This window comes from Stenotrophomonas sp. Steno-C18 (genome assembly GCF_056393195.1).
Map to the genome: position 1 here is coordinate 164771 of NZ_JBWJOX010000006.1, position 108413 is coordinate 273183.

General features: G+C 67.4%; 112 protein-coding genes (2 of these 112 running past the window's edge). 42 read left to right on the forward strand and 70 right to left on the reverse strand.

Going from position 1 to position 108413, the window contains the following annotated elements; all coding sequences use genetic code 11:
* The 4 genes in view from AC06FE_RS13805 to AC06FE_RS13820 are tightly spaced (at most 20 nt apart) and all read right to left on the reverse strand, a layout consistent with a single transcriptional unit that may run on beyond the window.
* Positions 1–412, reverse strand: partial view of a hypothetical protein gene (locus tag AC06FE_RS13805; RefSeq protein WP_478073346.1) — the 5' portion only. 29 nt of this gene lie to the left of the window's left edge; only the first 412 of its 441 coding nucleotides appear in the window; it begins with the start codon at positions 410–412; the stop codon falls past the left edge of the window.
* Positions 409–678 carry a hypothetical protein gene (locus tag AC06FE_RS13810; protein WP_478073347.1) on the reverse strand — a complete coding sequence of 90 codons (270 nt, stop codon included), beginning with the start codon at positions 676–678 and terminating at the stop codon, positions 409–411. Before AC06FE_RS13810 ends, AC06FE_RS13805 begins: the two co-directional genes overlap by 4 nt.
* A complete protein-coding gene (locus AC06FE_RS13815; RefSeq protein ID WP_478073348.1) occupies positions 675–890 on the reverse strand; it encodes a hypothetical protein in 216 nt (71 codons plus the stop codon). Before AC06FE_RS13815 ends, AC06FE_RS13810 begins: the two co-directional genes overlap by 4 nt.
* A 20-nt stretch (positions 891–910) precedes the next feature.
* Positions 911–2386 (reverse strand): DEAD/DEAH box helicase, encoded by a 1476-nt coding sequence (locus AC06FE_RS13820; RefSeq protein WP_478073349.1) that lies wholly within the window; start codon positions 2384–2386, stop codon positions 911–913.
* A 32-nt stretch (positions 2387–2418) separates the two neighbouring features.
* Here AC06FE_RS13820 and AC06FE_RS13825 point away from each other — a divergent pair, with 32 nt between their 5' ends.
* The 9 genes from AC06FE_RS13825 (at position 2419) to AC06FE_RS13865 (ending at position 7544) form a co-directional block, all read left to right on the forward strand.
* On the forward strand, positions 2419–3516 hold the full coding sequence (locus tag AC06FE_RS13825) for a PD-(D/E)XK nuclease-like domain-containing protein (RefSeq protein WP_478073350.1): 1098 nt from the start codon (positions 2419–2421) through the stop codon (positions 3514–3516).
* Between the two features lie 4 nt (positions 3517–3520).
* On the forward strand, positions 3521–3781 hold the full coding sequence (locus AC06FE_RS13830) for a hypothetical protein (protein WP_478073351.1): 261 nt from the start codon (positions 3521–3523) through the stop codon (positions 3779–3781).
* Positions 3782–3785: 4 nt separating this feature from the next.
* Positions 3786–4793, forward strand: a complete 1008-nt coding sequence (locus AC06FE_RS13835) for a DEAD/DEAH box helicase family protein (RefSeq protein WP_478073352.1) — start codon at positions 3786–3788, stop codon at positions 4791–4793.
* 134 nt (positions 4794–4927) lie between these two features.
* Entirely contained in the window at positions 4928–5152 is a 225-nt protein-coding gene (locus tag AC06FE_RS13840) for a hypothetical protein (RefSeq protein WP_478073353.1), read from the forward strand.
* Positions 5149–5421, forward strand: coding sequence for a hypothetical protein (locus AC06FE_RS13845; protein WP_478073354.1), 273 nt, complete (start codon positions 5149–5151; stop codon positions 5419–5421). Before AC06FE_RS13840 ends, AC06FE_RS13845 begins: the two co-directional genes overlap by 4 nt.
* Positions 5422–5437: 16 nt before the next feature.
* Complete coding sequence (locus tag AC06FE_RS13850; protein WP_478073355.1) at positions 5438–5971, forward strand: single-stranded DNA-binding protein; 534 nt, start codon at positions 5438–5440, stop codon at positions 5969–5971.
* 85 nt (positions 5972–6056) lie between these two features.
* Positions 6057–6761, forward strand: coding sequence for a hypothetical protein (locus tag AC06FE_RS13855; protein WP_478073356.1), 705 nt, complete (start codon positions 6057–6059; stop codon positions 6759–6761).
* A 60-nt stretch (positions 6762–6821) separates the two neighbouring features.
* Positions 6822–7100 (forward strand): type II toxin-antitoxin system RelE/ParE family toxin, encoded by a 279-nt coding sequence (locus AC06FE_RS13860; protein ID WP_478073357.1) that lies wholly within the window; start codon positions 6822–6824, stop codon positions 7098–7100.
* A 132-nt stretch (positions 7101–7232) separates the two neighbouring features.
* Complete coding sequence (locus AC06FE_RS13865) at positions 7233–7544, forward strand: HigA family addiction module antitoxin (RefSeq protein WP_478073358.1); 312 nt, start codon at positions 7233–7235, stop codon at positions 7542–7544.
* Between the two features lie 90 nt (positions 7545–7634).
* On the opposite strand, the gene AC06FE_RS13870 is transcribed toward AC06FE_RS13865, so the two are convergent.
* A complete protein-coding gene (locus AC06FE_RS13870; RefSeq protein ID WP_478073359.1) occupies positions 7635–8825 on the reverse strand; it encodes a tyrosine-type recombinase/integrase in 1191 nt (396 codons plus the stop codon).
* A 772-nt stretch (positions 8826–9597) separates the two neighbouring features.
* On the opposite strand from AC06FE_RS13870, the gene AC06FE_RS13875 reads away from it, so the two are divergent.
* The 6 genes from AC06FE_RS13875 (at position 9598) to AC06FE_RS13900 (ending at position 15637) form a co-directional block, all read left to right on the forward strand.
* Positions 9598–10212, forward strand: coding sequence for a hypothetical protein (locus AC06FE_RS13875; RefSeq protein ID WP_478073360.1), 615 nt, complete (start codon positions 9598–9600; stop codon positions 10210–10212).
* Between the two features lie 475 nt (positions 10213–10687).
* Positions 10688–11107 carry a VOC family protein gene (locus AC06FE_RS13880; protein ID WP_478073361.1) on the forward strand — a complete coding sequence of 140 codons (420 nt, stop codon included), beginning with the start codon at positions 10688–10690 and terminating at the stop codon, positions 11105–11107.
* A gap of 87 nt (positions 11108–11194) precedes the next feature.
* Positions 11195–11638, forward strand: coding sequence for a DUF4304 domain-containing protein (locus AC06FE_RS13885; protein ID WP_478073362.1), 444 nt, complete (start codon positions 11195–11197; stop codon positions 11636–11638).
* 299 nt (positions 11639–11937) lie between these two features.
* A complete protein-coding gene (locus AC06FE_RS13890; RefSeq protein WP_478073363.1) occupies positions 11938–12357 on the forward strand; it encodes a GNAT family N-acetyltransferase in 420 nt (139 codons plus the stop codon).
* A gap of 305 nt (positions 12358–12662) precedes the next feature.
* Positions 12663–13688: an Lnb N-terminal periplasmic domain-containing protein gene (locus tag AC06FE_RS13895; protein ID WP_478073364.1), complete on the forward strand. Its 1026-nt coding sequence runs from the start codon at positions 12663–12665 to the stop codon at positions 13686–13688.
* Entirely contained in the window at positions 13685–15637 is a 1953-nt protein-coding gene (locus tag AC06FE_RS13900) for an alpha/beta fold hydrolase (RefSeq protein ID WP_192286513.1), read from the forward strand. The genes AC06FE_RS13895 and AC06FE_RS13900 overlap by 4 nt, the downstream gene beginning before the upstream one ends.
* Positions 15638–15703: 66 nt before the next feature.
* Here the strand turns inward: AC06FE_RS13900 and AC06FE_RS13905 are convergent, their stop codons facing one another.
* The 5 genes from AC06FE_RS13905 to AC06FE_RS13925 form a co-directional block, all read right to left on the reverse strand.
* Positions 15704–16111, reverse strand: a complete 408-nt coding sequence (locus AC06FE_RS13905; RefSeq protein ID WP_132864781.1) for a hypothetical protein — start codon at positions 16109–16111, stop codon at positions 15704–15706.
* A 72-nt stretch (positions 16112–16183) separates the two neighbouring features.
* The gene (locus tag AC06FE_RS13910; RefSeq protein ID WP_478073365.1) at positions 16184–17557 is read right to left on the reverse strand and encodes a phosphatase domain-containing putative toxin; all 1374 of its coding nucleotides are present in this window, start codon (positions 17555–17557) and stop codon (positions 16184–16186) included.
* Positions 17558–17826: 269 nt separating this feature from the next.
* Entirely contained in the window at positions 17827–18285 is a 459-nt protein-coding gene (locus tag AC06FE_RS13915) for a DUF4426 domain-containing protein (protein ID WP_478073366.1), read from the reverse strand.
* Positions 18286–18310: 25 nt separating this feature from the next.
* A complete protein-coding gene (gene proC / locus AC06FE_RS13920) occupies positions 18311–19156 on the reverse strand; it encodes a pyrroline-5-carboxylate reductase (RefSeq protein ID WP_446541340.1) in 846 nt (281 codons plus the stop codon).
* A gap of 18 nt (positions 19157–19174) precedes the next feature.
* The gene (locus AC06FE_RS13925; protein WP_478073439.1) at positions 19175–19837 is read right to left on the reverse strand and encodes a YggS family pyridoxal phosphate-dependent enzyme; all 663 of its coding nucleotides are present in this window, start codon (positions 19835–19837) and stop codon (positions 19175–19177) included.
* A gap of 97 nt (positions 19838–19934) precedes the next feature.
* Between AC06FE_RS13925 and AC06FE_RS13930 the strand changes: the two genes are divergently transcribed.
* On the forward strand, positions 19935–20972 hold the full coding sequence (locus tag AC06FE_RS13930; RefSeq protein ID WP_132864776.1) for a type IV pilus twitching motility protein PilT: 1038 nt from the start codon (positions 19935–19937) through the stop codon (positions 20970–20972).
* A gap of 114 nt (positions 20973–21086) precedes the next feature.
* A complete protein-coding gene (locus AC06FE_RS13935) occupies positions 21087–22217 on the forward strand; it encodes a PilT/PilU family type 4a pilus ATPase (RefSeq protein WP_132864775.1) in 1131 nt (376 codons plus the stop codon).
* Between the two features lie 325 nt (positions 22218–22542).
* Here AC06FE_RS13935 and AC06FE_RS13940 read toward each other — a convergent pair whose 3' ends face one another.
* A complete protein-coding gene (locus tag AC06FE_RS13940; RefSeq protein WP_478073367.1) occupies positions 22543–23079 on the reverse strand; it encodes a DNA-3-methyladenine glycosylase I in 537 nt (178 codons plus the stop codon).
* A 78-nt stretch (positions 23080–23157) separates the two neighbouring features.
* Between AC06FE_RS13940 and AC06FE_RS13945 the strand changes: the two genes are divergently transcribed.
* Genes AC06FE_RS13945 through AC06FE_RS13955 form a run of 3 tightly spaced genes read left to right on the forward strand, consistent with a single transcriptional unit; the run spans position 23158 to position 25154 of the window.
* Positions 23158–23724, forward strand: a complete 567-nt coding sequence (locus AC06FE_RS13945; RefSeq protein WP_192286508.1) for a YqgE/AlgH family protein — start codon at positions 23158–23160, stop codon at positions 23722–23724.
* Positions 23717–24184 carry a Holliday junction resolvase RuvX gene (gene ruvX, locus AC06FE_RS13950; RefSeq protein ID WP_323438430.1) on the forward strand — a complete coding sequence of 156 codons (468 nt, stop codon included), beginning with the start codon at positions 23717–23719 and terminating at the stop codon, positions 24182–24184. The genes AC06FE_RS13945 and ruvX overlap by 8 nt, the downstream gene beginning before the upstream one ends.
* A 19-nt stretch (positions 24185–24203) precedes the next feature.
* Positions 24204–25154, forward strand: a complete 951-nt coding sequence (locus AC06FE_RS13955) for an aspartate carbamoyltransferase catalytic subunit (RefSeq protein WP_132864771.1) — start codon at positions 24204–24206, stop codon at positions 25152–25154.
* An 84-nt stretch (positions 25155–25238) separates the two neighbouring features.
* On the opposite strand, the gene AC06FE_RS13960 is transcribed toward AC06FE_RS13955, so the two are convergent.
* The 16 genes from AC06FE_RS13960 to AC06FE_RS14035 form a co-directional block, all read right to left on the reverse strand.
* The gene (locus AC06FE_RS13960) at positions 25239–25973 is read right to left on the reverse strand and encodes a tetratricopeptide repeat protein (RefSeq protein WP_192286506.1); all 735 of its coding nucleotides are present in this window, start codon (positions 25971–25973) and stop codon (positions 25239–25241) included.
* A gap of 72 nt (positions 25974–26045) precedes the next feature.
* Entirely contained in the window at positions 26046–26312 is a 267-nt protein-coding gene (locus AC06FE_RS13965) for a hypothetical protein (protein ID WP_478073368.1), read from the reverse strand.
* Between the two features lie 114 nt (positions 26313–26426).
* Positions 26427–27788: a magnesium transporter gene (gene mgtE, locus AC06FE_RS13970; RefSeq protein WP_132864768.1), complete on the reverse strand. Its 1362-nt coding sequence runs from the start codon at positions 27786–27788 to the stop codon at positions 26427–26429.
* Between the two features lie 118 nt (positions 27789–27906).
* A complete protein-coding gene (gene ptsP, locus AC06FE_RS13975; RefSeq protein ID WP_192286504.1) occupies positions 27907–29625 on the reverse strand; it encodes a phosphoenolpyruvate--protein phosphotransferase in 1719 nt (572 codons plus the stop codon).
* A gap of 46 nt (positions 29626–29671) precedes the next feature.
* Positions 29672–29941, reverse strand: a complete 270-nt coding sequence (locus tag AC06FE_RS13980; protein ID WP_132864766.1) for an HPr family phosphocarrier protein — start codon at positions 29939–29941, stop codon at positions 29672–29674.
* Complete coding sequence (locus AC06FE_RS13985; protein ID WP_478073369.1) at positions 29934–30326, reverse strand: PTS sugar transporter subunit IIA; 393 nt, start codon at positions 30324–30326, stop codon at positions 29934–29936. The genes AC06FE_RS13980 and AC06FE_RS13985 overlap by 8 nt, the downstream gene beginning before the upstream one ends.
* Positions 30327–30402: 76 nt before the next feature.
* A complete protein-coding gene (gene rapZ, locus AC06FE_RS13990) occupies positions 30403–31281 on the reverse strand; it encodes an RNase adapter RapZ (protein ID WP_478073370.1) in 879 nt (292 codons plus the stop codon).
* Complete coding sequence (gene hprK, locus AC06FE_RS13995) at positions 31278–32228, reverse strand: HPr(Ser) kinase/phosphatase (RefSeq protein ID WP_132864763.1); 951 nt, start codon at positions 32226–32228, stop codon at positions 31278–31280. Before hprK ends, rapZ begins: the two co-directional genes overlap by 4 nt.
* A complete protein-coding gene (locus AC06FE_RS14000; RefSeq protein WP_446541332.1) occupies positions 32225–32677 on the reverse strand; it encodes a PTS sugar transporter subunit IIA in 453 nt (150 codons plus the stop codon). Before AC06FE_RS14000 ends, hprK begins: the two co-directional genes overlap by 4 nt.
* 24 nt (positions 32678–32701) lie before the next feature.
* Positions 32702–33016 carry a ribosome hibernation-promoting factor, HPF/YfiA family gene (gene hpf, locus AC06FE_RS14005; RefSeq protein WP_132864761.1) on the reverse strand — a complete coding sequence of 105 codons (315 nt, stop codon included), beginning with the start codon at positions 33014–33016 and terminating at the stop codon, positions 32702–32704.
* 59 nt (positions 33017–33075) lie between these two features.
* Positions 33076–34509, reverse strand: a complete 1434-nt coding sequence (locus AC06FE_RS14010) for an RNA polymerase factor sigma-54 (RefSeq protein WP_478073371.1) — start codon at positions 34507–34509, stop codon at positions 33076–33078.
* 42 nt (positions 34510–34551) lie between these two features.
* Complete coding sequence (lptB, locus tag AC06FE_RS14015; RefSeq protein WP_192286500.1) at positions 34552–35271, reverse strand: LPS export ABC transporter ATP-binding protein; 720 nt, start codon at positions 35269–35271, stop codon at positions 34552–34554.
* A complete protein-coding gene (lptA, locus tag AC06FE_RS14020) occupies positions 35271–35798 on the reverse strand; it encodes a lipopolysaccharide transport periplasmic protein LptA (RefSeq protein ID WP_132864758.1) in 528 nt (175 codons plus the stop codon). The genes lptB and lptA overlap by 1 nt, the downstream gene beginning before the upstream one ends.
* Positions 35776–36342 carry an LPS export ABC transporter periplasmic protein LptC gene (lptC, locus tag AC06FE_RS14025; protein WP_478073372.1) on the reverse strand — a complete coding sequence of 189 codons (567 nt, stop codon included), beginning with the start codon at positions 36340–36342 and terminating at the stop codon, positions 35776–35778. The genes lptA and lptC overlap by 23 nt, the downstream gene beginning before the upstream one ends.
* On the reverse strand, positions 36342–36887 hold the full coding sequence (locus AC06FE_RS14030) for a KdsC family phosphatase (RefSeq protein WP_478073373.1): 546 nt from the start codon (positions 36885–36887) through the stop codon (positions 36342–36344). The genes lptC and AC06FE_RS14030 overlap by 1 nt, the downstream gene beginning before the upstream one ends.
* Before the next feature lie 58 nt (positions 36888–36945).
* Positions 36946–37947 (reverse strand): KpsF/GutQ family sugar-phosphate isomerase, encoded by a 1002-nt coding sequence (locus AC06FE_RS14035; protein WP_478073374.1) that lies wholly within the window; start codon positions 37945–37947, stop codon positions 36946–36948.
* A 53-nt stretch (positions 37948–38000) separates the two neighbouring features.
* Between AC06FE_RS14035 and AC06FE_RS14040 the strand changes: the two genes are divergently transcribed.
* Genes AC06FE_RS14040 through AC06FE_RS14050 form a run of 3 tightly spaced genes read left to right on the forward strand, consistent with a single transcriptional unit; the run spans position 38001 to position 39852 of the window.
* Entirely contained in the window at positions 38001–38231 is a 231-nt protein-coding gene (locus AC06FE_RS14040; protein WP_192286497.1) for a BolA family protein, read from the forward strand.
* A gap of 41 nt (positions 38232–38272) precedes the next feature.
* Complete coding sequence (murA, locus tag AC06FE_RS14045; protein ID WP_192286496.1) at positions 38273–39547, forward strand: UDP-N-acetylglucosamine 1-carboxyvinyltransferase; 1275 nt, start codon at positions 38273–38275, stop codon at positions 39545–39547.
* Positions 39544–39852, forward strand: coding sequence for an EF-hand domain-containing protein (locus tag AC06FE_RS14050; RefSeq protein WP_313253929.1), 309 nt, complete (start codon positions 39544–39546; stop codon positions 39850–39852). The genes murA and AC06FE_RS14050 overlap by 4 nt, the downstream gene beginning before the upstream one ends.
* 122 nt (positions 39853–39974) lie before the next feature.
* On the opposite strand, the gene AC06FE_RS14055 is transcribed toward AC06FE_RS14050, so the two are convergent.
* From AC06FE_RS14055 to purM, 6 genes are all read right to left on the reverse strand, one after another.
* Positions 39975–40649 carry a DUF3108 domain-containing protein gene (locus AC06FE_RS14055; protein WP_192286495.1) on the reverse strand — a complete coding sequence of 225 codons (675 nt, stop codon included), beginning with the start codon at positions 40647–40649 and terminating at the stop codon, positions 39975–39977.
* A 2-nt stretch (positions 40650–40651) separates the two neighbouring features.
* Positions 40652–41428, reverse strand: coding sequence for a DUF3108 domain-containing protein (locus tag AC06FE_RS14060; protein WP_132864750.1), 777 nt, complete (start codon positions 41426–41428; stop codon positions 40652–40654).
* Positions 41429–41494: 66 nt separating this feature from the next.
* The gene (purN, locus tag AC06FE_RS14065; RefSeq protein ID WP_132864749.1) at positions 41495–42154 is read right to left on the reverse strand and encodes a phosphoribosylglycinamide formyltransferase; all 660 of its coding nucleotides are present in this window, start codon (positions 42152–42154) and stop codon (positions 41495–41497) included.
* On the reverse strand, positions 42151–42759 hold the full coding sequence (locus AC06FE_RS14070; protein WP_478073375.1) for a DUF2238 domain-containing protein: 609 nt from the start codon (positions 42757–42759) through the stop codon (positions 42151–42153). Before AC06FE_RS14070 ends, purN begins: the two co-directional genes overlap by 4 nt.
* A gap of 43 nt (positions 42760–42802) precedes the next feature.
* Positions 42803–43246: a hypothetical protein gene (locus AC06FE_RS14075; RefSeq protein ID WP_478073376.1), complete on the reverse strand. Its 444-nt coding sequence runs from the start codon at positions 43244–43246 to the stop codon at positions 42803–42805.
* Between the two features lie 29 nt (positions 43247–43275).
* Positions 43276–44334, reverse strand: a complete 1059-nt coding sequence (gene purM, locus AC06FE_RS14080) for a phosphoribosylformylglycinamidine cyclo-ligase (RefSeq protein WP_478073377.1) — start codon at positions 44332–44334, stop codon at positions 43276–43278.
* A gap of 97 nt (positions 44335–44431) precedes the next feature.
* On the opposite strand from purM, the gene AC06FE_RS14085 reads away from it, so the two are divergent.
* From AC06FE_RS14085 to hda, 3 genes are read left to right on the forward strand one after another with little or no spacing between them, the layout of a single operon-like run.
* The gene (locus AC06FE_RS14085; protein WP_478073378.1) at positions 44432–45565 is read left to right on the forward strand and encodes a DUF2066 domain-containing protein; all 1134 of its coding nucleotides are present in this window, start codon (positions 44432–44434) and stop codon (positions 45563–45565) included.
* Positions 45562–46737 (forward strand): AI-2E family transporter, encoded by a 1176-nt coding sequence (locus AC06FE_RS14090; protein WP_478073379.1) that lies wholly within the window; start codon positions 45562–45564, stop codon positions 46735–46737. The genes AC06FE_RS14085 and AC06FE_RS14090 overlap by 4 nt, the downstream gene beginning before the upstream one ends.
* Complete coding sequence (hda, locus tag AC06FE_RS14095) at positions 46734–47438, forward strand: DnaA regulatory inactivator Hda (protein ID WP_192286490.1); 705 nt, start codon at positions 46734–46736, stop codon at positions 47436–47438. Before AC06FE_RS14090 ends, hda begins: the two co-directional genes overlap by 4 nt.
* Before the next feature lie 120 nt (positions 47439–47558).
* Here hda and murU read toward each other — a convergent pair whose 3' ends face one another.
* From murU to AC06FE_RS14115, 4 genes are all read right to left on the reverse strand, one after another.
* Complete coding sequence (murU, locus tag AC06FE_RS14100) at positions 47559–48272, reverse strand: N-acetylmuramate alpha-1-phosphate uridylyltransferase MurU (protein WP_478073380.1); 714 nt, start codon at positions 48270–48272, stop codon at positions 47559–47561.
* The gene (locus tag AC06FE_RS14105) at positions 48269–49279 is read right to left on the reverse strand and encodes an aminoglycoside phosphotransferase family protein (RefSeq protein WP_478073381.1); all 1011 of its coding nucleotides are present in this window, start codon (positions 49277–49279) and stop codon (positions 48269–48271) included. Before AC06FE_RS14105 ends, murU begins: the two co-directional genes overlap by 4 nt.
* Positions 49280–49340: 61 nt before the next feature.
* The gene (locus AC06FE_RS14110) at positions 49341–49613 is read right to left on the reverse strand and encodes a GlsB/YeaQ/YmgE family stress response membrane protein (protein ID WP_313253911.1); all 273 of its coding nucleotides are present in this window, start codon (positions 49611–49613) and stop codon (positions 49341–49343) included.
* 71 nt (positions 49614–49684) lie between these two features.
* A complete protein-coding gene (locus tag AC06FE_RS14115; RefSeq protein WP_192286486.1) occupies positions 49685–51178 on the reverse strand; it encodes a M20 family metallopeptidase in 1494 nt (497 codons plus the stop codon).
* A gap of 136 nt (positions 51179–51314) precedes the next feature.
* On the opposite strand from AC06FE_RS14115, the gene AC06FE_RS14120 reads away from it, so the two are divergent.
* Complete coding sequence (locus tag AC06FE_RS14120) at positions 51315–51722, forward strand: ComEA family DNA-binding protein (RefSeq protein WP_478073440.1); 408 nt, start codon at positions 51315–51317, stop codon at positions 51720–51722.
* Positions 51723–52315: 593 nt separating this feature from the next.
* On the opposite strand, the gene AC06FE_RS14125 is transcribed toward AC06FE_RS14120, so the two are convergent.
* Entirely contained in the window at positions 52316–53722 is a 1407-nt protein-coding gene (locus AC06FE_RS14125; protein WP_478073382.1) for a GntP family permease, read from the reverse strand.
* A gap of 161 nt (positions 53723–53883) precedes the next feature.
* On the opposite strand from AC06FE_RS14125, the gene AC06FE_RS14130 reads away from it, so the two are divergent.
* Together AC06FE_RS14130 and AC06FE_RS14135 are read left to right on the forward strand one after the other, a co-directional pair.
* Positions 53884–56124 carry a TonB-dependent receptor gene (locus AC06FE_RS14130; protein WP_478073383.1) on the forward strand — a complete coding sequence of 747 codons (2241 nt, stop codon included), beginning with the start codon at positions 53884–53886 and terminating at the stop codon, positions 56122–56124.
* Between the two features lie 456 nt (positions 56125–56580).
* A complete protein-coding gene (locus AC06FE_RS14135; RefSeq protein WP_478073384.1) occupies positions 56581–59916 on the forward strand; it encodes a PAS-domain containing protein in 3336 nt (1111 codons plus the stop codon).
* A 72-nt stretch (positions 59917–59988) separates the two neighbouring features.
* Here AC06FE_RS14135 and AC06FE_RS14140 read toward each other — a convergent pair whose 3' ends face one another.
* Positions 59989–60312, reverse strand: coding sequence for an ArsR/SmtB family transcription factor (locus tag AC06FE_RS14140; RefSeq protein WP_478073385.1), 324 nt, complete (start codon positions 60310–60312; stop codon positions 59989–59991).
* A 78-nt stretch (positions 60313–60390) separates the two neighbouring features.
* On the opposite strand from AC06FE_RS14140, the gene AC06FE_RS14145 reads away from it, so the two are divergent.
* The 3 genes from AC06FE_RS14145 to AC06FE_RS14155 are packed head-to-tail and all read left to right on the forward strand — an operon-like array spanning position 60391 to position 62113.
* Positions 60391–61281 carry an MBL fold metallo-hydrolase gene (locus AC06FE_RS14145; RefSeq protein ID WP_478073386.1) on the forward strand — a complete coding sequence of 297 codons (891 nt, stop codon included), beginning with the start codon at positions 60391–60393 and terminating at the stop codon, positions 61279–61281.
* On the forward strand, positions 61278–61691 hold the full coding sequence (locus AC06FE_RS14150) for a YeeE/YedE family protein (protein ID WP_478073387.1): 414 nt from the start codon (positions 61278–61280) through the stop codon (positions 61689–61691). Before AC06FE_RS14145 ends, AC06FE_RS14150 begins: the two co-directional genes overlap by 4 nt.
* Positions 61688–62113, forward strand: coding sequence for a DUF6691 family protein (locus AC06FE_RS14155; RefSeq protein WP_478073388.1), 426 nt, complete (start codon positions 61688–61690; stop codon positions 62111–62113). The genes AC06FE_RS14150 and AC06FE_RS14155 overlap by 4 nt, the downstream gene beginning before the upstream one ends.
* Positions 62114–62227: 114 nt before the next feature.
* Here the strand turns inward: AC06FE_RS14155 and AC06FE_RS14160 are convergent, their stop codons facing one another.
* Positions 62228–62890: a response regulator transcription factor gene (locus AC06FE_RS14160; protein ID WP_132864728.1), complete on the reverse strand. Its 663-nt coding sequence runs from the start codon at positions 62888–62890 to the stop codon at positions 62228–62230.
* Between the two features lie 123 nt (positions 62891–63013).
* Positions 63014–63811 carry a 3-hydroxybutyrate dehydrogenase gene (locus AC06FE_RS14165; protein ID WP_132864727.1) on the reverse strand — a complete coding sequence of 266 codons (798 nt, stop codon included), beginning with the start codon at positions 63809–63811 and terminating at the stop codon, positions 63014–63016.
* A gap of 115 nt (positions 63812–63926) precedes the next feature.
* Here AC06FE_RS14165 and AC06FE_RS14170 point away from each other — a divergent pair, with 115 nt between their 5' ends.
* Together AC06FE_RS14170 and AC06FE_RS14175 are read left to right on the forward strand one after the other, a co-directional pair.
* Positions 63927–65759: a 3-hydroxybutyrate oligomer hydrolase family protein gene (locus AC06FE_RS14170; RefSeq protein WP_478073389.1), complete on the forward strand. Its 1833-nt coding sequence runs from the start codon at positions 63927–63929 to the stop codon at positions 65757–65759.
* A gap of 181 nt (positions 65760–65940) precedes the next feature.
* Positions 65941–66537 carry a HutD/Ves family protein gene (locus tag AC06FE_RS14175; RefSeq protein WP_478073390.1) on the forward strand — a complete coding sequence of 199 codons (597 nt, stop codon included), beginning with the start codon at positions 65941–65943 and terminating at the stop codon, positions 66535–66537.
* 64 nt (positions 66538–66601) lie between these two features.
* On the opposite strand, the gene AC06FE_RS14180 is transcribed toward AC06FE_RS14175, so the two are convergent.
* The 20 genes from AC06FE_RS14180 to AC06FE_RS14275 all read right to left on the reverse strand — a co-directional run bounded on the left by AC06FE_RS14180 (position 66602) and on the right by AC06FE_RS14275 (position 87068).
* Positions 66602–68212, reverse strand: a complete 1611-nt coding sequence (locus AC06FE_RS14180; RefSeq protein WP_478073391.1) for a sulfite reductase subunit alpha — start codon at positions 68210–68212, stop codon at positions 66602–66604.
* The gene (locus AC06FE_RS14185; protein ID WP_478073392.1) at positions 68209–69183 is read right to left on the reverse strand and encodes an FAD:protein FMN transferase; all 975 of its coding nucleotides are present in this window, start codon (positions 69181–69183) and stop codon (positions 68209–68211) included. Before AC06FE_RS14185 ends, AC06FE_RS14180 begins: the two co-directional genes overlap by 4 nt.
* A 171-nt stretch (positions 69184–69354) precedes the next feature.
* On the reverse strand, positions 69355–70161 hold the full coding sequence (locus AC06FE_RS14190) for a DUF4198 domain-containing protein (protein WP_478073393.1): 807 nt from the start codon (positions 70159–70161) through the stop codon (positions 69355–69357).
* Between the two features lie 28 nt (positions 70162–70189).
* Positions 70190–70711: a DUF2271 domain-containing protein gene (locus AC06FE_RS14195; RefSeq protein ID WP_132864721.1), complete on the reverse strand. Its 522-nt coding sequence runs from the start codon at positions 70709–70711 to the stop codon at positions 70190–70192.
* Between the two features lie 25 nt (positions 70712–70736).
* Positions 70737–71381, reverse strand: a complete 645-nt coding sequence (locus AC06FE_RS14200; RefSeq protein WP_313253877.1) for a PepSY-associated TM helix domain-containing protein — start codon at positions 71379–71381, stop codon at positions 70737–70739.
* An 80-nt stretch (positions 71382–71461) separates the two neighbouring features.
* Positions 71462–72535, reverse strand: a complete 1074-nt coding sequence (locus tag AC06FE_RS14205; RefSeq protein WP_478073394.1) for an acyltransferase family protein — start codon at positions 72533–72535, stop codon at positions 71462–71464.
* Positions 72536–72702: 167 nt separating this feature from the next.
* Positions 72703–75108 (reverse strand): TonB-dependent receptor domain-containing protein, encoded by a 2406-nt coding sequence (locus tag AC06FE_RS14210; RefSeq protein ID WP_478073395.1) that lies wholly within the window; start codon positions 75106–75108, stop codon positions 72703–72705.
* Positions 75109–75233: 125 nt separating this feature from the next.
* Positions 75234–75635 (reverse strand): hypothetical protein, encoded by a 402-nt coding sequence (locus AC06FE_RS14215; RefSeq protein ID WP_478073396.1) that lies wholly within the window; start codon positions 75633–75635, stop codon positions 75234–75236.
* 115 nt (positions 75636–75750) lie between these two features.
* Positions 75751–76467 (reverse strand): tetratricopeptide repeat protein, encoded by a 717-nt coding sequence (locus tag AC06FE_RS14220; RefSeq protein ID WP_478073397.1) that lies wholly within the window; start codon positions 76465–76467, stop codon positions 75751–75753.
* Entirely contained in the window at positions 76464–77156 is a 693-nt protein-coding gene (locus AC06FE_RS14225) for a Fe2+-dependent dioxygenase (protein WP_192286468.1), read from the reverse strand. Before AC06FE_RS14225 ends, AC06FE_RS14220 begins: the two co-directional genes overlap by 4 nt.
* Before the next feature lie 64 nt (positions 77157–77220).
* Positions 77221–79500: a TonB-dependent receptor gene (locus tag AC06FE_RS14230; RefSeq protein ID WP_478073398.1), complete on the reverse strand. Its 2280-nt coding sequence runs from the start codon at positions 79498–79500 to the stop codon at positions 77221–77223.
* A 120-nt stretch (positions 79501–79620) separates the two neighbouring features.
* Complete coding sequence (locus tag AC06FE_RS14235; RefSeq protein WP_313253865.1) at positions 79621–80034, reverse strand: hypothetical protein; 414 nt, start codon at positions 80032–80034, stop codon at positions 79621–79623.
* Positions 80035–80352: 318 nt separating this feature from the next.
* A complete protein-coding gene (locus AC06FE_RS14240) occupies positions 80353–80685 on the reverse strand; it encodes a non-heme iron oxygenase ferredoxin subunit (RefSeq protein ID WP_313253862.1) in 333 nt (110 codons plus the stop codon).
* Positions 80682–81218, reverse strand: coding sequence for a GNAT family N-acetyltransferase (locus tag AC06FE_RS14245; protein WP_478073399.1), 537 nt, complete (start codon positions 81216–81218; stop codon positions 80682–80684). The genes AC06FE_RS14240 and AC06FE_RS14245 overlap by 4 nt, the downstream gene beginning before the upstream one ends.
* A gap of 183 nt (positions 81219–81401) precedes the next feature.
* On the reverse strand, positions 81402–82658 hold the full coding sequence (locus AC06FE_RS14250) for a cysteine desulfurase (RefSeq protein ID WP_478073400.1): 1257 nt from the start codon (positions 82656–82658) through the stop codon (positions 81402–81404).
* Positions 82655–83917 (reverse strand): Fe-S cluster assembly protein SufD, encoded by a 1263-nt coding sequence (gene sufD, locus AC06FE_RS14255; RefSeq protein WP_478073401.1) that lies wholly within the window; start codon positions 83915–83917, stop codon positions 82655–82657. Before sufD ends, AC06FE_RS14250 begins: the two co-directional genes overlap by 4 nt.
* A complete protein-coding gene (gene sufC / locus AC06FE_RS14260; RefSeq protein ID WP_132864709.1) occupies positions 83917–84681 on the reverse strand; it encodes a Fe-S cluster assembly ATPase SufC in 765 nt (254 codons plus the stop codon). Before sufC ends, sufD begins: the two co-directional genes overlap by 1 nt.
* A 39-nt stretch (positions 84682–84720) precedes the next feature.
* Positions 84721–85131 (reverse strand): lysozyme inhibitor LprI family protein, encoded by a 411-nt coding sequence (locus tag AC06FE_RS14265; RefSeq protein WP_478073402.1) that lies wholly within the window; start codon positions 85129–85131, stop codon positions 84721–84723.
* Positions 85128–86603, reverse strand: a complete 1476-nt coding sequence (gene sufB, locus AC06FE_RS14270) for a Fe-S cluster assembly protein SufB (RefSeq protein WP_132864707.1) — start codon at positions 86601–86603, stop codon at positions 85128–85130. The genes AC06FE_RS14265 and sufB overlap by 4 nt, the downstream gene beginning before the upstream one ends.
* Positions 86604–86621: 18 nt before the next feature.
* On the reverse strand, positions 86622–87068 hold the full coding sequence (locus AC06FE_RS14275) for an SUF system Fe-S cluster assembly regulator (protein ID WP_132864706.1): 447 nt from the start codon (positions 87066–87068) through the stop codon (positions 86622–86624).
* Positions 87069–87328: 260 nt separating this feature from the next.
* Between AC06FE_RS14275 and AC06FE_RS14280 the strand changes: the two genes are divergently transcribed.
* Positions 87329–87796: an SET domain-containing protein gene (locus tag AC06FE_RS14280; protein ID WP_478073403.1), complete on the forward strand. Its 468-nt coding sequence runs from the start codon at positions 87329–87331 to the stop codon at positions 87794–87796.
* 143 nt (positions 87797–87939) lie between these two features.
* Here AC06FE_RS14280 and AC06FE_RS14285 read toward each other — a convergent pair whose 3' ends face one another.
* The 3 genes from AC06FE_RS14285 to AC06FE_RS14295 form a co-directional block, all read right to left on the reverse strand.
* Positions 87940–88524: a YceB family lipoprotein gene (locus AC06FE_RS14285; RefSeq protein WP_132864704.1), complete on the reverse strand. Its 585-nt coding sequence runs from the start codon at positions 88522–88524 to the stop codon at positions 87940–87942.
* A gap of 79 nt (positions 88525–88603) precedes the next feature.
* A complete protein-coding gene (locus AC06FE_RS14290) occupies positions 88604–88909 on the reverse strand; it encodes a DUF3861 family protein (protein WP_478073404.1) in 306 nt (101 codons plus the stop codon).
* 205 nt (positions 88910–89114) lie between these two features.
* Complete coding sequence (locus tag AC06FE_RS14295) at positions 89115–89513, reverse strand: HU family DNA-binding protein (RefSeq protein WP_132864701.1); 399 nt, start codon at positions 89511–89513, stop codon at positions 89115–89117.
* Between the two features lie 301 nt (positions 89514–89814).
* Between AC06FE_RS14295 and AC06FE_RS14300 the strand changes: the two genes are divergently transcribed.
* The 3 genes from AC06FE_RS14300 to AC06FE_RS14310 all read left to right on the forward strand — a co-directional run bounded on the left by AC06FE_RS14300 (position 89815) and on the right by AC06FE_RS14310 (position 92832).
* Positions 89815–90249, forward strand: a complete 435-nt coding sequence (locus AC06FE_RS14300; protein WP_132864700.1) for an OsmC family protein — start codon at positions 89815–89817, stop codon at positions 90247–90249.
* A 142-nt stretch (positions 90250–90391) separates the two neighbouring features.
* Positions 90392–91057 carry a glycine zipper 2TM domain-containing protein gene (locus AC06FE_RS14305; RefSeq protein WP_478073441.1) on the forward strand — a complete coding sequence of 222 codons (666 nt, stop codon included), beginning with the start codon at positions 90392–90394 and terminating at the stop codon, positions 91055–91057.
* Positions 91058–91146: 89 nt separating this feature from the next.
* The gene (locus AC06FE_RS14310) at positions 91147–92832 is read left to right on the forward strand and encodes an amidohydrolase (protein WP_192286460.1); all 1686 of its coding nucleotides are present in this window, start codon (positions 91147–91149) and stop codon (positions 92830–92832) included.
* A gap of 97 nt (positions 92833–92929) precedes the next feature.
* On the opposite strand, the gene AC06FE_RS14315 is transcribed toward AC06FE_RS14310, so the two are convergent.
* Positions 92930–94588: a fatty acid--CoA ligase gene (locus AC06FE_RS14315; RefSeq protein ID WP_478073405.1), complete on the reverse strand. Its 1659-nt coding sequence runs from the start codon at positions 94586–94588 to the stop codon at positions 92930–92932.
* Between the two features lie 31 nt (positions 94589–94619).
* Positions 94620–96464, reverse strand: a complete 1845-nt coding sequence (locus AC06FE_RS14320) for a 3-hydroxybutyrate oligomer hydrolase family protein (protein WP_478073406.1) — start codon at positions 96462–96464, stop codon at positions 94620–94622.
* Between the two features lie 89 nt (positions 96465–96553).
* On the opposite strand from AC06FE_RS14320, the gene AC06FE_RS14325 reads away from it, so the two are divergent.
* Complete coding sequence (locus tag AC06FE_RS14325) at positions 96554–97255, forward strand: response regulator transcription factor (RefSeq protein WP_132864696.1); 702 nt, start codon at positions 96554–96556, stop codon at positions 97253–97255.
* Positions 97256–97266: 11 nt separating this feature from the next.
* Here AC06FE_RS14325 and AC06FE_RS14330 read toward each other — a convergent pair whose 3' ends face one another.
* The 4 genes from AC06FE_RS14330 to AC06FE_RS14345 all read right to left on the reverse strand — a co-directional run bounded on the left by AC06FE_RS14330 (position 97267) and on the right by AC06FE_RS14345 (position 104253).
* On the reverse strand, positions 97267–100608 hold the full coding sequence (locus tag AC06FE_RS14330; RefSeq protein ID WP_478073407.1) for a hybrid sensor histidine kinase/response regulator: 3342 nt from the start codon (positions 100606–100608) through the stop codon (positions 97267–97269).
* A gap of 81 nt (positions 100609–100689) precedes the next feature.
* A complete protein-coding gene (locus AC06FE_RS14335) occupies positions 100690–101169 on the reverse strand; it encodes a MaoC family dehydratase (RefSeq protein WP_132864694.1) in 480 nt (159 codons plus the stop codon).
* Complete coding sequence (locus AC06FE_RS14340; protein ID WP_132864693.1) at positions 101166–102044, reverse strand: alpha/beta fold hydrolase; 879 nt, start codon at positions 102042–102044, stop codon at positions 101166–101168. Before AC06FE_RS14340 ends, AC06FE_RS14335 begins: the two co-directional genes overlap by 4 nt.
* Before the next feature lie 10 nt (positions 102045–102054).
* Positions 102055–104253: a TonB-dependent receptor gene (locus AC06FE_RS14345; protein WP_478073408.1), complete on the reverse strand. Its 2199-nt coding sequence runs from the start codon at positions 104251–104253 to the stop codon at positions 102055–102057.
* A 155-nt stretch (positions 104254–104408) separates the two neighbouring features.
* Between AC06FE_RS14345 and AC06FE_RS14350 the strand changes: the two genes are divergently transcribed.
* From AC06FE_RS14350 to AC06FE_RS14360, 3 genes are all read left to right on the forward strand, one after another.
* Positions 104409–105812 (forward strand): GntP family permease, encoded by a 1404-nt coding sequence (locus AC06FE_RS14350; protein ID WP_478073409.1) that lies wholly within the window; start codon positions 104409–104411, stop codon positions 105810–105812.
* Between the two features lie 88 nt (positions 105813–105900).
* Positions 105901–106902, forward strand: coding sequence for an extracellular catalytic domain type 1 short-chain-length polyhydroxyalkanoate depolymerase (locus AC06FE_RS14355; protein ID WP_478073410.1), 1002 nt, complete (start codon positions 105901–105903; stop codon positions 106900–106902).
* Positions 106903–107122: 220 nt separating this feature from the next.
* A protein-coding gene (locus AC06FE_RS14360; protein WP_478073411.1) for a TonB-dependent receptor crosses the window boundary here: on the forward strand, positions 107123–108413 show its 5' portion. It continues 1055 nt past the right edge of the window; 1291 of the gene's 2346 nt are visible here — the first part of the coding sequence; the start codon lies at positions 107123–107125; its stop codon lies beyond the right edge, outside the window.

Genomic DNA, 108413 nt, shown 5'->3' on the forward strand with positions numbered 1-108413 from the left:
ATGCCAGGTCGCCGCGCGCGATGTTCAGGGCATCGTCGACACAGCGCGCGAACCCCGTGCGTCCGCCAATGCGCTCGACAGCGCCGGCCAGTGCGATCTGCTGTTCGCGCTTCTTGCCCGTTGCCGACTTGCATTCAATCGTGGTGAACATGGCGAACGTCTGGCCGACCATTTCAGGCGTGATCGTCACGGGAACTGCGCCGAACAGGTCGTGGAAGCCAGTCGGCAACCCGGACGAGAACGGGCGCGGGTCGCGGATCAGGATGGAACCGTCGGCCAGTTTCGAGATGTCGTTGCCTGCCCAGGCGGTGCCGACGTTGACGCGGAAGAACATGCCGACATCACAGAGCGCATTGCGGATTTCGTTCTGGATGCCGTGTTCGCGCTTCGGCTTAGTGGTGCGGCCGCTCACTTGGTGGCCTCCAGGCTGTCCACGAACGCGACGTCGCGCCATTGGCCGCGGGGCCGCTGGTGACGAAGGTCGCCGCCCGACTTGCTGTAGATGCGCACGTACTCCAGATACGCCCGCAGTTCATCAATGTCTGCATCGCACTTCTGTCGGATCATCGCCGTTTCAAGCCACCGGGTTTCGTTGCCGAGACGCAGCGGTTTGAACAGGAAGCGTGAGACGATGCGGGTGTCGCCGTCTTGCGGCGTAGGCGCGTGCATGATCCTCATGCGTTGCCCGCCGCAGTGGAGGCAGCACGATTGGCCTGCGTAACGCGGTGGTGTGCGTGGGAAAGCACGGCGCACCAGGTCGCGCGGAGACTGCGCAGCTTCGCCTGCCGTTCCGTGCCGCACGTCGACGCCCCGGCCATGTACTCGGCGGCCAGTGCATCCAGGCGTTCGGCGAACTGCGCCGGGGTCATGGGGGTTGCGGTGTCGTTCATAGCGTGCTTCTGTCCTCGTTTCATGCTGCGGCGCGCGCAGCGATCTCTCTGCGCCAGGCTGATGCCTGGAACTTCCGCATTGCCCAGGCGGTCGGGTTTGGGTAGCCGCGACGATGTGCCAGCGCGATCAGCGCAGGCAGCGTTTTTGCGGCGTTTTCTTCGGATTTCCGCTGTTCGCGCGCTGCGCGCTTCTCTGCGGCGGCGGTGACGCGCTGCAGTTCTTCGTCGCCCTCCTTGACGGGGGTCGCGGCCTCGGTTTCGATCAGCACCCCGCAGTGGGGGCAGTACACCGGCAGGGGGCGTTTGATCTGGCGGAAGCACTTGCAGTTGTAGGGCGGGGGAGGGCCGCCCGCGCCTGCGCCGCCTTTGCCCGAGCGTTCGCGGTCGGCCAGGCTCCATTCGCGTTCGTCGTCGGGGAACCCGTGCACGTTTGAGTTCCCTGCGTGGTCAAGGATCACTGCGGGGTACGGCTTCGGGCGTAGCACGCGACCCCATCGCTGCAGCACTGCGGACAGCGACTTCGTGGGCGCCGCGTCGATCAGACAGTCAATCGTGACTTCCGTCTGTGCGATTGCGGAGAGATCGAATCCTTCGCCGAATAGGGCCACGTTCGACAGGACCAGGATTTCGCCGGCCGCGAACTTGCGGATGGTTTCGCGGCGCTCGCCGTCCTCGGTGTCGCCGTCTAGGTGCGCAGCGGGGATGCCGGCAGCATTGAACCGGTCGACAATCATCATGCTGTCGGCGCGGTTCACGGCAAACGCGATTGTGCGCATGCCGTCGGCGTACCGGCGCCAATGCTCAACAATTCGGCCCGTGCGCTTCGGCATGTCCATGCGCTTGGATGCCTCGCGCTTGCTGTACTCGCCTTCCTTGTCGGTCCTCGCGCCGCTCATATCTGGCGGATTCGGGGCGAAGATTTCGAACTCAGACAGGTGGCCGTGTTCCATCAGCCACGCCGACGTCGGTCCCTCAATCATGACTTCGAACTGGCGCCCCAAGCCGGCGCCGTCGAGGCGCCAGGGCGTTGCAGTCAGTCCGATGTGCCAAGCATTCGGCCAGGCTTCCATAATCGCCTGCCAGCCTGCAGCGCCAAGGTGGTGGCATTCGTCCCAAATGACGACATCCGGTTCGGGTGTCGACATCAGGCGGTTTTTCAGCGTGTCGATGCTGCACACGGCTGCCATGAACTGCACAGACTTCGGACGGCCCGCCGCAATGAACCCGTGCGCCAGGCCGAACTTCAACCAGGTCCGCGACGTCTGTTCGATCAGCTCAGAGCGGTGGCAGTTGAAATAGACCCGCTTCCCGCGCGATACGCTGCGGGTGCCCATGTATGTGGCAATTGCCGTCTTTCCGCCGCCGGTGGGCAGTACCACTAGAACCCGCTTGTGCGAGCGCATGGCCGCGCTGACCCGGTCGACGACGTCCTGCTGGTAGTCGCGCAGTACCAGCGCGACGGCCTGCTGCAGTGGACTTGACGGGTTCAGTAGCATGAACAGCGCGGAGCCTTGAAAGGTGATGAAAGGTGTTGACGTGGCGCATGATGCCGGATCACAATGCGCCCCGCAATACCTTTCATCACCTTTCAAGGCCGACACGAATGCAACCCGGCGTTTATCGCAACCTCGAAAACGAGGCATATCACGGGGGTCCGGGCGATTCGAAATCGTCACTGGACATCCTGAGCAAATCCCCCGCCCTGCTGCGGGCCGTGAAGACAGGGCAGCGCAAGCGCAGCGCGACGAAGTCGCAGATGACCGGAACCAGCATTCACGCGATGGTTCTTGAACCGGAACTCGTCGCCCGGACCTACGCGCTGCCGTTCGTTGCCTCGCCGAATGCTTTGGCGACGATCGACCAATTGAAGACCGCCCTGACCGAAGCCGGTGTCGCGTTCAAGGCCGCAACAAAGAAGGATGGCCTGGAAGCCCTTGCCCGCGAACATCTGCCCGGGATGCCGCTGCTGACCGACGAGCGCGCCGAGTACGACGCGGCAAACAAGGGCAAGGTCATCATTGAGGCGCCCGAGTGGGAGCGGCTATTGAACATGCTGGCCGCCGTGCGGGCGCACCCCTCCGCGATGCGGCTTCTGTCCGGCAGCGGCGAAGCTGAGCTGTCCTGCTACTGGTTGGAGCGGGTTGTCAATCCCGTGACGGGCGAGGACAAGGGCGAACTGCTGCTGCGCTGCCGCCCCGACTACTGGCGGCACGACGGAATCATCGTCGACCTGAAATCGACCTCCCCGGGCGGCGCATCACCGCGCGAGTTCGCGCGCTCGGTCATCAACTGGCGCTATCACGTCCAGCACCCGCTGTATCTAGCCGGCGCACGCCGCGCCCTTGCTGCCGCGATGGCAGCCGATCCCGTCCAGTTCGCAGACTTTTCGCCGCCGCGCGAGTTCGTTTTCGTCGTGGTCGAAACCGATGCCTGCGTCGTTGATGGCGTGTCTCAAGGTGTCGCGGTCTACCGGTTGGACCCGGATGCGGTCGCGCTCGGTGAGACGGTCGCGCGCAACGATATTGCCGTCCTCGCCGAATGCTACGCCAGCAATGTCTGGCCGGGGTACAGCGCGCGCATTGAACCGCTTTCATTGCCCGCCTGGGCATTCACAAGCCAGGAATAACTGCATGTCCGTCAACGAAATTGCCACCGCGATTGAGCCTGAAATTACCCGCGCGCTTGCCGTCATCGGAGAGATTGCCGACAAGCAAGCAAAGTCACGCGCCGACAGCATTGTCGAACTGTCCGCTGGCGCCGTCACGACGACGGCCGAGCAAGTGGCGACGATCGCTTCCGGCATCCGCGCGCAGCTGATCGGTGAGTTGCGGGACCAGGTCCGCAGCACCGTAAACGCTTACACCGCCCGTACTGAAATCTTCAAGGCATAAAGACATGCAGCAAGTCGTATCTATCCAAACCGCCCAGCGCGCTGGCGCCCGCCTCGTCGTTGGAATCTCCGGCATCAGCGGTAGCGGCAAGACCCTTACGGCCTTGCTGCTCGCTTACGGCTTGACCGGCGGCGACGGCAGCAAAATTGGGCTGCTGTGCACCGAGAATCGCCGTGGGCGCCTGTATGCCGACCGCAGCACCTACGAACTGGCGGCGAAGCAGCTCGGCATCCCCGTAGCGCAGGTGACTCCGTTCCTCGTGGGGGATATGGAAGCGCCGTTCAGCCCCAAGCGATATTCCGATGCGATCCAGCAGTTTGCCGCCGCAGGTGTCGAGGTGCTGGTGATCGATTCGGTTTCCCACGAATGGGAGGGCATTGGAGGCTGCGAAGAAATCGCAGAGCGCGGCGCCGTGCGGGGCATGAAGGACTGGAAGACCGCAAAGGGCGGGGAGTCCGGGCACAGGCTGTTCATGAACACTCTGCTGACCTGTGACCCCCATATCATCGCCTGCATTCGCGCGCGCGAGAAAGTGAAGATCGAGCGCGTTAACGGGAAAACCGAAGTCGTCCCGCTGGGCATCCTGCCCGTCTGCGAGAAGAACTTCATGTTTGAGATGACCGTCTCCATGATGATGTGGGACGGCGGCAAGTCGCGCGAGATCGTCAAGGCGTCCGGAACCGACGCGATCTTCGGTGAAGCCGGTCACCACGCCGGGTACTTGACGGCCGAGCATGGCCGCCAGCTGCGCGCTTGGGTTGATGGCGCCAAGCCCCTTGACCCGGAAGTCGAGCGCGCGCGTAACACCCTGCGCATGATCGCGGCAAAGGGGACCGACGCCTACCGCAAGGCCTGGACGCAGACCCCGCAGCGCGCGCGCGACGCCCTGACTGCAGACGGCACGCACGAAACCCTGAAGGCGTCTGCAGCGGCCTTTGATGAGGATGCGCGCGCGGCGCAGCCGGGCGGCGCGGCTCTGGCCGACCTCAATGCCGAAATCGGCAACGGCTGACGCGATTGCCACCGCGCGCGGTCGCATTTGACTGCGCGCGGTCCACTTAGGACTGCGCGCAGCAGCAATGGACGGGAATCGCTTTTTCCAACTTGCGCGCGCGTTTCAAGCTGCTACAAAGGACTGACCTTCACATGACAGACATCATCGACGCCGCCCAGGCACAAGCAGACTTCAATATCGCCATCTCGCTGAAATCTCACGCTCAGCGAGCCGGCAGTACCCCGCGCACCGCTCCGCTCGGCTACTGCCTCAACCCCGAATGCGGCGAGGACTTCGAACAGGATCAAGTACGCTTGTTCTGCGGTCCGCGCTGCGCGGAACGTCACGACCACTACACCAGGAACAACCACGCTTGACCGACAAGGGAACGACGGAAATGCAGATGGACACCCAAACGTTTAAACAGTCCATGGGCGAAATCAGGGAGCGCGCCAGCGAGCTATGCCAGTCCATGCAGATCAACATTGACCTGCAGATCGGCGACGCCATAGCGTCGGGGAAAATCGACGAACAGGAACAGATTACGCTCGCAGAGCCTCAAAAATGGCTTGATATGGCGAAATCCCACATGCAAATGGCGCTGATGTTCCTGGAGCGCGCCCATCACCAGCCAACCACGTTCTAGAAGGAGGCCGCCACACATGGCGCGCGGAGTTAACAAAGTCGTTCTGATCGGCAACCTCGGCAACGACCCGGACACGAAGTACACACAGGCCGGCATGGCAATCACCCGGGTGAGCCTTGCAACGACCAGCGTCCGAAAGGACCGCGATGGCAACAACCAGGAACGCACCGAATGGCACCGCGTGGTGTTCTTCGGCAAGCTCGGCGAGATCGCTGGCGAGTATCTGCGGAAGGGCTCGCAGGTCTACGTGGAAGGCGAGCTGCGTTACGACAAATACACCGGGCAGGACGGTGTGGAGAAGTACACCACCGACATCGTCGCCAGCGAAATGCAGATGCTCGGCGGCCGTGGCGAGGGCGGGGACAGGCCGCAGCGCCAGCAGCAGGGCGCCGGCTACGGCAGTCGTGACCAGGGCGGGGGCTATGGCGGCGGCCAGCGCCAGCAGCAACGACCGGCGCCGGCCCAGCAGGCGGCCCCACCAATGGATGACTTTGCCGACGACGACATCCCTTTTGATTCTGCGGCGCACGACCGCGTGAAAAACGTGTAACGGAACCCCGCTTCGGCGGGGTTCTTGCTGGCGACACCTTACAACACCTATAATCACCTCAATCCGTTTAAACGTAGGTGATGCTTTGAGTGCCAACCCCATTCCCCAGGATTCTCCGGCCAGCAACCGCGAAACGTGGTTGAACAACCTGGCGGCATTGATGGCCCCCGCTTATGCCGAGCTGGGCGCGCCGCTCCCGGCGTTCCGCATCGCCGTCGGCTTCCCGTCATCTGGCATGAACTCGTCGGCAATCGGCGAATGCTGGGACGCCAGGGCGTCCGCCGACGGAACCTTCGAAATCTTCATCCGCCCGGATCAGGCCGACCCTCTGGCCGTCGCCTTCGTCCTGGCGCACGAACTGGTGCATGCCGCCGTTGGCCTGGAACACGGGCACAAGGGCGAGTTTGCCCGTGTTGCGCTTGCGCTCGGGTTCCCGCGCCCGCTGACGAACGCGGCGCCGCCGACCGGCAAGCTGTTGGCGTGGTTCGAATCCCTGCTGCCGCAGGTTGGCCCGCTGCCGCACGCGGCGATGCGCTGGCGCATGGGTGGCGGCACCGTCGCCAAGCGCAAGGGCGGCGGGGTTGTTGTGCCGGACGCGGGCAGCGACGGCGGGGAGGGGGAGAGCGGCGAGGACCGGCCGAGCTCTCGGCCGAAGAAGCAAACGACCAGGCTGCACAAGGCAAGCTGCGGTGAATGCGGGTACACAGTCCGGGTGACGTCGAAATGGGTCGATGAGGTTGGTCCGCCTCATTGCCCCGCGCATGGGGCGATGTGCGTGGACGGCGCATAAGGGGTTGCAATGTATCGTGTACCGGTATACGATACACCTGCGCTCACATAGGAGGTGCAGATGATTAAATCGTTCGCGGACAAAGATACAGAGGACATTGCTAGAGGGCTCAGAGTCAGGAAGTGGGCCCAAGTTGAGAGACAGATTCAACGTCGACTTGCGTACCTGAACGCTGCTGTAGAACTCGGGGACCTTAGGGCCCCACCCGGTAACAGGCTGGAAGCATTGGTCGGGAACCGGAAGGGGCAATACAGCATCAGAGTCAACGACCAGTATCGAATTTGTTTCAGGTGGGAAAACGGTGATGCACAGGACGTAGAAGTCACCGATTACCACTGATTGAAGCGGGGTGCGCCGGGGTGAGGTCCGGCGCAATCCGATGCGAAGCTGCTGCGTAAGCTGCACTCCATAAACCTGATGATGATGAGAGGAGGTGCTGCAGGGATGACCCCTGCAGCAATGCCTGAACCGATGAAAAATACCCACACCGCAACCAACATGCTGCCCCCCGTCCACCCAGGTGAGATCCTGGCCGAGGACTTCCTTTCTCCGCTGGGCATGTCAGCCCGAGCACTGGCAACCGCCATTGAAGTCACCCCCGCCCGCGTGTCCGACATCATTGCCGGCCGCCGGGGTGTCACTGCCGATACAGCCCTGCGCCTTGGGCGCTACTTTGGCACCACCGCTCAGCTGTGGCTCAACCTACAGACCGCCTACGACCTTGAAACCACCAGCCGCGAGTTGGCTGATTCGATCGCACACATTCGCCCAAGGGCGGCCTGATCGGAAAGCTATCCCCCTTTTGTGAGCGCAGTCATGGATGACAAAAACCCCGCCAATCGGCGGGGTTTTTTAATTGGGGCAACTGGTCGCCTAGATGAAATCCAGCGTCGCCAGCTTGTCTCGGGCCGCGCTGTTCACCAGGTGGCCGTAGTGCTTTTGGATCATCTCCAGCGACGTCCCGACAAGGCGGGCCACGGTCAGCGGGTCCATGCCTCCGACGATCGCGTCCGTGATCCAGCAGTGCCGCAGCGTGTACATGCACACCCCGGCCGGCAGGCCGGCGGATTCTGCTGCAGCCCGAACGCCGTCTGACCAATCCGCCGGGGTCCAGTCCTTGCCGCCGTTGGTGAAGATGGCATCGTCTGGCGCTTTGTCGGCCGCCAGGCGGGTGAACAGTGCGCCCGCCGCTGGCGACACCTCGATCGTGCGCAGATGGTCCTTTGTCCTGAACGTGACTGAGCCCGTGCGCTGGTCGAAGTCGCGCCTGGTCATAGCGACCGGATCGCCGGGCCGGCAGCCCGTCAGGGCAACGCATTCGATCAGGTCGCGCAGGGCGGGGGTCGCAGCTTCCAGCAGCGCGCGGCGCTGGTCACGCTCCAGGTACAGGTCGCGCTTGCCGTCCGCCCCCTTCTCGGGCTTGATCGAATCCCACTCGATCGCCAGGTCCGCCGGCATGTACCGTCTCAGCACGCCGTAATTCAGCGCGGCTTTCAGCGCGGTCAAATTGCGTTTAAACGCACTCGGGGTCATCGGCTTGACCGTCGGCGGCCGGCCGCGCTTCGCCGGCAGCGGCTTCATGTTCCCGGACTCCATGCGCTCGCGCCATTGCTCCAGGTGCCGCTGTTTCAGCTGGCGCAGCTGCACCGCGCCAAGCTTGTCGGAATCCACGATTCGCTCAAACCGCCGGGCCGCGTCGTCTGCAGCAGTGGCGCGCTTATTCCTGCGTAGGTGAGAGACATAGTCGGCGCAGAGGTCGCGGACCGTGTCGACTGTGCCCGACTGGTCGACGCCGGCCGCGAGCTGGCGCTGCCATGCCACCGCTGCGGCGCGGGCTGTCTCGTAGTCGTTTGCGGCGTCGACGTTGCCCAGGCTCTTAACGATGTACCGCTTATCGGAGCCGTCGGGGGCGGCGGCGCGGGCGACCCATGACCCCGGCGAATCGCCGGTCGTTCTCCGCAGGCCGAGCGTGAGGCCCGGGGCGATGGGGCCGCCCCAGTACGGGGCTTGGCGAGGCGCGAGGGAGGCCCGGACCCGGGCTTTATCTATCGAAGTTCTGGACATGTGGCTCCTGCCGGAAAACGTGTACTTTCTGTGTACACACGGGATTGGACAGTATTGAACAGTATTTGACAAATGCCAATGAAAACAATGGCTTGCGTGTCAGTATTGTACACCGTCAGGGCTTTATCATGTCCTTCACACGGCAAGGGTCACAGGTTCGATCCCTGTACCGCCCACCAAGCGAATAGAAGAAGCCGGCCCAGTGCCGGCTTTTTTGTTGCCCGGGATCCACGATAGATCGGAGCCAGTGCTCTGCTGGGTGTTGCCGATGTAGTTCGTGCCGGGCGCGGCTAAGCCCTTCAGATGATGATTGGGTTTTGATGCCATCGAGACAACGCGAGCATCCGGCTATTTATTCACCACGTTCGGATCAACTTCGCGCCGAAAGCTGTAGGCCAGAGCGAAGTTCCTCCATAACCTGGCTCTGACTCCTGCCGCTATCGATCACAGCCTTGGATGCCGCCTTTGGCCTTTGCTGCGACCCGGGCGGTGGCGTCAGGCGCGCGCGGGCATGCGGTAGTAGTAGAGAAGAGCGTCATAGGGCGGCTAGGCGGCTACTTCTGTTCGCTGAGTTCACTGCATTACCGAGGGAGCGGAGCTGCCGACCGAATGCTGCATGTTGCGCGCTCTGGGAAGTTGACGATCATCAGCTCGCCGGCGCTTTGTCCGGCCCTTTACAGGACACACTATGACTGGTGCCTCCAGTACGTTGCGAGCCCGCGCTAACGCGGCTTACATATTGCTGATTGCTACTAGAAACCTCTTGGGGGATATGGAGATCAAGAAGGACGAGCGATCAGTCGTGGTGATCCCGTTAGTCCTGGCGTCGATGGACACGGCCGGGGCTATGTTCTCTCTGCTCGCCAATAACCCTGAACAGTACTGGGTGCCTGCTGTAGCGATGCGTCGGACTCAGATGGAATACGTCATGAGGGCCGCTTTTTTTTCAAAGGCTGCCAATGGAAGAGAACTGGAGAGATTCCGGGAGAAGGGGGAGATGCCGAAGAGGGCGCCTGCTGCCGGTAAGGCGAGCAGGGCGCAATCCATCTCCCTGGCTCAGGTCGTTAGTGAGGCATGCCAGCAACTTGGATGGGACGAGGTGAAATTGCTGTCCAGTATCAGAAGCCAGTACGGAGACCTATCGAGCCTGATCCATGGCGGCAAGGAGGTGCTAGCCATCTACACCATGAATCCCGGCTGGGGGGACGTGACGATCGACTGGAATGAGTTGTTGGGTGAATTGGAAGATGCAATGGTGTTCGTACAGTTGGGCTTGGCGCTTGGTATGTATCTTTCACCAATGAAACCCGAGCTTCTAAGTGAGGTTGTGCGTCCGATCTATGACAGAGCGCATGCCTTCTTCGGCCCCAAAGTCACGATTGAATAGGTGGAATTAGCTAGTCGAGAAATCAGCGGAGACCTTTAACTGTATCTATCCGGGCGAGAACGTCCCCTGTGTAGTACTAGAGCGCTTTTGCGGGCTGGAAATACCGGGGCCTTCCCCTTCCAGGGGCCAATGCCATGGCCTGCTGACAGGGCAGGGGATTAGCGTGGCCGCAGTCTGTTCTGTCACGCGACCGTCGATGGTGATGTAGTGGCCGACTGCCTCCAGGCTGCGGCGCACCTCAATGATCGAGATCGGGATGCCGACCGTGTGGGCGGGCACACGGTGCGGGGCGTTCACCGGTTTCTCCATTGGAGCTCCACGCAGCGCGCACCCGATCCTTTTTGGCCCGCGTAGGGACCGATAGTTTCGGATTGCGGCTGGCCGCAGCAGGTGTTTGAGGAAGAATGGTGTGCCTTGAATCCACCACGACACGCTGAGCTGGATCAAGGCAGAATGTCGCTCACAGGAGTCTTTCATGCCAAACCCCTTCGTCGTGCAGCGAATCGATCACGTGGTGTTCCGGGTAAGTGACCTGGAGCGGAGTATTGGTTTCTACGGGGCCGTGCTCGGTTGCGAGGTTGTCCGGCGGCGCGAGCATCTGGGGCTTGTCCATCTGCATGCCGGTGCGTCGATGATCGACCTGGTGAGCCTGGACGGCCCGCTGGGGTCGCGCGGTGGCGCGGCGGCCGGGAAGGAGGGGCGGAATGTCGATCATCTGTGCCTGCGCATCGAGCCGTTCGATGAGGCCCGCCTTGTCGCTCACCTTGAACAGCACGGCGTCTCGGCGGTGGGCAAGGCCGAGGTCAATTTCGGTGCCGAGGGCGATGGCCTTTCGCTGTACTTCCTCGACCCGGATGGGAACACGATCGAGCTGAAGGGGCCGGCGGGAAGCTGAGGGGCGATTTGTTTCCGGGAACAGGGGCAGAGCCAGGTTCATGTTGGCAAAGGCGCCTGTACCGGGGTCTGATTGCGGCAATGGTTCATGAAGGGATACGACTGCGTGAAAACCCCCGGCCAACTGATGGCTATTTCAATCAAGAAAGTTCTGCTGCCGGCATTGCGCCAACTCGGCTTCGGCGGCAGCGGCGTGGCAAACTTCGTTCGCGCCAGTGACGCTCACCGCGACTTCCTGTCGATCCAGTACTGGACGTATGGCGGCAGCTTCATCCTGGAGTTCAGCCGCGTTCCCGCGGCTTGGGTTGATCCGGAGTCCGGCGAAGCGCCGAAGAGGGTGTTCGAGACGGACCCGCTGTTGAGAAAGCGCTTGATCGATGTCGAGCAGCACAAGGATTTCCGCGGCTTCAACTTCAAGGCTTTCGGCAGCGAGCAAAGCCGGTACGACCAGTTGGCCGCCTCCGTTGTGGCGCTGTTGCCGCAGATCGAGGCGTGGCTGGAGGACGGGATCCAAGGGCCGAATATCCACTGAAATGCGGCGTCACCCTGCTGGTCTGCGGCGGACGGTGGTGTTGAAGCCGCTTGGCCGGCGTCAGCGGGTCGCGTAGCCCGATAAGCGCAGCGCACGGGTGCCATGACGCATGCAGGTGCGAGGCGTCCACTCTGACTTGCTGGCTGCGTGCTCGGAACGTCGAGCGTCCGGGTGCACTGCGTTTCCTCGAGCTAATGGTGCTGGTCGCTCGGCTTGGCGCCCCACCGGCGTCACATCGACTTCAGGCGCCAGTCGGCGTCTACTTGCAGCCCCGTGTTCCCCCATCGCGAGTGCAATGAATGAATCCTTCGGTTTCCTATTCCTGCCTACTGCAGACGCCTTCGGTGCAGACGTACCGCGCGCTTCGGGTGGGTGCCGGGTTGAGTGCCAAGAGTGATGCGGCGGCCGAGCGCGGCTTGCCCAATACCTTGTTCGCGGTGCAGGTGCTGCACGGTGATGAGGTGATCGGGATGGGCCGGGTGATCGGTGATGGTGGCTGTTTCTACCAGGTGGTGGATATCGCGGTGCTGCCCGCGCACCAGGGGCAGGGGCTGGGCAAGCGGATCATGGGCGAGATCATGAAGTACATCGAAGCCGAGGTGCCGGCCAGCGGTTACGTCAGTTTGATCGCCGACGGGCAGGCGCAGGACCTGTATGCGCAGTTCGGGTTTGTCCTCACCGCCCCGCGGTCGGTGGGAATGGCGTACCTGCGGCGCTAACCGGGGCGAGGTGCGTGGCGGGATTGCCGGTCCCGCTGCGCCGGGTTTATCCGGGCTGCGCTGCGAGGGGAATGGCCGTTGTTTCGTCCCGGCCTCCGGGTCAGGGACGCCGGTTCCCATTCGGCGGGCAGGGCCCTGGGCGGTTTCACTCGGCTTTCCGCATTCAGCAGGCTATCTTTACGCCCGCCCGCGAGGGGCCGGTGTCCCTGGCCTGGCGGGCAGGGTATTCCAGGGCGGTGGGTAGCCGCCGATAGCCAGTGCACGGTCGTGCGGAGGTGGGTGTGGTCCAGGAAGGGAAGCAGCGCATGCGCCGCGTGTTGGGTGGTGTGGGCGGAGCGATGTTGGCGCTGTGTTGCCTGTTGGTGGGTATCTGGGGCGGCTTCGCGCTGTGGTACCAGTTCCCCGGGAGCGTGGTGGCGCGGGTAGTGGCGATCCTGGTGTGGTGCGTGCCCAGCGTATGGGCGGTGCGCGCCGGTTTTTCACCCCGGCGGCGCTGGCATTCGCTGGCGGTGTTCGGCGGGGTGTTCGCGCTGATGCTGGCGTGGTGGTCGACCATCACCCCGCAGCAGGACCGTGACTGGGCCGACGACGTGGCCCAGCCGCTGCACGCGCGCATCGAGGGCGACCGGCTGGTGATCGACAACGTGCGCGACTTCCAGTGGCGCAGCAAGACCGATTACGACGTGCGTTGGGAGCGGCGCGAGTACGACCTGTCGCAGGTGCAGTCGGTGGACATGATCCTGTCCTACTGGATGGGCCCGGCCATCGCCCACACGCTGGTGTCCTTCGGCTTCGCCGATGGCCGGCAGCTGGTGTTCTCGCTGGAGATCCGCAAGGAGCAGGGGGAGTCGTTCTCGGCGCTGGGCGGGTTCTTCCGGAAGTTCGAGGCGGTGCTGGTGGCCTCGGACGAGCGCGACATTGTGCAGTTGCGCAGCAACGTGCGCGGCGAGGATGTCTACCTGTACCGGTTGCAGGGGCTGACACCGGAGAAGATGCGCGAGCTGCTGCGTTTCTACGTGGAGCGCGGGCAGGCGCTGGAGCAGGCCCCGGCGTTCTACAACACGCTTACCAGCAACTGCACCACGGTGGTGTTCGAGCTGATGCGCCGCATCGTGCCGGGCCTGCCGCTGGATTACCGCTTGTTGGCCTCCGGCTACCTGGCCGAGTATGCGCAGGATGTCGGCGGGCTGACCCCGGGTGTTCCCTACGAGCACCTGCACCGGCTTGGCCGCATCACCCAGCGGGCACGTCAGTCCGATGATGGCCCCGATTTCTCGGCACGGATACGCCAGGGCGTACCCGGCATCTCCCCCCAAGGAAACGTTCCATGAGTCCCACTGCGCAAGCATGGATGCGCCGGCTGCTGCCGGTGATGGCGGTCGCGGCGCTGCTGCTGTCCAGCGGCTGCGCGATGGTGAAGATGAAGTCGGTCACGGCCACCGACCACGTGGCGCTCAAGCGCGGCGACATCCTGACCGACGGCAAGCTCAGCGCGCTGTCGCAGGAAGCGCTGTCGGTGATCGGCCTGACCGCCAGTGCCTGCGGCAAGGACCTGCCGGCCTGCCGGCAGACCGTGGCGACCATCGACGGGCTGCAGACCGAGCAACGGCTCTCGACGCTGGCCGAGCTGTGGATGCAGGAGGCTCTGGCGGTCACGCCCAAGTCCAAGCCCGGGCAGGCGCCGGAGCTGTCGCCCGCGGCACTGGACGCCTGGCTGGAAACGGCGCGCTATTCGTATGCGTACCTGTTCTTCAGCGGCCGCACGCCGGCGCAACGGGCACTGGAAGACCGCCTCACCCAGGTGCGTGACTACTACAACTACGCCACTGAGCAGGCCTCGTCGGTGGTGTTCCAGCGCAGCAAGGCGCGGGCGCTGGAAGGCGAGGACCTGACCAAGCCGGTGCAGGTGGACCGCTGGACCATCCGCAGCGAGTTCGACCAGCTCAACCTGACCGGCATCCCCAGCCAGCTGGTGGCCGCCTCGTCGGTGAGCTTTGCCGGCCTGCGCAGTTCCTACCGTCGCGACGGTTTCGGCGCCGAGCTGGTGGTGGTGCTGGAGAAAGCGCCGCTGGCGGTGCCGGTGGAAGGCGAGGGCGGGCCGACCCTGCCGGTGTTCAGCGAGATGCCGGCGATCAACGCGACCACGCTGCTGTACTTCAGCGGTGACACGCTGGAGGAAGTACTGGCCACGCGCGACATCCGCCTGGAGGCGTACTCGCCCGACCTCACCAGCACCATCATGCTGCGCGGCCAGGAAGTGCCGCTGGCGGCGAACTTCACCGCCGCCTACGGCGTGTGGCTTGCCCAATCGGGGTTCGCCACCGAGTCGTTGCGCACGCTGTTTGGCCGCGGCGAGGGCATCCGCGAGCCGCATATCTACCTGATGCAGCCGTACGACCCGAACCGCCGCATCATCTTCATGCTGCACGGGTTGGCCAGCAGCCCGGAGGCCTGGGTGAACCTGGCCAACGAGATCATGGGCGACCCGGAGATGCGCCGGCACTACCAGGTGTGGTCGGTGTACTACCCGACCAACGCGCCGATCGCGTTGAACCGGTACACGGTGAGCAACGCGTTCAACCAGACCTTGAAGCACTTCGACCCCAACGGCACCGCGCCGGCCACGCATGACATGGTGTTCATCGGCCACAGCATGGGCGGGGTGATCGCGCGGCTGATGCTCAGCAGTTCCGGCGATGTGCTGTGGAACGACGCGGTGCAGCGCTTCAAGCTGGAGGGCGAGCGGCTGACGCGGGTGCAGGGCCGGCTCGGGCCGCTGCTGAACTTCACCCCGCAGCCGAACGTGGAGCGGGCGATCTTCATCGCGTCCCCGCACAAGGGCACTGATGCGGCGGGCAACCGGCTGGGGCGGATGATCGGCCGGCTGGTGCGGTTGCCGTTCACCATCCTGGGCAAGTTCGGCGAAGTGTTCCTGGAGCTGCAGGAGCCCGGCGAGGCCGGCAAGAAGCCGAAGGAACCGCAGGTCGGCAACAGCATCGAGAACCTCAAGGCCAGCGACCCCTTCATCCAGAAGTCGGCGGACCTGCCGATCGCGCCGGGCCTGAAGTACCACTCGATCATCGCCCAGCGCAAAGCCGACGTGCCCACCGCGCAGTCCGATGACGGGCTGGTGCCGTACTGGAGCGCGCACCTGGACGGTGCGCTGTCGGAGAAGGTGGTGATCTCCGGCCACAGCGTGCAGGAAACCCCGGAGGCGGTGCTGGAAGTACGGCGCATCCTGCGCGAGGACCTGCGCGAGGTGGACGGCGTGCAGCACTGAGAGCGCCATCTCCGGCATCAACGAACAAGGCCACCGCGAGGTGGCCTTGTTCGTTGCGCAAGCGGGTCAGATGGCCGCTTCGATGCCCGGCATCGCAAGCCGCGAGCGGGTCAGTGCCATGCCCAGGTTGGCGGTGCGGCGGCAGACGAACACCATCACGTAGTCCGGGTAGCGCTTGCCGCGCATGAAGATGTGGATCAGGTTCTCGCTGTTGACGATGATTTCCTGGAAGTAATGTGCGCCTTCCTGTTCCTGCAGGCCGCGGGCGCGGCGGAACATCTGCTCGATGCTGCGGATGTTCGGGCCCTGGTACAGGTCGGCGGTGGCGGCGGCGACCAGGTCCAGCACTTCGCGCGGATGCGAATCGACGGTACGGACCGAGAGCAGCATGCCGGAGCTGATGTCGACGTAGCCGGCGGCCACGCATTCGGGAACGGAGGCAACGGCCTGTTGCAGGGTGGTATCGAGGGACATGGGGGTGGTTCCTTGAGGGGGAGGCAAACGCAATGCGCGCGGGCCGGGAGGCCCGCGTGCGGAAAGGGAAGGTCAGCAGGCGCGGATCAGCAGGTTTTCTTCGAGGGCGTGCAGCAGGTCTTCCTGCTCGCGCGATTGCACGAAGCCCGGTTCCAGGGTGCGCAGGCGGCGCAGCGCTTCGTCGGCGGTGAGCCCTTCGCGGACCAGCCATGCCGCCAGCACCATGCCGGTGCGGCCGAGCCCGGCCAGGCAATGCACGGCGACGACTTCGCCCTCGCGCAGCATCACTTCGATCTTGGCCAGCAGCAGCTTGGCCCACAGCAGCGGCGGCGCGCCGCGGTCGGCGATGCCCAGGTGGTAGCTGCGCAGGCCGTGCGGGGCCAGCAGCGCGTCGGGCATCGGGTTTTCGGTCAGGTTGACCAGCACGGTGACGCCCATGCCGCGCAGCAGGGCCAGGTCGTGGTCGGCTGCGAACACCACGCCCGGCATCGGGCAACCGGCGAGCTTGCCGGGTACCAGCCAATGGAAGCCATTGGGGCCACGGCGCGACGGCGTCGCCGGCAGGCTGACCGGTTGCACGACGGGTGCCGGAGCGGGTGGCGGCGCAACCTCCGCTGAGGGAGCGGCCTGCAGCGGGGCAGGGGGGGGCACGTTGTCGGCCAGTTCCTCGGCGCGCGCGTCCGGCGCCGGCACATGGCAGCTGCCGGTGCGCAGGAACTGCGCCAGTACCGGGTGCTGCATGGCGTTGCTGAAGAAGGCGGCCGTGTCGGCATCCACCTGCACGTGGCCGCCGGCCAGCAGGATCACCCGCGAGGCGATGCGATGGGCCTGGCCCTGGTGGTGCAGGGTGACCAGGCAGGCATGGTCACGGCCCAGGCGCTCGATCAGGCCGAGCACGACCTCGGCCTCGTGTGGCTCCAGCTCGCTGGTGGGCTCGTCGATCAGCAGCAACGGGCTGCCACTGAAGGCCGCGCGGACGATGGCCAACTGGCGGGCAAGCACGCGCGGCAGGTCGATGACCCTGTGCGACAGGTGCTCGACCAGGGCGTCGGCGGCCAGTGCCTGCAGGCGCGCCACGATGTCCTCGCGCAGGATGTGCTGGCTGCCCCCGGGATGCTGGCGCAGCGCGGCGGCCAGGTTTTCCTGCACGCTGAAGCCCAGTTCGCGTGGCTGCTGGTGGACCAGCACCGGCGGCCGTTGCGCGGCCTCCAGCGGTGCGCCGTTGAACAGCAGTCGCCCCCAGCGTTCGCCATGGGCGTTGTGCTGGCCCGACAGCGCCTGCAGCAGCGAGGACTTGCCGGTGCCACCGGGACCCATCAGCACCACGATGCCGGGGCCGTCCAGGGTCAGGTCGAGGTGGGCCAGCACCGTACGGCGGCCACGGCTCATGCCCCAGCCTTCCAGCTGCAGCAACGAGGGGACAGCAGTTTGAACAGGGGAGGTCATGGAACCTTGTCCGACGCAGACCGCATCCGGCGGGCGCGGGCGGAAGAGGGAAAGGCGGGCAGTATGGTTTGCCTCAAATCCCTGTCAATTTGACTTTGTGTTGACGCGCATCAACATCCGTGAATAGGGAGGGGGCGCCGGGTGTTGTCCGAAAGCCCTGCTATCCAATTGATGTGGAAGGAAAAAGGTGGCTGGCCGATAGGTCATGACCTTGTCCTGCCAATGTCATCGGGCCGGCCCCGACGTCACATTTCCGGTTTCGGCCGGATTCAGAAATTTCGCGCGAAACGCACCGTCCCCTGCGCGGTTGGCGCAGCCACCTGCAGTTCCAGCCGCAGCTGGTCGCGGGGATGGGCATCGAGCACGCCGATCAGGTCGGTATAGGGGCCGGTCCGGACTTCACGCAGCAGCACCTGCTGGCGTTGGCCGGACAGGTCGGTCGCGGTGGCCTGCACGCTGCCGCCGGCCGGCAGCTCCTCACCGTTGCTGAGCTGGCGCAGCGCGACCACCAGCAGGGCGCGGTCGGTTTCGCGGTTGACGCCGTAGTTGCGGGCGACCGCCTCGTTCATGGCCAGCGTGGGCAGCAGGTTGTAGTGCACGCGCAGGCTGCCCAGGTCGGCATGCCCCGGTTGCGGCTGCACCGGCGAGGCCGGGCGCGGGGTTTCCTGCGCCGAGCAGGCGGCCAATGACAGCACGGCGGACAACAGCAGCAGCGGGAACCGGGACATGCGGACCTCCGGGTGGGCGGTGGGGTCAGTCGTTGGCGGCGGAGAGCTCGCGGCCACGTCGGGTGGCCGCGTCGATGGCGCGGGCGGTCAGTGCTTCGAAGCCGCCGGCCTGGAAGGTCTCGATGGCGGCCTGGGTGGTGCCTCCCGGCGAGGTGACGCGGCGGCGCAGCTCGGCCGGCGCCTCGCCGGCTTCGGTGAGCATGCGCGCGGCACCGAGCACGGTATCCAGCACCAGCGTGCGCGCGGCCTCGGCAGGCAGGCCCTGCTCGAGCGCGGCCGCCTCCATCGCCTCGGCCAGCAGGAACACATAGGCCGGACCGCTGCCGGACACGGCGGTCACCGCATCCATCCTGGCTTCCTCGTCGATCCACACCGTGCGCCCGGCGCTGGCCAGTACCTGTTCGGCCTGCGCGTGCTGGCTGGCCGAGACGCGTGCGTTGGCGAACAGCCCGGTCACGCCGGCACCGAGCAGGGCCGGGGTGTTGGGCATGGCGCGTACGACCGCCTGGTCACCGCCCAGCCAGCGGTCCAGCTGCCCGGCGGTGATGCCGGCGGCAATCGAGACCACCACCGGCTGCCGTGCCGCGGCGTGGGCGGCCAGCTCGCCGCAGACCGCGCGCATCACCTGCGGCTTGACCGCCATCAACCACAGCCCGGCCTGGCCGGCGGCACCGGCGGCGTCCTCGTGGACGTTCACGCCGAAGTCCTGCTGCAGTGCCTCGCGCAGCGCCTGCACCGGCTCGGCGACGTGGATGCGGGTGGCCGGCATGCCGCGCCGGACCAGCCCGGCGATCAGGCTGCGGGCCATGTTGCCGCCGCCCACGAAGGCGATGTCGGTGTCGGGAAGGGCGGCGTGCGGCGTGCTGGTCATCGTGGAATCTCGGTTGGATCAGGGAGTCGGGCGTTGGCCGAACAGCGCGGTACCCACCCGCACCATGGTCGAACCGGCGGCGATGGCCTCGGCGAAATCACTGCTCATGCCCATCGACAGAGTATCCACGTGGGCATGGCGGGCGGCCAGCGCGTCGAACAGGCCGCGCATGCGGGTGAAGGCGGCTTGGCGCCTGTCGTGCTCGGGGAACGGGGCCGGGATGGCCATCAGGCCGCGCAGGCGCAGCCGCGCATGCGCGGCGATGGCCTCGGCCAGCGCCGGGACCTGCGCCGGCTGGCAGCCGTGCTTGCTGTCCTCGTCGTCGATGTTCACCTGGATCAGCACATTCAGCGGCGGCAGCGCCGGCGGCCGGTGCCGTGCCAGGGCCTCGACCAGCTTGGGCCGGTCCACGGTCTGCACCCAGTGGAAGCTGCGCGCGGCCACCTCGGCCTTGTTCGACTGCAGGTGGCCGATCAGGTGCCATTCCAGCGCCAGCGCGGCCAGTTCCTGGATCTTGGCGGCCGCTTCCTGCACGTAGTTTTCACCGAACGCGCGCTGACCTTGTGCGGCCAGCGCGGCGATCGCCGCGGCCGGCTGCAGCTTGGAAACGGCCAGCAGGCGGACCGGCTGGCCAGGCAGGGAAACAGCGTCGATCTGCTGCTGGAGTGAGGCCAGGGACACGGTTTGCAAAGACATCAACCTCTTACGCGGGAAGGCTATACTGCCCGCCAGGGGAAACACCTTCCAGATACTCGCAACGCAGGGGACATAGCGGCGTATGGATATCGCTGAACTTTTGGCGTTCTCGGTCAAGAACAAGGCCTCGGACCTCCATCTCTCGGCCGGCTTGCCGCCGATGATCCGTGTCGACGGTGACGTCCGTCGCATCAACATTCCCGCGCTGGACCACAAGCAGGTGCACGCGCTGGTCTACGACATCATGTCGGACAAGCAGCGGCGCGACTTCGAAGAGTTCCTCGAGGTCGACTTCTCCTTCGAGATCCCGTCGCTGGCGCGCTTCCGCGTCAATGCCTTCAACCAGAACCGCGGCGCCGGTGCGGTGTTCCGTACCATTCCCTCCGAAGTGCTCACGCTGGAAGACCTTGGCTGCCCGCCGATCTTCCGCCAGCTGATCGAGCAGCCGCAGGGCCTGATCCTGGTGACCGGGCCGACCGGCTCGGGCAAGTCGACCACGCTGGCGGCGATGATCGACCACATCAACAAGAACGAATACGGCCACATCCTCACCGTCGAGGACCCGATCGAATTCGTGCACACCTCGCAGAAGTGCCTGATCAACCAGCGCGAAGTGCACCGCGACACGCACGGCTTCAACGAGGCCCTGCGCTCGGCGCTGCGTGAAGACCCGGACATCATCCTGGTCGGCGAATTGCGTGACCTGGAAACCATCCGCCTGGCGCTGACCGCCGCGGAAACCGGCCACCTGGTGTTCGGCACCCTGCACACCAGCTCGGCGGCCAAGACCATCGACCGTATCATCGACGTGTTCCCGGCCGGCGAGAAGCCGATGGTGCGCTCGATGCTGTCCGAATCGCTGCGCGCGGTGATCTCGCAGGCGCTGTTGAAGAAGGTGGGCGGCGGCCGTATCGCCTCGCACGAAATCATGGTGGCCACCCCGGCCATCCGCAACCTGATCCGCGAAGACAAGGTGGCGCAGATGTATTCGTCCATCCAGACCGGTCAGCAGGTGGGCATGCAGACCCTGGACCAGAACCTGCAGGACCTGGTCAAGCGCAGCCTGATCACCCGCAATCAGGCCAAGGAATACGCCAAGGACAAGCGGCTGTTCGAGTAAGCAGGCAAGGCGGGGCAGGGGCCCGGCAACGGTGCATGGCACCGGCCGCAACCTGCCTCCAGTCGTCGCAACCCTGTTTCGTGACCACCCTTATTGGCTCCGAGGGAGCATGCCATGAGCACCATTGATTTCACCTCGTTCCTCAAGCTGATGGCGCACCAGAAAGCGTCGGACCTGTTCATCACCGCCGGCATGCCGCCGTCGATGAAGGTCAACGGCAAGCTGTCGCCGATCACCCAGACCCCGCTGACCAGCCAGCAGAGCCGCGACCTGGTGCTGAACGTGATGACGCCGGCCCAGCGCGAGGAATTCGAGAAAACCCACGAGTGCAACTTCGCCATCGGCGTGTCCGGCGTGGGCCGTTTCCGCGTGAGTTGTTTCTACCAGCGCAACCAGGTGGGCATGGTGCTGCGTCGCATCGAGACGCGCATTCCCACCGTGGAGGAGCTGAACCTGCCGGCGGTGATCAAGACGCTGGCCATGACCAAGCGCGGCATCATCCTGTTCGTCGGCGCCACCGGCACCGGCAAGTCGACCTCGCTGGCGGCCATGATCGGCTACCGCAACCAGAACTCCAGCGGCCATATCATCACCATCGAGGACCCGATCGAATTCGTGCACAAGCACGAAGGCTGCATCGTCACCCAGCGTGAAGTGGGCATCGACACCGACAGCTGGGAAGCGGCGCTGAAGAACACCCTGCGCCAGGCGCCGGACGTGATCATGATCGGCGAAATCCGTACCCGCGAGGGCATGGACCACGCCATCGCCTTCGCCGAAACCGGCCACCTGGTACTGGCCACGCTGCACGCCAACAACGCCAACCAGGCGATGGACCGCATCATCAACTTCTTCCCGGAAGACCGCCGCAACCAGCTGTTGATGGACCTGTCGCTGAACCTCAAGGGCGTGGTCGCGCAGCAGCTGGTGCCCAAGCCCGACGGCAAGGGTCGCCGCGTGGCGATGGAAATCCTGCTGGGCACGCCGCTGGTGCAGGACTACATCCGCGACGGCGAGATCCACAAGCTCAAGGAAGTGATGAAGGACTCGGTGCAACTGGGCATGAAGACCTTCGACCAGAGCCTGTTCGAGCTGTACCAGGCCGGCGAGATCAGCTACGACGACGCACTGCGCTACGCCGACTCGCAGAACGAGGTGCGCCTGCGCATCAAGCTCTCGCAGGGGGGCGACGCCAAGACCCTGTCGCAGGGTCTGGATGGTGTGGAGATCGCCGAGGTCCGTTGAGGGCTGGAGGCGAGTGGAAAGGCCGGTCCTGCGGAAGCGGGACTGGCCTTTTTGTTTTGGGGTATTGCGCGAACGGCGTACCCCTCCCCGGCCCTCCCCTTGCTGCGCAAAGGGAGGGGGAGAGGCCGCATTACTGCGCAGAAAATGGTGTTGCTGCCGCCTGATCGATCGCAGGAACAGCCCCCTCCCTTTGCGCAGCAAGGGGAGGGTTGGGGAGGGGGCTCTTCGCTCGATTTCCCCGCGAAGCAAAGGGGACGGCCGGGAAGGGGGTAGGCGCTTTCCAGCCCATCCCCGCTTCGCGGCTGAAGCCGCTCCTACCCGGTCTTCAGCCCTTCAGCCACTTCGGCTTGAGCTTCAGCACCCGTGCGTACACCGGGCAGCTTTCGTGGTGCGCACCGGGCAGGTAGCCCAGGCTCATCAGGAACTCGCCGGTGATCTCGCCGCCGGTGAAACGGAAGGTTTTCTTGAACAGCTTCACCCATTCGGCCTTGCTCAACGGGTGGTGCGCGTCCAGCCAGGCCGAGAAGCCGCCATGGGATCGGCGCAGCCCCTGGATCACCTGCGCGTTGTGGATCGCGGCCTGCACCTTGAGCCGGTTGCGGATGATCGCCGCATCACCCATCAGGCGGGCCACGTCGGCCTCGCCGTAGGCGGCCACGGTGTCCACGTCGAAGCCGTCGTAGGCGGCACGGAAACCCTCGCGCTTGCGCAGGATGGTTTCCCAGCTGAGCCCGGCCTGGTTGATCTCCAGCAGCAGGCGCTCGAACAGCTCGCTTTCCGCGTGCTGCGGAAAGCCGTACTCATTGGCGTGGTAATGGTCGTGAACGGGATGGCCGGGAGCGATGTCGCAGTACGTGGGCATGGGCGCGGATCAGCAGGGACGTGGCCCGATTATCGCCGCTGCACGCCCCGGACACGCGTAACCGCTAGAATATGCGTCATGTCCGCGCTGTCCCTGCCCCTGTCCAACCACCTGCTGGTCGCCCTGCCGTCCCTGGCCGATGGCACGTTCGCGCGCAGCGTCGCGCTGATCTGCCAGCACGACGAGAACGGCGCCATGGGCGTGGTCGTCAACCAGGCCTCCGATTTCACGCTGGGCGAGGTCTTCGAACAGATGGAGATCGACTGCGACGACGGCGACCTGCGCGCGGTGCCGGTGCTCAATGGCGGGCCGGTGCATACCGAGCGTGGCTTCGTCATCCATGACGACGCGCGTGGTTGGGATTCCAGTCTGACCGTTGCCGACGGCCTGTACCTGACCACCTCGCGCGACATCCTCGAGGCCATGGCCATCGGCCAGGGGCCACGCAACGCGCTGGTGACCCTGGGCTGCGCCGGCTGGGGAGCCGGGCAACTGGAACAGGAACTGGCCGACAACAGCTGGCTGACCGTTCCGGCCGATGCCGCGCTGCTGTTCGCCACGCCGCTGGAAGAACGCTGGCAGCTGGCCGCCGCGCGGATCGGCGTGGACCTGTTCCGCCTGACCGGGTACAGCGGCCGTGCCTGAGCCGGCCCGCCTGTCCACCGACAGCACCGTACTCGGCTTTGACGTCGGCTCGCGCCGCATCGGCGTGGCCATCGGCAGCGCCTTCGGCGTCGGTGCACGCGCCATCGCCGTGGTTGACGTGCATGCCAACGGACCGGACTGGACCACGCTGGACCGCCTGCACAAGGAGTGGCGGCCGCAGGGCCTGATCGTCGGCGACCCGCTGACCCTGGAAGGCGAGGACCAGCCCAACCGCAAGCGCGCGCATGCCTTCGCCCGGCAGTTGCAGCAGCGCTACAAGTTGCCGGTGCTGCTGGTCGACGAGCGCTCCAGCTCGGTCGAGGCCGCGCACCGCTTTGCCGTCGAACGTGCCGAAGGCCGCAAGCGCCGCCGCGATGCCGCCAATCTCGATGCCGTGGCCGCCGCGGTCATCATCGAGCGCTGGCTGTCGGCCCCGCACGACGCCACCCCCATTTCCTGACTGCCGAAGATCTCCCGCCATGACTGCTGCGCAACTCGATGACCAAGGACGCCTCCGCCACCTGCTGACCCTGGAAGGGTTGCCCCGAGAGACCCTGCTGCAGCTGCTCGACCGCGCCGGCCAGATCCGTGACGCGGCGGTGGGCCGGATCAGCAACAAGCGCGCGGTGCTGGCCGGCACCGCGGTGTGCACGCTGTTCTTCGAACCATCCACGCGCACCCGCAGTTCGTTCCAGCTCGCCGCGCAGCGGCTGGGCGCGGACGTGCTCAATTTCGATGCCTCCACCTCGTCCACGCGCAAGGGGGAAACCGCCTGCGACACGCTGAAGAACCTGGAAGCGATGGGCGTGCGCGGCTTCGTCATCCGCCATCCGGACGACGGCGCGGTGGCGGCGCTGGCCGCCGCGGCCGGCGAGGGCACCGCGCTGGTCAACGCCGGTGACGGTCGCAGCGCGCACCCGACCCAGGGCCTGCTCGACATGCTGACCCTGCGCCAGGCCAAGGGGCCGGACTTCTCCAAGCTCAAGGTGGTGATCGTCGGCGACGTGAAGCACTCGCGCGTGGCCCGCACCGACCTGCACGCGATGCGCACGCTGGGCGTGGGCGAGATCCGCGTGTGCGGCCCGCAGTCGTTGCTGCCCGATGATGAAACCCTCAAGGGCTGCGTGGTCGGACAGGATTTCGACGCGCTGCTGGAAGGTGCCGATGCGCTGATGATGCTGCGCCTGCAGCGCGAGCGCATGGAAGAAGGGCTGGTGCCGTCGCTGGAGCAGTACCACGCGCAGTACGGGCTGACCAACGAGCGCCTGAAGCGTGCCGGCAAGGACGCGGCGGTGTTGCACCCGGGCCCGATCAACCGCGGTGTGGAAGTGACCGACGAAGTGGCCGATGGCCCGCAGTCGTGGGTGCTGCGCCAGGTCGCCAATGGCGTGGCCGTTCGCATGGCGGTGCTGGAAACCCTGCTGGGTTGATGCCGGCTGCCGCGACAGGAGCGGTCTCGGCCGTGAAGCCAGGATTCCATCCGCTTCACCGTTGATCGCCCCCAACCTTAGGCGTCACTTCCCGCCGGCACGCTCCCGCAGCTGCTGGATGTAGGTCAGCTCCTGCAGCGCGACCGGGTTGTCGGGTTCCAGTTCCAGCGATTGCTCGTAATGGGATTGTGCCGACGGCAGGTCGCCCAGCTCGATCAGCGAGAACCCCACGCCGCGCAGCGCCAATGCCTGCAGATGCGCGGCCTCGGGATGGCTGCGGGTCAGTTCCAGCGCCTGTTGGTAGCTGGCCAGCGCACCACGCCAGTCCTTGCGCTGGTTGAAGGCGATGCCGCGTTCGGTCAGCACGTCGGCCTCATACGGGGCAGTTGCCTGGGCCTGGTCCAGCCACTGCATGGCCTGGTCGGTGTCGTGGTACTCCACGGCGATGTAGGCCAGCTGCTTGTAGGCATCTGCGCAGGCCATGTCCAGCCAGTCCAGCGGCGTGCCGTCGTTGTGGTCGGCCAGGTACAGCTCGTACTGTCGTTGGGTACGGAAGCTCACCGCACGTCGCCCGGCGACCGCCCGATAGGCATCGCAGTGCTGGGCGACCTCCAGCAACGCAACGCGCGCCTGCGCGTTGTCACCTTTCAGGCTCTGCTCGACCGATTGCTGGACCGATGCCCGTAACTCCCTGCCCAGGCCCGGCTCGGCGGGGCGCGGGGCGACCGGCGCGGTGGTCAGCTTCCACGGGCCGGTTTCGGTCTGTGCGAAGGCGAGGTTGCAGCAGAGTCCGAGCGTGACGATCAACAACAGGCGCATACCCCCCCCCCCGGTGCAGTGGCGTTGCCGGCGAGCTTTGCACGCCGTGGTCGCCGTTGCCAGTGGTTCGCCTCAGCTGTCGCGCGGTGCCATCGCCAGGATGGCCAACTGCTGCTGGGCTTCCTCGTTGCCCGCATCGGCGGCGGCCTTGACCTCCTGCAGCGACGGGTGCATCACCACCAGCAGCGGGTACTCGCACTGCGGGCAGGTGTATTCGGTCTGCTCGTCGTGCAGCTCCATCTCCATCTGCCGCGAGCTTCCCTGCCATTCGCAGGCCGGGCAGGCATGGTTCTGGTCGCGCCAGCCGGGCTGGTAGTAATCGGTGGCGGTGGTGGTCATGGGCGGTGCCTGCGGATGGGCTGCGGAGTGTAGTACGTCAGGCTTCACGTCATCCGGGAGGTCGCGGGCAGCCAGGTCGCCGGGGCGTCGCGGATGTACGACGCCCCGCTGCAATCAATGCAGCAGCACCAGCGTGGCCAGGCCAAGGAAGGTGAAGAAGCCCATCGTGTCGGTCACGGCGGTCAGGAAGATGCCGCTGGCCAGCGCCGGGTCGAAGCCCAGCCGCTTGAGCGTTAGCGGCACCAGTACGCCGGCCGAGGCGGCGAACAGCAGGTTGCAGGTCAGGGCCACGGCGATCACCAATGACAGCCCTGGCATGTGGAACCAGGCCAGCACGATCAGGCCCAGGATCGAGCCGAGCAGCAGGCCGTTGAGCAGCGCGACGCGCAGTTCCTTCCACAGCAGGGTGCGTGCGTTGGACGCGCCCACCTGGCCCAGCGCCAGGCCGCGCACCATCAGCGCCAGCACCTGGGTGCCGGCGTTGCCGCCCAAGCCGGCGACGATCGGCATCAGCACGGCCAGCGCTACCAGCTTGTCGATGGTGCCTTCGAAATGACCGACCACGCTGGAGGCCAGGAACGCAGTGCACAGGTTGATCGACAGCCACATCAGGCGCCGGCGCATGGCGCGCCAGACCGGGCTGAACAGGTCCTCGTCCTCGTCCAGGCCGGCCGCGCCCAGCACCTGGTGCTCGGCCTGGCCACGGATGATGTCGACCACGTCGTCGATGGTGATGCGGCCGATCAGGATGTTGTTGTCATCCACCACCGGTGCCGACACCCAGTCATGGTCGGAGAACTGGCGGGCCACTTCGTCGGCGCTCTCGCCGACGTCGATGGCCGGCTGCTCATCGTCGATCAGGCGGTTGATCGGGGTGGTGTCCTCGTGGGTCACCAGCGAGGCCAACGACAACCGGCCCAGGTACTGGTGACGACGGCTGACCACGAACAGGTGGTCGGTATGGTCCGGCAGCTCGCCGCGCAGGCGCAGGTAACGCAGCACCACGTCGACGTTGACGTCGGCACGCACGGTGACCACGTCCGGGTTCATCAGGCGGCCGGCGGTGTCTTCCGGATAGGACAGCACCTGCTCGAGCCGCTCGCGGTTCTCGCGGTCCATCGACTTGAGCACTTCGTCGATGACGGTGTCGGGCAGGTCCTCGACCAGGTCGGCCAGGTCGTCGATGTCCAGGTCTTCGACCGCGGCGATGATCTCGTCCGGGTCCATGTCCGCCAGCAGGCTCTCGCGCACGTCGTCGCCGACGTGCACCAGCACCTCGCCGTCATCCTCGGCGTCGACCAACCCCCACACCACCTCGCGCTTGCCCGGCGGCAGCGATTCGAGCAGGTTACCGATCTCGGCCGGCGAAAGGGTGTTGACCAGGCGGCGTACGGGGCCGAGCCGGCCGCTGTCGAGCGCATCGGAAAGCAGACGCAGCTGTCGTGCGGTCTTGTCGTGGCGTACCGCTTCGGCCATGCGCTGCTCCCGGGAATGAAAAGGCCGCTATCCGGGGCAAGGATGCGGCATCGGCGGTGTTGAGCCCGTCATTATCGCGTGCACGGCGTGCCGATGCACAGGTGCCGGGGCATCGGAATCAGTCGCGGGCGTTGCCGTTGATCCAGCGCTCGATGCCACGCCGGTCGCGGGCGGCCAGCAGTTGCGGTGCCTGCGCGCGCAGGCCGGTGAGGTCCACTTCGCGGATGGCGCGGCGCACCTCCAGCAGGGTGCCGGGGTGCAGGCTGAACTCGGTCAGGCCCAGCGCCAGCAACATTGCCGTCATCTGCGCGTCACCGGCGATCTCGCCGCACACCGCCACCGGGGTCTGGTGGCGTCGCGCGGTCTCGATCACCTGCCACAGCAGCCGCAGCACCGCCGGATGCAGCGGCGAGTACAGCTCGCTGACCGCCTCGTTGTTGCGGTCGGCGGCCAGCAGGTATTGCACCAGGTCGTTGGTGCCGATCGACAGGAAATCGACCTGGTCGATGAAGCATTCCAGCCCGATGGCTGCCGCAGGCACCTCGATCATTGCCCCGACCGGGATGTTCTCGGCCACTTCATGGCCATCGTTGCGCAGCAGCGCGGCCAGTCGCGACAACCGGCGGCGCACCGCCATGATCTCCTCGCGGCTGCTGACCATGGGCACCAGGATGCGCACCGGCCCGTAGCCGGACGCGCGCAGGATGGCGCGCAGCTGGGTGTCGGCGACCTTGGGGTTGGCCAGCGACAGGCGCACGCCGCGCAGGCCCAGCGCCGGGTTCTCCTCGTTGCCCATCACCAAGCCGGTGCGATCGGCCTTGTCCGCGCCCAGGTCCAGCGTGCGGATGGTGACCGGCCGGCCGCTCATGCCGAGCACGGTGTCGCGGTAGGCGCGGAACTGTTCTTCTTCGTCCGGCAGGTGGTTGCGCTGCAGGAACAGGAATTCGGTGCGGTACAGGCCCAGCCCGCGTGCGCCCAGCGCATGCGCCTGGGCCACGTCGTCCTGGGATTCGGCGTTGGCCAGCAGGGTGATTTCCTCACCGTCCAGCGTGCGGGTGGGCTTGGCGCGCAGGCGGCCCAGTTCGCGTTGCTCGCGGGCCAGCTCGCGCTGGCGCGCACGGTACTGGCGCAGGTCGGAGGAGGCGGGCTCGATGACGATCTCGCCGCTGCCGCCGTCCAGGATCATCACGTCGCCGTCGTTGACCTTGTTCAACACGGCGCTGGCGCCCACTACCAGCGGCATGTGCAGGCTGCGGGCCAGGATGGCGCTATGCGAAAGCACGCTGCCGCCGCTGCTGACGATGCCGACCACGCCCTGCGACTGCAGTTGGGCCAGTTCGGACGGGGCCACGTTCTCGCAGACCAGGATCTCCCCGGCCAGTCCCTTCACATGGGTGGCGCGCTTGTGCAGGAACGAATGGATGCGGCCGATGACGTGGTCCAGGTCGTCGATGCGGCTCTTGAGGTAGGCGTCCTCCATGCCCTCGAACACCTGCGCCAGGCGGTCGCGCTGGACGCGTAGCGCATGGCTGGCGCTGTAGCGCTTGCCGCGCACCAGTTCATCCAGCGCGGCAAGCAGTTCGGGGTCGTCCAGCAGCATGGCGTGCAGGTCGAGGAACTCGCCGACCTCGGCGGGCAGGGCGCCCTGCAGGCGGCTGCGCAGTTCACGCATCTCCGCGCGCGCCGCGTCGGTGGCGCGGTGCAGGCGTTCCAGTTCCTGTTCGACGGCCGATGCGGCAATGCGCTTTTCGCCGGTTTCCTGCACGTGCGGCAGGCGGACACGGGCACGCCCCAAGGCCGTGCCACGCGACGCCGCCAGCCCGTGCAGCCGGGTCATGGCAGCAGGCCCCTTGGCGTGTCGGCGGGAGGCGGCAGCGCGCGCATCAGTTGTCTTCGTCGAAACGGCGTTCGAACAGGGCGGTGATGGCTTCCAGCGCGGCACCTTCGTCCTCGCCATCGACGCGGACGGTGACCGGGGTGCCCTGGCCGGCGGCCAGCAGCATCACGCCCATGATGCTCTTGGCATTGACCTCGCGGCCCTTGGCCACCAGCGTGGCATTGGCGCGGAAGGCCGATACCACCTGCACCAGCTTGGCGGTCGCGCGGGCATGCAGGCCCAGGCGGTTGGATACGGTGAGTTCTTTCTCAAGCATCGTCGACGATGACTCCATTGCGAGCGCCCGCCGCCGCAGTGGCGGGCAGTTGGTCCAATCCCTGTTCCGGATAGTTCATCACCCGCAGCAGCATCGACAGGCTCAATCCGGAGACGCGCCTGGCCGGGGTGCCCAGCCGGGCCAGCTGGTTGGCCAGGTTGCTGGGGCTGGCGCCGTACAGGTCGGTCAGCACCAGCACGCCTTCGTCACCCTCGACCCGTCGCATCGCGGCCGAGGCCGCGGGCAGCAGTGCGTCGAGGTCGGCATCGAAGGGGACTTCGAAGGCTTCGGTCTTCAGCGGCAACTGCCGCAACAGGGTGGTCGCCACTTCCAGCAGGGAAGTGCCGACGCCGGGATGGGTCACGAGGAGAATGCCGCAGGTCATCCCTGAACGTTAACAGGTCACCATGAGTCCGCGATAGCGTCGGAACCTGTCTTCTGTGTGCCGTTCAGTACGGGGTTCAATCCTGCTCGCGGTGGAAGGTGGCCACGTCCGGCCAGCCTTGTTCGCGGGCATGCCGGGCCAGGCGTTCGGCCAGGTACACCGAACGGTGCTTGCCACCGGTGCAGCCGAAGGCGACGGTCACGTAGGCGCGGGTCTCGTTGCCCAGCTTGGGCAGCCAGGTGTCCAGCAGGTCCTGCAGCTGGGCGACATAGCGCACCACCTCCGGCTGGGCGTCCAGGTATTCGCGCACCTCACGGTCACGGCCGGTCAGCGAGCGCAGTTCCGGGTCCCAGTGCGGGTTGGGCAGCACGCGCGCATCGAACACGAAGTCGGCCTCGGCCGGCACGCCGCGCTTGTAGGCGAAGGACTCGAACAGCAGCGAGAGCTTGCTCTGCTGGCTCAGCGCGAATTCGGTGATGACCCGGCGCCGCAGCTGGTGCACGTTGAGCCGGGTGGTGTCGATCACCGCATTGGCTTCGCGGCGCAGGGGGGCGGTCAGCTCGCGCTCGCGGGTGATCGCCTCAGGCAGCGACAGGCCGAGGTGGCTGAGCGGGTGGCGACGGCGGGTATCGGCGTAGCGCGCCAGCAGGGTGTCGTCGTCGGCCTCGAAGAACAGCAGGCGGGCATCGATGCCATGCTCGTTGGCGGTCTTGCGCCACTTCGCCAGCTGGCTCAGGTCGCTGCGCCCGCGCACGTCGATGCCGACGGCGATGCGGCGCGGGCTGGTTTCATTGGCCTCGCCCAGCACCCCGCGCACGAATTCCGGCAGCAGGTTCACCGGGATGTTGTCCGAGCAGTAGTAATCCAGGTCCTCGAAGGTCTTCAGGGCGACCGATTTGCCCGAGCCGGACAGGCCGCTGACGATGACCAGCACCGGGGACTGTAAGGCGCTCATGGACTGCGTTGCTCCAACAGGTTGCTGTGGCGGGCGATGAACATGGCGGCCGGGTCGATGCCCTTGGTGCGCAGGATGTGCAGGCGCGTGGCGGCCTCGGTCAGCACCGCCAGGTTGCGGCCGGGCATCACCGGCAGGGTGATCAGCGGCACGTCCAGGTCGAGCACGTGGCGCTTGCCGGAATCGCCGGTCAGGCGCTCGTAGCCGTAGGCGCTGGGTTCGGTCATCGGCTTGGTCAGGTGGACGATGAGGCGAAGGTACTTGTTCTTCTTTACAGACGTGTCACCGAACATCTGGCGCACGTTGAGCACGCCCAGGCCACGGACCTCGAGCAGGTCCTGCAGCAGTTCCGGGCAGGTGCCGTCGAGCACGTCCGGGGCGATCTGGGTGAACTCCGGGGCATCGTCGGCGACCAGCCGGTGCCCGCGCGAGAGCAGTTCCAGCGCCAGCTCGCTCTTGCCCGAGCCGGCCTCGCCGGTGATCAGCACGCCGATGGAGTAGATCTCCATGAACACCCCGTGCAGGGTGATGCGTGGCGCCAGGGTCCGGGCCAGGTGGTAGCTGAGGTGGTTGAGCAGCTCGTGGCCGCGTTTGGGCGACACCCACAGGGGGGTCTGGGATTCGTCCGCGGCCGCACGCAGGTCTTCCGGGCAGCCATGGCTCTTGGTGATGACCAGCGCCATCGGGTGAGCCTGGATGATCCGTTCGATCACCTCCCAGCGCTGGCGCGCGTCCAGCGAATCCAGCCAGGTCAGCTCCTCGGTGCCGAGGATCTGGACCTTGTTGGGGTAGATCGTATTCAGGTAACCGGCCAGCGACGGCCGCCGTGACACGGTGTTGCCCGCCTCCAGTTCGCGGCGTGCGCCTTCGCGTCCGGCCACCCAGCGCAGGTCGAGCTTCTCGCGCTGCTGGTCGAACAATTCCTGGGCAGTGATGCTGGTATTCATCCGCGGGGCGCCTGTGGCGGTTGGGTGATGATCTGCTGCAGTGCCTCGGCATCGGGCGCATCGCGCAGGGCCTGGCGGACGCTGGCATCGGAGAACAGCTCGGCCAGCTCGGACAGCAGCATCAGGTGCTGGTGGGTGTAATGCTCGGGTACGGCCATGGCGAAGACCAGGTCCACGCCCTCGTCGCCGCCGAAATCGACCGGCTGCTGCAGGCGCAGCAAGGCGCCACGGGGCCGTTGCAGGGTAGGGGAGCGGCCATGCGGGATGGCGATGCCATGGCCGATGGCGGTGCTGCCGACGCGTTCACGCTCGCGCAGGCTGTCAAAAAGGCTGTCTGCGCCGGCTTCGCGACAGGCCAGCAGGCGCGAGGCGGCAAGAAGGGTGCTGTCTCGATCAGCGGCCGCGAGTACCTGGGTACTCACGGCCGCCATCAGGTCGGTCAACGGCATGTCTGGTGCGGAGAGTGGCTGCTGTCAGCCATTGTCGCGCAGTGCATGCGATGCGTGGGGAAGATGTTTTTCCTTGTGCTTGATGACCAACCGGTCCAGCTTGTCGGCAAGGACGTCGATGGCCGCGTACATGGTCGAGCCGGCGGCGTCGGCATGCAGGGTGCGCCCGGGCAGATTCACCGTGGCGACGACGAGGAAGTCAGGCTTGCGAGTGGACAGCTGCACCCGTATCTCGCAGTGCTGGTCGACGTGTCGTCCCACCCGCTCCAGTTTCGTTTCCACGTACTCCTTCAGGGCGGGAGTGACTTCGATCTGCTGGCCATACGTCTCGATACGCATCGGATTCCTCCTGTGGTTCGGGGTTGCCTCATGAACCCTCTGCCCAGCCAGCGAAAGCTTCAGACGATGCGGACGCGTTCGTGGGAGGCAGAAATGTTCATGGCTTCACGATACTTCGCCACGGTGCGCCGCGCCACCGGTATTCCACTGGTCTTGAGCAGCTCAGCCAGCTTCGCGTCAGAAAGCGGTTTGCGCGGGTTTTCACCATCGATCAGGTTGCGGATCATCGACTGGATGGCGGTGCTGGACGCCTCGCCGCCACCCTCGGTATCGATGCCGGAGGCGAAGAACGCGCGCAGCGGCAGGGTGCCGCGCGGGGTGCGCACGTACTTGCGGGCGATGGCGCGGGAAATGGTGGATTCGTGCAGGTCCAGTTCGCTGGCGATTTCACGCAGCGTCAACGGGCGCAGGGCCTGTTCGCCGAATTCCAGGAAGCCGGCCTGGTGGTGCAGCAGGCTGCCGACCACGCGCAGCAGGGTTTCGCCGCGCGCCTCCAGGCTCTTGAGCAGCCAGCGGGCCTCCTGCAGCTGCGCGCGCAGGTAGCTGGCGTCGGCATCGCCACAGCGGCGGATCAACTGTTCGTAGCCGCGGTGGATGACCACCCGGGGGCCGGCGTGGCCGGCCAGCGCGCAACGCCAGATGCCGCGCTGGCGCCAGATCACGCAGTCCGGCACCACGTAGGTGTCCGAGGTCAGTTCGCCGAGTTGCTTGCCCGGGCGCGGGTCCAGCGAGCGCAGCAGCTGCACGGCCTGCTCGACCGCGTCCAGGGGCTGCTTGAGTTCCTGGGCGATGCCGGGGATGCCGGCGCGCGGCAGGCGCTCCAGCGGGCCGGCGGCGATGCCGCGGGCCAGCACCAGGCCCGGGGTGTCGGCAGGCAGGGCATCCAGCTGCAGGGACAGGCATTCCCCCAGCGAGCGCGCGCCCACGCCGGCCGGGTCGAAGCGCTGGATCTGTCTTAGCACCGCGAGGATTTCGTCCTCGTCGGCATGGATATCGGGAAGCAGGGTTTCGGCGATGCCCGGCAGCGGCTCGCGCAGGTAGCCGTCCTCGTCCAGTGCATCGATCAGGGCCACGCCGATGGCGCGGTCGCGGGAACTGAGGTGGGACAGGTGCAACTGCCAGAGCAGGTGGTCGGCCAGCGTGTCGGCTTCGGCGGCCTGTTCGCGGCTGTCGCCGTCGCCGTCCTCGTCGAAGGAGCCGCCGTGGCCGCTGCTCCAGTCCTCGTCCCGGCCTTCCCAGCTGTCGCCATCGTCGCTGATGTCGCCCTGACCGAGGTCGGCCGGGGCTTCGTCGCTGGACGCGCCCGGCGCGGCCTCGTCGTCACCGGCGTTGTCGCCGTTCTCGGCCCATTCCAGCAGGGGATTGGTTTCCACCGCCTCGACCAGTTCCAGTTCGAGCTCGGTGCTGGACATCTGCAGCAGCCGGATGGCCTGACGCAACTGGGGCGTCATGACCAGGCTCTGTCCCATCGATGTCTGCAGCCGAGCTTTCATGCCGGGTTCCGTCCGGGGAAGGGCGTGACGTTGGCCGCAGGCTCAGAGGGTGAACGCGTCTCCCAGGTAGACGCGGCGAACGTCGGTGTTGGCCAGCAGCTGTTCCGGTGCCCCCTGCGCGAGAACGCTGCCTTCAGCGAGGATATACGCCCGGTCGCAGATTCCCAAGGTCTCGCGCACGTTGTGATCGGTGATCAACACGCCGATGCCGCGCTGCTTGAGGTGGGTGACGATGCGCTGGATTTCGCCGACCGAGATCGGGTCGACGCCGGCGAAGGGTTCGTCGAGCAGGATCATGCGCGGCTTGGCCGCCAGCGCGCGGGCGATCTCGCAGCGGCGACGCTCGCCACCGGACAGGCTGGCGCCGGCCTGGCTGGCAACGTGGCTGATCTGCAGTTCTTCCAGCAGCGCCGACAGTTCGCGCTCGCGGCCCTCGGCGTCGAGGTCGTCGCGCAGCTCCAGCACCAGCCGGATGTTGTCGGCCACGCTCAGCTTGCGGAACACCGACGGCTCCTGCGGCAGGTAGCCCACGCCCAGCTTGGCGCGCGAGTACATCGGGTCGGCGGTGATGTCCTGGCCATCGAGCACGATGCTGCCGGCATCGGCGGCGACCAGCCCGACGATCATGTAGAAGCAGGTGGTCTTGCCGGCGCCGTTGGGGCCGAGCAGGCCGACCACTTCGCCGGCTTCCAGGGTGAGCCCGAAGTCCTTGACGACTTCGCGGTTCTTGTAGCGCTTGCGCAGGCCTTGGGCGACGAGCATTACTTCTTGTCTCCCTGCGCGGCCGGTGCCTTGGCCTTGGGCTGGATGACGGTACGCACGCGGGTACCGTCGCCGCCGCTCTGCATCGCGCCGGTGCGGGTGTTGTAGACCATGCGCTGGCCGGCATTGGTGCCACGCTCGGACTCGACGTTGTAGTTGCCGGTGAGGATGATCACTTCGCTGCTGATGTTGTAGTCCATGTTGTCGGCACGGGCGTTCATCCAGGTGTTGTCATCCATCTGCTGCTTCAGGGTGGCCTGCTTGCCGGTCAGGATCACCCGCTCGGTCTCGCCGTTGCGCTGGATCACGTCGGCGCTGTCGGCGTGGATCTCCAGCGTGCCCTGGACGATCACCACGTCACCGCGGAACTGGCATTTGCCGTTGTCGCTGAAGTTGCAGTCGTTGTTGTTGGAGTCGATCGTCATCGGCTGGTTGCGGTCCGAGCTCTTGGCCCACGCCAGGCCAGGTGCGAGCAGGGCGGCGAGCAGGGTGATCGACGCGAGCTTAGCGGGCAGCATTGGGTTCATAGCGGGTCTTGACTCGGGATTGGAGGGAGTACTGCTGGGTTTTCAGGTTGGACTGGAAGCCGACGCCGGTCTGGCTCAGGCCCGGCCGGGTCAGGGTGACCTGGGCCTCGGTGCGGGCCAGGTTCTGCTTCGGGAAGATATCCAGCGAGGTCGTGCGGAAGGTGGTGGGTGGGGTCTTGCCGTCCTTGGGGCTGTCACCGGCCACGTTGCCGCGCAGGCGCAGCTCCTCGCCCTTGGGGCTGACCCAGCCGGTTTCGGCGCGCAACTCCCAGTGGTTGCCCGCATCATCGGGCAGCAGGAACAACGGCCGGGTGATGGTCGAGGTCTGGTCGGCGCGCTTGCGCTGCATCGCCGGTGCCCGCAGCGTGGCCGACTCCTTGCCTTCCTCGTCCAGGCTGATGATCTCGAAGTCGGAGAGCACGAAGTCGTTGACGTTCTCGCTGATCTGTTCCGGGCCGGCCACGGTTCGATGGCGCCAGGCCGAAATGCCGGTGACCAGCGCGGCGATGAACAGGCCGACGCCCAGGACGGTGCGCCAGTTCATCAGGCGTACCTCGCCAGCACGGCTTCCACCTTGCCCTGCGCCGCCAGCAGGGCGTCGCACAGCTCGCGCGCCGCGCCCCGGCCGCCGGCGGCACGGGTCTGCCAGTGCACGCGTTCGGCGATCCACGGGTGGGCGTCGGCCGGGGCAACGGCCAGCCCGACCGCGCCCAGCGGGGCCAGGTCCGGCAGGTCGTCGCCGAGGAAGGCCACCTGGTCCAGGCCAACACCGTGCTGCTCGCACAACGCCCGCACGCTGGCCAGCTTGTCGCCGACGGCGATCTGGGTGTCGATGCCCAGGTCAGCACCACGCTTCTGGGCCGACAGGCTGTTGCGGGCGGTGATCAACACCGGATGGATGCCGTGCTGCTGCAGCAGTTTCAGCCCCAGCCCGTCCTGCACGTAATACGCCTTGCTCTCGTTGCCGGCATGGTCGTAGTACAGGCGGCCGTCGGTCAGCGTGCCATCCACGTCGAAGCAGGCCAGCCGGATGCGTGCGGCCACGGCGTGCAGCGGGGCGGGGAAGTGGTCGAGCGGGGAATAGGGCATCAGCGGGCAAGGTCCGTTGCGGCGGGCATTTCGGGGTAGATGGGGGATTGTGCGGGGTTTAAACCACTTTTGCCCGCAACAGGTCATGAATGTTCAGGGCGCCGACCGGGCGATTGTCGCCATCGACCACGATCAGGCCGTTGATCTTGTGCTTCTCCAGCAAACGTGCCGCTTCCACGGCCAACTGGTCGGCGCCGATGGTGCGCGGGCCGCGGGTCATCACCTGGGCGATGCCGGCGGTGCGCACGTCCACGTCGGTGTCCAGGGCACGGCGCAGGTCACCGTCGGTGAACAGGCCGACCAGGTGGCCGTCGGCATCGACCACCGAGGTCATGCCCAGGCGCTTGCGGCTCATTTCCATCAGCGCCTGGCTCAGGCTGGCGTCCTCGGGCACGCTGGGCAGGTCCGCGCCGCTGTGCATCACGTCGGTGATGTGCAGCAGCAGGCGCCGGCCCAGGCTGCCGGCCGGGTGCGAGCGGGCGAAATCGTCGGCGGTGAAGCCGCGCGCGTCGAGCAGGGCCACGGCCAGCGCGTCGCCCATCGCCAGCGAGGCGGTGGTGCTGGAGGTCGGGGCCAGGGCCAACGGGCAGGCCTCGTGGTCCACATTCACGTCCAGGTGCACGTCGGCGGCCTTGGCCAGGCTGGACTGGGGCCGGCCGGTCATCGAGATCAGGGGGTTGCCCTGGCGCTTGAGCACCGGCAGCAGCATCAGCACTTCGTCCGACTCACCGGAGTAGGACAGCGCCAGTACCACGTCGTCCTCGGTGATCATGCCCAGGTCGCCATGCCCGGCTTCACCGGGGTGCACGTAGAAGGAGGGGGTGCCGGTGGAGGCCAGGGTGGCGGCGATCTTGCGCGCGATATGCCCGGACTTGCCCATGCCGGTGGTCACCACCCGTCCCGGGGAGGCCAGCACCAGCCGGCAGGCGGCGGCGAATTCGGCGCCGATGCGGCCCCCCACGCGGTCCAGCTCGGTACGTTCGATCTCGAACACGCGCCGGCCACTGGCGACCAGGTCGGCATCATGCAGGGTATCGAGAGAAAGCGGGGAAGCAGCCATGCGGGCGCCACTCGGAATAGTAGAATGGACGTTCATTTTATTAGGAAAGCGCTTTGGACGCCGAGACCATCCGAAACCTTATCGAAGCCGGGCTGCCCGGCGCCCGTGCCGACGTGCAGGGTGAAGACGGCGTTCACTTCGAAGCGACGGTGGTCTGCGAGGCCTTTGCCGGCAAGCTGCCGCTGGCCCGCCACCGCATGGTCTATGCGACGCTGGGCGACCTGATGGGCGGCGCGATCCACGCGCTGGCGCTCAAGACCGTTACCCCGGGTGAAGCCGGCTGAGCCGGCGCACCTCCATTTCCCCTATTCCGGCTTCCACATCCATGGCAAAAATCGTAGTCACCGGCGGCAAGGCGCTGAACGGTGAGGTTCATATCTCCGGCGCCAAGAACGCCGTCCTGCCGATCCTGTGCGCCACCCTGCTGGCCGATGCGCCGGTGGAAATCACCAACGTGCCGCACCTGCACGACGTGATCACCACCGTGAAGCTGCTCGGCGAGCTGGGCGCCAAGGTCACCATCGACCAGGGCACGCTGTCGCGCGGCAGCGCGGTGGTGGTGGACCCGCGCAGCGTGGACCAGCACGTCGCGCCGTATGAGCTGGTCAAGACCATGCGTGCCTCGATCCTGGTATTGGGGCCGCTGCTGGCCAAGTTCGGGCAGGCCGAAGTGTCGCTGCCGGGTGGCTGCGCCATTGGCTCGCGCCCGGTCGACCAGCACATCAAGGGCCTGCAGGCGCTGGGTGCGCACATCAACGTCGAGAACGGTTTCATCAAGGCGCATGTCGACGGTCGCCTGAAGGGCGGTCGCTATACGTTCGACATGGTCAGCGTCACCGGCACCGAGAACGTGCTGATGGCCGCGGTGCTGGCCGAAGGCACCACCGTCCTGGAAAACGCGGCGATGGAGCCGGAGGTGTCCGACCTGGCGCACTGCCTGATCGCGCTGGGCGCGAAGATCGAGGGCATCGGCACCGCACGGCTGGTGATCGAGGGCGTGGAGCGCCTGCACGGCGGCCGCCACGCGGTGCTGCCGGACCGCATCGAGACCGGCACCTTCCTGGTCGCCGCGGCGATGACCGGCGGCCGTATCGTCGTGCGCAACGCGCGCCCGGACACGATGGACGCGGTGCTGCAGAAGCTGGTCGAGGCCGGTGCCGAGATCCGCACCACCGAGGACACCATCACCCTGGACATGCACGGCAAGCGGCCCAAGGCGGTGAACATCACCACCGCGCCGCACCCGGCCTTCCCGACCGACATGCAGGCCCAGTTCATGGCCATGAACTGCGTGGCCGACGGCGTGGGCGTGATCAAGGAAACGATCTTCGAAAACCGCTTCATGCACGTCAACGAGCTGCTGCGCCTGGGTGCGGACATCCAGGTGGAAGGGCATACCGCCATCGTCCGCGGCGCCGAGCGGCTGAGCGGTGCGCCGGTGATGGCCACCGACCTGCGCGCCTCGGCCTCGCTGATCCTGGCCGGCCTGCTGGCCGAGGGCGACACCACCATCGACCGCATCTACCACCTCGACCGTGGCTACGAGAACATCGAGGAAAAACTCGGTGCCCTCGGTGCCAGCATCCGGCGCGTGTCATGATCCTCAAGGGCCGTTTCACCCCGCGTCGCAAGGCATTGCTGGTCCTGGTGCTGATGGCCCTGGCCTGGCTGGGCTGGGGCTGGTACAGCGGCGTGGCGATCACCCGTGGCGTGGAAAAGGAACAGATGGACTGGAACGGCGATGGCCAGGTCAGTGGCGACGAGTTCTTCCAGGCCTTCTACGCCGTGCAGGTGAAGGACACCGAGGAAGGCAACCGGCAATGCCGCAGCTTCGTGTGGCGCAGCAGCGGTGAGGAATTCCGCCGCGACTGCCGCACGGTGTTCAAGAAGGACGCCGCCGAATGAAAGAAGCCTCCGGACAGGAGGCTTCTTTTTTGCATTTCTGCATGTCGCGGTGACCGGGCGGCGGTCGTCACCGTGCGGTGCGACCTGCGCCCGGCCCGGGAGGGGCCGGCCGCGGGCGAGACTCAGTGGATCGAGCGGATGGTCAGGTCCAGCGCGTCCTTGCCGTTCTCACGCTGCAGCAGGCGCGCCGGCACCGGCATGCCGGGGACGATCCAGGCGATCTGTTCCTTGTTGCCGTCCACGCGCGACACCTTGGTGGCTTCCTGCGAGCGGCCATCGACGGTGACGTTTTCCTTGCCGATGACGCGGTAGGTCATCGGCTTGATGCGGCCGTCGTCGACCATGCGGTAGGTCAGCGGCTTGCCGGCGGCCAGGTCGCGGGCGATCGCCAGGTTGATCAGCAGGGCGTCCATGTCACCGGCGCGCAGGCTGATCGGGCCACTGCGGTCGGCCTTCACGTCGCCGGTCCAGGTGGCCTGGTTAGTGTTCCAGTCATAGCGCGCGTCCACCTGCTTGCGCTTGATCAGCAGCACCGAGCGGTCATGGCTGGAGAGCGGCCGCAGCGTGCCGCCCTGTTCCTCGAACACGGTGCTCTGGCTCAGGTCGGCCATCGGGTTCTTGATCTGCAGGCTGTAGCGCCAGCGGTTGTTCGCCTCGCTGGCCAGGGTCATCACGCCACTGGCCTGCATGCCCATGTAGCTGGCCTGGTAGTTGGCGGTGAACGGTTCCAGCGCCAGGGCGGGGAGGCTGGCGATGGCCAGCACCGAGGCGGCGGCGATACGGAAGAGGGTCTTCATGCTCAGGCTCCTGTGTATTCGATCAGGCGCAGGTCGATCTCATCCTGCCCATCCTTGCGTTGCAGGATACGCACCGGCGTCGGCACGCCGTTTGCGATCCACATGATCATCTCGTCGTTGCCGCCGTTGGTGCGGTACACGCGCAGCGCGTCGTAGCTCAGCTCGCCGACCTGCACGTTCTCGGTGGCATCGGCGGCGCGGTACTCGTGCTGGCGTACCCGGCCAACGTCGACGAAACGGTACTGCAGCGTCTTGCCGGGCATGGCATCGCGCATCAACGACAGGTTGAGCAGCAGCGCGCTCTGGTCGCCACGCTGCAGCGGGATCGGCTGCTGCCGTTCCTTCTTCAGGTCGCCCTGCCACTGCGCGGTGCCGGTCTGCCAGTTGTAGGTGCCGGTGACCTTCTTGCCCAGGAACAACGCCTTCTTGACCGTGCTCTGGCTCAGTGGCGTGTACACGTTGCCTTCGTTGTTGAAGACGGTGCTCTGCTCCAGGTTCAGGCCGAGCACGCTGGCGAAGCCGCGCTTGCCATGCACGCCCATGTCCACGCGCCACTGCGTGCCTTCGCCGCGCACCACCCGCATGGTGGCATCGCCGGCTTCCTTGCCCTTGTAGAAGGCCTGGTAGGTGGCCACGAAGGGCTCCAGCGGCGGCGGGGTCCATTCCATCGCCGGCAGCGCGACGACCGTCGGCGGGGCCGGCGCCTGTTCCTGCGCCTGGCCTCCAGCGGTCGCCAGCAACGAGCCCAACACCAGCCATTTGAAGGGTTTGAGGGTCATGCGCAGCCGTCAGGCGAAGGGGAAGGGAGGGATGATGCCAGCACGCGGGTCAGCGCCATGTCGGGATCAGCCAGCCAGCGTGCCGTCGGAATCTAGGCGTAGCGGGCTGAGCAGGGACTGACCATCCAGCTGGATGATGCCTCCCTGTTCAGCTACGCGTCCGGCGACCAGCAGCCGGGCGGTTGCCAGCAGCAGTGGGTGTTCGACCGCCAGCACGCGCCGGGCCAGCTGCTCGGCGCTGTCGCCGGCCAGCACCGGTACCCGTGCCTGGGCGATGACGTTGCCGGCATCCAGTTCAGGAACCACGAAGTGGACACTGGCGCCGTGCTCGGCATCCCCGGCCTCGATTGCCCGGGCGTGGGTATCCAGGCCCTTGTGCAATGGCAGCAGCGACGGGTGGATGTTGACCAGGCGGCCCTGGAAGCGTTGCACGAACGCGGCGCCGAGGATGCGCATGTAGCCGGCGCAGATGACCCAGTCGGGCCGGCAGGCGGCGAGGGCATCCCCCAGCGCGGCGTCGAAGGCCTCGCGGTTGTCGAATTCGCGCGGCGAGCGTGCCCAGCGCAGGGCTGGCGGTACCTTTCCCAGGGCGGCCGCGGCCGGTTTGTCGGACAGCACGCCGACGATCTCGGCATCCAGCTGGCCGCCGGCAATGGCGTCCAGCAGGCATTGCAGGTTGCTGCCGCGACCGGACGCCAGCACGGCGATGCGTGAACGGGTGTTCATGCAAGCGCCTTGCGGGCCAATGGCCAGACCAGCAGGCTGCCCAGCGTGGCCAGCAGCATGTCGGCATGGGCATCCCAGGGATCGCCCTGCTGGCCGTTGTAGGCCTCGGCCGCGTCGGGGGACAGCGCCAGCGCGATGCCCCATTCGAACCACTCGTAGACCAGGCTCGAGCACATGATCGTCATCACCGCGAGGGTGAAGGCGTGCCCGAAACGGAGCCGGGGCCAGGCATGGCGGACCAGCTGGACCAGCGCCGGGGTGAAGCACACCCCGTACAGGAAATGGATCAGCCGGTCGAAATGGTTGCGCTTCCAGCCGAAGGCGGCGTCCGGCGACCAGCCCACCAGCGACTGCAGCCACTGGTCATAGGGAATGTTGGAGTACAGCCAGCGGGCGGCAATGCAATGGATGGCGATGAAGCCGCAGATCGCCGCGAAGGCGCCATTGCCCAGGCGCCAGCGCCGGTCCACCCACCACAGGCCGGCCAGGCCAAGGATGGTCAGCGAACTGTGCAGTGACTGCTCCAGCGGCCACAGCGGCTTTATCCAGGTGGCAACGAACACCGCCAGCACGGCGCCGAAGGCGAGTTTCTTGGCGGTGTTCATGCGAGGCGGCCCCGCAGCGGGGAAGGCAGCGACAGGACAGGGTTCAAGCAAAGGCCGCCTTGATCTGGGGGCGCAACAGCACGATCAGGGTGAATACACCCAGGACCGTGCCGAACGGCATCATCATGCAGGAGATGCCGGCCACCACCAGGCACAGTGTATGGCGCCGGCGCTGCGCCAGGCAGCGCCCGGCGTAGACCATGAAGCCGGCCAGGGTCAGCCCGCAGGTGATGAAGATGCCGGCGAAGGCGACGAAGAACCAGCCAACCAGCTGCGGCTCGAGCTCCGCGTTGGGGTTGTTCGCGTCCGCCGGCAACTTGCCCGACACCATGGCCAGCCCCAGCACCAGGTGCAGGACGGGGAACAGCGAGAACAAGCCGGTGAAGCCCGCCAGCACGTAGTGGAAGATCGACAGCAGGCGCAGATGGTTGGCGTCCTCTGCGGGCAGGTCGTGTGGCGGCGGAACGGGGGCGTTCACTGCGTCCATGAGTGGCACCTTGTGGGTCGGGAGGGGCTTCAGCCGATGCGCACGCGTTCGGTGCCGGTGGCCGCGACCACCTCGCCGATCTGCCAGTGCGCCAGTTCCAGGGCGTCGAGCGAGGCGTTGATGGCGGCGACCTGGTCGGCCGGCACCAGCAGCACGAACCCGATGCCGCAGTTGAAGGTGCGCCACATCTCGCTGTCGGCGACGTTGCCTTCGCGCTGCAGCCACTGGAACACCGGCGGCAGCGTCCAGCTGCGCGCGTCGATGTCCAGGCCCAGGCCTTCGGGTACCACGCGGATGATGTTCTCGGTCAGGCCGCCACCGGTGATGTGGGCCATGCCGTGGATGGCGGTGCCGTGTTCCTTGAGCAGCGACAGCAGCGGCTTGACGTACAGGCGGGTCGGCGCCATCAGCGCATCGACCAGCTTCACGCCGTTCTCCAGCACCAGCTCGGCCGGGCTGCCGGCACGCTCGTAGATGCGGCGGACCAGCGAGTAGCCGTTGGAGTGCGGGCCGGAGGAGGCGATGCCGATCAGCACGTCGCCCTGCTGCACGGCCGAGCCGTCCTTCAGCTCGCTCTTTTCCACGGCCGCGACGGTGAACCCGGCCAGGTCGTATTCGCCCGGGGCGTACATGTCCGGCATTTCGGCGGTTTCGCCGCCGATCAGGGCGCAACCGGCTTCGGTGCAGCCATGGGCGATGCCGCCCACCACCGCGGCGGCGGTGTCGATGTCCAGCTTGCCGGTGGCGAAGTAATCCAGGAAGAACAGCGGCTCGGCGCCCTGCACCAGCACGTCGTTGACGCACATGGCGACCAGGTCGATGCCGATCGTGTCATGGCGGCCCAGCTGCTGGGCCAGCTTCAGCTTGGTGCCGACGCCGTCGGTACCGGACACCAGCACCGGCTCGCGGTACTTGTTGGACAGGTCGAACAGGGCGCCGAAGCCGCCCAGCCCGCCCATCACCTCCGGGCGGAAGCTGCGCTTGACCAAGGGCTTGATGCGCTCCACCAGTTCATTGCCCGCGTCGATGTCGACACCGGCGTCACGGTAGGTGAGGGGAGAGTTGGCGGAAGTCGGGGTGCTGGTCACGGTCGGCTGCGCTGGCGGGGTGAACGGTTGATTTTAACAGGCCACGTTGGCGCGAAGGCCCCATTCGGGCAACAATTCCCCCCGGAACCGTCGAGCAATGGAATATTCAATGCGTCGCAGCCTGGTCACAATCCTGTTTCTGGCGCTCTGCCTGCCCTTGGGCGGCGGTGCGCTGGCCCAGTCGGGCATGCGTACCGAAGGGGACGTCGCCAATGCCAGCGGCACCTACGAGGCCGAAGTGCCGGTCAACAGCCAGAGCGACGCCGACCGCGGCGGTGCGCTGGCGCGCGCGCTGGGCGCGGTGCTGGGCAAGTTGTCCGGTGACCGCGCCGCGATGACCCGCCCGGGCGTGGCGCAGGCGCTGCGCAGCGCCAAGGACATGGTCGAGAGCTACGACTACCGCCAGGACCAGAGCGTCGGCGCCAGCGGTGCGCCGAGCTACCGGACCATGCTGGTCGCGCGCTTCCGCCAGGACGACGTGGACGGGCTGGTCGCCGCGCTGGGCCTGCCGGTCTGGCCGCAGCCACGGCCCAAGCCGGTGATCTGGCTGGCCATCGACGATGGCAGCGGCCCGCGCCTGGTCGGCACCCAGCAGGCCAATGCGGCCCGCCCGTTGCTGGACCGCGCGATCGAGCGCGGCTACCGGCTGGGACTGCCGGCCGGCGGCGCCGCCGAGCAGGCGCTGGTCGGCGCGATCTGGCGCCAGGACACCACCGCGGTCGCACGCGCCTCGGCGCGCTACGCGCCGCCGATGCAGCTGGTGGGCAAGCTCTACCGCGCCGGCGGTGGCGGTTGGCAGGCCGATTGGGTGTTCGTCGACAACGGCCGCGAACTGTCCAAGTGGACCACCCGTGATGGCGATGCCCGCCGCGCGATGGCCGGTGGCGCCGACGGTGTCGCCGATGCGTTGGTGCGTCGCTACGCCAAGGCCCCGGTGGCCGGCGCGGCGGGCACGTACCGCATCGCGATCAACGGCATCCGCGGTGCCGACGACTACCTGCGGGCAGCCTCCGCGCTGCAGGGCGCGGCCGTGGTCAAGTCGATCATCCCGGTCCAGGCCAACGGTGACCGGCTGGAGCTGGACGTGGAGCTGATGACCGGCCTGCCGGGCCTGAACCGCATGCTGGGCCAGAATTCGCCGCTGCAGCCGGTTGGCCAGGCGGTCCAGGACGGCGATGCGACCGAAGGCACCGACACCGGCAGCAAGCAGGGCGAGTACCGCATTCGATGAGCACCGAAACCCCGGAAGCAGAAATCGCACTGTTCCTGCGCCGCCTGAAATGGATGGTGCTCTCCGCGTTCGGCTTGTGGGTGATGTGGCTGCTGGCGCCGATCCTGACCCCGTTCGTGGTCGCGCTGATGCTGGGCTGGCTGGGCGACCCGCTGGTGGACCGGCTGGAGGCGCGTGGCCGCTCGCGCAATACCGCGGTGGTCATGGTGTTCGCGCTGATGGTGCTGTTGCTGGTGTTGGCGCTGCTGATCCTGGTGCCGATGATCGAGCGCCAGATCACCACCCTGGTGGCCGCGTTGCCGCAGGGCCAGGCCTGGTTGATGGGCACGGCGATCCCGTGGGTCGAGGCCAAGACCGGCCTTGAGCTGATGGGCTGGCTGGACCCGGACCGCCTGATCGATTGGATCCGCAGCCACTGGCAGCAGGCCGGCGGCGTGGCCAGCACTTTCTTCGGCTACCTGTCGCGCTCGGGTTTCGCGATGGTGGCCTGGGTGGTCAACCTGGCGCTGCTGCCGATCCTGGCGTACTACTTCCTGCGTGACTGGGACAAGCTGGTGGAGCGGGTGGCGTCGGTGATCCCGCGCAACCACATCGAAACCGTCTCGCGGTTGGCCAAGGAATCGGACGAGGTGCTCGGGGCGTTCATCCGCGGGCAGATCGCGGTGATGATCGCGCTGGGCGTGGTGTATGCGGTGGGCCTGTCGGTGGTGGGGCTCAAGCTGGGCCTGCTGATCGGCATCGTGGCTGGCCTGATCAGCTTCATCCCGTACCTGGGCGCGACCACCGGCGTGGTCATGGCGGTGCTGGCCGCGCTGGTGCAGGCGCAGGGGTTCGACCTGAAGCTGCTGGTGCTGGTGGGCGTGGTGTTCACCGTCGGCCAGCTCTTGGAAAGCTACGTGCTGACCCCACGTATCGTCGGCGACAAGATCGGCCTGCACCCGGTGGCGGTGATCTTCGCGGTGATGGCCGGTGGTCAGTTGTTTGGTTTCCTGGGGATGCTGCTGGCCCTGCCGGCGGCAGCCGTGATCAACGTGCTGCTGCGCTACGCGCACGAACGTTATCGCCAGAGTGAGTTGTACGCAGGCCATGGGCCGACGATCGTGCTGGACCCGCGGAGCAGTGATGCCCCGACGGAACTGGCCATCGTGTCGAAGGATGTAGAACCGAAGTGAGTGTGCCGCAGTTGCCGCTGGCCTTGCGCTATCCGCCTGACCAGCGATTCGAGACGTTCATCGGCGCGCCGGATGGCGCGCTGGCCCAGTTGCGCGCGCTTGCCGTCGGCAGCAGCCACGACTGGATCTTCCTTGCCGGTGCCGGTGGCACCGGCAAGACGCATTTGTCGCTGGCCACCTGTGCCGCCGCGCTGGAAGCCGGGCGTCGCCCGGCCTACCTGCCGCTGCAGGCGGCCGGCAAGCGCCTGGACGAGGCGCTGGAAGCCCTGGAAGGCCATGACGTGGTGGCGCTGGACGGGCTGGAGTACATCGCCGGCCGCCGCGAGCAGGAAGTCACCCTGTTCGAGTTCCACAACCGCGCGCGCGCGGCCGATGTGACCCTGTTGTACACCGCGCGCTGCACGCCCGACGCGCTGGGGCTGGTGCTGCCGGACCTGCGCTCGCGGCTGTCGCAATGCGGGCGCATCATGCTCGACCCGCTGGACGACGAAGGCCGCGCGGCGGTGCTGCGCGAGCGTTCGGTGCGGCGTGGGCTGGTGATGGACGAGGCCACGCTGGACTGGCTGCTGAACCGCACCGGTCGCGACCTGAGCGGGCTGGTGACGCTGTTGGAGAAACTGGACCGCGAATCGCTGGCGGCCAAGCGGCGCATCACCGTGCCGTTCCTCAAGCGCGTGCTGGAAGCGGGTAGCGGCGAGTAAGTCCGACCGCCTGGGCTGGGATGGAACTCCCGTGTTGCTGTTCTATTGGTCGTTGGGGCGGGGTAAGCGCCCCGGGATTGACTTGAAAGCACCTGCCACGCCACTCCCGCAACGCCGGTTTCAGCCGCCAGTACCGCGCAGCCACGCATCCAGTTGCTGCAGCCGCTGCGGCGTACCCACGTCGGTCCAGGCACCGGCATGGTGCTGGCCGCTGACCGCTTCCTGCGCCATCGCCGCACGCAGCAACGGCGCCAGCTTGAAACGTGGTGGCACCGCGTCGCTGCCTTGGACATCACCAATCACGGTTTGCCAGTCCTGCAGCAGTGACGGCCGGTACAGGCCGATGCCGGCGAAGGTCAGCCGTGGGGCATCACCGTCATCGCGCAGTTGGCTATCCGGGCCAAGGATGAAGTCCCCGCGTGGGTGATGCGCCGGGTTGTCGACCATCACCAGGTGCGCCAGGCCGTCCAGCGTGGACGGCAGGCGCGCGAAATCGAAATCGCTCCAGATATCGCCATTGACCGCGATGAACGGCGCATCGCCGAGCAGGGGCAGTGCGTTGCACATGCCGCCGCCGGTCTCCAGTGGCGTTGGGCCTTCGTAACTGAAATGCAGGCGCAGCCCCCAGCGGCTGCCATCGCCGAGCTGCCGGGGAAACTGCTCGGCGAGCCAACTGGTGTTGATCACCACCTCGTCGATCCCCAATGCGGCCAGGCGCTGCAGGTGCCATTCGATCAATGGTGTGCCGGCGACCGCCAACAGCGGCTTGGGCGTGTGGTCGGTCAGCGGGCGCATGCGTTCGCCCAGGCCCGCGGCGAAGATCAGCGCCTTCATGTCTCGCCCCTGGCGGCCAGCGCCGGCTTGATGCGGCGCTCGAACAGGTCGTGCAGCGGCGCCAGCTCCGGATGGCGTGGCAGCACTTCGTCCAGGTAGCGGAGGAAGCGCGGTGCGTCGGCGTAGTAGTGCGGCTTGTGGTCGCGGTCGCGCAGGCGCACGAACAGGCCCAGGATCTTGAGGTGGCGCTGCACGCCCATCCAGTCGGCATCGCGCAGGAACAACGGCCACGGCCGCACCGGCAGGCCGGCTTCCTGCGCGCGGGCGTGGTAGCGCGCCAGCCAGCCATCCACGCGTGCCAGCGGCCAGCTCAGGAACGCGTCCTTGAACAGGCTGACCGGGTCGTAGGCGATCGGCCCGCGCACCAGGTCCTGGAAATCCAGCACCGCCAGCGTGTTGCCGACGGGCATCAGGTTGCGCGGCATGAAGTCACGGTGGGTGAGCACCTGCGGCTGGTTGAGCGCGTTGTCCATCAGGCGGCGCTGGACCTGCTGAAGCTGGTCGACCTCACCACAGTCCAGTTGCAGGCCAAGGTGCTTGCGCAGGAACCACTCGTCGAACAGGCCGGCATCGCGTTGCAACAGCGCTTCGCCGAACACGCCGAGCCCCTCCGGGACCGGGATCGACTGCAGCCGGATCAACTGGTCGAAGGCCGCCTCGAACCAGGCATCGGCGTTGTCTTCGTTGATGTGGCGGGCGAGGGTGGGCACGCCGAGGTCTTCCAGCAGCAGGAAGCCGTTGTCGACGTCGCGGGCAAGCACCTGCGGCACCCGCACGCCATGCGGGGCGAGCAGGTCATGCATGCGCAGCCAGGGCGTGACGTCTTCCAGCCCAGGCGGCGAATCCATCACGATGTGGCTGCCGCGTGCGCCGGTGGCACGCCAGTAGCTGCGGAAGCCGGCGTCGACCGAGGCGCGCTCCAGCGCGGCATCGGCATCGCCCAGGGCGGTACGTGCCCAGTGCAGGCGCTGCTGCGCGCGCAGCGGGTCGGTAGCGGGATCGGTCATGGACGGGTACGTCAAAACGGCGCCATGCGACGCCGGGAATCAGGGAATGCGGCGGGAAGGCTCAGCGCTTGTTGCCGCTGATCAGCCGCAGCAGGGCGAGGATGGCGACTGCACCGATGATGGCGCCGAGGAAGCCGGCCGGCTGTCCCGCCGAGTACCAGCCCATCTCGCGGCCGAACCAGCCGGCGAACACGGCACCAGCAATGCCGAGCACGATGGTCAGCAGGCAGCCCATGCGGTTGTTGCCGGGCATGAAGAACCGCCCCAGCAGGCCGACGAAGAAGCCGATCAGGATGATGTACAGCCAGCTGTCACTGCCAAACAGTCCGCTCATGTGCGTGCCTGCCAGAAGGAAAGACGCAGCCTAGCAAGGCCGGGCTGCGTCCGTCATCAAGCCGGCCGGGCTCAGCAGCAGCCGTGGCCGCCGTGGCGGGTGCCGCTGTCGGCATGCACCTTGGAGCCGCTGGTCTCGCCGCGCAGGCTGGCCGCGTGGTGGTCGAACAGCACCTTGGACACGCACGAGGTCACGCGCTTGCCCATCGGGATGTGCAGGAACTCGTTCGGGCCGTGCGCGTTGGAGTGCGGGCCGAGCACGCCGGTGATCATGAACTGCGCGCCCGGGAACTTCTCGCCCAGCATGCCCATGAACGGGATCGAGCCGCCTTCGCCCATGTACATGGCCGGCTTGCCGAAGAAGGCCTGGCTGGCGTCGTCGATGGACTTCTCCAGCCACGGCGCCATCGCCGGCGCATTCCAGCCGGTGGAGGCCTTTTCCAGGTCCAGGCTGACGTGTGCGCCGTTCGGCGGGTCACGCAGCAGCGCTTCCTTGAGCAGCTCGCCGCAGGCCTTGCCGTTGGCGGTCGGCGGCAGGCGCAGCGACAGCTTCACCGCCGTTTCAGGGCGCAGCACGTTGCCGGCCGATTCCAGCGGCGGCATGCCACCAATGCCGGTCACCGACAGCGCCGGGCGCCAGGTGCGGTTGAGCACCAGCTCGGTCAGGTCGTCGTTCATCGGCTTGAGGCCATCGACCAGCGGGAACTTGTCGAAGATGGCGGTATCGACCACCTCGGCGGCGCGCTTGGCCTGCTCCAGGCGTTCGGCCGGGATCTCGGTGTGCAGGCCGTCGAGCAGGATGCGCCCGGTCTTTTCGTCCTCGATGCGCGAGAGCAGCTGGCGCAGCAGGCGGAAGCTGGACGGCACCACGCCGGAGGCATCGCCGGAGTGCACGCCCTCGTTGAGCACCTTCACGGTGAAGTTGCCGCCGGTCAGGCCGCGCAGCGAGGTGGTGCACCACAGCTGGTCGTAGTTGGCGCAGCCCGAATCCAGGCAGACCACCAGCGACGGCTGGCCGATGCGGTCGGCCAGGTGGTCGACGTAGGCCGGCAGGTCGTAGGAGCCGGATTCTTCGCAGGCTTCGATCAGGATCACGCAGCGGGCGTGGGGCAGGCCCTGCTCCTGCAGGGCGAGCACGGCGGCCAGCGAGCCGAAGATGGCGTAGCCGTCATCGGCGCCACCGCGGCCGTACAGCTTGTCGCCGCGCAGCACCGGCTTCCACGGGCCCAGGTCGTCGTCCCAACCGGTCATTTCCGGCTGCTTGTCCAGGTGGCCGTAGAGCAGCACGGTGTCGTCGCCAGTCTCCGGGCCGGTGGCCGGGATCTCCAGGAAAATCAGCGGGGTACGGCCTTCCAGGCGCACCACTTCAACCTGCAGGCCGGGGATCTTCTGCGCCTTGGCCCAGTTCTCCATCAGGCCCACGGCCTGGTCCATGTAGCCGTTGGCGACCCAGTTGGCGTCGAACATCGGCGACTTGTTGGGGATACGGATGTAATCGACCAATTGCGGGACGATGTCGTTGTCCCACTTGTCGCTGAGAAATTGGCCGATCTTGGCGCTGTCCATCTGGATCTCCGGTAGCAATGTCAGGTGCAACCATTCTACGCCCGCTGCCCTTGAATGGGCCTTGTAGGGGTTTTCCTACAAGACGTCGGGATGTTCGCCGGCTGTGTAAACGAGGCGTGACGGATAGCCTATGTTCATGTGGTGCGGAACACTTGTTCCACCGGCGGGAATGCCGGGGAGCGGTCCCAAACCACAAGGAGTAGTGATGAAGCTTTTCACCGTGATGCTGAAGTCACTGGTTCTGGCGTTGGTGTTGACCCTATCGGCGAAAGCCACGGACAGGGTCGATATCAACACCGCCTCCGCGGCGGAGCTGGATCAGGTGATGATGAATGTCGGCCCCTCAAAGGCGCAGGCAATCATCGATCATCGACAGGCAAACGGCCCCTTCAAGAGTGTCGAGGAACTGGCGCTGGTGAAGGGAATCGGGCTGAAGACGGTCGAACGGAATCGAGACCTGATCGAGGCGAGGGCTGGAGCTGCCCCCGCCGACAGCAGGAGGCCGGCAGGAACACCGGCAGTCAAACCGATCGAAAGGCGCTGACAAGGACGTGACTTATTCGTGTTCCGCCAGGAGGGCGGACCACCAGGAACCCAAAAGGGCCAGGACGCTGGGGATAGGCAGGACGCCAACAGGGAAGTGAGATCGCCCGGTGTTGCACAGTGACGTGCAGCCGGGCGTTCTTTTTTGGGCTTGGTTGGAGCAGAAGGCGCCTCGTGGGGCGCCTTTCTCGTGTCTGGAATATTGCATGCTGGAATGCTGCAGGAAAGGCGTGGCTTGTTGCCAATCCGGGCATCCCTTCGCAATCCTCCGGAGCAAACCTCCGGCTCTGCGACATGGCCATCGGCGTTCATCCGGCCGCATGCCTATGGCGTGAAAATGGTTCTCTACCTGCCTTCTGCGGCGCGAACAGTGGCGAGCAATTGGCTTCCGCCATTGCCTTTGCTGTTCTGCTCCTTTCCTGCCGTACAGCGAAGGGGAGGTGTAGAGGGGGCGTTTGTTGAGCGCTGGCGGTGATGGCTGACGCCGCGAGCCGCAAGAGGCGCAGGGCCAGAGCGGGCAATGACACGGCCCTGCGATCACATGGCAGCGTTTCCGAATTCCGAATTCCGAGCTCGGAGTTCCCTGTTCCGGTATCAAACCAGCCCGGTCATGTAATACACCGCGATGATCGCGAATACCGCCAGGGTCTTGATCAGGGTGATGGCGAAGATGTCCTTGTAGGACTGGCGGTGGGTCAGGCCGGTGACGGCCAGCACGGTGATCACCGCGCCGTTGTGCGGCAGCGTATCCATGCCGCCGGAGGCCATGGCCGCTACGCGGTGCAGGACTTCCATCGGGATGCCTGCGGCGTGCGCATTGGCGATGAAGCTATCGGCCATCGCGGCCAGCGCGATGCTCATGCCGCCCGAGGCCGAGCCGGTGATGCCGGCCATGGCGGTGACCGACACCGCTTCGTTGACCAGCGGGTTGGGGATTGCGCCCAAGGCGTTGGAGACCACCAGGAAGCCGGGCAGGGCGGCGATGACCGCGCCGAAGCCGTACTCCGAGGCGGTGTTCATCGAGGCCAGCATGGCGCCGCCGATGGCCGACTTGGTGCCTTCGGCGAAGGCCGTGACCACGGGCTTCCAGGCGAAGGCGATGACGCTGAGGATGCCGAGCAGCAGCGCCCCCTGTACCGCCCAGATGGCGGCCATCTTGGAGACCTCCTGCACCACCGGGGCCGGATTGCCGATGACCGCCGGCAGGAAGGACTGGGTTTCACCGTAGAAACCGGGGATCCAGCGGGTGAACAGGAAGTTGGAGACGCCGACCAGGATCAGCGGCAGGATCGCCAGCAGCGGATGGGCCAGCTTGTCGCCACGGAAGGCCTCCGGCTCGTTGCGCAGCTCCTCGCCGGTGCCGGCATAGCCTTCGCCTTTGGCGATGGCGGTACGGCGGCGCCATTCCAGGTAGCTCATGCCCAGCAGCATGATCACCACGGTGCCGATCACGCCCAACCATGGGGCGGCCCAGCTGTTGGTGCCGAAGAAGGCCGACGGGATGATGTTCTGGATCTGCGGCGTGCCCGGCAGGGCATCCATGGTGAAGCTGAAGGCCCCCAGCGCGATGGTGCCGGGGATCAGCCGCTTGGGGATGTTGCTCTGGCGGAACAGTTCGGCCGCGAACGGGTAGACCGCGAACACCACCACGAACAGCGACACGCCGCCGTAGGTCAGCACGGCGCAGACCAGCACGATCGACAGCATCGCGCGTTGGGCACCGACCAGCTTGATGGTGGCGCTGACGATGGACTTGGAGAACCCGGAGATCTCGATCAGCTTGCCGAACACCGCGCCGAGCACGAATACCGGGAAGTACAGCTTGAGGAAGCCGACCATCTTGTCCATGAACAGGCCGGTGAACATCGGCTGGACCAGGGGCGGGTCGGTCAGCAGCACCGCGCCCAGCGCGGCCACCGGGGCGAACAGGATGACGCTGTAGCCGCGGTAGGCCACGAACATCAGGAAGCACAGGGCCGCCAATACGATCAGAAACGACATCCACGGCTCCCCGGCCAATACGTTGCCGGCGAGTATCGGGACGCGCGGGCGGCCGGCCCACTGTACGAAGGGACGATACGCGGCCGGCTAACGCGTCGTTAACGTGCGCAGCATGGCGGCATCCCATTGCCGCTGCGTCATACCCGGGAGGAGGGAGACCAATGAAGCGCAAGTATCTGAGCATGGCCATCGGCGGCATTCTGCTGGCGCCGGCCGCATTCGTGCAGGCCCAGGAGCAGCAGGCCACGGCGGCGGGCACCCAGGCCACGCAGCTGGACGAAGTGACCGTGACGGCACGCCGTCGCAGCGAGTCCATCCAGGACGTACCGGTGGCGGTGAGCGCCTTCGGCGAAGAGCAGATCAAGGACCTGCAGGCCTCGACCGTGGAGGGCCTGCAGGGCGCGGTGCCAAACATGAACATCGCCCAGGGCCGTGGCTCGGCCAACAGCGTCAACGTGTTCATCCGTGGCATCGGCCAGCCGGATGCCCTGCAGACCTTCGACCCGGGCGTGGGCATGTACGTCGATGACGTGTACTACTCGCGCATCAACGGCGCGCTGTTCTCGCTGTTCGACATCCAGCAGCTGGAAGTGCTGCGCGGCCCGCAGGGCACGCTGTACGGCAAGAACTCCACCGGCGGCGCGATCAAGCTGACCACCAAGAACCCGTTCGACAACGAGGGCGGCGCGGTGGAAGTGACCGCCGGTGACTACGGTCGCCTGGAAGGCCGCTTCTACGTGTCCGGCCAGCTGAGCGATACGGTGGCCGGCAGCATCGCCGGTGCCAAGATCACCAACGACGGCTACGTGAAGGATGCCGACACCGGCAAGCGCTACAACGACGACGACACCGAAGCGCTGCGCCTGAAGCTGGCCTTCAAGCCGACCGACAACTTCAGCGCGGTGCTGTCGCTGGATACCACCAAGCAGGATGCGGCGCTGACCCTGGGCCGGCCGATGGCCAACTTGGTCCAGACCAGCCTGGCGCCGGGCGGCGCGATCGTGCTCAAGCCGGGTGAAACCGGTGAATGGAACCGTCGCGTGCGGACCTCGTTCGACGATGGCCAGGGCCAGTACCTGAAGCACTCCGGTGCGTCGCTGGCGATGGATTGGGACATCAACGAGCAGTGGACGCTGAAGAGCATCAGCTCCTACCGCAAGCTCAAGACCGAGTCGTACATCGACATCGATGCGTCCGAGTATGAGCTGGGCGACGTGCTGGTGGCGCTGGACCAGAACCAGAAGAGCCAGGAATTCCAGCTCCATTACGACAATGGTTCCAACCTGCATGCCACCTTCGGCGCGTACTACATGAAGGAGAACGTGCCGTCGTACCAGGAGGCGTATGCCGATGACCTGTTCTCGTTCCTGGGCGCCAAGGTGCCGTTCCTGCGCACGATCGACGACGACCTGACCACCACCTCGACGGCCGCCTTCGCCCACGTGAACTGGGAGTTCGTGCCGAGCTGGACCGTGGCCGCCGGCGTGCGCTGGACCAAGGACAAGAAGGACTACGAGCGTTCCACCAGCACGTTCTGGGGTGCGCCGTTCGCCGGCCTGAATGGCACCGTGGCCTTCGATGCAAAGGCATCGTGGACCGCCGTGACCCCGTCGATCAGCCTGCAGAAGGCCTTCAGCGACAACCTGATGGGCTATGTGTCGGCCAACCGCGGCTTCAAGTCGGGCGGCTTCAATGGTCGCGCCAACACCGTGTATGACACCGAGCATGCCAAGTTCGATCCGGAATACGTGTGGACCTACGAGCTGGGCCTGAAGGGCAGCTCGGCCGACCACCGCTTCCGCGGCAGCGCGGCGGCGTTCTACAGCAACTACAGCGACTTCCAGGCCCGTGTGTCGCAGGACGTGGGCACCTTCCCGGTGTTGAACGCCGCCAAGCTGAACATCAAGGGCATCGAGCTGGAAGGCAGCGCGCTGCTGGGTGAGTCCACCACGCTGAGCGCGCAGGTGGGCTGGATGGACGCCAAGTACGACAAGTTCGAGGACTTCCGCCTGGATCCGTCCTACCCGGGCTTCGACCCGAACGTCAGCCACGTGCACGTGCCGTTCTCGCCGGACTGGACCGCGCGCGTGGCACTGCAGCACGTGTTTCCGCTGGGTGACAGCGGCAGCCTGACGCTGGGCGGTGATGTGTCCTACCGTAGTGAGACCTGGCTGTCGGTGGACAACCGTGCCGTGTTGAGCCAGGACGCGTACACGCTGCTCGGTGCCTACGGCGTGTGGGATTCGCCGCAGATGAGCTGGCAGGTGCGCGCGGGCGTGCGCAACCTGACCGACAAGCAGTACATGACCGAAGGCCAGGAGTTCGCCAGCGTGGGCAACATCCAGACCGCGTACTACGGTCTGCCGCGCAACTGGTATGTGTCGGTGCGTTACAACTTCTGATGCAGCGCCAGGGCCGGTGACGGCACCGGGACGCGAATCGAAGCAGAAGCGATGGCCCTTCCCGCAGTAGCGGGAAGGGCCTTGTTCGTTCTTGGGTACGTGTGCCAGAGCGGCCCTCACCCCAACCCCTCTCCCGCCTGCGGGAGAGGGGCTTTGAAGCCACAGCCGAAGCAAACCTGAGCCCCTCCCTCCCGCCTGCGGGAGAGGGGCTTCAAAGCCACAGCCCAAGCAAACCCGAGCCCCTCTTTCCCGCGTGCGGGAGAGGGGATTTAAAGCCACAGCCCAAGCAAACCTGAGCCCATCTCCCGCGTGCGGGAGAGAGGCTTTAAAGCCACAGCCCAAGCAAACCTGAGCCCCTCTCCCGCGTGCGGGAGAGGGGTTGGGGTGAGGGATGGCCCTTCTGCGGTGCGGGCTTACTCCGTATCCTGCGCCGATGCATTCGGGGAAGCGGCGTACATGTTGAGTCTGGTGACGGTGGCGCTGGCGGGCCTGGCCTGGTTGGCGCTGATGTTCGGCGCGGCGCTGTATGGCGAGCGCCGACCGACCGCATTCGCGCGGCATTGGCGGCATGTCTACGCGTTGTCGTTGGCCGTGCATTGCACTTCGTGGACCTTCTACGGGACGGTGACGCAAGCCGCGCGCTATGGCTGGCCGCTGCCGCCGACCTTCGTCGGGGCCATCCTGTTCTACGCCCTGGCGATGGGCGTGATGGTGCGCCTGGTGCGGCTTGCGCGCGAGACCAATGCCACCTCGCTGGCCGACCTGATCGCCGCGCGGCTCGGGCGCGATGCCTGGCTGGCGGCGACGGTGACGTTGGTGGCCGCGCTTGGCCTGATTCCCTACATCGCGCTGCAGTTGAAGGCGGTGGCGATGAGCTTCGGCATGATCACCTCGCGTGCGGTCGATGCCGGGCAGGGCGGTTCGCCCTGGCAGGACAGCGCCCTGTACGTGGCGCTGGCGATGGCCCTGTTCGCGATGCTGTTTGGTGCGCGGCGCGCGGATGTGTCCGAACACAACCGCGGGCTGGTGCTTGCGATGGCGGTGGAGTCGGTGTTCAAGCTGTGCGCGATGCTGGTGCTGGGCCTGTTCGTGTGGTTCGGGCTGAAGGGCCTGCCGTCGATGCCAGCCCCGGCCGCCGATGCCCCCGGGGGCGGGTTCGTGCCGCTGATGTTGCTGGGCGGGCTGGCGATGTTCCTGTTGCCGCACCAGTTCCATGTCAGCGTGGTTGAGTGCCGCGACCCGGCCGATGTACGCACCGCGCGCTGGCTGTTCCCGCTCTACCTGCTGTTGATCGCGCTGCCGATCCTGCCATTGGCACGCGCGGGCACCGCGCTGCTGGGCAACAGCGTGCCGTCTGACATGTACACGCTGGCGCTGCCGTTCTCGGCCGGGCACGAAGGGATCGCGCTGTTTGCCTTCCTCGGCGGCCTGAGCGCGGCCACCGGCATGGTGGTGGTGAGCACGCTGACACTGAGCCTGATGATCGGCAACCACTGGTTCGCGCCGGGCCTGCTGCGCGGTGCGTGGCGGCGTGCCGGTGGACGCGACCATCGCCGCGAACTGGTCTGGCTGCGCCGTGCCGGCATCTGCCTGATCATGCTGCTGGCATGGGCGTACAGCCGTCTGATCGGTGGCGGCAACGTGCTGGCCGACATCGGCGGGATTTCGTTCTCGGCGCTGGCCACCTTGGTGCCGGTGCTGGGCTTTGCGATCTGGCGACCGCAGACGCCCCCGCGTGCGGCCATCGCCGGCGTGCTGGCCGGCTTCCTCACCTGGGCGTGGGTGCTGCTGTTGCCGTCCCTGCTGGAAAGCAGCGGCCGTGCACCGGGCTGGCTGGTGGACGGCCCGTTCGGCTGGCAGTGGCTGGCGCCGCAGGGCCTGTTCGGCCTGACCGGATGGACACCGCTGGGGCGGGCAGTGGGGGCCAGCCTGTTCGTGGGCACCGCGGTCACGTTGCTGGCGATGGTATGGCGGCGCGATACGCCCGACCGCGCCAGCCGCAGCCTGGATGCCGACGCACTGCGCGATGCGGGGCGCCGCTTCCTGCCGCTGGAACAGGTCCAGCGGCTGCTTGCCGATGCGCCGCGCAGCGGCCCGGTGCCGACTCTGGTCGAAGCGCGGGTCGAACGGGAATTGTCCGCCGTGCTCGGCGCGGCATCGGCGCGCCTGCTGCTGGATGCCGCGCGCCGGGAGAGCAGCGAGCTGGCGGCGGTGGCCGCCATCGTCAGCGAGGCCTCGCAGGACCTGCGCTTCAGCCAGCAGGTGCTGCAGGCGGCATTGCAGAACATGAGCCAGGGCATCAGCGTGATCGACCGCGACCAGCGCCTGGTGGCCTGGAACCGGCCCTATGCGCGGATGTTCGGCTTTCCGGAGGAACTGCTGCAGGTGGGGCGTCCGATCATGGACCTGACCCGCTGGGCATTGCAGGCGATGCCGCAACGCGGGCGCGACGAGCGCGCGGTGGACCGCCGCCTGGCCTTCATGCGTGCCGGCACGCCGCACCTGACCGAGCGCGTGTTTCCCGATGGCAGCATCGTCGAGATCCGCGGCAACCCGATGCCGGGTGGTGGTTTCGTGGCCACGTTCACCGATGTCACCGCCTTCCGGCGCAGCGAGCGCGAGCTCAAGCGCAGCAACGAAACGCTGGAGCAGCGCGTCGGCGAGCGCACCGCGCTGCTGGAATCGGCCAAGCGCGAGGCCGAGCGTGCCAACGATGCCAAGAGCCGCTTCCTCGCCGCGGTGGGCCATGACCTGCTGCAACCGCTGCACGCGGCGCATCTGTTCACCGACCGTCTGGCACAGCAGGTGGACGACGGGGAGCAGCAGCAGGCCGTGGTGCAGATCCAGGGGGCGCTGGATTCGACCACGGACCTGCTGACCGGCTTGTTCGACATGTCGCGGCTGGAGGCCGGTGGACTGGTGCCGCAGCCGCGCGACATGCCGCTGGCCGAGGTGCTCGACCCGCTGGCCTCGGAATTCCGCGCGCTGGCCACGGCACGCGGCCTGGCCTTCCATTACCTGCCCACCCGCACGTGGGTGAACAGCGACCCGCAGCTGTTGCGGCGGGTGCTGCAGAACTTCCTGGCCAATGCGGTGCGCTACACCGCGCGCGGCGGCGTGCTGCTGGGCGTGCGGCGGGAAGCGGACAGGATCCGCATCGAGGTGCATGACACCGGGCCCGGCATCGCCCGCAGCGAGCAACGCCGGATCTTCGAGGAGTTCCGGCGCGGTGAGGAAACCAGCGGCCAGGGGCTGGGGTTGGGGCTGGCGATCGCCGACCGCATCGCCGGCCTGCTGCATGCACCACTGGGGCTGCGCAGTGACAGGGGGCGCGGCACGGTTTTCTCGGTGTCGGTCCTGGCGGCATCGGCGCCGCCGGTTGCACTCCACGAGCGTGCCGCGCCCGCAGGGGAGGCCACGCCGGTGCTGGTGGTGGACAACGATCCGGCGGCATTGGCGGCGTTGGCGGGACTGCTGCGCGGTTGGGGCTACGCGGTGGCCGAGGGATCCGGTGAAGCCGATGCGGTCGCGGCGATGGAACGGCAGGCCGTGGCGCTGTGGTTGTTCGATTACAACCTGGACGACGGCGATACCGGCACGGCGCTGCAGGCGCGCCTGGCCGAGCGCTACGGCGCCCGGCCGACGTTGATCCTCAGCGCGGACGACAGCCTGGCCACGCGGCGTGACGTGCTGGAGCAGGGGCTGACCCTGCTGCAGAAGCCGGCGCGGCCGTTGGCGTTGAAGTCGATCCTGGACCGCCTGCTGGCGGCGCGGACGGTGACGCAGCGATAGCGATGCGGCGCAGGCCGGGATGAAACCCCGGCCCAACGCGATCGGGAATGCGCCGGGAGCCCGTCCCGCGGACTACCGGCGCTTTCCCTTGCCGCAATACGCGTCATACAGCGCATGCATCACGCCCAGTGCGGGGCTGTCGGCCAGCGCGTAGTAGATGGTCTGCGCCTCGCGGCGGGTGCTGACCAGGCCTGCGTCGCGCATCAGTGCCAGGTGCTGGGACAGCGCCGACATCGACAACGCCACCTGCGCCTGCAGTTCGCTCACCGACGCCTCGCCGTCCACCAGGTGGCACAGCACGCGCAGGCGCGCCGGGTGGGCGAGTGACTTGAGCAGGGCGGCGGCTTGCTCGGCGTGGGACTGCATGTCCGCAGCATCGATGTCGGGCGTGTTCATCGGGCCAGCTTTCGGGGGGTTGCGCTTCAGATGAGAGGAGTTTAATTTAGAAAAATCTAAATTACAAAGGTGCAGGCCATGAGCGATGCAACCCGGCTTCATCCGCAGGTGGAAGCGTTCTTCGACAAGGACACCGGCACGTTCACGTACGTGGTGTACGAAGGCGAGGGCGGCGCCGCGGCGATCATCGACCCGGTACTGGACTACGAGCCGGCCGGCGCACGGATCAGCACGGCATCGGCCGATGCGCTGTTGGCGTTCGTGCGCGGCAAGGCGCTGCAGGTGACGTGGATCCTGGAGACGCACGCGCATGCCGATCACCTCAGCGCGGCCGGATACCTGGCCGACATCCTGCAGGCGCAGGTGGCGATCGGGCGCGGCATCGTGCAGGTGCAGGAGCGGTTCAAGGTGTTGTTCGGGCTGGGCGAGGAGTTCATCGCCGATGGGCGCCAGTTCGACAGGCTGCTCGTCGATGGGGACCAGTTCGCGATCGGCGCCCTGCCGGTGCGTGTGATCGCCACGCCCGGGCATACCGATGACGGGCTGACGTACGTGATCGGCGATGCGGCCTTCATTGGTGACACCCTGTTTGCGGCCGACAGCGGCACGGCGCGCACCGACTTCCCGGGTGGTGACGCGCATCGCCTGTTCGCTTCGATCCAGAAGATCCTGGCGTTGCCGGCGGATACGCGGATCTTCCTGTGCCATGACTACCCCGGCACGCGCCGTGAGGCCGAACCGCTGACCAGCATCGCCGCGCAGCGTGCCGGCAATGCGCACCTGAAGGACGGCGTCGACGAATCGGCCTTCGTGCAACTGCGCCAACAGCGCGATGCGACCTTGCCGGTGCCGCGACTCATCCTGCCCGCGTTGCAGGTCAACATCCGCGGTGGCCGCCTGCCCGAACCCGATGCCAACGGCGTGCGCTACTTCCGCCTGCCGCTGGACCAGATGGGTGATGCGCGATGAACACGTGGATGAGCGCGCTGCTGGGCGGCGTGCTGATCGGCATGGCGGCGACCCTGCTGCTGTGGTTGACCGGCCGCATCGCCGGCATCAGCGGCATGCTCGGCGGTGTGCTGCTGCCGAAGCGGGGCGAACTCGCGTGGCGGCTGGCCTTCCTGCTCGGACTGGTCGGCGCCGGTGCGGCCTGGTTGTGGTCGGTGCCCGGTGCCTATGTGCCGCGGCAGGGGTTTCCGCCGCTGTTGCTGGTGGTGGCCGGCGTGCTGGTGGGCATCGGTACGCGGATGGGCAATGGCTGTACCAGCGGGCATGGCGTGTGCGGCTTGGGGCGGCTGTCGTTGCGGTCGCTGGCAGCGGTGCTGACCTTCATGCTGACCGCGGTGATCACCACCTTCATCGTGAGGCACGTGGCATGAGCACGCATGCACGCATCACCCTGGCGGCGCTGCTTTCCGGCGCGCTGTTCGGGTTGGGCTTGGCGGTGTCGGGCATGACCGATCCACAGCGCATCCTCGGCTTCCTGGACGTGTCCGGTGACTTCGACCCGGCCCTGTTGTTCGTGCTCGGCGGTGCGGTACTCACCACGCTGGTGTTGTTCCGCTTCGTGCTGCGCCGGCCGGCACCGGTGTTGGCGGCGCGGTTCCAGATCCCGGCACTCAAGCAGATCGACCGGCCGTTGCTGCTCGGCGCGGCGTTGTTCGGTATCGGCTGGGGCTTGGCCGGCTACTGCCCGGGGCCAGCGCTGGTGGGGCTGGGCGTGCTATCGCCGGAAGCGTTGTGGTTCGTGCCGGCGATGCTGCTGGGCATGTACCTGCATCGTTGGCTGAGCGGGCGGTAGGAGCGGCCTCGGCCGCGAAGCCGGTCCCGTTCCAGCGCCAGGCCACATCGCGCAATTGCAGTCACGCGATTCCTGCTTCGCGGCCGAGGCCGAGGCCGCTCCTGCACGCGTGGGTCAGAGCACCTGGCGGGCGGGGTCGCTGAGTTCAAGCTCGCGCAGCACGACACTGGCCTGGGTGCGGTTGCGCACGCCCAGCCGTTCGAAGATGGCGGACAGATGCGCCTTGACCGTGCGTTCCTGCACGTCCAGGCGGTCGGCGATCTGCTTGTTGAGCAGCCCTTCGGCGACCAGCACCAACACCCGGAACTGCTGTGGCGACAGGCTGGCCAGGCGCGCGGCCAGTTCGCTGTCGTGGCTGGAGGACTGCGCGCGTGCCACCGAGGCGCGCAACGAGGCCGGCAACCATTGCTCGCAGGCCATCACGCTGCGGATGGCATCGTGCAGTTCGTTCAGGCCCGAACTCTTGGGCAGGTAGCCGGCGGCACCGTGGTCAAGGGCGCGCCGGACCACGCGCGGGTCGTCGTTGGCCGAAACCACGATCACCGCCACGCCCGGGTGCTGGGCGCGGATCGCCGCCAGACCGGCCAGGCCGTGGTTGCCCGGCATGTGCAGGTCGAGCAGGATCAGGTCGGTTTCCGGGGCGTCATCCAATGCGGCCAGCACGCCTTCCAGTGATTCGGCCTCGCGCACCTGCATGCCGCTGACCGCGTCGCTGGCAGCCTGACGCAGCGCGGCGCGGAACAGGGGGTGGTCGTCGGCGATCAGCAGGCTGGGCATTCTCGGGCGGGGGTGTGTGGACGACGGAAGCGGTGAGTAAAGGCCGAAGCGGCGACAAACGCAACCGCATCAACGCGCAGCATGCGCGGATGCGGTTGGCCGGTGTCGCCGGCGTGCGTGCACTTACTGCGACGTCCAGCCGCCATCCATCGGCATCGCCGCGCCGGTGACGTTGTGTGCCTCGCGGCGGCACAGCCACACCACCATCGCGCCGATGTCCTCCGGCAGCGACATGCGCAGGCTGGGCTGCTTCTCCTCAAGCAGGGCACGCACGCCGTCGTCGCGGCTGCCGCCGTTGCGGTGGGCCTGGATTTGCGGCTCGATCAGCGGGGTTTCGACCCAGCCCGGGCAGATGCAGTTGACGGTGACGCCGCCGCTGTCGCGGCTGCCGGCGGCGGCGTATTCCAGCCCGGCCACCTTGCTCAGGCCAACGATGCCGAACTTGCTGGCCACGTAGGGCGCCTTGTTCTTCGAGGCCACCAGCCCGTGCACCGAGGCGATGTTGATCACCCGGCCGAAGCCACGCTCGGCCATGCCCGGCAGCGTGTGCTGCATGGTGTGGAAGGCGGCGCTGAGGTTGATGGCAATGATGTCGTCCCATTTCTGCGACGGCTGCTCGGCCAGCGGCGCGGCATGCTGGATGCCGGCGCAGTTGACCAGCACGTCGACCTGGCCCCAGGCCTGCACGGCTTCAAGCAGGGTGGTGATTTCGTCGGGTTTGCGCAGGTCCGCGCCGAAGTGACGGGCCTCGCTACCGGCATCGGCCACGCTCTTGAGCGCGGCGTCGATCTGCTCGGGCGTACCCAGGCCGTTGATGGCCACGCGCGCGCCGGCCGCCGAAAGCGCCTGTGCGATGGCCAGGCCGATGCCGGAGGTACTGCCGGTCACCAGCGCGGTGCGGCCTTGCAGGAAGCGGTCCATGGGGGACTCCGTAGAACAGTGGGGAAAGTACGGAAAACGTAGCAGCCGGGGTGCTAAAAGCGTGTGGTACGAAAGTACGATGAGCCGGCCCGTGGGCCTCTGCTAGTGTGCGCCCATGAGCCAATCCCTACTGCGCGCCGCCTGCGGCCTATTCGTCGGACTGAGCCTGGCCTCCTGCGCCAGCGGCCCCGCCTACCAGTCCGTGGAGCCTTCCATGTTCAGCAACGAACTCCGCAGCGAACACCGCGGCAGCGACGACCTGCTCACCGCCGGCCTCGGCCTGGCCGGCTTGCGCAGCGTGGCCCCGCCGGCCTTCGCCGACGCTACCGCGCCGACCGTCGAGGAACTGCGCCGCCGCGCCCTGTGGGGCAGCTGGCGTGGCATCGCCGACCTCGCACCGGGCGGGGGTTATGGCGAGCTGTTCGGCATCCTGGCGCCGGCGCCGGGCCGCGAGTACTCCGCCTTTGCCCGCCTGCCGGGTGCCAGGCAGCCGCACCGGGTGCTGGCGCAGGTGCCGGACAACTTCGACCTGGCCAAGCGCTGCGTACTGGTGGCCCCGGCCTCGGGCTCGCGAGGCATCTACGGCGCGGTGTCGGTGGCGGCGGCCTGGGGCCTGCCCAAGGGCTGTGCGGTGGTCTACACCGACAAGGGCGCCGGCAGCGACTACTACGACCTGGACGCACAGCAGGGCGTGCGCGCCAATGGCAGCGTGGGTGCACTGGGCGAGGCCGCCGACCTGGCGTTCGTGCCGGATGCGCCGGTCAATGCATCGGGCGTGGCCTTCAAGCACGCCCATTCCAAGGACAACCCGGAGGCCGACTGGGGCCGGCACGTGAAGCAGGCGGCCGAGTTCGCATTGCTGGCATTGGGCCAGGCCTATCCGCAGGCGGCGCCGTTCACCTTCGAGAACACTCGCATCATCGCGGTGGGCATCTCCAACGGCGGCGGCGCGGTGCTGCGCGCGGCCGAGATGGACGGTGACTGGCTGGATGCGGTGGTGGCCGGTGAGCCGAGCATCTATTCCGATGGCCCTGACGCGCGTGCGCTGTACGACTACACCACCGAAGCGGCGCTGCTGATGCCGTGCGCGCAGCTGCACATGAGCAACCTGCCGCAACCGCCGCTGACCGCCGCATTGCAGGCGGGCGCTGCGGTGCGCTGTGCCACGCTGGCCCGCGAGGGCATGATCAGCGGGGCGACGCCGGCCGCGCAGGCGCAGTCGGCCTACGCGTTGATGCTGAGCAAGGGCTGGACCGATGCCGCATTGCGCGCGGGTGCGTTGTCGACCGGTTTCGACCTGTGGCGTGCGATCGCCGCGACCTACGCCTCGGCCTATGGCCGCTATGGCGTGGGCGAGCATCCGTGCGGCTTCAGCTTTGCCGCGCAGAACCCGGACTTCTCCCCGCGCGTGGCCAGCGCCGCCGAGCGTGCGGCATGGATTTCCGACGGCAGCGGTATTCCGCCGGGCGCCGGCGTCGGCCTGCTCGACAGCAAGGTGCAGTTGCCGGACCTGACCTACGCCGGGCTGAAATGCCTGCGCGGCTTGTGGGACGGGCAGAGCGAGGATGCCAAGCGTGTGCAGGCCGGCATCCAGGCCACTCGCGCCGGGCTGCCGCGCAAGGGGCTGCCGGTGATGGTGGTGCATGGCACCGACGATGGGCTGATCCCGCCGGCCTTCAGCAGCAAGCCCTACGCCACTGCCGCCAAGGCGGCGGGGCGTGAGGTGAGCTACTGGCAGGTGCAGCACGTGCAGCACTTCGACGGGTTCCTGGGCCTGCCGGATTACGGCGCGCGCTACCTGCCGCTGTTGCCCTACGTGTACGCCGCGCTGGACCGCGTGGAAGCGCGCCTGGACAACGGCACCGCGTTGCCGGCCGATGCGGTGATCGCGACCACGCCGCGTGCCGGCCAGCCGTTGACCGCCGAACACTTGGCCGTGCCGCGCTGACCCCACGGCTGGAGCGGCTTTGGCCGCGAGGCCGGTTGAGGTTGCGGGGCGCATGAAGCCGGTCATCTGATTTTTCGGATGGCAGGCTTCTGCGTTCATGCGGGCATTGTTGGTTTAGCGACTGAAGTCGCTCCTGCCGTCCTGGCGCCCTGCCGCGCGCAGGCGATGGCATCATGCGCGCATGGACCTTCTGAATCTTTCTTCCCGTGTCATTCCCGCCGCCCAGTACCAGCGCGAGCGCTGGCGCAACGGGCTGGGCTGGACCCGCGAGATCCTGCGCCTGCCCGAGCAGGGCGATTGGCAGCTGCGCTTGTCCATCGCCGAGATCGAGCAGGACGCCGCGTTTTCCGCATTCCCGGGCATCGAGCGCGAGCTGGTGCTGCTGCAGGGCGAAGGCCTGCGCCTGCGCTTTGCCGATGGCCGCTGCGAAACCCTGTTGCCGCCCTACCAGCGGCTGCGTTTCGCGGGTGAGGACGTGATCACCGGCGAGCTGGTCGATGGCTTCACCCAGGACTTCAACCTGATGTGGCGGCGGGATGAGGTGAATGCCGAGCTGCTGCATCGTCCGTTGGTCGGCAACATGCTGTTCTTCACCGAGCCACAGGCGGCCTGGGCGATCCACCTGCTGGCCGGGCAGGCCCGCTTCGAAGGCGATGTGCTGCCGGCATTGTCCGCAGGCGATACCGCCTGGTTGGGTGCCGGGGCACGCGAGCGCTTCACGCTGCACGGTGGCGGCGAGCTGCTGGCGATCCGGGTGGCTCCGGCAGTGATGCGGTAGAGCGGGGCCCTGCTCCGCTGAGGCGCTGGCGGGAAAGCCCCGGCGCTACCCGTTGGGAGAGTACTCAGTACACGTCGCGCCGGTAGCGGCCGGCGATGCGCAGGGCTTCGTGGGCCTCGCTGCCAAGGGCATCGAGGATCACCGCGTCCACCGCCGGGGCCATGCCCTGCAGGCTGCCGCAGACCAGCACGGTGGCGCCGTGGTCGATCCACTCGCGCAACCGCGGCGCGTGCGCGGCCAGCGCATCCTGCACGTAGTGGAAGGCGCCGCCATCTCGGCTGAAGACCGCGTCGAGGTGTTCGATCCAGCCTTCGCGCTGCCACTGCTGCAGCTCGTCGCCGAAGTGGAAGTCATGGGCGGCATGGCGCTCGCCGAACAGCAGCCAGTTGCGGCGCGCGCCGATGTCGATGCGCGCACGCAGGTGCGCGCGCAGGCCGGCGATGCCGGTGCCGTTGCCGATCAGGATCAGCGGGACGTCCGCGGCCGGCGGATGGAAGTTGGCGTTGCTGCGCAGGCGCAGGTCGATGCGGTCACCGGGTTGGGTGTAGTCACATAGCCATCCACTGGCCAGGCCGGGTTGGCCATCCGGGCGCAGCTGGCGGCGCAGCATCAGTTGCAGGCTGCCTTCGCCGGGCATCGAGGCGATGGAGTACTCGCGATGCGGCAGCGGCCTGAGCTGGGCGGCGAGGGCGGCGATGTCGATGTCGGCGGCATGCTCCGGCAACTGCGAGGCAGCGAGCAGTTCGCCCAGCAGGCGACCGTCCGGCAAGCGGGTGCCGGGGTCGAATCCATGCGCCTGCATCCAGGCCTGCACCGCCGCGGCGGATTGGCGCGGCCCGATCTCGGCGATGTCGCCTGCCTGCCAGGATGGCAGCGCACCTTCGGCCGGTTGCAGTGCCAGGTGGAACACCGGGCCGCCGACGCTGCCGGGGTTGAGCAGCCGGCGCGATTGCAGCCGCCAGGGCTGGTACTCGGGCGCGCTCCAGTCCGGCACGTTGCTGGTGGTGCCGCCCAGTTGGCCGAGCAGCTGTTGCCAATGGCGCAAGGCATCGGGATCGGCGTTGTCGACCTCGACGAGGTCGAACAACGGTTGCGCGCCATGTGCGCGCAGCCATGCATCGAGTTGGTGGCCGAAGGCGCAATAGTGTTCGTAGCTGCGGTCGCCCAGGGCGAGCACCGCGTACTGCAGTCCCGGCAACGCGCTTGCCTGCGGCATCACCCGGCGCAGGAAGGCCAGTGCATGGTCCGGCGGGTCGCCTTCGCCGGTGGTGCTGGCGATGAACAACGCCTGGTGGCTGCTGCCCAGCAGGGCGGCGTCGACCTGGTCCAGTGCGCGCAGGCGGGTGGCATGGCCGGCGGCACGCAGGCTCTGGGCGCTGCGTTCGGCCAGTTGTCGGGCAAAGCCGGTCTGGCTGGCCCAGACGATCAGCAGCGGCGGTTGCCCGGTGTCGCTGGCCGGCTCCTTGCGCGGGCGCACGCGCCACCACAGGACGAAACAGGCAACCGCATAGACCGCGCCCACGCCGGCCGCGCTCCACCACTGCCAGGGCAGCGGCGAGGCCAGCCACCAGCCCTCGCCCAGGTGCAGGCGCAGCAGCAGCACGGCGACGGCCACCAGCACCGCGATCACGGCCAGGTTGCCGAACAGCGCACGATTGAAGCGGGGGGTACTCATGCGGCGTCTGCGTCCAGGTACTGCTGGAAGGCGGGGGTCATGGCTTCCTGCAGGCCACTGCCATCGCGCGAGACGAAGCGCGCGGCCAGCCCCTGCGCCCGGGCAAAGGCCAAGCCCTGTTCGGCGCCCAGCACGGTCAATGCGGTGGCCCAGGCATCGGCGTACATGGCCTGGCGATCGATCACCGTCACCGCGGCCGCGGCGCGGGTGACCGGGGCCTGCGTGCGCGGATCCAGCGTGTGGCTGTAGGACACGCCATCGTGGTCATAGTGGTGCCAGCGATCGCCGGAGGTGGCGATGGCCAGATCGTCCAGTGCCAGCACGCGCGGTGGGTACTCGGCACCGGCATCCTCCTCGGGCGCGGACTCGACCAGCACGCGCCAGGGCTGGCCGTCGGGCTTGCGACCGTAGCCGTGCAGTTCGCCGCCGACTTCGACCAGCGCCGCCTCGACGCCGTTGCGACGCAGCCAATGGCTGACCAGGTCCACCCCATAGCCCTTGGCGATGGCGGACAGATCCAACTGCAGGCCGCCGGGTTGCAGCGCAGCGCGTGCCGGTTGATCCAACTGAAGTTTCTGCCAGCCGCAGTGGCGGGCGATCGCTGTTCTTTCTGCAGCGTCGGGTACGCGCTGCGCGCGCGCCTGTGCGCCGAAGCCCCACAACGCGACCAAGGGGCCGATGCTGGGATCGAATGCACCGTCGCTGCGCCGGGCGATGTCGTGCGCGGCGCTGAGCACGGTCCAGAAGTCCTCGGGGAGCGGCTGCCAGTGGCCGGCAGCGGCACGGTTGTAGCGACCGATGTCCGAGTCTGGTTCCCAGGTGCTCATCTGCGCGACCACGCGATCGAGTTCCCCCTGGATGCCCGCGTGCAGCGCATGCAGGTCACGGCTGCGTGGCGCGACCAGCTTGACGCTCCAGGTGGTACCCATGGTGTGGCCGCCAAGGGCGGCGATGTCGGCGTTGGGGGACATCAGTGTCGGGAATCGGGGAGCCTTTTGTCCTTCTCCCGTGTGCGGGGGAAGGTGCCCCGAAGGGGCGGATGGGGGAGCGTTCTTGCTGACGTTGATCGGCGACGGGGCCGCTCCTCGTGCCCTCACCCCAACCCCTCTCCCGCAGGCGGGAGAGGGACTTTGAGCAATTGCTTACTGCGGCAGCACTTCCAGCGTGGCGACATAGGTCAGGCGACGCACGTTGGCCTGGGCGACCGTGGTCTTGTTGTCCTCGGTGCCGGTTTCCAACCAGTACATGCCGGCTTCCGGCCAGGTCACCGAGAACTCGCCGTTGGCGTCGGTGGTGACCTTGATCTCTTCCTGCGCGTTGCGGTAACGGGTGCCACCGCGGGTGATCTCCACTTCCAGGCCGGCCTGCGGCTTGCCGTCCACCAGCAGGCGGAACCTGGCGGCCTCGCCGGCGAACAGGTCGTTCGGGTGGCCCACGGCCACCATCTCCAGGCCCTTGCCGGTCGGCTTGAGCGCGGTGTCGTTCGGTGCGCCGTTGGTGACGAAGGTCTCGACCCGCCCGGCGGTCTCGGAGACCTTCAGCTCCGATGCGTTCTTCGGCACTTCGGTGGCGAACTTCTCGGCGTTGCCGCGCCAGCGCTTGGGCTTGCCGTCTTCCTGCCAGGTGGCCGAGAGGCCGGCGTTGACGTTGGCCAGGCGGTAGGTGCCCTGCTGGGTGAGTTCGACGTCGAACACGCTGCGGTACTTGCCGGTGGCCACGTTCTGCGGCTGCACGGTGCTGCCGTCCGGTGCGGTGATCACCAGGTTGTCGATGCGCAGCGGCACGTGGTTGAAGTAGAACAGGTCGTTGGAGACGGCCGCGTCCACGGTGATCCACGGGTTGGTGCCGGAGATGACGGTCTGCGACGGCTGCAGCCAGGCCTTGTGGGCCGAGGCAGTGAACGGAACCAGCGCGGCGATGGCGGCGGCAATCAGGAGGGAACGCTTCATTCGGTGGGCTCCAGTGCGGTGGTGCGGATCAGGGCTTGACGGACAGGGTGACGGCGCCGAGTTCGGACGTGCCCTGGGCACTGCCGTTCTGGACGCTGCGCGCCGGCCAGGTGAAGGGGATCTTGAGCAGCTCGCGGCCACCGACCTCGCGGGCGGCTTCCACCACTAGGGTGTACTGGCCGGCGGGCAGGCCGCGCAGCTGCGGCTGGCGGTCGTTGAAGCTGAGCTGGTGCTTGCCGACCGGGCGGGTCGGGCCGGTGACGCCATCGACCGGCACCTGCAGGGTGCGGCCGCTCTTGCGCCACCACTGGCGCAGGTCCGGCAGCCACTTGGTGCCATGGCCTTCGGCGGTGTCGCGCAGCTGGTACCAGACCGACAGGTTGGCGGCGACCTTCTGGTCGGCTCCCTCGATCCACACCGCGACATACGGGCGGTGGTATTCGGCGACGTTGAGCTTGGGCACTTCGACGTTGACGTCGAGGCTGGCGGCGTAGGCGGCCGGGGCGGTGGCGATCAGGCCGCTCAGGGCGATGGTCAGGGTGACGCGCATGGTGCGACTCCGGGAGGAATGACGATCAGTGGATGAGGAGCAGGGCGATCAGCAGCGGGATCAGCAGGCCCAGGCCGACCAGCGGCCAGGTCATGCGCCGCTGCCGCGCGTGCAGATGCAGCAGGAACAGGCCGGTGATGCAGAACACCAGGCAGGCCACGGCGAACAGGTCCAGGAACCAGCCCCAACCCGGTCCGGCGTTGCGGCCCTTGTGCAGGTCGTTGAAGTAGGACACCCAGCCACGGCGGGTCTTCTCGAACTCCACCGCGCCAGTCTCGCGGTCGATGCTCAGCCACGCATCGGCACCGGGCCCGGGCATGGACAGGTAGACCTCCTCGGGCGACCACTCGGCCGGGCGTTGGCCGATGGAGACGTCCAGCCGCGCCGACAGCCAATCCGAGACCCGCGCCGGCAGCGGCGCGTTGCCATCCTCACGCGTACCCAGCGCCTTGAGCACCGGCGCCGGCAGCTCCAGCTGCAGGTTCTGTACCTGCGGCTTGGCTTCGATCTTCGAGGCGTGGTTGAGGGTGATGCCGGTGATGGAGAACAGCAACATGCCGATCAGGCAGACCGCCGAACTGATCCAGTGCCACTGGTGCAGCGTGCGCAGCCAGAAGCCGCGGCTGGCCTGTTGCTGCACGGTGTTGGTGGAAGCGCGGTCTGCGGACACGGGAACGAAGCGGATGGGAGACCGGGAATTAGATCATTAATGAGAATGATTCGCAATTTGTATCGAATTGTATCGCGGCCTCACCCGCTGGCCGCGACGGTATCGGGCCGCGACGTGCGTCGGCCCGGACGCAGGCGTTGCAAGGGTTGCTCGAGCCAGCGCCAGGAGGCCCAGCCGGCGCCGATGCAGGCCAGGACGGTGAGCGCGATGAAGGCCCCGGACTGGCAGGGGCCGTGGTTCCAGCCGCTCGCCTGCCAGAGCCGCCCGGCGGCGGAGATCACGAACACATGGCTCAGGTACAGCGAGTAGGAACTGTCGCCGATCCGCAGCAATGGAAGCGGGACCCGGGGCGATCCGGCACGTTCCCAGCGCACCAGCCCCAGCGTGAGCAGGGCCGCCGGCAGGCCGAAGGCACACAGGCGCATTGCCATGGAAGGGGGCGGGCCGCCGGCTTCGGACAACAGCAGCATCGCGCCGGCCAAGCCCAGCGCGCCGGCAACGGCCACCGGCAAGGCCATGGGCGCGGGCAGGTGCCTCCAGTACAGCCCGACCAGTGCGCCGGCAATGAATTCCAGTGTCAGCGGGCTGCTGGCGACCTGCTGCCATGGCGCACCGGCATCGAGCAGGAAGTGCGCTGCCAGGGTCAGGGAACCCCAGCCAAGCAGCAGTGCCGGCAACCAGGTCTCGCGCGCGAAGGCGATCATCCCGGCCATCACCAGGTAGAAGAACATCTCGTGGATCAGGGTCCAGCCGACGGTCAGCAGGGGCAATTGCGTCTGTGGCCAGAGCAGGTACGAGGCAAGGATGTCCTGGTGCCTGTAGGCGCTGTTGGCGATGCCCGGGGCGAGGAGCATCAAAGCCAGCACCACGCTGGTGTAGAACCAGTAGGGCGGCAGCACGCGCCAGCTGCGCCGCACCAGGAAACGTCCGGCCTGACGCGGCGAGCCATAGCTGCCGGCGGCGATGGTGGTCATCACGAAACCGGACAGCACGAAGAACAGGTCCACGCCACTGTCGGCATGGCGGATGAAGCCCGGCAGCAGCGGCATGCCGGCGGTGTACTTGGCCTCCACGATCTGCAGGTGGAACAACACCACCAGCAGGGCGGCAATGGCGCGCAACGCCTGGATGGAATGAAAAGGGCGGGTGGCCATCACGACGGGGAAGCTCAGAGTGTGCGGACTCTAGCATCGTGCCCGCGCCGCGTGTTGCAGGTGGACGGCGCCGCCGGCCGCCACGGTTCAGCGGCCGGAGCAGGGCCTGTACGGGTGCGGCACGGGCCCTGCCACCGCCCGTCGTGGGGGCGGCGGCGGGCAACGGCTCAGAAGCGCGCGTTGAGCGAGATCCAGTAGCTGCGACGCTGCTCCTTGACCGCGTAGTCGTCCACGCAGCTGTACTCGCTGGGCGAGGTCAGCAGGCACGACTGCGAAACGAAGTCCTTGTCGAACAGGTTGTTCACCCGTGCGTTGAAGGTCAGCCAGGGGGTGGCCTTCCAGCTGCCGCCGAGATGGAAGAGGGTGTAGTCCTCGTAATAGCGGGTCTGCGGGTTGCCGTTGGCGTCCGGCAGGGTGTCGCGGTAGCGGTCGTAGCGGCCTTCGCCGATCAGCGACAGGCTCAGCGCATCGCTGATCTGCCAGTTGAGGCTGGCATTGGCCATGTGCTTGGCGGGGTTGCCGGCGATCGGCAGGCCCTTGCCGGTGCCGCTGGTCTGCTCGCTCTTGGTCCAGGTGTAGTTGCCGCGCAACTGCAGGTTGGCGAGCAGGTCGACATGGCTGGCCAGCTCGACGCCGCGGGTCTCGGCCTTGTCCAGGTTCACGCTCTGGCCGAAGACGCTGTAGCCCAGCGCTGCCCAGCCTGGGCCGACATCGACGCAATAGCCACCGCCGGCCGGGGCGACCTCGCAGTTCGGGTAGCTGCCGCCGCTGGCGATCTTGTCCTCGAAGCGGTTGAAGAAGGCGGTGGCGTTGAAGCCCCAGCGCTCACCTTCGTAGTAGCTGGCGATCTCGTAGTTGGTGCTGGTTTCCGGCTTGAGGTTGGGCGAGCCCACCATCGGGATCACGCCCTGGCCGCCGAAGCCGGTGACGCCGGGGAACAGCTGGTCCGGGCGCGGGGTCTTGTAGCCGGTGCTGATGCCACCCTTCACGGTCCAGGCATCGCTGGCGTTCCACACCAGGTAGGCGCGCGGGCTGACATGGCTGCCGAAGATGTTGTGGTGGTCATAGCGCAGGCCGAGCGTGGCGGTGAGGCGCTCGGCCAGCGACCAGTTGTCCTCGGCGAACACCGACCAGGTGCGGTGCTTCTGCTTGACGTTGTCCTTGTAGCCGCCGCCGTCCATGCCGAACACGCCGTCGGTCATGTCGGTGTTGTTGTACTGGCCGCCCAGGGTGAGCTGATGCGCGCCGAACTGCAGGTCCAGCAGGGTGTCCAGCACCAGCGCGTCCAGTTCCATGGTGCGCAGCGGGCGCGGCAGGAAGGCCTGCAGGCGGGCGCGTTCGGCATCGTTGAGGATCGAGACGTTGCCGTTGGTCATGTTGCAGTTGGCGGCCTGGCCGCGGCGGCTGCAGACGTCGTTCCACAGGGTCTGCAGGTCGGCGCGCTCTTCCAGCGTCAACGGCAGCGAGCGACCGAGGTTGTTGCTCTGGGTGCGGGCCAGGCTGGTCTGCCAGGTGCCGAAGTCATAGCGACCCTGGTGGGTCAGGGCGAGCTGGTCCAGTTCGTAGCGCTGGTAGGCGGTATAGCCCACGCGCGGCTGCACCACGCGGCGGCTGGTGGTGCCGCCACTGCCGTTGGGAATGGTGGCCACGCCGCTGCGCCACAGGCTCTCCAGCCCGTCCAGGGTGCCGGTCTGGCCCTTGCTGTTGTCGTATTTCTGGCGGGAGAGGTCATAGTCCAACCACAGGCTATGGTTCTCCGACACGCTCCAGTCCAGGCGCACGCCCGTGTTCCAGTTGGTGTTGGCCACGGCCTTGCCGCCACCGCCGAAACCGAGCGCGCGCTCCCAGCTGCTGCCATCGGGCAGCGGCAGGGCCGACCACTCCGGCGAGGATTCGTCACTGTCATACCAGCTGCCGCGCACGGTCAGGCCCAGCGTGTCCTTGACCAGCGGGCCGCTGAGATACAGGTCGCTGGTGCGGGCGTCGCCGAACTGGCTGTCCTGCTGCACGGTGAAGCCCTGGGTGAACGAACCGCTCCACTGCCCCTTGTTGCGGCGGGTGATGACGTTGATCACGCCGCCCATCGCGTCGGCGCCGTACAGCGTGGACATCGGGCCGCGCACCACTTCGATGCGCTCGATGGCATCGAGCGGCGGCAGGTAGGCGAACTGGCCGCCGCCGAAGTTGTTGGGGTACAGGTTGCCGACGTTGCTCTGGCGGCGGCCGTCGATCAGGACCAGGGTGTATTCCGAGGGCATGCCGCGCATGGAGATGGTGGCGCGGCCGTTCTTGTCGGTGGTTTCCATGCCCACGTCGATGCCTTCGACGTCACGCAGTGCGTCGATCAGGCTGGTGTAGGGGCGCAGCGCGAGTTCCTCGCGGCTGACCACGCTGATGCTGGCCGGCGCATCGACGATCTTCTGTTCAAAGCCGGCGGCGGTGACCACCACCTTGTCCAGCGTGGTGGGGGCCCCGGTGCCACTGGCATGGGCGGAGACGGATAGCGCGCCGAGCACGGCGGCGGTGAGCAGGTGGCGGGAAACGGACGCACGACGACGATGGCTGGCAGCCATGGAAGCAACCTCGGGAAAGATGGATGAGCGGTGCGCAGGCCGGTGCCACACGCGTTGGCGTGCGGCCGCTGCTGCGGCAGGAAGGAGCAGGGAGCCAGGGCCGGACCCGGCCCGTGGTGACGCGGTCAGGCCAGTGGCGGTGCCTGCCCGCGCTGTTGGCGGGGACTGTGCAGGGCGGGCGGGGCTTGATGCGATGCGGCGGGGATCGGCACGGGTGCGACGGCGCGTGCAACGGCGGCACGACGCGGCAGGAACCCGGGATGGGGCAGGGCGGCACGCGCCGCACGCAGAGGGGCGGCCCGGCGCAGCTTGGCCGGGCCCTGTTCTTCGAGCGGGGTTTCGCCACGTTCCTCGCCCGCCGTGGCGCAGGTGCTCTGGGCGCCGCCCAGGCGTGGCAGGTGGGTGCCGTGCTGCCACAGCGAGGCGAGCAGCGACAGCAGCAGCAACGCGCACAACGCCACCGGGCGGATCGCGCTGGCGCGATGCGCGACGATGGCCACGTCCTGTTGGCGCTGCAGCTGGTACACGTGGAATCCCCGGTGATACGCACGACAGGAAGGCCATGCGTTTCGGGCGGGAATTTTAGATGGGACGCGTTAGCTTTTGCAAATGATAACCACTATCAATGATAGCTGTTGGCCATCACATCGCCTGACCTGCAACCAGGGCGCGGATCGCCGCATGGGGCGAGGCTGCCAGTTGTGGACGGATTGCCGCCATGAATGAGGGGCTGCCATTGGCCAATGCCTTCCTCAGCCAGTGCACGGCGGCATCCACCTCGCCGGCCGCCAGCAGCAGGGAGGCGTGGCTGGCCTGGCCACGGAAGTCGCCGGCTTCGGCCGAGCGCAGGTACCAGGCAGGTGCGGCGGCGGGATCGGCGGCGACGCCGCGGCCTTCCTCCAGACAGCGGCCGACCAGGTTCATCGACTTGGCGTGGCCGGCCTGGGCGGCGCGCAGGTAGAGCGCATAGGCGGCGACCTCGTCCCTGGCCAGCCCGCGTCCGGTGGCAAGCAGATTGGCAAGGTTGTACATCCCCCAGTCCAGGCCGCCATCGGCGGCCTGGCGATACCAGACCGCGGCCAGTTCATGGTTGACCGGCGTACCGTGGCCGAGCTCGTGGCAGCGGCCGAGCATGTTCATCGCCTGCGCCAGTCCACCATTGGCGGCACGCTCGAACCAGGCCATGCCCGCCCCGGCATCGATGTCGCGGCCACGGCCTTCCATGCAGGCTTGGCCGAGCAGGAACTGGGCCAGTACCTCACCGCGCTGCGCGCGCTGCTCGAGCTCGGCCATGACCTTGGCCGGGTTGTCCGGGAGTTGCCGCAGCAACGACTGGAGGTCCTGCAGCGCGGTGCTCACGCTTCGGCCCATTGCCGCAGCAGGTTGTGGTAAACGCCGGTCAGGCTGACCAATGACGGGTGCTGGGGATGGTCGCCGGTGAGGCCGCGGATGGACAGGTCCAGTTCCCACAGCAGGCGGCGATGGCCATCGTCGCGCACCATCGACTGGATCCAGAAGAACGATGCCAGGCGCGCACCGCGCGTCACCGGGGTCACCTGGTGCAGGCTGGTTCCGGGGTACAGCACCATGTGCCCGGCGGGAAGTTTGACCCGCTGGTTGCCGTAGGTGTCCTCGATGACCAGTTCGCCCCCGTCGTACTCATCCGGATCGGACAGGAACAGCGTCGCCGACAGGTCGGTGCGGACCGGTTGCGGGTCATCGGGCCGGCTGATGTGGTCGTAGCGGATGGCGTTGTCGACGTGGAAGCCGAAGGTTTCGCCTTCGCGGTAGCAGTTGAACAGCGGTGGGTACACGCGTCGCGGCAAGGCGGCGGCGAAGAAGGTGTCGTTGCGGCCGATGGCATCCAGGACCATCGACCCCAGCGCACGTGCGACCGGATCGGATTCGGGAAGCTGCAGGTTCCGCTTGGCCTGCGCCGACTGGTAGCCGGCGGTGGCCTTGCCGTCGGCCCAGCCGGCATCCTGCAGGCGCTGGCGGGCGAGTGCGACCTGTTCGCGCGTGAGTACGTCGGGGATGTGCAGCAGCATGAGTATTCCCTTGATGCGAAGCCCCCGGCACGAGGCCGGGGGCGGGTGGAGCGGTCCAGCGCGATCAGAACGTGACGTTCAGTGCCAGCGTGGCCGAGCGGCCCGGGGCGATGCTGGCGTAGTGCGAAGCATACGCCTTGGTGAAGTACACCTTGTCGCTCAGGTTCTGCACGTTCAACTGCAGGCTGATGTTCTCCTGGATGGCGTAGCTGGCCATCGCGTCCCAGCGGGTGTAGCTGGGGATCCACTTGAGGTTGGCAGCGTCACCGTACTGCTTGTCCGAATAGGTGGCACCGGCGCCGAGGGTCAGGCCGAACGGGAAGCTGTAGGTCGTCCACAGGTTGGCGCTGTGCTTGGCGGTGTTCGGGAACTGGTTGCCGTTGTTCGGCGACGGGATCCACACGCCCGGTGCCGGGCAGCCGGTGCGGCTGGAGACCGAGCAGGTGAAGCCATTGTCCTTCAGCTCCGAATCCAGGTAGGTGTAGCCGCCGTAGATGCTCCACGCGTCGGTCAGCTGGCCGGTGAAGCCCAGCTCGAAGCCGTCGATGACCTTCTTGCCTGCGTTCTGGGTGGTGCCGTTGTCGATCACCACGCGCGCGTTGTTCAGCTCGGTGTGGAAGAGGGCGGCGGTCAGGTTCAGGCGGTTGTCGAACAGGTCCCACTTGGTGCCCAGTTCGAGGTTCTTGGTCTCCTGTGGCTTCAGGTCGGCGTTGGCGGCATTGATGCCGTCCGAGCCGTCACCACCGTCCATGCCCGGCGGGGTCGAGGAGGTGCCGTAGGACAGGTAGATGCTGCCGTTGGCGACCGGCTTGAACACGACGCCGGCCTGATAGTTGACGAAATCGTTGTCGTTGTTGAACACCGTCGGTGCCTTGCCGAGTACCGGGGTGACCTGTTCGGTGGAGTAGTCGTCGTAACGCAGGCCAAGGTTGACGGACCACTGTTCGTTGAACTCGATGGTGTCGAACGCGTAGACCGACTTGGTCTTGGTGGTCTGGCGGACGTCCAGCGCCTTGTTGCTGCGGTAGACGATCTGGTTGGCCGACCACGGATCATTCGGGTTGGGGTTGTTGAAGTCGGTGCAGTTGTAGCCGGTGGCCGCGCCGGTGGTCGGGCAGGCGGTGCTGCCGTTGAGCGGATTGTTGGTGCCCGGCGTCATCTGGTAGGTGCCGCGGGTCATCTTCTCGTCGCTGTACTCCACGCCGGTGCTGTAGCTGTGCTTGAGCGAGCCGGTGGTGAAGCTGCCGGTCAGGCTCAACTGGTCGGTGAAGTTCTTCAGGTCGACGGCGCGGGCGTTGGTACGGCGCCACAGGGTGCCGTACAGGTTCGGGTTGCCCTTGCTGTCGTCCGGCTGGGTCCACAGGTAGTCGTTGCTGGTGTTGCCCAGGCGCGCGATGTTGCGCAGCTTGTGGTCACCGAAGTCGTAGCTGGCGTCGATGGTGCTGATGTCAGCACGGGTACGCTGGAAATCGCGGTCCTTCAGGCCGTAGTAGTTGTTGCGGTCCGGCACCAGCGGGCTGCCGTCGCCGTTCTTGGCGACGTTCGGGCCGCTGGTGAAGGGGTTGCTGTAAGGGAAGCCGCCGGCGTCGGGCAGGTCGTCGGTTTCCATGTGGTAATGGCCCACGATCAGCTGCGCCGGGCTGTTCAGGCCGAACGCGATCGACGGCGCAATGCCCCAGCGATCGACGTTGGCGGCGTCACGGCCAGCAATGTCGGACTGGTGCTTCATCAGGTTCAGGCGGGCGGCGATGCCGTCACCGAGCACGTAGTTGCTGTCCACGGTGCCGCGCGCGTAGCTGTCGGTGCCCGCGCCCATGCTGACGCTGGTCTCGTTCTTCAGCTTCGGGGTCTTGCTGACCAGGTTGAGGCTACCACCACCGGAATCACGGCCGCCGTAGGCCGAGCTCGGGCCCTTGACCACTTCCACCTGCTCCAGGTCGAAGATCTCGCGGGTCTGCGAGCCGACGTCGCGCAGGCCGTCGACGAAGATGTTGCTCTGCGAGTCGAAGCCACGGATGAAGGGGCGGTCGCCGGTCGGGTTGCCGCCTTCGCCGGCACCGAAGGTGATGCCCGGAACCATGCGCAGGGCATCCTGCAGGCTGGTCGCGCCGGTTTGCTGGATCAGCTTCTCCGAGACGATGGACACGGACTTCGGGGTGTCCAGCAGGTCAGCGGTGAACTTCGGCGAAGAAGGGGCGAACCAGCTGCCGCGGACCTGCACCTTGTCCAGGTCGGTGGCCTTGCGCGGGTCGGCGCCATTGTCGGCGCTGTCGGCGGCGTGGGCAGCCAACGGGGCGATGGCGATCAGGAGGGCGGACGTCAGCGGAGTACGAGCAGGGTTCATTGCAAAGACTCTGTGGGTAGGCGAAAGGATGGCGACGGCAGGGAGCCGGCGCGGAAAGCGGAAACGGGGGATCAGGCAGACGCGTGGCCGGCGACAGCCGGAACCGGCGTGGATACGGACTCAGACCCGCGGAGGGGCGTGGCCGCGATTGATCAGCAGGTAGGGCGCGCGCGGATAGCGATGTGCGCTTTCCAGTGCCTGGCGCAGGCGGGTATCGGTCGCTGCGCTCAGGAACGTGCGGCTGGGCGGTGCCGGCAGGGCCCGCGGCGGCAGGCTGCCGGTGGACGCGGGACGTGGCCGCGCGCTGCGCAGGCTTTCGGCCCCGGACTCGGAAATGGCGGCCATGTCCGGCAGGTCCCCGGGCTGGCCACCGCCGGGGAGGGCACTGACCAGGTCGACGGACGCGCCGGGTGCCAACGCGCCGGGCGCGGCCACGGCATGGCCGAGCATCGCCCAGGCGATCAGCAGGCCGAGTGCCAGCATCAGCCACGGCTGGCGCTGCCGCAACTGGGCGGCGAATCGCTGAATGGCCATGGCGCTGGAAGCGGGCATCGAAGACAGGCGTGTTAAGAAATCATTGCAGGACGCAATGGATGCGCATCTTATTGAGAATTGTTTGCGTTATCAATATTGAGTGGGCCGGCCGGGCCGTGACGCCAGGCGAATCACCCGGGCAGGCGCCGCCCGACCGGCACGCCAAAGGGGGAGTGGGGAAGGGGGCGCGGCGAGCAGCCGACGGCCGCCCGCCGCGTGCCGGCCCCCCGCGTCAGGGGCCGGCGGCCAGACGGCCGTTGCTCGGTGGCCCTGTCGGGCGAGCGGCCTCCGCCGTGGCGACGGGCGAGGCCTGCAGGCTCAGTCGCGGTCGTCGCGCGACCAGATGCCGCCGTGTTCGCGCTTGACCGGGAACTTGGGCACCGGGGAATAGGCCGGCGCACACAGGGCGCGGCCATCGCGGATGTCGAAGCGGGCACCGTGCAGGATGCACTCGATGCTGCCCTCGGCCGGGTCGATCACGCCGGAGGACAGTTCGAACTCCTCATGGCTGCACTGGTCTTCCAGGGCGTACAGCTCGCCATCGAGGTTGAAGACGACCAGCGGGGTACCGGTGACCTCGTCGAAGGCGGTCTTCATTTCCCCGGGCAGCAGTTCCTCGCTGGCGCAGATGAAGGTCCAGGTCTCGCTCATGCCGCCGCTCCCAGCGGCTTCTCCAGCACTTCGAACTGCAGGTCATCGCGCTTGGGCAGGCCGTAGCGGGCATCGCCGTAGGGGAAGGGCTTCTTGATGCCGGTGCGCACGTAACCGCGGCGTTCGTAGAAGGCGATCAGTTCGTCGCGGCAGTCGATCACCGTCATCTGCATGGTCGGCAGCTGCCACTGTTCGGCGGCAAAGCGCTCGGCGTACTGCATCACCTGCTTGCCGACGCCACCGCCCTGCGCCTTGGGGTTGACCGCGAACATGCCGAAATAGCCGTGGCCGTTCTCATCGGCGACATGGCAGCAGGCCATCAGCTGGCCGTCCTGTTCGGCCAGCAGGACCACGCTGCGCGCGCGGTTGATGTCGGCCAGGATGCCATCGGCGTCCACGCGCTGGCCATCGAGCAGGTCGGCCTCGGTGGTCCAGCCGACGCGGGAGGCATCGCCACGGTAGGCGGAAGTCACCAGTTCAATCAGGGCCGGGGTGTCGGCGGCGGTCGCGGTACGGAAAGTCAGCTCGTTCATCCCCACATTCTAGTGCGCGCGAGGCGAAGGGGAAGCGGCGGTGCACGGCGCGTCCGGGAAGGAGGCGGCGCGTGGCCGGGGTGTCCGGAGACAGCGCCGCGCGTGGCTCGGCACTACCGCCTTGGGCCCTCCCTTTCGCGCGGCGAAGGGGGAGGGCTTTCGCGGCCGAGGCCGCTCCTGGCCTCACCCCAGCAGGGTGCGGACCTTCTTCAGGGCCACCATGAACGACTCGATCTCGTCATGCGTGTTGTAGAAGGCCAGCGAGGCGCGGCAGGTGGCGGCGACGCCGTAGTACTGCAGCAGCGGGTGCGCGCAATGCTGGCCCGAACGCACGGCCACGCCCTGCAGGTCGAGCAGGGTGGCCAGGTCGTGCGAATGCGCGCCTTCGACCAGGAACGACACCACCGCCGCCTTGTGCGGCGTGGTGCCGAAGATGCGCACGCCGTCGATGCGTTGCAGCTCCTCGGTGAAATGCGCCAGCAGCACCTGCTCGCGGTCGGCGATGTGGTCGCGGCCAAGCGCGTCGAGGTAGTCCACCGCCACGCCCAGGCCGATGAAGCCGGCGATGTTCGGCGTGCCGGCCTCGAACTTGTGCGGGGCATCGTTGAACACGGTGCCGTCGAAGCTGACTTCCTTGATCATCTCGCCACCGCCCAGGAACGGCGGCATTTCCTGCAGCAGCTCGCGGCGTGCCCACAGTGCGCCGGTGCCGGTCGGGCCGCACATCTTGTGCCCGGTGATGGCGTAGAAATCGCAGCCGATGGCCTGCACGTCCACGCGCAGGTGCGGGGCGGCCTGCGAGCCATCCACCATGGTGACGATGCCGCGCCGGCGTGCCTCGCGGCAGATCTCGCGCACCGGGTTGATGGTGCCCAGCACGTTGGAGACGTGGGTCACTGCCAACAGCTTCACATCCGGGGTCATCGCCGCATGCAGCGCGTCCAGGTCCAGCGAGCCGTCGGGCAGGATCTCCGCCACGCGGATCGTCGCCCCGGTACGCTGCGCCACCAGCTGCCACGGCACGATGTTGGCGTGGTGTTCCATGCGCGAGACCAGGATCACGTCGCCGGCCTTCAGCCGCGGCAATGCCCATGAATACGCGACCAGGTTGATCGCGAACGTGGTGCCACTGCACAGCACCAGCTCGTCGCTGCGTACGTTGAGGAAACGCGCCAGCTTGGCGCGCGCGCCTTCGTACGCTTCGGTGGCTTCGGTGCCCAGCGCGTGCACGGCGCGACTGACGTTGGCGTTGTAGCGGCGGTAGAACTCGTCCACCGCGCCGATCACCTGCAGCGGCTTCTGCGCGGTGTTGGCGTTGTCGAAGTACACCAGCGGCTTGCCGTTGACTTCACGCATCAGCAGCGGGAAATCGGCGCGCACGCGGTCCCAGTCCGGAGCGGTGGCCGAAGGGTGGATCGGACGCGGTGAAGAGAGGTTCATGCCATGCCAGCCTGTTGCAGTGCCTGGTCCAGGTGCCGGGCCAGCTTCTCGGTGAGGATGCCTTCCACGGCCGACAGCGGTTCGTGGCAGAACGCCGCGCTGAGCATGGCGCGGGCCTGTTCGGCCGGCACGCCACGGGTGCGCAGGTAGAACAGCGCATTGGCGTCGAGCTGGCCCACGGTGGCGCCATGCGCGGCCTTGACCTCGTCGGCATCGATCACCAGCGTCGGCTGGGTGTCGATCTCGGCGTCGGCGGACAGCAGCAGGTTCTTGTTGGACAGGTTGGCATCGGTGCCATCGGCGCCTTCGCGGATGTTGATGCCGCCATGGAACACCACGCGGCTGCGGTTGGCGGCCACGCCGCGCCAGACCAGCTCGGCGCTGGTGTCGCGAGCAATGTGGTCGATGCCCAGGCGGGTGTCGATGTGGCGACGGCCATTGCCCAGCAGCACGCCGTTGGCGACCAGCCTGGCGTTGTCACCTTCCAGGCGCACGTTGAGCTCATGGCGGGTCAGCGCCGCGCCCAGTTCCAGGTCGATGCGACGGTACTGCGCGTCGCGCGCAAGCACGGCGTCGGTGCGCAGCAGGTGGGTGTCGCGGCTGCTGCCGGCCTGCACGCGGGCGTGCGCCAGCTGGGCATCCTGGGCCAGGTGGACATGGACCAGGGTGTTGTCGAAGTTGGCGCTGTCGCCGTCGTGCAGGTGGTGCTCGACCAGCCTGAGCGAGGCCCCTCGGCGCAGTTCCACCAGGTGCCGGTGATGCCACACGCGGTCGCTGCCGTCGCCGGTGCTGACGAACACCAGGTGCAGCGGGGTATCGCTGTGGACGCCGTCGGCCACCTGCACCAGCACGCCTTCATCGGCGAGCGCGGCGTTGAGCTGGGCGAAGATCTCCTCGGCGCGGTCGAAGCGGCGGCCAAGGAAGCGGACGGCTTCCGGCTCCTGCTGCTTCACCGCCGACAGGGTGCGTACCTGCACGCCCGCATCCACGCCGGCCAGGTCGCTCAGGTCGCTGCTGGGGCGGCCGTTGACGAACACCAGGCGCGGGGTGGGGATGTCGGCCACCTGCGCGGCATCGATGGCCGGTGCCTGCAGCGGAGCGGCGCTGAAGCTGCGACGTTCGAACTGGCGCAGCGAGGTGTACTTCCAGGCCTCGCTGCGCGCGGCCGGCAGGCCGGTCTTCAGCGCGGCCTCGAGCAGTTCGGCGCGTTCGGTGCTGCCGCAGAAGCCGGCGGCCAGGGAATCCAGCAGGGCGCTCATTACTTGGCCGCCTCGCGCACCACGCGGTCCTTCAGGAAGTCGTAGCCGTGTGCTTCCAGCTCCAGCGCCAGTTCCGGGCCACCGCTCTTGACGATGCGGCCGTTGGCCAGCACGTGCACCACGTCCGGCTTGATGTAGTCGAGCAGGCGCTGGTAGTGGGTGATGACCAGGAACGAACGCTCCGGCGAACGCAGCGCGTTGACGCCGTCGGCCACGCTCTTGAGCGCGTCGATGTCCAGGCCCGAGTCGGTTTCATCGAGGATGGCCAGCTTCGGCTCCAGCACGGCCAGCTGGAAGATCTCGTTGCGCTTCTTCTCACCACCGGAGAAGCCTTCGTTGACGCCACGGTGCAGCAGTTCGTCCTTCAGGTGCAGCACGGCCAGCTTCTGCCGGACCAGCTTCAGGAACTGCATCGAATCGAGTTCTTCCTCGCCGCGCGCCTTGCGCTGGGCATTGAGCGCGGCACGCAGGAAGTAGGTGTTGTTCACGCCGGGGATTTCCACCGGGTACTGGAAGGCCAGGAACAGGCCGGCGGCGGCGCGCGCTTCCGGTTCCAGCTCCAGCAGGTCGCTGCCTTCGAACTGCACGCTGCCTTCGGTGACCTCGTAGCCATCGCGGCCGGACAGCACGTTGCCCAGCGTGGACTTGCCGGCGCCGTTCGGGCCCATGATGGCGTGGACTTCACCGGGCTTCACGTCCAGCGACAGGCCCTTGAGGATTTCCTTGTCGCCGATGCTTGCGTGGAGGTTTTCGATCTTCAACATGAGGGTGCGGTCTTCAAATTTGAATGTGGGGCGGGGCGATCAGAGCTCGCCTTCGGCGCGGTCAAGGAAGGTGGCGCGCAGCCACTGGGTGCGCTGCCGGGTGAGCTCGGCCTTGTTGGCCGAGTACAGCATCGGGTACATCGAGCCATACAGAACGCGCGGGTTCTCGTCCTTGCCCACCGGGTAGCGTGCGTCGATGTCGGCATCACGCAGCTGGATCCACAGGCGTTGGGCGCTGCGCAGCTTCTCGATGGCCACCGGCTGGTCCTGCAGCTTCTGCATCACCTGCCGGTACACGGCGTTGAGCTCGGCATCGCTGGCGTCGGCTTCACGCGCGGCGCATTCGTTGATGTCCAGCTGGGTGCGGGCATCGTCGCAGGCCTTGCCCGGCGAGGCGGCCGAGGCCGCCACCGGCAGCAATGCCAGCAGGAGCAGGGGCAGGCGGCTCATCCGACCGAGCCTTCCAGCGACACTTCCAGCAGCTTCTTGGCTTCCACCGCGAATTCCATTGGCAGTTCCTTGAACACCTGCTTGCAGAAGCCGTCGACGATCATCGACACCGCGTTCTCCTGGTCGATGCCGCGCGCGCGGCAGTAGAACAGCTGGTCATCGGAGATCTTGGAGGTGGTGGCCTCGTGCTCGACGGTGGCGCTGGGGTTCTTCACCTCGATGTAGGGGAAGGTGTGTGCGCCGCACTTCTTGCCGATCAGCAGCGAGTCGCACTGGGTGTAGTTGCGCGCGCCCTCGGCGTTGCGGTCCACCTTGACCAGACCGCGGTAGGTGTTCTGGCCGCGCCCGGCGCTGATGCCCTTGGAGACGATCTTGCTCTTGGTGCGCTTGCCGACGTGGATCATCTTGGTGCCGGTGTCGGCCTGCTGGCGGTGGTGGGTGAGCGCCACCGAGTGGAATTCACCCACCGAGTCGTCGCCCAGCAGCACGCAGGACGGGTACTTCCAGGTGATGGCCGAACCGGTTTCCACCTGGGTCCAGGTCACCTTGGAGCGCGCGCCGCGGCATTCGGCGCGCTTGGTGACGAAGTTGTAGATGCCGCCCACGCCGTTCTCGTCGCCCGGGTACCAGTTCTGCACCGTGGAGTACTTGATCTCGGCGTCTTCCAGCGCCACCAGTTCGACCACCGCGGCGTGCAGCTGGTTCTCATCGCGCATCGGCGCGGTGCAGCCTTCCAGGTAGGACACGTAGGCCTTGTCCTCGCAGATGATCAGCGTGCGCTCGAACTGGCCGGTGTTGTTGGCGTTGATGCGGAAGTAGGTGCTCAGTTCCATCGGCGAGCGCACGCCCTTGGGCACGAACACGAAGCTGCCGTCGGAGAACACCGCCGAGTTGAGCGCGGCGAAATAGTTGTCGCCCACCGGCACCACGGAGCCCAGGTACTTCTGCACCAGCTCGGGGTGCTCGCGGATGGCCTCGGAGATCGAGCAGAAGATCACGCCCTTCTCGGCCAGCTCCTTGCGGAAGGTGGTGCCGACGGAGACCGAGTCGAACACCGCGTCGACGGCGACGCCGGCCAGCTTGGCGCGTTCGTGCAGCGGCACGCCCAGCTTGTCGTAGGTGTCCAGCAGTTCCTTGGGCACCTCGTCCAGCGACTTGTACTTCGGGCCCTTGGGCGCGGAGTAATAGCTCAGCGCCTGCAGGTCGATCGGGCCGATCTGCAGCTTGGCCCAGTCGGGCTGGCGCAGGGTGAGGAAGTGACGGTAGGCATCCAGGCGCCACTGGGTCATCCATTCCGGCTCTTCCTTCTTGGCCGAGAGGGCGCGGATGACGTCCTCGTTCAGGCCCGGCAGGAACGAATCGGATTCGATGTCCGTGACGAAACCGGCGTCGTACTTGCGACCCAGCTGTTCGTGGATTTCACGGTTCGGAGTGTCGGCGATGCCGACGTTTTCAATGGTCTCGGTGGCCATGGGGCTGCCTACGGTGGTTCAGGAGACGACGTCGGCGGTGATCCGTCGACGGTCGGCAAGCGGTAAGGGATGCAGCATCTGGGCCAGGGTGACGGCGCGCAGGGCGTCGCTGACGACATCGTTGATCAGCCGCCAGTTCGAGCGCACGCCGCACTGGCTGGCGATGCCGCAATGGCTCTGGCCCTGGCTGCATTCGGTGATCGCCAGCGGGCCTTCCATCGCCTCGACGACCTCGATCAGGGTGATTTCGCTGGCCGGGCGGGTCAGCCGGTAGCCGCCGCGCACGCCGCGCAGGCCTTCCACCAGCCCGGCCTGGGCCAGGGGCTTGAGCAGCTTGCTGACGGTGGGCGGTTCCAGACCGGCGGCCTCGGCCAGCTCGGTCGCGCTCAGCACTTCGTCCGGCCGTGCGGCGAGCACGGTCATGACGACGGTGGCGTAATCGGTGAGCTTGGTGACGCGGAGCATCTCGGCACGTGGGTTCAAAGCGGACCAAAATTGTACGCTTTGTCGCCGGTCGAGTCCAAGCGCCCTGTTCAGGCAGGGGCGGGGCAGGTGACGGCGGTGGTTACCGTGGCCGGCGGCGGGTACCGGCACCGGGACGTGATCGCCGGGTGGGGTCGTGTCCGCGGAGGGGCGCGATGGCCCGGCCCCGGTCCGGCGCGTACTTGGGTCATTGGCGCAGATGGGAGAGAATCTGCGCCTCTCATTCGTTTCCGGTCATTTACATGCCCAAGAAGATCCAGGCGCGCAAATCCAGCATTCATGGCAACGGCGTGTTCGCCGTGGCCGACATCAAGCAGGGCGAGCGCGTCATCGAGTACAAGGGCAAGCGCCGGACCCATGCCGAGGTGGATGCCGATGACACCGGCGACGTCGAGAGCGGGCATACCTTCCTGTTCACGCTGAACGAGGACTACGTCATCGACGCCAACCACAAGGGCAACGATGCGCGCTGGATCAACCACAGCTGCGACCCGAACTGCGAGGCGATGATCGAGGAAGCCGAGGGCGACGACCGCACCGCCGACAAGGTGTTCATCGAAGCCGTCCGCGACATCAAGCCGGGCGAGGAGCTGACCTACAACTACGGCATCACCTTGGCCGAGCGCCACACCGCGCGCCTGAAGAAGATCTGGGAATGCCGCTGCGGCTCGCCCAGGTGCACCGGCACGATGCTGCAGCCCAAGCGCTGATCCGCGCATCGATGGGGTGAATGAAGGGGCCGCCTGCGCGGCCCTTTCCCGTTGTGGCGTGGGCCGGGAGGGAATCCCGGCGGCGGGGCGCACAAACGCGGAAGGCCGCTTTCGCGGCCTTCCTGCCTGCATGCGGGAGGGGCTTACTTGCCCAGCAGGCCCTGCGGCACCAGGTTGCCCAGGCCCTGGTTGAAGGTCACCGCGATGCGGCCGTTCTCGATGCCGACCGACTGTACCTGCAAGGCGCCCATCACCCGCGCGATGGTCGGGTCGATCTTGTAGATCGGTTCGCGGCGGGCGTAATCGGCCAGCCAACTGTTGAGCAGGCTGCGGGTGCTGGAATCCAGTTCGCCACCGGCCATGGCCGGGTTGAAGCGGTCGACGGTCGGCTGGTCCAGGTGGAAGCCCTGCGTCTGCGCGTCGTAGCGCAGGCCGCTGCTGATCTGCACCTTGCCGACCGGCATCGAGGTGCCACCGGCGGCCATGGCCAAGGCGAAGCCCAGGTCCAGGCGGTTGCCCTGCGGCAGGGTCAGGTGCGGTTCGCTGACGGTCAGCGCCAGCAGGCCGCCGAGCGCCTTCTGCGTGCGCGGGAAGCTGCCGTCCAGATAGTCCTGCACGTCGCTGGCGCCCACGGTCAGCTGCCGTCCGTTGACCTGCGGCGCGGCGTGGGCGGTGGTGGCCAGGGCCATGCAGGCGACGGCGGACAGGAGCAGGTGGCGCAGGTTCATGGCGGACTCGTGGATTGGTGGAGACGGAGACGCAAGATAACCGGATCAAGTGAATGCCCGGTTAGCCACGCGCCTGGCTTCAACCGGGCTGCTGCAGTTTTTCCAGCTTCAACAGCAGTTGGTCCAGTTCCGGCTGCAGGCTGTCCAGGGCGTTGCCGTGCCGGCCCGAAGCGGTCGACAAGCTGTGCAGCAGGCCGGTGGCGACCACCAGCGATGCGTCGTCGTTGGAGGGCAGGCGGCGTTGGCGCTGGGCCTGTTCGAACTGCTTCATCCAGCTGTAGGTGGTGCGCTGGTCGAACTCCAGCGTGCAGCGCCCGGTGCACTGCTGGCCATCGGTTTCGATGGGAGTGACGGTGATGCGATAGCGGTGCGTGTTGCTGGACATGATGACGTGGGGGGGTAGGGGGATGGACCCACCATAGGCCCGCCATCGGGGTGTTGCGAGGCGCCGGACCATGACGCTGTGTTCCAGTGTGCCCGGGTCCGGCGTGGATGGAACGCAGTGGTCCGCCTACGCGCCATGGGCGCCCCCAAAAAGAAACGGGACGGCTTTCGCCGTCCCGTCCGGTTCGCCACAAGGGGCGCGCTGATCAGAGCGCGGCGTCCTTGAGCTTCTTGAGCGGACGAACCTTCAGCTTGGTGGTGGCCGGCTTGGCGGCGAACCACTGCTCTTCTTTGGTGAACGGGTTGATGCCCTTGCGCTTCGGCTTGGCCGGAACGTTCACGGTGCTGATCTTCAGCAGGCCCGGCAGGGTGAAGGAGCCGGCGCCCTTCTTGTTGACCGAGGCGGCAACGGCGCCTTCCAGGGCGGCGAACACAGCGCGCACGTCCTTGGCAGCGACGGAGGTGGCTTCGGCGATGTGGGCAACCAGACCCGACTTGGTCAGAGCTTCCTTGATCGGCTTCACTGCGGCCGGCTTGGCGGCAGCCTTGGTGGCGACTTTCTTCACTGCCTTCTTCGGGGCAGCCTTTTTAGCGGTCTTTGCCATGATTTCCTGTTCCGTGAACGGTTGGTTGTTTGGTCGTGCCGACCCCGTCGGCAAGCGAAATGTAGGGCATGAATTGCATGCCGCCAATAGGCAATCGACAAAAAAGCCCATAAAAATTGCTTCTGGCCGGTTTGTGCATGCTTCCACGTGCCAAAACACAGGGGAAAACAGCATCGACAGGGATACAGTGCGGCGTCACCCGGCACGTCCACGGCAGGCCCGGTGATCGGCGACGCGCCGCACAATGCGCTAACGAACGCTGCCTTAGGCTGGGCTGCCAACCACCACGAGGAGTTCCACCATGGGTATTTCGCGTCATGCCACCGCGCACTGGGAAGGTGACCTCAAGACCGGGCAGGGCCGCCTGGCCACGCCGCAGAGCGGGCTGCTGGAAAACACGCGCTATGCCTTCAGCACGCGCTTTGGCGAGGAGAAGGGCACCAATCCGGAGGAGCTGATCGCCGCCGCGCATGCCGGCTGCTTCACCATGGCGCTGTCGGCCAAGCTCAGCGAGGCCGGCTTCCCGCCCACTTCGCTCGATACCCGTGCCGACGTCGACCTGTCGATGGAAGGCGGGCCGCAGTTCTCGCAGATCCGCCTGAAGGTCAAGGCGGTGGTGCCGGGGCTGGACGAGGTACGCTTCCGCGCGATTGCCGACGACGCCAAGCAGAACTGCCCGGTGTCCAAGGCGCTGAGCGCGGTGCCGATCAGCCTGGAAAGCGAGTTTTCCGCCTGATCCAGGCAGGGGCTGGCGGGCGGGGAAGGGCTCGCCGGTCCGGTTCAGGGACGTTTCACCCGGCGCGCCCGAGCATCGCGCCATCCAACCACGGGGACCTGTTGCCATGTTTCGTTCGCTGCCTATCGCCGGTGTCCTGATCATGGCCGGCCTGTCCAGTTTTGCCGCGTCCGCACAGAACTACGACGACGGCCAGTACCGTCCCGACTACCGCGATGACGATGGCCGCTACCGCGACGGCGGCCATGCCGGCGACAACGGGCCGGCCTACGACTACGCGCGGGTGGTGCGCGTGGACCCGATCATCGTCAGTGGCAACGGCGGCCGCAACGAGCGCTGCTACCAGCGCAGCGATGGCAGCTACGTGAACGAGGATGGCTACCGCGACACCGGCCGCTACAACGGCAATGGCTATCGCAACGACGGCTACGACGACCGCGGCAATGACAATGGCCAGTACCGCCAGGGCAGCGAGACCGGGCGCCAGATCGCCACGGTGATCGGTGGCCTGGCCGGCGCGATGATCGGTAGTCGCATCGGTGGTGGCGACGGCCGCTACCTCGGCACCGCGGTGGGAACGATCGCCGGCGGCGCGGCCGGGCGCGCCATCTACGAAGCCAGCAACCGTGGCCCGGACTACCGCCGCGGCGACGTGCGCGTCTGTGAGCCCGGTGGCTATGGCAGCGAGAGCGAACGCGTGGACGGCTATGACGTGACCTACGAGTACGCCGGCCGCGAATACCACACCCGCCGTGACTACCACCCGGGCGAGCGCATCCGGGTACGGGTGGACGTCAACGCCGACTGAGGCGAGCCTGCGGCGCACGCCGCAGGCCGCGGTTTGTCATGCCTGCGGGATGGCGGCATAGTCGCCGGGTCCCGTTCAGGAGTGATCGTATGCGCCGTGTCGCCTGTCTTGCCCTGTTGCTTCCCTGCCTGTCCCTGAGCCCGGCCCAGGCCGAGGTCAAGGTGCTGGTGGCCGACACCATCCGTACCGGAGACCCGGCGCAGCCGGTGGTGGGCGCGATGGCCTGGGATGCGCAGACTGGCCGCGTGCTCAGCGTGGGCACGCGCGAGGCGGTGCTGAAGCAGCATCCGCAGGCACCCCGCATCGACGCCGGCAAGGCCACGGTGGTGCCGGGCCTGATCGACGCACATGCGCACCTGGTCTACCTGGGCAACACGCTGGCGCAGGCCGACCTGTCCGGCGCGCGCACCCGCGGCGAGGTGGTGGAGCGGCTCAAGGCATTCGAGAAGACCCTGGCGCCGGGAGAGTGGCTGCAGGGCCGTGGCTGGGACCAGAACCGGTGGGACAACACCGACTTTCCCACCGTCGCCGACCTGGACGCCGCCTTCCCGGAACGGCCGGTCTACCTGGACCGCGTCGACGGCCACGCCGGCTGGGTCAACAGCGCCGCGCTGCGCATCGCCGAGAAGGCGGGCAAGCCGTTGGCCGGCGACTGGCAGCCGGACGGTGGACGGATCGTGCGCGACGCCGCCGGCAGGCCGACCGGCGTGCTGGTCGATGCGGCCTCCAGCCTGGTCACCGCGCAGATCCCCGCACTGGATGATGCCGCCCGCGAGAAGCGCCTGCTGGCCGCGTTGCAGGCGGCGGTGAGCAACGGCCTGACCGGCGTGCACGACATGGGTGTTTCGCGCGAGGACCTGGCGTTGATGAAGCGCCTGGCCGACGCCGGCAAGCTGCCGTTGCGCATCGATGCCTATGCCGACGGCAACCAGGCCGCGCTGGATGACCTGTGCCGTGATGGCCTGTACCAGCATCCGGGCGGTCGTCTGGAGATGCGTGGCGTGAAGCTGTTCATGGACGGTGCGCTGGGCAGCCGCGGCGCGGCCCTGCTCGCCGACTACAGCGATGACCCGCACAACCGCGGCCTGCTGGTGACTTCGCCGGCCGATTTCGAGGTGGCGGTGCGCAAGGCCGAGGGCTGCAAGGTGCAGGTCGCCACGCATGCCATCGGTGATCGCGGCAACCGCATCGTGCTGGACACCTACGAGAAGGTGCTGGGCGCGCGCAAGGGCAGTGACCACCGCTGGCGCGTGGAGCATGCGCAGGTGGTGTCGCTGGAGGACATCCCGCGCTTCGCCCGATTGGGCGTGATCGCCTCGATGCAGCCTACGCATGCCACCTCGGACATGGGATGGGCCGCGCAGCGGGTGGGGCCGGAGCGCATCCTGGGTGCGTATGCCTGGCAGCGCTACCTGCACAGCGGGGCGCGGTTGGCATTGGGCTCGGATTTCCCGGTGGAGAACGTCGATCCGCGCCTGGGCCTGTACGCCGCGGTGACCCGCCAGGACCGCGACGGCCAGCCGCCGGGCGGTTGGCAGCCCGACCAGCGCCTGAGCGCGGAGGAAGCGGTGCGCGGCTTCACCAGCGATGCGGCCTGGGCCGGGCATGACGAAGCGCAGGTGGGCCGCCTGCAGGCGGGCCTGCGCGCCGATTTCGTGGTGTTCGACCGTGATCCGCTGACGGTGGATGCCGCGCAGCTGGACGACCTGAAGGTGTTGTCGACCTGGGTGGATGGCGAGCCGGTCTACACCGCCGAGGCCGCGCCGGCGGGTTGAGCCGGCGTCTGCCGGCAAGGTGCCAGCGGCCCACGCGCACCGCTGGCAATGCCGCGGGAGGAGAGGTCTGGTCCCGCGGTGAAGGGCGCGGTTTCCCTCAGGGGGATGCGGCGCCGCCGGGTTCGGCCGGCGCGTCATGCTGGTCGCGCAGCCGGCGCTTGTTGATCTTGCCCACGCTGGTCCGCGCGATGGTGTCGACGAAGCGCACCCGCTCGGGGATGGCATAACGGGAGATGTCGCCGGCTTGGCTGCGCGCGGTGACCAGCGCGATGATCTCCTGCTCGGTCACGTCGCGGCCGGCATGCGTGACCACCAATGGCAGCGGTCGCTCGCCCCACTTGGGATCGGCGACGCCGATCACCGCGACCTCGGCGACCCCGGGGTGCATGGCGATGATGTCCTCCAGCGCGAGCGAGGAAATCCATTCACCGCCGGTCTTGATGACGTCCTTGATGCGATCGGTCACGCGCAGGTAGCCGCCCGCGTCGATGTTGCCGATGTCGCCGGTATGCAGGTAGCCGCCAGCCCACAAGGTGGCTGACGCGGCGGGATCGTGCAGGTAACCCTGGGTCAGCCATGGTGCGCGCACCACGACTTCGCCGGTGGCCTGGCCGTCGTGAGCGACCTGGTGCATGTCCTCGTCGACGATGCGCAGGTCCACCAGCGGGATGGGGATGCCGGCCTTGGTGCGCAGCGCGACATCGGCCTCGCCGTCGGCCAGTGCGTCGCCGTCGAGCTGGGCGACGGTAAGCACCGGGCAGGTCTCGGACATGCCGTAACCACCGAAGATGTCGATGCCGCGCGCCAGCGCCTGCTGGGCCAGCACGCGTGGCAGTGCGGCGCCGCCGATGATGACCTTCCAGCCGCGCAGGTCGGTCTGCGCCGAGGCCGGGTCGTTCAGCAGCATGTGCAGGATGGTCGGCACGCAGTGCGAGAAGGTCACCTTCTCGCGGCCGATCAGCGCCAGCAGCCGCCCGGGCAGGTAGCGGCCCGGATAGACCTGCTTGATGCCCATCAGCGTGGCCACGTAGGGCAGGCCCCAGGCGTGGACATGGAACATCGGCGTGATCGGCATGTACACGTCGTCGCGGTGCAGGCGACCCTGCTGGTGCGCGCTGCCGAGCGTGGCCATCGCCGCCAGCGAATGCAGCACGAGCTGGCGATGGCTGAAGTAGACGCCCTTGGGCAGGCCGGTGGTGCCGGTCGTATAGAACGTGGTGGCGCGGGTGTTCTCGTCGAAATCCGGGAAGCGCGTGACCGGCGTGGCCTGTTGCAGGCCGGCCTCGTACTCCGCGGCGAAGCCATCGGGCAACGCGCCGCCTTCATCGTCGAGCAGGATGCGCGTGCGCAGCGCCGGCAACTGCCCGGCGATGCCGTCCAGCACCGGCAGGAACTCGCGGTTGGCCAGGATCACGCTGGCCCCGCTGTGCTTGAGCGTGTAGGCGATCTGTTCCGGGGCCAGGCGGATGTTCACCATCATCAGCACCGCGCCCATCATCGGCACCGCGAAGTAGCTTTCCAGGTAGCGGTGGCTGTCCCAGTCCATCACCGCGACGGTATCGCCGGGCTTCACGCCCAGCGATTGCAGCAGGCCGGCGAGCTGGCCGATGCGTGCCTGCAGCGTGCGGTAGTCATGGCGCACGTCGCCGTAGACGATCTCCTGCCCGGGCCGGGTTGCCAGCGGCGTATGCAGCAGTTGCTTGATCAGCAGCGGGTAGGCGTAGGGACCGGAGTCGGGCGGCGTGGTGGAGGGCATCGGCGATTCCTGGGGGCAAGGCAATGGGGTGTCAGCGACGGGAGGCCGCCGGGAGCGACAACTGTGCGGGCTGCAGCGGTGCTTCCGCGCGCGGGGTGGGGGTGATCAGTGCATCCTGGGGCAGGGGCTGCGCCGGGTCTTCGAGGTGGTTCCAGACCTGGTCCATGGCCGCGAACAGGTAGGGCAGCAGCGGTACATAGCGCTTGCGGTAATCCGGGAACGCCAGCAGCGAGTCGAAATGCTGCGCGTTGGCTACCCGCCAATAGGCGATCCGTGCGCCCGCCGCACGCGCCTGCGGCACGTAGCGGTCGCTGGTCAGGCTGATCGGCACCAGTCCGTCGTCGATGCCATGGATGACGACGATCGGCAGGCCCGGGCGGGGCGGGTTGGCGGCTGCACGGGCAATGCCGGCGCGCACGCGCTCGGCACCTGCACCATCGTGGGTCCAGAGCGAGCGCAGGCAGGACAGGCCAGGCAGGGGATCCGCTGCGGGCAGCGCGTGATCGTCGTACAGCAGCGTCACACCATTGCCTGGCGGGATGCCGCTGGCATCGCTCCACCAGGCTGTACGGACCTCGGGTGTCGCGATGCCGGGCCTGCCATCCGGGCCGGCGGCGGCGAAGGTGTACCCGCAGGGGTGATTGCCTGCGGCATAGCCACCATAGGCTGACGCATAGGTGGCGGCGATCGCTTGCCACAGATCAAATCCGGTCGAGAACGCGGCTGCGCGCAGGGCGGGTTCACTCAGGCCTGCATTTGCCAACTGTTGCCATGCCGATCGCGCCTGGGCTTCGATGTCCGCGCCTTGCACCTGTCCAATGGATGCCAGCACTGCGCAGCGCTGGATTCCGGCCGGTCGTGTCTGGGCCTGCGCGGGTGGCTGCGGCAGGTCATCGATGGCCAGTAATGCGCAAGGCATCAGCAGCGCGGCCTGGGTCACGAAATCGTAGAGCGGAGGGGCGCCTGCGACCGATACGTTGGGCTCACCGGCCACCATCGCATCAAACCAATCGCCTTCAATTTCGGCGGCGCGCAATACCGCGCCGCCGCCGTTGGATACCCCGACACCCAACGTGCGTGTGTTGGCCGGGGTGAAGGGGGCCGACTGCGGATAGGCACGGTCCAGCGCCTGCAATCCGAACTGCACGGCCTGCACGAGGTGCAGGCCCCAGTCGGCTTCCGGGTTGTCGCCCGAATGTGCGTGCTTGAACGCGACGCCATGCGCAGCGCTTCCCTTCGCGGGGACGAATGCCAACGCGCCATCGGCAGCCGGGGTGCCATCGGCCTGGAAGCCAATGCCTGCGTCCAGATCGTAGTAATCGCTGCCGGCGCCCTTGTCCGTATAGGCCACCGCGCAACCGTGGGCCAGTCCCCAACTGCCGGCCACGGAAATCGCGCCGTAGATCCCGCGCGAACCGGAAGACGCCGTCGCGACCAGGCAGCGGCGTGCGGGGTCGAAGTTGTCCGGTATCTGCACCAGCACGCGGTGCGGCTGGCCGGCGCCGGGGATGCGGCCGTAGGCGGAGAACTCGCGCCCCGGTGCGGGCTGGAACGTGCCGTAGATTTCACCGAAGCCGCCACCCGGGGTCAGGTCGGCGATGCCCCGCCAGCTGCTCCAGATCGCACGGCGCCGCGCTTGCTCTGCGGTGGGCGCGGTGGGCTTGGCGAATGCGGGGGGCGCGCTGGCGCGCAGGCCTTCAAGACCGAGCCCGGCTGTCATCAGGTCATCGCTGCCGCGATGGGATGTCTCGCGCCATTGCTCGAACACCGGGGCGGCGGCAGGCACGGGGGCGGTGGCGGCGTTTGCGACGGGGATGCCGCCATACAGGATCGGCAGCACGGCGCAAAGCAGGGAAGCACGGCAGGGAATGTTCATCGCTCCACACTATCAATCCGGTCTGGGGATACCAGCGTACCTAGGTCCCCGTGCTCAGCTGCAATGGGATTTGCTAACCTCGGCCCGAGATGCCAACCCTGCTCATCGCCGATGACCACCCCCTGTTCAGAGCCGCGCTGCATCGCGCGGCCGATGAAGCGGTGGTCGACCTGCAGATCAGCGAAGCCGATTCACTGGACGGGGTACTGGAGGCCATCGAGGGCCAGTCGATCGACCTGATGCTGCTCGACCTGCACATGCCGGGCAACCACGGCCTTGCCGGGCTGGCGACGATCCGCGCGCTGCAGCCGGGGCTGGCGATCATCATCGTCTCGGCCAACGAGGAACCGCATGTGATCCGGCGTGCCATCGACCTGGGGGCGGCCGGTTACCTGCCCAAGAGTTCGGGGCTGGCGGACCTGCAGCAGGCGCTGCTGACCGTGCTTGAAGGCGAGCGCTGGATACCGGCGATGCTGCGCGATACCGTCGCGCGGGTGGCGCCGTTCAGCCGCGATGCCGATCTGGCCGCGCGGCTGTCCAGCCTGTCGGCGCACCAGTACCGGGTGTTGAGCCTGGTCGCCGAAGGCCTGCTCAACAAGCAGATCGCCGACCGCCTGGGGGTGCAGCTGCGAACGGTGAAGGCACACATGACGCGCATCATGGGCCGGCTGGGCGTGCGCAACCGTGCGCAGGCGATCCGCGTCCTGCATGAGCTCGGCCTGGCCGATCCCTCGCGGCAGATCGAGGGCGCGGACGCGCGGGTGCAGCGCGAGGCCGCCGAAGAGGCCTGAGCCGGCACCGGTCAGCCGTGGCCCCCCGTGGCGCCGTCGTCCTCGCCGGTGGCACGCGCGGCCAGCAGGTGGTTGATCGCCCAGCGAAGCGCCAGCGGCTTGAAAGGCTTGTTCAACAGTGACAAGCCAGCCTCACGCACCGCCTCGCGGGTGTCACTGCCGGTGTCCGCGCTGAGGATCACGGTCGGGCGCGGGCCGTGCACAGCGGCCAGACGCGCGTATAGGGCAATGCCGGTGTCGCCGTCATCGAGGTGGTAGTCGAACAGCCACAGCCCGGCTTCGCGCGCCGCGGTGCCCGCGTTGGCGCCATCGGCCAGCGCGGTGACCTCGCAGCCCCAGGCCAGCAGCATCTGCCGCATCGCCGCCAGCGCATCGGGGTCGTTGTCCACCACCAGCACGCGGGTGCCCTTGATGGTGCTGGTGGCCGCGGGCGCGTCGTTGCGCGGCGCGCGCGCCGGGTAGGCACGCGGCACCGTGATGGCGAAGGCCGAGCCGCGGCCGAGCGCGCTGTGCAGCGACAACGGTGCATGCAGCAGGGCGGCGATGCGTTGCGCGATGGTCAGGCCCAGGCCCAAACCCTGCCCGTTGCTGCGGTCGCCGCGCTGGAACTCCTCGAACACCACGCCCTGCTGGTCGGCGGCGATGCCCGGGCCGCTGTCGTGCACGCCGACCACCAGCGCCTCGCCGCGCCGGCGGACACCGAGCAGCACGCCGCCGCTGCGCGTGTAACGGATGGCGTTGGCCAGGAAGTTCTGCAGCACACGGCGCAGCAGCAGCGGGTCGCTGTGCACCCAGGCGCGGCTGGGCACGTAGCGGAACTGCAGGCCGCGTGCGGCAGCCAGCACCGAGAATTCCTGCGCGAGCGGGTCGAGCACGTTGGACAGCGCGAACGGGCGCGGGTCGGCGACCAGCCCACCGGCTTCCAGCCGCGAGATGTCGAGCAGGCCCGAGAGCAGGTCGTCGGTGGAGTCCAGCGCGCCGCGGATCTGGCGCAGGAAGCTGTCCAGGAATTCGGACTCCAGGTGCTGCGACATGGCGTCGGTCAGCAGTTGGGCGGCATGCAGCGGCTGGATCAGGTCGTGGCCGACTGCGGTCAGGAAGCGCGTCTTGGCCACGTTGGCGCGCTCTGCCTCGTGTACGGCCTGCTCCAGGCGCGCGGTGCGGTCCTGCACGCGGCGCTCCAGGGTCTCGTTGCTGCGCTTGAGCGCATCCTCGGCGCGGCGGAACGCGGTGACGTCGGTGAAGGTGGCGACGTAACCGCCGCCAGGCATCGGGTTGCCGCGGATCTCGACGATGGTGTCATCGGGGAAAATGCGCTCGGACAGGTGCGGCGTGCCGCGCCGCATATGCGCCACGCGCCGGTTCAGCGCCTTGGCCGGGGTATCGGCGCCGCCCTGGCCGATCTTCAGCTGTCCCATTGCCCACTCGGTGAGATGGGCGACCGGCTGGCCCACCTGCAGCAGCTCGGGCGGGAACTTGAACAACGCGGCATAGCGGCTGTTCCAGGCCACCAGCTGCAGCTGCGCGTCGACCACGCTGATGCCCTGGCTCATGTTCTCCAGCGCGGCTTCGAGCAGGCGCTGGTTGAAGCGCAGTACCTGGGTGGCTTCGCCGACCGCGCGGGTGACTGCTTCCAGTGGTGCGGCGCCGCCATCGCGTGCGGCCTCGACCAGCAACCGCGCCATCCCGGCACCGACCACGGCGGTGAGCTCGCGCTCGATGGCGGTGACACGCTGGTCGTCCAGCATCTGCCCGGCATGCCCGGCCATCAGCTGGCGCGTGCGTTCCTGGCCGAGGAAGCGCCCGGCGGTCTTGCGCATGGAGGCGGCGGCCACGCCTTCGCGTTGCTGCGGCAACGACGGGCGCACCGCGCGCGCCATCACCGCGACGGTGATCAGGTTGACCAGCAGGCTGACGCCCATGCTGATCGCGATGTGGCCCGGCTGCACGCGCAGCGGGAAGAACACGACCCAGTGCAGCCCTTCCGAGGCGGCCGGCGGCGAGACGATCATCGGCAGCAACACCAGCCACAGCCATACCAGCGAGCCGGTCACGATGCCGGCGATGATGGCCGGCGAGGGCGTGCGCGGGCGGTACACCGCCAGCAGCACCGCCGGCGCCAGCTGCGCCAGCGCGGTGAAGGACATCAGGCCGAAATCACTGAGCGCTTCGGTGTCGCTCATCGCCCGGCTGTACAGCCAGGACATCAGGAACACGGCCAGGATGCCGGCGCGCCGGAACGCGATCACGCGCGGGCGCAGGTCGGCGCCGGTGTCGCCATGCATGCCGCCGAGCAGGCGCGAGCCGAAGCCGTGGTTGCCGAGCATGATCGACAGGGTCAGGCCGGACAGGATCATCATGCCGGTGGCCGCGCTCAGGCTGCCCAGGTAGGCGAGCAGGGCCAGGAGGTGGTGGCCGGCGGCCTGCGGCAGCATCAGCACGTAGACGTCCGGCGATACCGATTGCCCGAGCTGGGCCGCGCCGGACAGCGCCATCGGCACCGACGGCAGCCCGATCAGCAGCAGGTAGAGCGGGAACAGCCAACGCGCGGTCTTCAGGTCGGAGGTCTGGCGCAGTTCGACCACGCCGACGTGGAACTGATGGGGCAGGGTGAAGGCCGCCATCGCGCCGAGCGCGACCATGGTGAGGAAGTCCGGGACCACTGCGGGCGGCGGCAGCTGCGTCATGCGTGCGAGCAAGGGGCTGTCGGCCTGTACCGACAGGGCCGCATACAGGCCGATGGCCAGCAGCGCGGCCAGCTTGAGCAGCGACTCCAGCCCCAGCGCCACCACGATGCCGCGGTTGTGCTCGGTGGCCGAAGCCTTGCGCGCGCCGAACAGCAGGGTGAACGCCGCCATCGTCAGCGCGAACCAGAACGACACGTCCGGCGGTGTGCCACCGCCGGCCAACTGGTCGCCGAGCAGTGCGCCCAGGCCCTGGCTGATCGCCTTCAGCTGCAAGGCGATGTAGGGAATGATGCCGATCAGCGCGACCAGGGTGATGGTCATGCCCAATCCCTGGTCGGTGCGCAGCCGTGCCACCACCAGGTCGGCGATGGTGGCGCTGTTGTGCTGCTTGGCCAGCCGGCCCAGCCGCGCCAGGAACGGCATGCCGAAGGCGAAGATCAACGCCATGCCGATCAGCGTCGGCGGGATCGCGAAGCCCCATTGCGCGCCCTGCGAGGCGGCGCCGTAGTAGGTCCAGGCGGTGCAGTGCACGGCCAGCGACAGCGCATAGATCACCGGCCAGGCACGTGCCAGGCGATGGCCCTGGCGTTCGCCCCACAGCGCGACGCCGAACAGCAGCACGGTCCAGGCAAGGCAGGCCAACAGGACGATGGAGGGCGTCAACATCGCTCCAGTGTAGGGATCCGGCCAGCCGCCCGGCAGGTGCCGGTCGGCACGGTGGCGCGGTCGCGGCGAGGGCGTGGCGGGCTAGGGATCGATGAGGACCAGGGCGAGCTGTTCGGCCACCAGCGCCACGTCGCCGGTCGGTTGCAGTTCCACCGTCTTGTGCTGGGTCAGCAGCCATTGCCCGGGCTGGCGGCATTGCAGCGACAGCAGCCGCGAACGCACGCGCACGTCCGCGCCGCTGGGAACCGGGGCCAGGAAGCGCACCTTGTTCAAGCCGTAGTTGAGCACCCGGGTGATGCCGGGGAGCGCGGCCAGCGCGGCCACGTCGTCCTGGACGGTGAGCGAGAGCAGCAGGAAACCATGGGCGATGGTCTGCCCGCCGGGCAGCTCGGCCTGCGCCCGCGCCGGATCGACATGGATCCAGTTGTGGTCGCCGGTGGCATCGGCGAACGCATCGATGCGGGATTGCCCCACCTGCACGCCCGTCCCCAACCGCTCGGCTTCGGCCCAACGCTGCAGTGCCGCCACTGCCGGCGGCAGGTGGTCGTCGATGGTGCTCATGCCACGCGCTCCAGCAAGGCCAGGATGGCCTGGCGCGCTTCCGGCTCGGACAGGGTCGGGGCGTGACCGACCTCGGGCACTTCGACCAGGCGGGCGTTCGCCGAGGTGGCGGCCATCTGCCGTGCCACGTCGGGCGGGAGAATGTCCGAAAGCGCGCCCCGCACGATCAGGGTCGGTGCCTGGCCGGTGAGCGTGCGGACCGCGCGCCACAGCAGCGGCCGCAGCAGCCACAACACCCAGGGCCGGGTGGTGCGGATGACGGCCGGGTCGTAGTCGAGTTCCAGCAGCCCGTCGTCGCGCTGGCGGAACATGCGCGTGGCCATGTCCCGCCAGTCGTCGGCGCCGAAGCGCGGGAACGATGCCTTGCCGATCGACTCGGCGTAGGCGGCGGCCTGCGCCAGGTCCATCGGCGGCAGGTGCTTGCCAGCGTACTTGCCGATCCGTGCCAGCGCCTGGCGTGGCACCTTCGGCCCGGCATCGTTGAGCACGGCGGCGGCGATCAGCCCGGGTGCGCGCGTGGCCAGGGTGATGGTGACCAGCACGCCCAGCGAAGTGCCGATGAACACGCTCCTGTCGATGCCCTGCGCGCGCAGCAGCGCGACCAGGTCATCGGCGTAGGTGCGGGGGTTGTAGCTGGACGGGTCGGGTGCGCGCGCCGAGCCGGCGCGGCCGCGCAGGTCGACCGCCAGCACGCGCCAGCCGCGCGCGGACAGCGTCGTGGCCAGCGCGTCGAAGTCGGCGCCGTTGCGGGTCAGGCCGGGGATGCAGACCACCGTGCCGCGGGGGGATGTCCCCGCGGCCGGTTGGTGGTCACGTGCATGCAGGCGCAGACCGTCGCTGCTGTTCCAGTACAGGTCATCGTAGGACCGGGTCATGCAGGGGTTCCTAGAAGTCGTAGCGGACGCTGAGGCTGTACTGGCGCGGCGGACCGTAGAAGCCGATCAGCGTGCCCACCGCCGGGATGTTGTAACCGGTGGTGCGGTACTCCTTGTCGGCAAGATTGGTGCCTTGCAGGGAGAACGTCCAGGCATCGTTGAGCTTCCAGATCACGCCGGCATTGACCAGGCCGTAGCCATCCTGCCGGATCACCGGGCTCAGGTCGGTGGTCGGCCAGACCTCGCTCTGGTAGCTGTAGCCCACCCGCGCGGACAGGTTGCCGCCATTGGCCAGGTCGGTGCGGTACTCCACGTTCACCGCGCCGGAGAACTCGGGTGCATTGGTGAACTTCATCCTGTCGGCGACGTCGACTCCGCCATCGATGTACTCGTCGTACTTGGTGTCCAGCCAGGCCAGGTTGCCGGTGATCAGCCAGTTCTGGGTCGGCAGGTACTGATACTCGACTTCCAGGCCGTTGACCGTGCCCTTGCCGGCGTTGGTGAAGTCGCCGAAGAAGGCGTCGTTCACGCCATCGCCGTTGGTGTCGATGCCGGTGAACACCGACAGCTGGATGTCCTTGTACTTGTTGTGGAAGGCCGACAGGTTCAGGAACAGGCGCTGGTCGAGGAAGGCCATCTTGCTGCCGATCTCGTAGCTGTCCACGGTCTCGTCGTCGAACGGTTCGGCCGAGCGCGGCACCGCCACGGCATTGGCGCGGATGTTGTAGCCGCCGGACTTGAAGCCACGCGTGGCCAGGCCGTAGACCATGATGTCCGGGGTGATCTGGTAGTCCAGCGACACCTTCGGCGAGACGTTCTTGAAGTTGGTGGTCTTGTCGAAGTCGGCGGCCACCGCGATCGGCCGGGTGAAGGTCGCATCGGCGTAGAAGCGGTTGAGCACGATCGCGCGCTTGTCCTCGTCGGTGTAACGGGCGCCGACGTCGAGCTTGAGCCTGCTGGTCAGGTCGAACGTCCAGTCCGCATACAGCGCGACGCTGTCGGTGAGTACCTTGCCGCGGGTGTCGCCGAACTGCAGGTTGAAGAAGTTGTTGCGGATCTGGCCACCGGCCTCGCCGCTGAACTGGTACAGGCCGACCACGCCGCGCACGCGCCCGCCGCCATCGTAGTTGGCCTGCAGTTCGTTGCTGACCTGGTTGTCCTCGTAGAAGCCGCCGACATCGGCCAGCTTGACCGGGGTAGTGTCGAAGTCGATGTTGGAGTGCGAATCGGACTCGCGCTTGGCGACCACGTACTTGAGCGCCCAGTCTTCGTTGGGCCGCCAGTTCACCGTCGCCGAGGCGCCCTTGGTTTCCACACTGTTGACGTTGGGCATGCCCGAACGGATGTCGTAGCGGTCGTCCATCGGCGGGTAGGCCGGGGTGAACGGGTTGCGCGCGAGCATCTTGGAGCCGCGCATGCCGGACTGGTCGTCGATCCAGTCCAGCGCGAACTGCACGTCGAAATCGTCGCCGGCGTAGGCGCCCAGGTTCAGGCGCGCGGCGTTGACCTGCTTGTCGCTGACCGGTTGGCCGTTGTAGGTGTTCTCGCCGAAGCCGTCACGGTTCATGCTGGCCACCGCGATGCGGCCACGCAGGCCGCTGTCCGGCCCGCCCAGCGGGCCACCGATGGCGGCCTTGGCATCGCGCTGGTTGTAGTTGCCCACGGTGACCTGGGCAAAGCCCTCGGTGGTGGTCGGCAGGCCACGCGAAACGTACTTGATCGCACCGCCGATGGTGTTCTTGCCGTACAGCGTGCCCTGCGGGCCACGCAGCACCTCGATGCGCGACACGTCGAACACGTCCAGCAGCGCGCCCTGCGGGCGGGCGATGTAGACGTCATCCAGGTAGATGCCCACGCCCGGGTCGGCGCCCCAGGTGGGGTCGGACTGGCCGACGCCGCGGATGTAGGCGGTGACCGTGCTGCTGGCGCCGCGCGCGGCGTAGATGGTCAGGTTGGGCACCTGGGCGTCGAGGTCGCCGATGTCCTGCACGTTCAACTTGTCCAGCGCCTCGGAGGTGAACGCAGTCACCGCCACCGGCACTTCCTGCAGGGTTTCCTCGCGCTTGCGCGCGGTCACCATGATGGTGTCCAGGTTGGTGGCCGAAGCGCCCCTGTCCGCCGCCGGCGCGGCCTGCGGCGCCTCCTGTGCCAGTGCCGGCCCGGAGGCCAGCAGCGCGCCGATCATCAGGCTCAAACAGTTCCGCTTCATTCGGTCCTCCCCAGGCAGGTGCGTTGCGGATGGCCCATTGCCACCCGTGGAGCCTAGGCTAGCGGCGTACCCCCGGCCCAGCGAGTGGACCTAGGTCCAGTCGGCAGCGGCGGCCAGATCCGGATACTTGGCGCCTCCTCTTCCGGGAGCGCCGTATGTCGTTGCTGATCGTGCTTGCCGCGCTGGGCTTCCTGATGCTGGTGGCCTACCGCGGCTACAGCGTCATCCTGTTCGCGCCCATCGCCGCGCTGGGGGCGGTGCTGCTGACCGACCCGTCGCTGGTGGCGCCGATGTTCACCGGCTTGTTCATGGACAAGATGGTGGGCTTCCTGAAGCTGTACTTCCCGGTGTTCCTGCTCGGGGCGGTGTTCGGCAAGCTGATCGAGCTGTCCGGGTTCTCCAAGTCGATCGTGCAGGCGGCGATCGGCCTGTTCGGGCCGCAACGGGCGATGCTCTCGATCGTGCTGGTGTCCGGGCTGCTGACCTACGGTGGCGTGTCCCTGTTCGTGGTGGTGTTCGCGGTGTACCCGTTCGCCGCGGAGATGTTCCGGCAGAGCGACATCCCCAAGCGGTTGATCCCGGCCACGTTGGCGGTGGGCGGCTTCAGCTTCACGATGGATGCGTTGCCGGGCACGCCGCAGATCCAGAACATCATCCCGACCACGTTCTTCGGCACCGATACCTGGGCCGCGCCGGTGCTGGGCATCCTCGGCAGCCTCTTCGTGCTCGGCGTCGGCATGGCCTACCTGGAATGGCGCCGCCGCGTGGCCGCGCGTCATGGCGAGGGGTATGGCGACCCGGCGACGCTGGTCAACGAGCCGGCGCCGTTCGCCGGCACCACGCTGGCCAACGCCGGGGTGGCGGTGCTGCCGCTGGTGCTGGTGTTCGTGTCCAACAAGCTGCTGACGCTGGGAATCCCGCACTGGTACGGGGCCGAGCACAGCTTCGTGCCCGCGGTACTCGGCAAGGCCGCACCGGTGGTGCAGGAGGTGCCGAAGATCGCCGCGATCTGGGCGGTGGAAGGCGCATTGCTGGTCGGCATCGCCACGGTGCTGGTGCTGGCCTGGCGGCCGGTGGTCACCCAGTTCGCCGAAGGCACCAAGGCGGCCATCGGTGGTGCGCTGCTGGCGGCGATGAACACCGCCTCGGAGTACGGCTTCGGCGCGGTGATAGCCGCATTGCCGGGTTTCATGGTGGTGGCCAACGCATTGGGGGCGATCAAGGACCCGCTGCTGCACGAAGCGGTCACCGTCACCGGGCTGGCCGGCGTGACCGGATCGGCCTCCGGCGGCATGAGCATCGCGCTGGCGGCGATGTCGGAGACCTTCGTCGCCAACGCGCAGGCGGCCGGCATCCCCATGGAAGTGCTGCACCGGGTCGCCTCGATGGCCTCCGGCGGCATGGACAGCCTGCCGCACAACGGTGCGGTGATCACCCTGCTGATGGTGACCGGGCTGACCCATCGGCAGGCCTACAAGGACATCTTCGCGGTGACGATCATCAAGACGGTCGCGGTGTTCGTGGTGATCGGCATCCATTACGCCACCGGTTGGGTGTGACGGCGGCAGGGCAACACCCGCGGGCGTGCTTCTCCCCGTGGTGACTTCGGCACGACTTCATCCACGACTCACGCATGAGGATCTGGCTATGAAATCCGGCATCGAGATGATCAAGGCGGGCCTGCTGGCCCTGTGTGCATGGTTTGCAGTGGCGGGCCCCGCGCACGCGCAGGCGGTGGGGCATTGGGATTTCGGCGTATACGGCAATCTTTACGGTGCCCGTGAATACCAGGTGTGGGTGCCGGCCGGCTACGACCCGGCGCAACCCCGGCCGTTGCTGCTGGTGCTGCACGGCTGCGTCAACGGGCCGAACCTGATGGGCGAGGCTTCCGGCTTCAACGACGTGGCCGACGTGGAGGGCTACATCACGGTGTACCCGCGTCAGAACGTCACCGCCAACCCGGCACGCTGCTGGAACTGGCAACTGCCGGTCAACCAGGCGCGCGGCAGCGGCGAAGCGTCGATCCTGGCCGGCATCGTGGATGCGGTGAAAGGCGACTACAATGTGGATGCGCGGCGGGTCTACGTCACCGGCATCTCCGCCGGCGGTGCGATGACCTCGATCATGTTGGCCTGCTACTCGGACGTGTTCGCCGCCGGCGCGGTGCACTCCGGTGGCATGTACAAGGGCGCGACCACCGTTTCCGGCAGCGCCTACGCGCTGCTGGCCGGCAGCATCTACTCCCCGGACGGCAACGGGCGCAGCGCCTGGGAGTGTTCGGGCTCGCCGTCGCCACGGCCGATCCCGCTGCTGGTGTTCCATGGCAGCGCCGATGCCACGGTCAACCCGGTGAACGGCCAGCAGGCGGTGCGCCAGTTCCTGCAGACCAATGACTTGGCCGATGACGGCATCGACAACGACTCGGTCAAGTACGTGCCCACCAGCACGATTGCCGGACAAGTGCCCGGCGGGCGTGCCTACACCGTCTACAACTACACCTATGGCGGACAACTGCTGGCCCAGCACTACGTCATCCACGGGATGGGGCATGCCTGGAGTGGCAGTACCTCCGGGCTGCCGTTCACCGACCCGAAGGGCCCGGACGCAACCCTGATCACCTGGCTGTTCCTGAAGGGCTACCAGCGCTGAGCGCTGGCACCTGGTGATCTGCCTGCCGCCATCCCGGACCTGATGCAGGTCCGGGTGGCGGCGGTGCATGGGGGACGGTGGGCCGTCGGCCGGCGCGTACGCGGGCGACCGTGTTACGCAACTGCAATGTTGTGCAGTGATGATCTGCGCGCTTTCATGCCGCGCCATCGGTGCGGCCCGGGCCGAACGGACTCATCACCTGCCAACCAAGGGCAACTCCATGCAGCTTCACCCTGTTTCACGTGTTTTCAATCGTTCCATCCGCACGCTGCCGCGCCGCTCGCTGCTGGCGCAGGCTTGCGCTCTGCTGGTCCTGCCGCTGGCCACACAGTCCGCGCTGGCGCAGGACGCCGCGCCAGGCGCCGAGCGCAGCGCGGCCACCGCGCTGGACACCATCACCGTCACCGCAGAGCGCCGCGAGCAGAATCTGCAGGACGTCCCGGTCTCGGTTGGCGTGGTCCAGGGCGAAGCACTGCGCAGCTATACCGAAGGCGCCGACGACACGCTGCTGGCGCTGTCCGGCCGGGTGCCGAGCTTCTATGCTGAGACCACCACCGGGCGCATCTTCCCGCGCTTTTACATCCGTGGCCTGGGCAACATCGACTTCTACCTGGGGGCCTCGCAGCCGGTGTCGATCATCCAGGACGACGTGGTGCTGGAGCACGTGGTGCTCAAGTCCAACCCCGTCTATGACGTGGACCAGGTGGAAGTGCTGCGCGGCCCGCAGGGCTCGCTGTTCGGGCGCAATACCACCGCCGGCATCGTCAAGTTCGACACGGTCAAGCCGAGCCAGGAGGGCAGCGGCCGGGTCAACGTCAGCTACGGCAGCTACAACACCGTGTCCATCGACGGCGGCATGGGCGGTGCGATCAACGACGTGCTGTCCTACCGTGTCTCCACGCTGTACCAGCACCGCGACGACTGGGTCGACAACACCTATGACGGCCCGAGCGCGGATGGCACGGTAACGCCGAAGAAGGACGCGATGGGCGGCTACGACGACCGCAACCTGCGCCTGCAGCTGCTGTTGCAGCCCAACGAGCAGTTCTCGCTGCTGGCCTCGGCGCACACCCGCGACTATGAAGGCACCTCGACCCTGTTCCTGCGCAATGCGCTGACCAAGGGCAGCAACCGCGTGGACGTGGCGCGTGACAAGGTGGCCTACGACGAAGCCGGCAACAACCCGCAGGCCTACAAGACCCACGGCGGATCGATCAAGGCGACCTATGACTTCGGTACCACCACGCTGACGTCGATCAGCGCCTACGAAACCACCTCCGGCTATAGCCGCGGTGATACCGACGGCGGCGCCGCGGCGGACTACCCGGTCGGTGGCGTGCCCAACGGGTACGGCCAGTCGATGGGACAGGTGCGCGACCTGGACCAGTTCACCCAGGAAGTGCGCCTGGCTTCCAACCGCACCGACCCGTGGTCGTGGCAGGTGGGCGGGTTCTACTTCGATGGCCGCGACACCACCGATTTCTACCAGCGCGCCTGGTTCCTGCAGACGG

Bases quoted from the DNA above. Each gene is read 5' to 3' on its own strand.
- AC06FE_RS13810 (WP_478073347.1), bottom strand. From the start codon at position 678: ATGAGGATCATGCACGCGCCTACGCCGCAAGACGGCGACACCCGCATC.
- AC06FE_RS13815 (WP_478073348.1), bottom strand. From the start codon at position 890: ATGAACGACACCGCAACCCCCATGACCCCGGCGCAGTTCGCCGAACGC.
- AC06FE_RS13820 (WP_478073349.1), bottom strand. From the start codon at position 2,386: ATGCTACTGAACCCGTCAAGTCCACTGCAGCAGGCCGTCGCGCTGGTA.
- AC06FE_RS13830 (WP_478073351.1), top strand. From the start codon at position 3,521: ATGTCCGTCAACGAAATTGCCACCGCGATTGAGCCTGAAATTACCCGC.
- AC06FE_RS13835 (WP_478073352.1), top strand. From the start codon at position 3,786: ATGCAGCAAGTCGTATCTATCCAAACCGCCCAGCGCGCTGGCGCCCGC.
- AC06FE_RS13840 (WP_478073353.1), top strand. From the start codon at position 4,928: ATGACAGACATCATCGACGCCGCCCAGGCACAAGCAGACTTCAATATC.
- AC06FE_RS13850 (WP_478073355.1), top strand. From the start codon at position 5,438: ATGGCGCGCGGAGTTAACAAAGTCGTTCTGATCGGCAACCTCGGCAAC.
- AC06FE_RS13860 (WP_478073357.1), top strand. From the start codon at position 6,822: ATGATTAAATCGTTCGCGGACAAAGATACAGAGGACATTGCTAGAGGG.
- AC06FE_RS13865 (WP_478073358.1), top strand. From the start codon at position 7,233: ATGAAAAATACCCACACCGCAACCAACATGCTGCCCCCCGTCCACCCA.
- AC06FE_RS13870 (WP_478073359.1), bottom strand. From the start codon at position 8,825: ATGTCCAGAACTTCGATAGATAAAGCCCGGGTCCGGGCCTCCCTCGCG.
- AC06FE_RS13875 (WP_478073360.1), top strand. From the start codon at position 9,598: ATGGAGATCAAGAAGGACGAGCGATCAGTCGTGGTGATCCCGTTAGTC.
- AC06FE_RS13880 (WP_478073361.1), top strand. From the start codon at position 10,688: ATGCCAAACCCCTTCGTCGTGCAGCGAATCGATCACGTGGTGTTCCGG.
- AC06FE_RS13885 (WP_478073362.1), top strand. From the start codon at position 11,195: ATGAAGGGATACGACTGCGTGAAAACCCCCGGCCAACTGATGGCTATT.
- AC06FE_RS13890 (WP_478073363.1), top strand. From the start codon at position 11,938: ATGAATCCTTCGGTTTCCTATTCCTGCCTACTGCAGACGCCTTCGGTG.
- AC06FE_RS13895 (WP_478073364.1), top strand. From the start codon at position 12,663: ATGCGCCGCGTGTTGGGTGGTGTGGGCGGAGCGATGTTGGCGCTGTGT.
- AC06FE_RS13900 (WP_192286513.1), top strand. From the start codon at position 13,685: ATGAGTCCCACTGCGCAAGCATGGATGCGCCGGCTGCTGCCGGTGATG.
- AC06FE_RS13905 (WP_132864781.1), bottom strand. From the start codon at position 16,111: ATGTCCCTCGATACCACCCTGCAACAGGCCGTTGCCTCCGTTCCCGAA.
- AC06FE_RS13910 (WP_478073365.1), bottom strand. From the start codon at position 17,557: ATGACCTCCCCTGTTCAAACTGCTGTCCCCTCGTTGCTGCAGCTGGAA.
- AC06FE_RS13915 (WP_478073366.1), bottom strand. From the start codon at position 18,285: ATGTCCCGGTTCCCGCTGCTGCTGTTGTCCGCCGTGCTGTCATTGGCC.
- proC (WP_446541340.1), bottom strand. From the start codon at position 19,156: ATGACCAGCACGCCGCACGCCGCCCTTCCCGACACCGACATCGCCTTC.
- AC06FE_RS13930 (WP_132864776.1), top strand. From the start codon at position 19,935: ATGGATATCGCTGAACTTTTGGCGTTCTCGGTCAAGAACAAGGCCTCG.
- AC06FE_RS13935 (WP_132864775.1), top strand. From the start codon at position 21,087: ATGAGCACCATTGATTTCACCTCGTTCCTCAAGCTGATGGCGCACCAG.
- AC06FE_RS13940 (WP_478073367.1), bottom strand. From the start codon at position 23,079: ATGCCCACGTACTGCGACATCGCTCCCGGCCATCCCGTTCACGACCAT.
- AC06FE_RS13945 (WP_192286508.1), top strand. From the start codon at position 23,158: ATGTCCGCGCTGTCCCTGCCCCTGTCCAACCACCTGCTGGTCGCCCTG.
- AC06FE_RS13955 (WP_132864771.1), top strand. From the start codon at position 24,204: ATGACTGCTGCGCAACTCGATGACCAAGGACGCCTCCGCCACCTGCTG.
- AC06FE_RS13960 (WP_192286506.1), bottom strand. From the start codon at position 25,973: ATGCGCCTGTTGTTGATCGTCACGCTCGGACTCTGCTGCAACCTCGCC.
- AC06FE_RS13965 (WP_478073368.1), bottom strand. From the start codon at position 26,312: ATGACCACCACCGCCACCGATTACTACCAGCCCGGCTGGCGCGACCAG.
- mgtE (WP_132864768.1), bottom strand. From the start codon at position 27,788: ATGGCCGAAGCGGTACGCCACGACAAGACCGCACGACAGCTGCGTCTG.
- ptsP (WP_192286504.1), bottom strand. From the start codon at position 29,625: ATGACCCGGCTGCACGGGCTGGCGGCGTCGCGTGGCACGGCCTTGGGG.
- AC06FE_RS13980 (WP_132864766.1), bottom strand. From the start codon at position 29,941: ATGCTTGAGAAAGAACTCACCGTATCCAACCGCCTGGGCCTGCATGCC.
- AC06FE_RS13985 (WP_478073369.1), bottom strand. From the start codon at position 30,326: ATGACCTGCGGCATTCTCCTCGTGACCCATCCCGGCGTCGGCACTTCC.
- rapZ (WP_478073370.1), bottom strand. From the start codon at position 31,281: ATGAGCGCCTTACAGTCCCCGGTGCTGGTCATCGTCAGCGGCCTGTCC.
- hprK (WP_132864763.1), bottom strand. From the start codon at position 32,228: ATGAATACCAGCATCACTGCCCAGGAATTGTTCGACCAGCAGCGCGAG.
- AC06FE_RS14000 (WP_446541332.1), bottom strand. From the start codon at position 32,677: ATGCCGTTGACCGACCTGATGGCGGCCGTGAGTACCCAGGTACTCGCG.
- hpf (WP_132864761.1), bottom strand. From the start codon at position 33,016: ATGCGTATCGAGACGTATGGCCAGCAGATCGAAGTCACTCCCGCCCTG.
- AC06FE_RS14010 (WP_478073371.1), bottom strand. From the start codon at position 34,509: ATGAAAGCTCGGCTGCAGACATCGATGGGACAGAGCCTGGTCATGACG.
- lptB (WP_192286500.1), bottom strand. From the start codon at position 35,271: ATGCTCGTCGCCCAAGGCCTGCGCAAGCGCTACAAGAACCGCGAAGTC.
- lptA (WP_132864758.1), bottom strand. From the start codon at position 35,798: ATGAACCCAATGCTGCCCGCTAAGCTCGCGTCGATCACCCTGCTCGCC.
- lptC (WP_478073372.1), bottom strand. From the start codon at position 36,342: ATGAACTGGCGCACCGTCCTGGGCGTCGGCCTGTTCATCGCCGCGCTG.
- AC06FE_RS14030 (WP_478073373.1), bottom strand. From the start codon at position 36,887: ATGCCCTATTCCCCGCTCGACCACTTCCCCGCCCCGCTGCACGCCGTG.
- AC06FE_RS14035 (WP_478073374.1), bottom strand. From the start codon at position 37,947: ATGGCTGCTTCCCCGCTTTCTCTCGATACCCTGCATGATGCCGACCTG.
- murA (WP_192286496.1), top strand. From the start codon at position 38,273: ATGGCAAAAATCGTAGTCACCGGCGGCAAGGCGCTGAACGGTGAGGTT.
- AC06FE_RS14050 (WP_313253929.1), top strand. From the start codon at position 39,544: ATGATCCTCAAGGGCCGTTTCACCCCGCGTCGCAAGGCATTGCTGGTC.
- AC06FE_RS14055 (WP_192286495.1), bottom strand. From the start codon at position 40,649: ATGAAGACCCTCTTCCGTATCGCCGCCGCCTCGGTGCTGGCCATCGCC.
- AC06FE_RS14060 (WP_132864750.1), bottom strand. From the start codon at position 41,428: ATGACCCTCAAACCCTTCAAATGGCTGGTGTTGGGCTCGTTGCTGGCG.
- purN (WP_132864749.1), bottom strand. From the start codon at position 42,154: ATGAACACCCGTTCACGCATCGCCGTGCTGGCGTCCGGTCGCGGCAGC.
- AC06FE_RS14070 (WP_478073375.1), bottom strand. From the start codon at position 42,759: ATGAACACCGCCAAGAAACTCGCCTTCGGCGCCGTGCTGGCGGTGTTC.
- AC06FE_RS14075 (WP_478073376.1), bottom strand. From the start codon at position 43,246: ATGGACGCAGTGAACGCCCCCGTTCCGCCGCCACACGACCTGCCCGCA.
- AC06FE_RS14085 (WP_478073378.1), top strand. From the start codon at position 44,432: ATGGAATATTCAATGCGTCGCAGCCTGGTCACAATCCTGTTTCTGGCG.
- AC06FE_RS14090 (WP_478073379.1), top strand. From the start codon at position 45,562: ATGAGCACCGAAACCCCGGAAGCAGAAATCGCACTGTTCCTGCGCCGC.
- murU (WP_478073380.1), bottom strand. From the start codon at position 48,272: ATGAAGGCGCTGATCTTCGCCGCGGGCCTGGGCGAACGCATGCGCCCG.
- AC06FE_RS14105 (WP_478073381.1), bottom strand. From the start codon at position 49,279: ATGACCGATCCCGCTACCGACCCGCTGCGCGCGCAGCAGCGCCTGCAC.
- AC06FE_RS14110 (WP_313253911.1), bottom strand. From the start codon at position 49,613: ATGAGCGGACTGTTTGGCAGTGACAGCTGGCTGTACATCATCCTGATC.
- AC06FE_RS14115 (WP_192286486.1), bottom strand. From the start codon at position 51,178: ATGGACAGCGCCAAGATCGGCCAATTTCTCAGCGACAAGTGGGACAAC.
- AC06FE_RS14120 (WP_478073440.1), top strand. From the start codon at position 51,315: ATGTGGTGCGGAACACTTGTTCCACCGGCGGGAATGCCGGGGAGCGGT.
- AC06FE_RS14125 (WP_478073382.1), bottom strand. From the start codon at position 53,722: ATGTCGTTTCTGATCGTATTGGCGGCCCTGTGCTTCCTGATGTTCGTG.
- AC06FE_RS14130 (WP_478073383.1), top strand. From the start codon at position 53,884: ATGAAGCGCAAGTATCTGAGCATGGCCATCGGCGGCATTCTGCTGGCG.
- AC06FE_RS14135 (WP_478073384.1), top strand. From the start codon at position 56,581: ATGTTGAGTCTGGTGACGGTGGCGCTGGCGGGCCTGGCCTGGTTGGCG.
- AC06FE_RS14140 (WP_478073385.1), bottom strand. From the start codon at position 60,312: ATGAACACGCCCGACATCGATGCTGCGGACATGCAGTCCCACGCCGAG.
- AC06FE_RS14145 (WP_478073386.1), top strand. From the start codon at position 60,391: ATGAGCGATGCAACCCGGCTTCATCCGCAGGTGGAAGCGTTCTTCGAC.
- AC06FE_RS14150 (WP_478073387.1), top strand. From the start codon at position 61,278: ATGAACACGTGGATGAGCGCGCTGCTGGGCGGCGTGCTGATCGGCATG.
- AC06FE_RS14155 (WP_478073388.1), top strand. From the start codon at position 61,688: ATGAGCACGCATGCACGCATCACCCTGGCGGCGCTGCTTTCCGGCGCG.
- AC06FE_RS14160 (WP_132864728.1), bottom strand. From the start codon at position 62,890: ATGCCCAGCCTGCTGATCGCCGACGACCACCCCCTGTTCCGCGCCGCG.
- AC06FE_RS14165 (WP_132864727.1), bottom strand. From the start codon at position 63,811: ATGGACCGCTTCCTGCAAGGCCGCACCGCGCTGGTGACCGGCAGTACC.
- AC06FE_RS14170 (WP_478073389.1), top strand. From the start codon at position 63,927: ATGAGCCAATCCCTACTGCGCGCCGCCTGCGGCCTATTCGTCGGACTG.
- AC06FE_RS14175 (WP_478073390.1), top strand. From the start codon at position 65,941: ATGGACCTTCTGAATCTTTCTTCCCGTGTCATTCCCGCCGCCCAGTAC.
- AC06FE_RS14180 (WP_478073391.1), bottom strand. From the start codon at position 68,212: ATGAGTACCCCCCGCTTCAATCGTGCGCTGTTCGGCAACCTGGCCGTG.
- AC06FE_RS14185 (WP_478073392.1), bottom strand. From the start codon at position 69,183: ATGTCCCCCAACGCCGACATCGCCGCCCTTGGCGGCCACACCATGGGT.
- AC06FE_RS14190 (WP_478073393.1), bottom strand. From the start codon at position 70,161: ATGAAGCGTTCCCTCCTGATTGCCGCCGCCATCGCCGCGCTGGTTCCG.
- AC06FE_RS14195 (WP_132864721.1), bottom strand. From the start codon at position 70,711: ATGCGCGTCACCCTGACCATCGCCCTGAGCGGCCTGATCGCCACCGCC.
- AC06FE_RS14205 (WP_478073394.1), bottom strand. From the start codon at position 72,535: ATGGCCACCCGCCCTTTTCATTCCATCCAGGCGTTGCGCGCCATTGCC.
- AC06FE_RS14210 (WP_478073395.1), bottom strand. From the start codon at position 75,108: ATGGCTGCCAGCCATCGTCGTCGTGCGTCCGTTTCCCGCCACCTGCTC.
- AC06FE_RS14225 (WP_192286468.1), bottom strand. From the start codon at position 77,156: ATGCTGCTGCACATCCCCGACGTACTCACGCGCGAACAGGTCGCACTC.
- AC06FE_RS14230 (WP_478073398.1), bottom strand. From the start codon at position 79,500: ATGAACCCTGCTCGTACTCCGCTGACGTCCGCCCTCCTGATCGCCATC.
- AC06FE_RS14235 (WP_313253865.1), bottom strand. From the start codon at position 80,034: ATGGCCATTCAGCGATTCGCCGCCCAGTTGCGGCAGCGCCAGCCGTGG.
- AC06FE_RS14240 (WP_313253862.1), bottom strand. From the start codon at position 80,685: ATGAGCGAGACCTGGACCTTCATCTGCGCCAGCGAGGAACTGCTGCCC.
- AC06FE_RS14245 (WP_478073399.1), bottom strand. From the start codon at position 81,218: ATGAACGAGCTGACTTTCCGTACCGCGACCGCCGCCGACACCCCGGCC.
- AC06FE_RS14250 (WP_478073400.1), bottom strand. From the start codon at position 82,658: ATGAACCTCTCTTCACCGCGTCCGATCCACCCTTCGGCCACCGCTCCG.
- sufD (WP_478073401.1), bottom strand. From the start codon at position 83,917: ATGAGCGCCCTGCTGGATTCCCTGGCCGCCGGCTTCTGCGGCAGCACC.
- sufC (WP_132864709.1), bottom strand. From the start codon at position 84,681: ATGTTGAAGATCGAAAACCTCCACGCAAGCATCGGCGACAAGGAAATC.
- AC06FE_RS14265 (WP_478073402.1), bottom strand. From the start codon at position 85,131: ATGAGCCGCCTGCCCCTGCTCCTGCTGGCATTGCTGCCGGTGGCGGCC.
- sufB (WP_132864707.1), bottom strand. From the start codon at position 86,603: ATGGCCACCGAGACCATTGAAAACGTCGGCATCGCCGACACTCCGAAC.
- AC06FE_RS14275 (WP_132864706.1), bottom strand. From the start codon at position 87,068: ATGCTCCGCGTCACCAAGCTCACCGATTACGCCACCGTCGTCATGACC.
- AC06FE_RS14280 (WP_478073403.1), top strand. From the start codon at position 87,329: ATGCCCAAGAAGATCCAGGCGCGCAAATCCAGCATTCATGGCAACGGC.
- AC06FE_RS14285 (WP_132864704.1), bottom strand. From the start codon at position 88,524: ATGAACCTGCGCCACCTGCTCCTGTCCGCCGTCGCCTGCATGGCCCTG.
- AC06FE_RS14290 (WP_478073404.1), bottom strand. From the start codon at position 88,909: ATGTCCAGCAACACGCACCGCTATCGCATCACCGTCACTCCCATCGAA.
- AC06FE_RS14295 (WP_132864701.1), bottom strand. From the start codon at position 89,513: ATGGCAAAGACCGCTAAAAAGGCTGCCCCGAAGAAGGCAGTGAAGAAA.
- AC06FE_RS14300 (WP_132864700.1), top strand. From the start codon at position 89,815: ATGGGTATTTCGCGTCATGCCACCGCGCACTGGGAAGGTGACCTCAAG.
- AC06FE_RS14305 (WP_478073441.1), top strand. From the start codon at position 90,392: ATGGCCGGCCTGTCCAGTTTTGCCGCGTCCGCACAGAACTACGACGAC.
- AC06FE_RS14310 (WP_192286460.1), top strand. From the start codon at position 91,147: ATGCGCCGTGTCGCCTGTCTTGCCCTGTTGCTTCCCTGCCTGTCCCTG.
- AC06FE_RS14315 (WP_478073405.1), bottom strand. From the start codon at position 94,588: ATGCCCTCCACCACGCCGCCCGACTCCGGTCCCTACGCCTACCCGCTG.
- AC06FE_RS14320 (WP_478073406.1), bottom strand. From the start codon at position 96,464: ATGAACATTCCCTGCCGTGCTTCCCTGCTTTGCGCCGTGCTGCCGATC.
- AC06FE_RS14325 (WP_132864696.1), top strand. From the start codon at position 96,554: ATGCCAACCCTGCTCATCGCCGATGACCACCCCCTGTTCAGAGCCGCG.
- AC06FE_RS14330 (WP_478073407.1), bottom strand. From the start codon at position 100,608: ATGTTGACGCCCTCCATCGTCCTGTTGGCCTGCCTTGCCTGGACCGTG.
- AC06FE_RS14335 (WP_132864694.1), bottom strand. From the start codon at position 101,169: ATGAGCACCATCGACGACCACCTGCCGCCGGCAGTGGCGGCACTGCAG.
- AC06FE_RS14340 (WP_132864693.1), bottom strand. From the start codon at position 102,044: ATGACCCGGTCCTACGATGACCTGTACTGGAACAGCAGCGACGGTCTG.
- AC06FE_RS14345 (WP_478073408.1), bottom strand. From the start codon at position 104,253: ATGAAGCGGAACTGTTTGAGCCTGATGATCGGCGCGCTGCTGGCCTCC.
- AC06FE_RS14350 (WP_478073409.1), top strand. From the start codon at position 104,409: ATGTCGTTGCTGATCGTGCTTGCCGCGCTGGGCTTCCTGATGCTGGTG.
- AC06FE_RS14355 (WP_478073410.1), top strand. From the start codon at position 105,901: ATGAAATCCGGCATCGAGATGATCAAGGCGGGCCTGCTGGCCCTGTGT.